Annotated in this window: 87 protein-coding genes (1 of these 87 running past the window's edge); 48 read left to right on the top strand and 39 right to left on the bottom strand. The window is 50.8% G+C overall.

Annotated features, from left to right (window positions below):
• Positions 1-63: 63 nt before the first annotated feature.
• The 3 genes from lepB to H6F86_RS07110 all read left to right on the top strand — a co-directional run bounded on the left by lepB (position 64) and on the right by H6F86_RS07110 (position 3,369).
• Positions 64-447 (top strand): signal peptidase I, encoded by a 384-nt coding sequence (gene lepB, locus H6F86_RS07120; RefSeq protein ID WP_190447500.1) that lies wholly within the window; start codon positions 64-66, stop codon positions 445-447.
• Between the two features lie 7 nt (positions 448-454).
• Complete coding sequence (locus H6F86_RS07115) at positions 455-1,822, top strand: recombinase family protein (protein WP_190447499.1); 1,368 nt, start codon at positions 455-457, stop codon at positions 1,820-1,822.
• 116 nt (positions 1,823-1,938) lie between these two features.
• The gene (locus H6F86_RS07110; protein ID WP_190447496.1) at positions 1,939-3,369 is read left to right on the top strand and encodes a 1-acyl-sn-glycerol-3-phosphate acyltransferase; all 1,431 of its coding nucleotides are present in this window, start codon (positions 1,939-1,941) and stop codon (positions 3,367-3,369) included.
• A gap of 240 nt (positions 3,370-3,609) precedes the next feature.
• On the opposite strand, the gene H6F86_RS07105 is transcribed toward H6F86_RS07110, so the two are convergent.
• Complete coding sequence (locus H6F86_RS07105; RefSeq protein ID WP_190447537.1) at positions 3,610-5,928, bottom strand: hypothetical protein; 2,319 nt, start codon at positions 5,926-5,928, stop codon at positions 3,610-3,612.
• Positions 5,929-6,197: 269 nt separating this feature from the next.
• Here H6F86_RS07105 and H6F86_RS07100 point away from each other — a divergent pair, with 269 nt between their 5' ends.
• From H6F86_RS07100 to H6F86_RS07090, 3 genes are all read left to right on the top strand, one after another.
• On the top strand, positions 6,198-6,647 hold the full coding sequence (locus H6F86_RS07100; RefSeq protein WP_190447495.1) for a hypothetical protein: 450 nt from the start codon (positions 6,198-6,200) through the stop codon (positions 6,645-6,647).
• Positions 6,648-6,683: 36 nt separating this feature from the next.
• Complete coding sequence (locus tag H6F86_RS07095; RefSeq protein WP_190447493.1) at positions 6,684-7,598, top strand: histone deacetylase; 915 nt, start codon at positions 6,684-6,686, stop codon at positions 7,596-7,598.
• 349 nt (positions 7,599-7,947) lie between these two features.
• Entirely contained in the window at positions 7,948-10,008 is a 2,061-nt protein-coding gene (locus H6F86_RS07090; protein ID WP_190447491.1) for an amylo-alpha-1,6-glucosidase, read from the top strand.
• A gap of 332 nt (positions 10,009-10,340) precedes the next feature.
• Here the strand turns inward: H6F86_RS07090 and H6F86_RS07085 are convergent, their stop codons facing one another.
• Together H6F86_RS07085 and H6F86_RS07080 are read right to left on the bottom strand one after the other, a co-directional pair.
• The gene (locus tag H6F86_RS07085) at positions 10,341-11,123 is read right to left on the bottom strand and encodes a pentapeptide repeat-containing protein (RefSeq protein ID WP_190447488.1); all 783 of its coding nucleotides are present in this window, start codon (positions 11,121-11,123) and stop codon (positions 10,341-10,343) included.
• A gap of 259 nt (positions 11,124-11,382) precedes the next feature.
• A complete protein-coding gene (locus tag H6F86_RS07080) occupies positions 11,383-11,691 on the bottom strand; it encodes a hypothetical protein (RefSeq protein ID WP_190447485.1) in 309 nt (102 codons plus the stop codon).
• A gap of 320 nt (positions 11,692-12,011) precedes the next feature.
• Here H6F86_RS07080 and H6F86_RS07075 point away from each other — a divergent pair, with 320 nt between their 5' ends.
• From H6F86_RS07075 to H6F86_RS07065, 3 genes are all read left to right on the top strand, one after another.
• Positions 12,012-18,440 carry a HAMP domain-containing protein gene (locus tag H6F86_RS07075; protein WP_190447484.1) on the top strand — a complete coding sequence of 2,143 codons (6,429 nt, stop codon included), beginning with the start codon at positions 12,012-12,014 and terminating at the stop codon, positions 18,438-18,440.
• Between the two features lie 256 nt (positions 18,441-18,696).
• Complete coding sequence (locus tag H6F86_RS07070; protein ID WP_190447481.1) at positions 18,697-19,041, top strand: STAS domain-containing protein; 345 nt, start codon at positions 18,697-18,699, stop codon at positions 19,039-19,041.
• A 14-nt stretch (positions 19,042-19,055) separates the two neighbouring features.
• Positions 19,056-19,331 carry a TIGR02450 family Trp-rich protein gene (locus H6F86_RS07065; protein WP_190447479.1) on the top strand — a complete coding sequence of 92 codons (276 nt, stop codon included), beginning with the start codon at positions 19,056-19,058 and terminating at the stop codon, positions 19,329-19,331.
• A 58-nt stretch (positions 19,332-19,389) separates the two neighbouring features.
• Here H6F86_RS07065 and H6F86_RS07060 read toward each other — a convergent pair whose 3' ends face one another.
• A complete protein-coding gene (locus H6F86_RS07060; RefSeq protein ID WP_190447477.1) occupies positions 19,390-19,884 on the bottom strand; it encodes a single-stranded DNA-binding protein in 495 nt (164 codons plus the stop codon).
• A gap of 30 nt (positions 19,885-19,914) precedes the next feature.
• Entirely contained in the window at positions 19,915-22,455 is a 2,541-nt protein-coding gene (locus tag H6F86_RS07055; protein ID WP_190447535.1) for a mannose-1-phosphate guanyltransferase, read from the bottom strand.
• A gap of 414 nt (positions 22,456-22,869) precedes the next feature.
• Here H6F86_RS07055 and H6F86_RS07050 point away from each other — a divergent pair, with 414 nt between their 5' ends.
• Together H6F86_RS07050 and H6F86_RS07045 are read left to right on the top strand one after the other, a co-directional pair.
• On the top strand, positions 22,870-23,049 hold the full coding sequence (locus tag H6F86_RS07050) for a hypothetical protein (protein WP_190447475.1): 180 nt from the start codon (positions 22,870-22,872) through the stop codon (positions 23,047-23,049).
• A gap of 95 nt (positions 23,050-23,144) precedes the next feature.
• The gene (locus tag H6F86_RS07045; RefSeq protein ID WP_190447473.1) at positions 23,145-23,888 is read left to right on the top strand and encodes a class I SAM-dependent methyltransferase; all 744 of its coding nucleotides are present in this window, start codon (positions 23,145-23,147) and stop codon (positions 23,886-23,888) included.
• 97 nt (positions 23,889-23,985) lie between these two features.
• On the opposite strand, the gene H6F86_RS07040 is transcribed toward H6F86_RS07045, so the two are convergent.
• Positions 23,986-24,684: a glutathione binding-like protein gene (locus H6F86_RS07040; protein WP_190447471.1), complete on the bottom strand. Its 699-nt coding sequence runs from the start codon at positions 24,682-24,684 to the stop codon at positions 23,986-23,988.
• 544 nt (positions 24,685-25,228) lie between these two features.
• Between H6F86_RS07040 and H6F86_RS07035 the strand changes: the two genes are divergently transcribed.
• The 5 genes from H6F86_RS07035 (at position 25,229) to H6F86_RS07015 (ending at position 31,507) form a co-directional block, all read left to right on the top strand.
• Positions 25,229-26,626 (top strand): hypothetical protein, encoded by a 1,398-nt coding sequence (locus H6F86_RS07035; RefSeq protein WP_190447469.1) that lies wholly within the window; start codon positions 25,229-25,231, stop codon positions 26,624-26,626.
• Between the two features lie 316 nt (positions 26,627-26,942).
• Complete coding sequence (locus H6F86_RS07030; protein ID WP_190447467.1) at positions 26,943-28,142, top strand: PRC-barrel domain-containing protein; 1,200 nt, start codon at positions 26,943-26,945, stop codon at positions 28,140-28,142.
• A gap of 116 nt (positions 28,143-28,258) precedes the next feature.
• The gene (gene acs / locus H6F86_RS07025; protein ID WP_190447465.1) at positions 28,259-30,226 is read left to right on the top strand and encodes an acetate--CoA ligase; all 1,968 of its coding nucleotides are present in this window, start codon (positions 28,259-28,261) and stop codon (positions 30,224-30,226) included.
• 319 nt (positions 30,227-30,545) lie between these two features.
• Entirely contained in the window at positions 30,546-30,881 is a 336-nt protein-coding gene (gene psb28 / locus H6F86_RS07020; protein WP_190447464.1) for a photosystem II reaction center protein Psb28, read from the top strand.
• A 116-nt stretch (positions 30,882-30,997) separates the two neighbouring features.
• On the top strand, positions 30,998-31,507 hold the full coding sequence (locus H6F86_RS07015) for a MogA/MoaB family molybdenum cofactor biosynthesis protein (RefSeq protein ID WP_190447462.1): 510 nt from the start codon (positions 30,998-31,000) through the stop codon (positions 31,505-31,507).
• A 107-nt stretch (positions 31,508-31,614) separates the two neighbouring features.
• Here the strand turns inward: H6F86_RS07015 and ctpB are convergent, their stop codons facing one another.
• Positions 31,615-32,934, bottom strand: a complete 1,320-nt coding sequence (ctpB, locus tag H6F86_RS07010; protein ID WP_190447460.1) for a carboxyl-terminal processing protease CtpB — start codon at positions 32,932-32,934, stop codon at positions 31,615-31,617.
• Positions 32,935-33,369: 435 nt separating this feature from the next.
• Here ctpB and H6F86_RS07005 point away from each other — a divergent pair, with 435 nt between their 5' ends.
• Positions 33,370-34,197 carry a hypothetical protein gene (locus H6F86_RS07005; protein ID WP_206756015.1) on the top strand — a complete coding sequence of 276 codons (828 nt, stop codon included), beginning with the start codon at positions 33,370-33,372 and terminating at the stop codon, positions 34,195-34,197.
• A 255-nt stretch (positions 34,198-34,452) separates the two neighbouring features.
• Positions 34,453-35,616 carry an alanine racemase gene (gene alr / locus H6F86_RS07000; RefSeq protein WP_190447532.1) on the top strand — a complete coding sequence of 388 codons (1,164 nt, stop codon included), beginning with the start codon at positions 34,453-34,455 and terminating at the stop codon, positions 35,614-35,616.
• A gap of 23 nt (positions 35,617-35,639) precedes the next feature.
• On the opposite strand, the gene H6F86_RS06995 is transcribed toward alr, so the two are convergent.
• Positions 35,640-36,059 carry a hypothetical protein gene (locus tag H6F86_RS06995; RefSeq protein WP_190447458.1) on the bottom strand — a complete coding sequence of 140 codons (420 nt, stop codon included), beginning with the start codon at positions 36,057-36,059 and terminating at the stop codon, positions 35,640-35,642.
• Between the two features lie 545 nt (positions 36,060-36,604).
• Between H6F86_RS06995 and H6F86_RS06990 the strand changes: the two genes are divergently transcribed.
• The 10 genes from H6F86_RS06990 to H6F86_RS06945 all read left to right on the top strand — a co-directional run bounded on the left by H6F86_RS06990 (position 36,605) and on the right by H6F86_RS06945 (position 46,732).
• The gene (locus H6F86_RS06990; RefSeq protein ID WP_199305130.1) at positions 36,605-36,976 is read left to right on the top strand and encodes a DUF6152 family protein; all 372 of its coding nucleotides are present in this window, start codon (positions 36,605-36,607) and stop codon (positions 36,974-36,976) included.
• Positions 36,976-37,461 carry a DUF6644 family protein gene (locus H6F86_RS06985; RefSeq protein WP_190447457.1) on the top strand — a complete coding sequence of 162 codons (486 nt, stop codon included), beginning with the start codon at positions 36,976-36,978 and terminating at the stop codon, positions 37,459-37,461. The genes H6F86_RS06990 and H6F86_RS06985 overlap by 1 nt, the downstream gene beginning before the upstream one ends.
• Positions 37,462-37,840: 379 nt before the next feature.
• Positions 37,841-39,175, top strand: coding sequence for an amino acid permease (locus H6F86_RS06980; RefSeq protein ID WP_190447456.1), 1,335 nt, complete (start codon positions 37,841-37,843; stop codon positions 39,173-39,175).
• A gap of 86 nt (positions 39,176-39,261) precedes the next feature.
• Positions 39,262-39,978, top strand: coding sequence for a methyltransferase domain-containing protein (locus H6F86_RS06975; RefSeq protein ID WP_190447454.1), 717 nt, complete (start codon positions 39,262-39,264; stop codon positions 39,976-39,978).
• 63 nt (positions 39,979-40,041) lie between these two features.
• On the top strand, positions 40,042-41,169 hold the full coding sequence (locus tag H6F86_RS06970) for a trypsin-like peptidase domain-containing protein (RefSeq protein WP_190447452.1): 1,128 nt from the start codon (positions 40,042-40,044) through the stop codon (positions 41,167-41,169).
• 171 nt (positions 41,170-41,340) lie between these two features.
• Complete coding sequence (locus H6F86_RS06965) at positions 41,341-41,925, top strand: cytochrome b/b6 domain-containing protein (protein ID WP_190447449.1); 585 nt, start codon at positions 41,341-41,343, stop codon at positions 41,923-41,925.
• A 181-nt stretch (positions 41,926-42,106) separates the two neighbouring features.
• Positions 42,107-43,780, top strand: coding sequence for an FAD-dependent oxidoreductase (locus H6F86_RS06960; protein ID WP_190447448.1), 1,674 nt, complete (start codon positions 42,107-42,109; stop codon positions 43,778-43,780).
• A gap of 2 nt (positions 43,781-43,782) precedes the next feature.
• Positions 43,783-45,168, top strand: coding sequence for an ATP-binding protein (locus tag H6F86_RS06955; RefSeq protein ID WP_190447446.1), 1,386 nt, complete (start codon positions 43,783-43,785; stop codon positions 45,166-45,168).
• 312 nt (positions 45,169-45,480) lie between these two features.
• Positions 45,481-45,984, top strand: a complete 504-nt coding sequence (locus H6F86_RS06950; RefSeq protein ID WP_199305129.1) for a late competence development ComFB family protein — start codon at positions 45,481-45,483, stop codon at positions 45,982-45,984.
• Entirely contained in the window at positions 45,935-46,732 is a 798-nt protein-coding gene (locus tag H6F86_RS06945; RefSeq protein WP_206756014.1) for a hypothetical protein, read from the top strand. The genes H6F86_RS06950 and H6F86_RS06945 overlap by 50 nt, the downstream gene beginning before the upstream one ends.
• On the opposite strand, the gene H6F86_RS06940 is transcribed toward H6F86_RS06945, so the two are convergent.
• Both H6F86_RS06940 and H6F86_RS06935 read right to left on the bottom strand, forming a co-directional pair.
• Complete coding sequence (locus H6F86_RS06940) at positions 46,677-47,912, bottom strand: extracellular solute-binding protein (protein WP_242033396.1); 1,236 nt, start codon at positions 47,910-47,912, stop codon at positions 46,677-46,679. The genes H6F86_RS06945 and H6F86_RS06940 overlap by 56 nt on opposite strands.
• 3 nt (positions 47,913-47,915) lie before the next feature.
• Entirely contained in the window at positions 47,916-48,566 is a 651-nt protein-coding gene (locus tag H6F86_RS06935; protein WP_190447442.1) for a phycobiliprotein lyase, read from the bottom strand.
• Between the two features lie 170 nt (positions 48,567-48,736).
• On the opposite strand from H6F86_RS06935, the gene H6F86_RS31890 reads away from it, so the two are divergent.
• Positions 48,737-48,922, top strand: a complete 186-nt coding sequence (locus H6F86_RS31890; RefSeq protein ID WP_206756013.1) for a hypothetical protein — start codon at positions 48,737-48,739, stop codon at positions 48,920-48,922.
• 500 nt (positions 48,923-49,422) lie between these two features.
• A complete protein-coding gene (locus H6F86_RS06930; RefSeq protein ID WP_190447440.1) occupies positions 49,423-49,797 on the top strand; it encodes a hypothetical protein in 375 nt (124 codons plus the stop codon).
• Positions 49,798-49,868: 71 nt separating this feature from the next.
• Here H6F86_RS06930 and cobT read toward each other — a convergent pair whose 3' ends face one another.
• The 4 genes from cobT to H6F86_RS06910 all read right to left on the bottom strand — a co-directional run bounded on the left by cobT (position 49,869) and on the right by H6F86_RS06910 (position 53,024).
• Positions 49,869-51,062 carry a nicotinate mononucleotide-dependent phosphoribosyltransferase CobT gene (gene cobT / locus H6F86_RS06925; protein ID WP_190447437.1) on the bottom strand — a complete coding sequence of 398 codons (1,194 nt, stop codon included), beginning with the start codon at positions 51,060-51,062 and terminating at the stop codon, positions 49,869-49,871.
• A gap of 29 nt (positions 51,063-51,091) precedes the next feature.
• Positions 51,092-51,751: a DUF2232 domain-containing protein gene (locus tag H6F86_RS06920; RefSeq protein ID WP_190447524.1), complete on the bottom strand. Its 660-nt coding sequence runs from the start codon at positions 51,749-51,751 to the stop codon at positions 51,092-51,094.
• 340 nt (positions 51,752-52,091) lie between these two features.
• Positions 52,092-52,589, bottom strand: a complete 498-nt coding sequence (locus H6F86_RS06915) for a universal stress protein (protein WP_190447436.1) — start codon at positions 52,587-52,589, stop codon at positions 52,092-52,094.
• Positions 52,590-52,643: 54 nt separating this feature from the next.
• The gene (locus H6F86_RS06910) at positions 52,644-53,024 is read right to left on the bottom strand and encodes a hypothetical protein (RefSeq protein WP_199305128.1); all 381 of its coding nucleotides are present in this window, start codon (positions 53,022-53,024) and stop codon (positions 52,644-52,646) included.
• Positions 53,025-53,314: 290 nt separating this feature from the next.
• Here H6F86_RS06910 and yidD point away from each other — a divergent pair, with 290 nt between their 5' ends.
• Positions 53,315-54,007 carry a membrane protein insertion efficiency factor YidD gene (gene yidD / locus H6F86_RS06905; protein ID WP_190447434.1) on the top strand — a complete coding sequence of 231 codons (693 nt, stop codon included), beginning with the start codon at positions 53,315-53,317 and terminating at the stop codon, positions 54,005-54,007.
• Between the two features lie 237 nt (positions 54,008-54,244).
• Here the strand turns inward: yidD and H6F86_RS06900 are convergent, their stop codons facing one another.
• From H6F86_RS06900 to H6F86_RS06890, 3 genes are all read right to left on the bottom strand, one after another.
• Positions 54,245-55,741, bottom strand: a complete 1,497-nt coding sequence (locus H6F86_RS06900) for a glycosyl hydrolase family 57 (protein ID WP_190447432.1) — start codon at positions 55,739-55,741, stop codon at positions 54,245-54,247.
• A gap of 104 nt (positions 55,742-55,845) precedes the next feature.
• Positions 55,846-56,406: a GDSL-type esterase/lipase family protein gene (locus H6F86_RS06895; protein ID WP_190447430.1), complete on the bottom strand. Its 561-nt coding sequence runs from the start codon at positions 56,404-56,406 to the stop codon at positions 55,846-55,848.
• 267 nt (positions 56,407-56,673) lie between these two features.
• Positions 56,674-59,271 carry a M1 family metallopeptidase gene (locus tag H6F86_RS06890; protein ID WP_190447428.1) on the bottom strand — a complete coding sequence of 866 codons (2,598 nt, stop codon included), beginning with the start codon at positions 59,269-59,271 and terminating at the stop codon, positions 56,674-56,676.
• Between the two features lie 164 nt (positions 59,272-59,435).
• Here H6F86_RS06890 and H6F86_RS06885 point away from each other — a divergent pair, with 164 nt between their 5' ends.
• Entirely contained in the window at positions 59,436-60,455 is a 1,020-nt protein-coding gene (locus H6F86_RS06885) for a class I SAM-dependent methyltransferase (protein WP_190447426.1), read from the top strand.
• 70 nt (positions 60,456-60,525) lie between these two features.
• On the opposite strand, the gene H6F86_RS06880 is transcribed toward H6F86_RS06885, so the two are convergent.
• Together H6F86_RS06880 and H6F86_RS06875 are read right to left on the bottom strand one after the other, a co-directional pair.
• Positions 60,526-60,879, bottom strand: coding sequence for a DUF4870 domain-containing protein (locus tag H6F86_RS06880; RefSeq protein ID WP_190447423.1), 354 nt, complete (start codon positions 60,877-60,879; stop codon positions 60,526-60,528).
• A 129-nt stretch (positions 60,880-61,008) separates the two neighbouring features.
• On the bottom strand, positions 61,009-61,344 hold the full coding sequence (locus H6F86_RS06875; RefSeq protein WP_190447422.1) for a DUF4870 domain-containing protein: 336 nt from the start codon (positions 61,342-61,344) through the stop codon (positions 61,009-61,011).
• Positions 61,345-61,672: 328 nt separating this feature from the next.
• Here H6F86_RS06875 and prfC point away from each other — a divergent pair, with 328 nt between their 5' ends.
• Both prfC and H6F86_RS06865 read left to right on the top strand, forming a co-directional pair.
• Positions 61,673-63,301, top strand: a complete 1,629-nt coding sequence (gene prfC, locus H6F86_RS06870; RefSeq protein WP_190447420.1) for a peptide chain release factor 3 — start codon at positions 61,673-61,675, stop codon at positions 63,299-63,301.
• A gap of 66 nt (positions 63,302-63,367) precedes the next feature.
• On the top strand, positions 63,368-65,887 hold the full coding sequence (locus tag H6F86_RS06865; RefSeq protein ID WP_190447418.1) for a M48 family metalloprotease: 2,520 nt from the start codon (positions 63,368-63,370) through the stop codon (positions 65,885-65,887).
• 20 nt (positions 65,888-65,907) lie between these two features.
• Here the strand turns inward: H6F86_RS06865 and sbcD are convergent, their stop codons facing one another.
• The 3 genes from sbcD to cysH all read right to left on the bottom strand — a co-directional run bounded on the left by sbcD (position 65,908) and on the right by cysH (position 69,265).
• Positions 65,908-67,227, bottom strand: coding sequence for an exonuclease subunit SbcD (sbcD, locus tag H6F86_RS06860; protein ID WP_190447416.1), 1,320 nt, complete (start codon positions 67,225-67,227; stop codon positions 65,908-65,910).
• 356 nt (positions 67,228-67,583) lie between these two features.
• The gene (locus H6F86_RS06855) at positions 67,584-68,399 is read right to left on the bottom strand and encodes an SDR family oxidoreductase (protein ID WP_190447414.1); all 816 of its coding nucleotides are present in this window, start codon (positions 68,397-68,399) and stop codon (positions 67,584-67,586) included.
• A gap of 134 nt (positions 68,400-68,533) precedes the next feature.
• The gene (cysH, locus tag H6F86_RS06850) at positions 68,534-69,265 is read right to left on the bottom strand and encodes a phosphoadenosine phosphosulfate reductase (RefSeq protein WP_190447412.1); all 732 of its coding nucleotides are present in this window, start codon (positions 69,263-69,265) and stop codon (positions 68,534-68,536) included.
• Positions 69,266-69,370: 105 nt separating this feature from the next.
• On the opposite strand from cysH, the gene H6F86_RS06845 reads away from it, so the two are divergent.
• The 3 genes from H6F86_RS06845 (at position 69,371) to H6F86_RS06835 (ending at position 72,181) form a co-directional block, all read left to right on the top strand.
• The gene (locus H6F86_RS06845; protein ID WP_242033395.1) at positions 69,371-69,748 is read left to right on the top strand and encodes a glutaredoxin family protein; all 378 of its coding nucleotides are present in this window, start codon (positions 69,371-69,373) and stop codon (positions 69,746-69,748) included.
• A 190-nt stretch (positions 69,749-69,938) separates the two neighbouring features.
• Complete coding sequence (locus H6F86_RS06840) at positions 69,939-71,519, top strand: AAA family ATPase (RefSeq protein ID WP_190447410.1); 1,581 nt, start codon at positions 69,939-69,941, stop codon at positions 71,517-71,519.
• 227 nt (positions 71,520-71,746) lie between these two features.
• A complete protein-coding gene (locus tag H6F86_RS06835; protein WP_190447408.1) occupies positions 71,747-72,181 on the top strand; it encodes a hypothetical protein in 435 nt (144 codons plus the stop codon).
• 58 nt (positions 72,182-72,239) lie between these two features.
• On the opposite strand, the gene miaB is transcribed toward H6F86_RS06835, so the two are convergent.
• Both miaB and H6F86_RS06825 read right to left on the bottom strand, forming a co-directional pair.
• The gene (miaB, locus tag H6F86_RS06830; RefSeq protein ID WP_190447406.1) at positions 72,240-73,598 is read right to left on the bottom strand and encodes a tRNA (N6-isopentenyl adenosine(37)-C2)-methylthiotransferase MiaB; all 1,359 of its coding nucleotides are present in this window, start codon (positions 73,596-73,598) and stop codon (positions 72,240-72,242) included.
• A 421-nt stretch (positions 73,599-74,019) separates the two neighbouring features.
• Positions 74,020-74,520, bottom strand: a complete 501-nt coding sequence (locus tag H6F86_RS06825) for an orange carotenoid protein N-terminal domain-containing protein (protein WP_190447404.1) — start codon at positions 74,518-74,520, stop codon at positions 74,020-74,022.
• 155 nt (positions 74,521-74,675) lie between these two features.
• Here H6F86_RS06825 and H6F86_RS06820 point away from each other — a divergent pair, with 155 nt between their 5' ends.
• Together H6F86_RS06820 and H6F86_RS06815 are read left to right on the top strand one after the other, a co-directional pair.
• Positions 74,676-75,467: an SDR family NAD(P)-dependent oxidoreductase gene (locus H6F86_RS06820; RefSeq protein WP_242033394.1), complete on the top strand. Its 792-nt coding sequence runs from the start codon at positions 74,676-74,678 to the stop codon at positions 75,465-75,467.
• A gap of 65 nt (positions 75,468-75,532) precedes the next feature.
• A complete protein-coding gene (locus H6F86_RS06815) occupies positions 75,533-77,869 on the top strand; it encodes a glycoside hydrolase family 31 protein (protein WP_190447402.1) in 2,337 nt (778 codons plus the stop codon).
• 8 nt (positions 77,870-77,877) lie between these two features.
• On the opposite strand, the gene H6F86_RS06810 is transcribed toward H6F86_RS06815, so the two are convergent.
• From H6F86_RS06810 to apcB, 3 genes are all read right to left on the bottom strand, one after another.
• Positions 77,878-78,291 carry a Uma2 family endonuclease gene (locus H6F86_RS06810; protein ID WP_190447400.1) on the bottom strand — a complete coding sequence of 138 codons (414 nt, stop codon included), beginning with the start codon at positions 78,289-78,291 and terminating at the stop codon, positions 77,878-77,880.
• Entirely contained in the window at positions 78,288-80,204 is a 1,917-nt protein-coding gene (gene mnmG, locus H6F86_RS06805) for a tRNA uridine-5-carboxymethylaminomethyl(34) synthesis enzyme MnmG (RefSeq protein ID WP_190447398.1), read from the bottom strand. The genes H6F86_RS06810 and mnmG overlap by 4 nt, the downstream gene beginning before the upstream one ends.
• A 259-nt stretch (positions 80,205-80,463) precedes the next feature.
• Positions 80,464-80,973, bottom strand: coding sequence for an allophycocyanin subunit beta (gene apcB, locus H6F86_RS06800; protein ID WP_190447397.1), 510 nt, complete (start codon positions 80,971-80,973; stop codon positions 80,464-80,466).
• Between the two features lie 762 nt (positions 80,974-81,735).
• Here apcB and glnA point away from each other — a divergent pair.
• The 4 genes from glnA (at position 81,736) to H6F86_RS06780 (ending at position 86,658) form a co-directional block, all read left to right on the top strand.
• Positions 81,736-83,172 (top strand): type I glutamate--ammonia ligase, encoded by a 1,437-nt coding sequence (gene glnA, locus H6F86_RS06795; RefSeq protein WP_190447395.1) that lies wholly within the window; start codon positions 81,736-81,738, stop codon positions 83,170-83,172.
• Positions 83,173-83,442: 270 nt separating this feature from the next.
• Positions 83,443-84,564 carry a class I SAM-dependent methyltransferase gene (locus tag H6F86_RS06790; protein WP_190447392.1) on the top strand — a complete coding sequence of 374 codons (1,122 nt, stop codon included), beginning with the start codon at positions 83,443-83,445 and terminating at the stop codon, positions 84,562-84,564.
• Positions 84,565-84,600: 36 nt separating this feature from the next.
• The gene (locus tag H6F86_RS06785) at positions 84,601-85,515 is read left to right on the top strand and encodes a ferritin-like domain-containing protein (protein WP_190447391.1); all 915 of its coding nucleotides are present in this window, start codon (positions 84,601-84,603) and stop codon (positions 85,513-85,515) included.
• Positions 85,516-85,947: 432 nt separating this feature from the next.
• Positions 85,948-86,658 (top strand): PHP domain-containing protein, encoded by a 711-nt coding sequence (locus H6F86_RS06780; RefSeq protein WP_190447389.1) that lies wholly within the window; start codon positions 85,948-85,950, stop codon positions 86,656-86,658.
• A gap of 52 nt (positions 86,659-86,710) precedes the next feature.
• Here H6F86_RS06780 and msrA read toward each other — a convergent pair whose 3' ends face one another.
• The 5 genes from msrA to H6F86_RS06755 form a co-directional block, all read right to left on the bottom strand.
• A complete protein-coding gene (gene msrA, locus H6F86_RS06775) occupies positions 86,711-87,430 on the bottom strand; it encodes a peptide-methionine (S)-S-oxide reductase MsrA (protein ID WP_199322188.1) in 720 nt (239 codons plus the stop codon).
• A 153-nt stretch (positions 87,431-87,583) separates the two neighbouring features.
• Positions 87,584-87,727 carry a hypothetical protein gene (locus H6F86_RS06770; protein ID WP_190447385.1) on the bottom strand — a complete coding sequence of 48 codons (144 nt, stop codon included), beginning with the start codon at positions 87,725-87,727 and terminating at the stop codon, positions 87,584-87,586.
• A gap of 157 nt (positions 87,728-87,884) precedes the next feature.
• Positions 87,885-88,565: a hypothetical protein gene (locus tag H6F86_RS06765; RefSeq protein ID WP_190447383.1), complete on the bottom strand. Its 681-nt coding sequence runs from the start codon at positions 88,563-88,565 to the stop codon at positions 87,885-87,887.
• A gap of 97 nt (positions 88,566-88,662) precedes the next feature.
• Positions 88,663-89,307, bottom strand: a complete 645-nt coding sequence (locus H6F86_RS06760; RefSeq protein WP_190447381.1) for a DUF1361 domain-containing protein — start codon at positions 89,305-89,307, stop codon at positions 88,663-88,665.
• Positions 89,308-89,491: 184 nt separating this feature from the next.
• Entirely contained in the window at positions 89,492-90,079 is a 588-nt protein-coding gene (locus H6F86_RS06755) for an SH3 domain-containing protein (protein WP_190447379.1), read from the bottom strand.
• 271 nt (positions 90,080-90,350) lie between these two features.
• Here H6F86_RS06755 and H6F86_RS06750 point away from each other — a divergent pair, with 271 nt between their 5' ends.
• The gene (locus H6F86_RS06750; protein ID WP_190447377.1) at positions 90,351-91,235 is read left to right on the top strand and encodes a YihY/virulence factor BrkB family protein; all 885 of its coding nucleotides are present in this window, start codon (positions 90,351-90,353) and stop codon (positions 91,233-91,235) included.
• Between the two features lie 39 nt (positions 91,236-91,274).
• A complete protein-coding gene (locus H6F86_RS06745) occupies positions 91,275-92,606 on the top strand; it encodes an ABC transporter substrate-binding protein (RefSeq protein WP_242033393.1) in 1,332 nt (443 codons plus the stop codon).
• Between the two features lie 89 nt (positions 92,607-92,695).
• On the opposite strand, the gene H6F86_RS06740 is transcribed toward H6F86_RS06745, so the two are convergent.
• Positions 92,696-92,989, bottom strand: coding sequence for a hypothetical protein (locus H6F86_RS06740; protein WP_190447373.1), 294 nt, complete (start codon positions 92,987-92,989; stop codon positions 92,696-92,698).
• A 263-nt stretch (positions 92,990-93,252) separates the two neighbouring features.
• Positions 93,253-93,405: a hypothetical protein gene (locus H6F86_RS06735; protein ID WP_190447371.1), complete on the bottom strand. Its 153-nt coding sequence runs from the start codon at positions 93,403-93,405 to the stop codon at positions 93,253-93,255.
• A 260-nt stretch (positions 93,406-93,665) separates the two neighbouring features.
• Here H6F86_RS06735 and H6F86_RS06730 point away from each other — a divergent pair, with 260 nt between their 5' ends.
• Both H6F86_RS06730 and H6F86_RS06725 read left to right on the top strand, forming a co-directional pair.
• Positions 93,666-94,601, top strand: coding sequence for an S-layer homology domain-containing protein (locus tag H6F86_RS06730; RefSeq protein ID WP_190447368.1), 936 nt, complete (start codon positions 93,666-93,668; stop codon positions 94,599-94,601).
• Between the two features lie 307 nt (positions 94,602-94,908).
• A complete protein-coding gene (locus H6F86_RS06725; protein ID WP_190447366.1) occupies positions 94,909-96,057 on the top strand; it encodes a PEP-CTERM sorting domain-containing protein in 1,149 nt (382 codons plus the stop codon).
• Between the two features lie 69 nt (positions 96,058-96,126).
• On the opposite strand, the gene H6F86_RS06720 is transcribed toward H6F86_RS06725, so the two are convergent.
• From H6F86_RS06720 to H6F86_RS06700, 5 genes are all read right to left on the bottom strand, one after another.
• Positions 96,127-97,473: a ribulose bisphosphate carboxylase small subunit gene (locus H6F86_RS06720; RefSeq protein ID WP_190447364.1), complete on the bottom strand. Its 1,347-nt coding sequence runs from the start codon at positions 97,471-97,473 to the stop codon at positions 96,127-96,129.
• Positions 97,474-97,506: 33 nt separating this feature from the next.
• The gene (locus H6F86_RS06715; protein ID WP_190447362.1) at positions 97,507-98,124 is read right to left on the bottom strand and encodes a GDSL-type esterase/lipase family protein; all 618 of its coding nucleotides are present in this window, start codon (positions 98,122-98,124) and stop codon (positions 97,507-97,509) included.
• An 80-nt stretch (positions 98,125-98,204) separates the two neighbouring features.
• Entirely contained in the window at positions 98,205-98,528 is a 324-nt protein-coding gene (locus H6F86_RS06710; RefSeq protein ID WP_190447360.1) for a ribulose bisphosphate carboxylase small subunit, read from the bottom strand.
• An 88-nt stretch (positions 98,529-98,616) separates the two neighbouring features.
• Positions 98,617-99,012 (bottom strand): chaperonin family protein RbcX, encoded by a 396-nt coding sequence (locus H6F86_RS06705; protein WP_190447356.1) that lies wholly within the window; start codon positions 99,010-99,012, stop codon positions 98,617-98,619.
• 78 nt (positions 99,013-99,090) lie between these two features.
• Entirely contained in the window at positions 99,091-100,521 is a 1,431-nt protein-coding gene (locus H6F86_RS06700) for a form I ribulose bisphosphate carboxylase large subunit (protein WP_190447354.1), read from the bottom strand.
• A 790-nt stretch (positions 100,522-101,311) separates the two neighbouring features.
• On the opposite strand from H6F86_RS06700, the gene H6F86_RS06695 reads away from it, so the two are divergent.
• Positions 101,312-101,809 carry the start of a glutathione S-transferase family protein gene (locus H6F86_RS06695; RefSeq protein WP_190447351.1) on the top strand. Its footprint extends 723 nt past the window's final position, so 498 of the gene's 1,221 nt are visible here — the first part of the coding sequence; the start codon lies at positions 101,312-101,314; its stop codon lies off the right edge, out of view.

Genomic DNA, 101,809 nt, shown 5'->3' with positions numbered 1-101,809 from the left:
GTCTGTCCGTATTTGATGATTTGAGTCGATTGGCACTTGGGACAGTTCATCGATTTGGCTGCAATGGTTAGAGATTCTGGTTCGCTAGCTTACCATTACTATGCATTACTACCAATCATTTTCCAACCAACCAAACGCCTAGAAGAGCAGAATTTCAAAGATGCTTTTACCAAGCGTATTATTGGCTTACCGGGCGAACGTTTAGAGGTGAAGCAAAACAAAGTCTACGTTAATAGCAAACCGTTGCAAGAACCTTACATATCAGAACCGCCGGACTACAAATGGGGTCCACAGGTTGTACCGCCAAAGCAATATTTTGTGCTAGGGGACAATCGCAATAACTCTTACGATAGCTACTATTGGGGGTTTGTGCCGCGTGAGCTAATCATTGGGCAAGCCATCTGGCGCTATTATCCCTTTGATCGCACAGGCTCGCTCGAACGTTAGTCGTCACATGCGAATCATTGCTTACCTCTACAGCGACCCCTTGCTAGAACCAACGCCCGATCGCGATCTGTGGGGTTGGGAGATCGATCGCGTCTATCAAGATCTGGCGATCGCAGCCGCGCCCAAACAAGGAAAAGAACCCACGATCGTTCCCCGTCAGCAATGGCAACAGCTTTTAGAGGATTGTCGGGTAGATCCAGCAGACTATTTGCTGCTGCGTCGGGTTGAAGAATTAGGTGATTCGGTACAGGCAGTGGGCGATCGACTAGCGGAACTTGAAGCGTTGCATATCCGGCTCATCGTTACAGAGCAAGCGACTGAGGCAATACCACCGACACTAGCCGCGCAGCCGATCCTACAGAGCGCGGGCTTGCAGGCAGATTTGTTAAAGCTGTTGCAGCAGGTACAGCGCGAACAACGGAGCCGACGCATCCGGCAGGGACACGCACAAAATCGCGTTATGGCGCTGCCACCACCTGGAAAAGCACCCTATGGCTATCGGCGTAGCAAACATCGTTATATAGTCGATCGCAGCACAGCCCCAGTGGTCAAAGACTTTTTTGAGCAGTTTTTACTTTACGGTTCACTCAGCGGCGCGGTTCGCTATCTGGCAAAGCGCTATGGTAAAAAAATTGCTGTCTCCACCGGTCATCGCTGGCTGACCAATCCTGTGTATCGAGGCGATCTAGCGTATCAAAATGGTGAGCTTGTCAGCGATACCCATGCTGCCATCCTCTCACGAGAAGAAGCCGCCCAAATCGATCGCCTGCTGCGACGCAATCGACGACTGCCACCTCGTACCGCTAGTGCGCCACGATCGCTTGCAGGCTTAGTGGTATGCAGCGAGTGTCGCTCGCCAATGACCGTCACCCGCGTTTCAGCACCCCGGCGCGATCGCGAATATCTCTACCTGCGCCCAACGGTATGCACCCAACGACCCAAGTGCGGAGCAATCGCCTACGAAAAAATACTCCAGCAGGCGATCGAGCGCATCTGTGAAGACCTGCCTCGCGCTGTGGCAGGTGTAGCTCTCCCCGATATGGGCACAATAAAGCAACGCCTTGATGGAGCGATCGCTGCCAAGCAAGCCATCCTGGTGCAACTACCGCCGTTGGTCACGAGTGGCGTACTGGATCAGGAAACGGCTGATCTACGGCGCTACAAATTACAGACTGAAATTGCTGCCCTTCAGGGAAAGCTAGCACAATTACCCCCAGCCAACTTAAAGGCGATCGCCCAAACTGTCTCCATCCCGCAGTTCTGGCTCGATCTCTCCGAAGCGGAACGCCGCTTCTACTTCCGCGAATTTATCCGCCAAATTGACCTGATCCGCCATCAGGAAACGTGGAAACTAAAGCTGATGTTTATTTTTTAGAGATGAGTGAGGGGAGAGGAGTCAGAAGCCAGGAGCAGAACTCAAAACTTTCTTCTGCCTTTTGCCCTCTGCCTTCTGCCCTTTGCCCTCTGCCTTCTATCCCAAGGAGACCCCCCTTGCCCCGCACCATTCGCCAAGCGCAGCCACCCCTGGAATTTATTCCACCAAAGCTCAATCTTTTTGTTGTGAAAATGTTGCAATGGCTGTTGCCTGCCATCATGCGCTCGCGGACAGCCATTCGCCGGGTCGAAGCAACCAACGTCGAGGTTTTGGTTGATCTATTGCGCCAATTTCATGAGGGAAAAATTCGGTTTTTGCTAGCGTTTCGGCATCCCAGCGTTAACGATCCGTTCTCGATGGCATACCTCCTCGGACGTATTGTGCCAAAGGTTGCACGGCAGCAACGAGTCGCGCTGCGCCGACCGATTCATGCTCACTTTATGTACGATCGCGGCATTCCGCTCTGGGCTGGCTCGTTTATGGGTTGGCTGTATTCGCAATTGGGCGGCACTCCAATTCACCGGGGCAAGGTTGATCGCGTTGGCTTGCGGTCTGCCCGCGATTTGTTTGCCAATGGCTCCCTCCCGCTAGCAGCCGCGCCTGAAGGTGCCACCAACGGTCATACCGAAATTGTTAGCCCACTAGAACCCGGACTCAGCCAGCTTGCTTTCTGGTGCGTAGAAGACTTACGTAAAGCGAATCGGACTGAAGACGTACTGGTTGTGCCGATCGGCATTCAGTATCGCTACATCACACCACCCTGGCGGGAAATTGACCAACTTTTAAGTCAGTTAGAAGCGGATACTGGGTTAGTGGTGACAGCGGTTAATCCTCAAGATGCTCCAAACGAACGTTTACTGTATGGGCGGCTGTATCGTCTAGGTGAACATCTACTGTCGTTAATGGAAGAGTTTTATAGCCGCTTTTATCAGCAACCGCTGTCTGCGACTCCATCGCTTGATCAAGACGATCAAGCTGCCGCTCCGACTGATCCCGCTATACCTCTTTCCCATGAAGCGTTTGCGGTGCGTCTAAACGCGCTGATGGATGCCGCACTTAAGGTCGCAGAACAATATTTCAACCTCCAGCCCAAAGGTAGCGTGATTGATCGCTGTCGGCGGTTAGAGCAAGCAGGCTGGGATTATATCTACCGCGAAGACCTGAAGGCGATCGAGCAAATTTCGCCCCTGGAGCACTGCCTGGCTGATCGGATCGCTGAAGAGGCAAATCACCGTCTCTGGCATATGCGCATGGTCGAAAGCTTTGTTGCAGTCACAGGCAAGTACGTCCTGGAGAAACCTAGTGTTGAGCGCTTCGCTGAAACCACCTTGCTGATGTGGGATATGGTCGCCCGGATTAAAGGTGAAAATCCTTTCGATCGCCCCAAGCTCGGTCGACTCAAGGCTGTTCTAACGATCGGTCAACCCCTCTCTGTGTCAGATCGCTGGCACGACTATGAAGGCAACCGCCGCAACGCCAAACAAGCCGTTATGACTCTTACGCAAGACCTGCAAACGGCGTTAGAGCAAATGGCAGTTCGAGAGTAAGACGACGGGGGCGGCTGAGAGAGAGGATAGCAGGGAGCAAAGGCAATTGAGAGAGTTAGGAAGGCGAGAGCGGCTAAGGGCAGTAAAAGAGGGCGGTAACGAAAATCAGTTCAGAACTTGATTGATGTTCTAGCAAACACACGCAATACCCCAACTAACATCTGCTTCCCCTACTCCCCTCTTACTCCCTCTACTTCCCCTACTTCCCTCTTGCTCCCTCTGCTTCCCCTCACTCTTCACCTACTTAGCCGTTTCCTTCACTGCCTCTGTCTTCGGTTTACCACCCGAATTTCGCACATTCATCACCTTGCCGAGCAAATCAAACCAGAAGGGCGCACCCATCGCAATGGCAAGCCCACTAACAACCCAGCCAAAAACGAGCTTTAGTAAATTGAGCGGTTTCGCGATCAGAAGTTGAGCGATTGTGACAGGAGTGACAGATCCTGGCTCGAAGGCTCGACAAGCGTCGGCATGAATGTTGACTGCTGGCTGACAGCCAAATTGCCGCGCCAAGTGTTCTGGTTTCCAGCCAATTGGTAAAGAAAGATCTTTTAGCGCGGCATCAGTTTGATCCTTTACTACTTTCAGAGAATTGGCAACCGCAGGAGTTGTCGGGGCATTAGGGGCGATCGTGCCGTCAGTAAGGTTTTGGTTGAGATAAATGCCGCTGGCTCTATCAGTGATGACCTTCCGCAAATCGCCATCATTTGAGAGGCGATTGACAATAAAAAAGGCATCTGAGTTGGTGGAGCTTGCCAGTACTAACCCAATTAAGATGGCTACGCCTTTTGCATTGCGTTTGTAAACGCCCGAAGCCCGAGACATGGAGTTGTCGAACCAGCTTGAAATCTCTTCACGAAATTGATTGAGATCATGACCCGTCCGCTGCACCTTAGATTGAGCACGTCTGGCAAGAATGGAAAAGCTTTCCTTAATAGAATTTGGCAGCTTTCCTAAGACTTGCTGAATCGACTGATAGGTTTGGTAATTGTCATAGGTTGAGCGATCGTCGTTCGTTAAACCTAGCTTTGTAAAAGCAAGATCGATGACAGCATACCGTTGCTCATTGCTCAGTTGTTCCATGCTTTGGCTAATAATAGACGTGCGTTGTTCGCCCCCAAACTGGTTTAGAACTGCGCTCAAAATCTGTTGCCGTTGCCCGCCGCCCAACTGACCTAACGCTGTATGAAGCGCTCGTTGTTGTTGCTTGAGCAGATTAGTTTGCGAATTCAAGTTAGCGCGATAAATCCTACGTCTGCGATCGATAAGCTGCTTTTCAACGCTTTGAAAAACATCAGGTGCTATCAACAAAAATTGCTCTTCTACAGTTTCAGGGTACGCCTGCACAATCTCTTTCTCGATCGCTTCTGGGTATGCCTCTAAAAGCTGTTGTTCCAATTCAGGGTTAACCTGTGCTTCTAATGGCTCCGCTTGTGCAAGCATTGCTTCATAGGCACCAAACACTTCTCGATGTGTGGTGCTAGTTTCATCTACCAATTGAGCGATTTCAGCTAAGCTTGGACGCAGCCCACCGGACAAAATCGCTCTCTCGTTCTTTTCACCAAAAATACTTAACTTAAAAGCCCTGAGACGTTTGGTAAAGTAGAGCAAATCTTCATCGCCTGCACCATCCGCAGCCATTGTTACCTCCGGCTGAGGCTCTGCGGGTGAACCCGTTTCGGATGAGTAGATTTCTGGTTGGTAAGGCTGAGTTGAATCTGACTGATACGGTTCTGATGCATACGCAGCCGACGGGTCGGGTTCTGGCTGATAAGTATTGAAGCGAGCTGCTTGCAATGCTTCTGGAGCAACAGTAAGTGCAGGGGTTTGAGCAGCCGATAACGGATAGTTAGTAATGTAAGCATCAAGGCTTTCACCCATCCGCTCGACGCACGTTACTAAGGTTATTTCTCCAATGTTGAAGTCGTGAAGAATGTCATTGTACTCTTCTACAAGCGTTACAAAGTTAGCATCACTTGCTAAATCTTTGTTCGCTTTTTCGGCAATGATTCTAATTCTTCCTTTTTCAAAATTGCTTACAGGTGCTTCGATCGTATCTGCATTAAGACTCCCTACAATTCTCGTAGCGAACTTTTCTAGCCTGACTTCTATAAGCTTTTTCGACAGGATTGAAAGCCCCAATCTTTCTAGTAAAGAGGTTGAAAATGTTTCGGGAGCAATGTAGGACGGTCCAGTAGATTGATTGGTGCCAAAAGCACCCTTTCTATTACTAGGAATGAACCAGCGAGTGATTCTACGTGCGCCTCTAGCAACAATGCTTTTCGACTCTTGATTAATATTTTTAAGGAGCGGATCGTCGTAGAGTTTGTTAACTAGCTCTCTTACTTTTTCTTCTTCGGGGGTAGCGCTGCCACCAGCAAGAAAGACTTCGATCGATTCCTTAAGGTGCTTTGCCCGCCACTGAAATAAAGTAGTTAGTAGCTCTTGAAGCTCTGACGCGAGTAAGCTAAGAATCAAATAAATGAAAATTAAGCCAATCGCAATATCCAGAACAAACGGTAAACCCATAAAAACTGCCCCGATAGTGAGATGCTTCATTCAAGACTACTGTAGATGAATGAGCAAGAACACTATATAGTTCTATGCCAGAAACATCTGTTTACTTAAACAAAATTTAGTGACTCAGCCATCCTATCCTGCTCCTTTGATCTCAGGCTTATAACCTCGGTAATTAATACCTTCTGACGCTGATTAGCCGTGATGAACAGCTGATGCATGGGCTATCTAGCGATCGTCGGTAGGAAGCGAGGCGATCGACACACAAACGCCATCGGCTGTTTTACGCTAGAGAAGGCATGCGAACCGCGATGAAAGAGGAAGCGATGAAAAAATTTGGGTTCATTCTCACTGCCTTATTACTGCTGACAGCACCTGTCCATGCAGTTGAGTATCAGGGCAAGAATTTAGATGGCATTAAAATACCTGCCAAAGTAACGTCATACAAAACGGGCGGTGAGTATGACGTGCAGGTACAGTTTAAGCAAAACCTCGCTACGATCTACTTCTCGCATGGCGGACAAACGACCATTCGCCTCACGCAGCGTGTTATCACTGACCCGAACAAGATCGAAGGTATTGGTAAACTGGGGCAGGTGTATCTTGGTAGAGTCTTCAGTGTAGGGCTTGATTTCGATCGCTCCAGTAGTGACGTTGCAGCCTCAGTTGTGCCTACAACAGAGTACCTCTGGAGCATTCGGCTCGACCCAGACAGCCTCAAACAAGCCACTCAGACAACACCGCAGCAATCTAGCCAGTAGCCTAAAATCAAAGCATTGCCAGTCTCTCTACGCCTTATGCTGCCCATTATTTACTCTGACGCTTTTTTGCTGCACGAAACAGGTTCCTTTCATCCTGAAAAACCAGCCCGTTTGACAGCTATCAAAACAGCGTTGCAAGCTTCGCCCTGGGCAGATCAGCTTGATTGGCGATCGCCGACTCCCGTTGAAACCCGTCCGGTAATGCCGCACGTACAGCAAGTGCATTCTCAGCGCTATATCGAAGGAGTGCAACGACTGGCAAAGCGGGGCGGTGGCTATATTGATGCGGATACACCTGTTTCGGCACAGACCTATGATGTAGCGCTGCTGGCAGTGAGTGCTTGGATGGATGGAGTCGATCGTGTGTTGGCAACCGATCAGCCAGCGTTTGTGTTAGCGCGTCCTCCGGGTCATCATGCTGTAAGCGAGATGGGTATGGGCTTTTGCATTTTTTCCAACGCTGCGATCGCGGCTCATTATGCGCTGAAGCAACCGGGTGTTGATCGCGTTGCCATTCTCGATTGGGATGTGCATCACGGTAACGGTACACAGGCGATTACTGAGAAACAGCCTCAGATTGCGTACTGTTCGCTGCACGAGTCGCCGCAGTATCCCGGTACCGGTGCCCAGCAGGAGCGCGGGCTGCATAACAATGTACTGAACGTGCCAATGTCGCCTGGTAGCACAATGGCAGACTATGAACCTGCTTTTGTCCAGCAAGTGATGCCGTTTTTGACTGCTTTTCAGCCTGACTTGCTAATTATTAGCGCAGGGTATGACGCAACTCATGCCGATCCACTGGCTGGCATTTCTTTGAAACCAGAGGACTTCGGCGTGTTTACACGTTACTGTCTAGCGCTCACTCATCGCCTTCTTTTTGGGTTAGAAGGTGGCTATGATTTGGATGCGATCGGGCGATCGGTCGTCGCAACGATCGAGCCGTGTTTGTAAAGCAGGTTTGCTACTGCTATTGCTAGGTCAGCCCGTAGTATGAGTTTGGCTGTGAGGAGTAGGGTATCTATCGTGCAGTCAGCAGGCTTCTACAGAAAAGAAATCTATAGCCGTCAGCAAGCCGTTAACAAGAAGTATCTACACCCGCAACGATCGCCCTTGCTTACTTTTGCCTGGTGCCATACTGCTCGGTCATTGTGTCAAAACTTCTTAGTGAGCGCCTCTCTAAATAAGTAACTGCTCGATCTCGTCTTCAAAAAGATCAAGTGCAGTACGGTGTGATATTTTTAACTCGTCGAGCCTTTTGCAGACCGAATTACGTAAGAGCGCTGATTAAGACTAAATTGCAATGGATGAGCTGGATACGCGCGAATGGCTGCTAACGAATGGGTTGGGTAGTTTTGCCAGTGGCACGGTTTGTGATGCCCGTACACGCACCTACCACGGTTGGCTCGTCGCGGCACTCGAGCCGCCTGCCCAACGAATGCTGTTGTTTTCTCACCTGGAAGCCAGCCTGGAAGTGGGCGGACTCATTTTTGCGCTTGGAACAAACTTCTGGCTCGCTAATCAGGTTGAGAAGGTTGAGCCGTTGGGCTACCGTCTGTTGCGTGAATTTAGCGTCGATCCTGTACCAACCTGGGTCTGGAGTTTAGGCGATCAGTGGCAGTTGCATCGTCAGATCATGATGCCCTACGGCATGGTGACAGAGGAGCGATCGCCCGAAGCCATGCCGCCTTTTGTCAATCGTGTGCTGGTGCAGTATCGCTATATGGGCAGCCAACAGGCGCTTTTGCGGCTGCGACCGATTATTGGCGATCGTGACTTCCATCAGCACCAGCAAGAAATACCTGCGCTTTCGTTTTCTCAGTTGATCAGTGCGAATCAAGTTTTTTTGCAAGCGCTACAGGCTGGTAAAACAGGGACACCCTGGAGTCTTTCCTGGAGCCAAGGGCAGTACCATCCTGAAGAAACCTGGTACTGGAGCTACTATTATCCTGTCGAAGCGCGTCGTGGCTTAGATTATTTGGAGGATTTATTTAGCCCTGGCTACTTAACGGTCTGGCTACAACCGGGTGAAACGGTCACGCTAGAAGCAAGGGTAGGTTTACCTTCCACAACTTTGCCAGACCAGCTTCCAGCGATCGTCGATTGGACAATGCAGGCAGAGCAACAGCGATTGGAGCAAGCATTCCTGCCCTTCCACTCTGTCTCATCTGTCTCTACTGCACCAGAAACAATGGTGCTGTGGGAACGACTGCTACAAGCAAGCGATCGCTTCTTTGCCTGGCAACCCGTTCAGCAAACGCCGACGATCGTTGCGGGCTATCACTGGTTTGGTGATCGTAGCCGCGATACCTTGCTTTCCATACCCGGTTTGACCCTCACGACTGGACGGTTTTCGCTAGCCCGCAAAATGCTTGATCGGCTTGGGCGCTTGTGCTGTCAGGGGCTAATCCCCAACCTACTGCCTGTCTATGGTGGTGACGTCAGCTATCGCAACATTGATTGTGCGCTGTGGTGGATCGAAACACTTGGGCTTTATTTAGAAGCAACGCAAGATTGGGAGTTTTTGCTGGAGCAATACGAAGTCGTCAAGCAAATTTACAAAGCATTTACGACTGGTACCTTATATAACATTCGCATTGATGCCTCCGACGGGCTGATTACCTGGGATGACACCAGTGTGCCGTTGACCTGGATGGATACGATCGTCGGGGGTGAAGCAGTTACCTTACGCAACGGTAAGCCAGTTGAGATTAATGCACTCTGGTACTCGGCACTCTGCTGGGCTACCCAGTGGGCGACCTTGCTGGCAGATCGCCCCGATGTCGAGAATGTCGATCGCCTCCTCAATCTGGCACGACGCTATGCCCAGCAGGCAGATCAGGTAAAAGCCTCAATGCAAAAGTTCTGGAATGCCCAGCAACGCTATTTCTACGATCGCCTGGAGCCAAACGATCGCCTGGATGCCACGATCCGCCCTAATGCTGTACTGGCTTTATCACTGCACCACTGCGCGTTTTCCACCGAGCAGTCGCGTCAGGTGCTCTATACGGCGCGCGATCGACTCCTTACGCCCTACGGGCTCCGCACGTTAGACCCAGCTGATCCTGCCTATCACGGTATGTGCAACGGCACCCCTGATCAGCGCGATCGCGCCTACCATCAGGGCACTGTCTGGAGCTGGCTCCTTGGTCCCTTTAGTCGCGCCTGGAGCCGCTTTTGCACCGCAGAAGGAGAACCACTGCCACTTGATTTACAGCTACTGTTAACGCACTTTCAGCACGAAGGCTGCTTTGATGCGATCGCCGAAATTTTTGATGGTGATGCACCCCATCAACCGCGCGGCGCGATCGCCAGTGCCAGCGCGATCGCTGAACTGCTGCGCCAGTGGGAGGAGTTGGTATAGGAAGAGGGGGTAAGCAGGAGGAGCAGAGGAAGCAAGAGGAGCAGAGGGAGCAGGAGTTTAAGTTCCGTGGAAATTTGTGGAATGTTCTGAGCAACCTTTTGCAAAGAGCAGTTCAGAGCGACGAGCCTGTGTCACTTTAGTGTTCTACGAGGTATAGCAGTCAAACATAACGTGAGGACAGACATCAACCCTGAAACTTCCTTTGAGCAAGGGCTTCGATTCATCCCTCATCCTTCATCCTTTTGCTATAGGCAGTGTCCCGAAGATAGGTAATCTTTGAGCTTACCGCTGCTCCCCCTGCTCCCATTGCTCCCAGACGCTGCCTCTTCTTCCTATGGCAAAAAGAACTGTAAAAGGGTGGCAAACGCGCTGAGTAAGTTGATGCCAAAGCCATTTCCTTTTTTAGGTTTGGCTGGAGGAGTTTCTAGTTCTTTAATCGACTGTTGAATGCCCTGTGCTGTTTTGGTGTCGCCGCTGGCAGTGAACAATTTGTCTGCTTGTTTAAGGTCAGCGATTGCCCCTGTACGATCGCTCGTTTGGAGCCGTGCCAAGCCACGCCCCAGGTATGCCTGAGCAAAATCTGGTTGCCGCGCTAGCGCCTGATTGAAGTTCTCAACGGCTGCCGCATAGTTTTTCTGTTCGCCATGAGCGACCGCCCACTTGTAAAAATCCTCTGCCTTACCAATCTCAGCAGGCAGACCGATCGCTCCCTGCAACATTGCTTGCTCCAGATTGGCTCCTGCAACGCTCGCGTTGGTCATGTAAGCATGGCGCAGGTCAACCGCATTTAAGTTTGCGCCATCAAGCTTAGCCTCAGTCAAATCGGCACCAGACAAACTGGCACCGACCAAAATTGCGCCACGCAAATCGGCTCCCTGCAAGTTTGCCCGACTCAGATTTGCCTGAGTCAAGTCTGCCTGCCTCAGATCCGCACCACGCAAATCGGCGTATACCAAGCCAGCATTGCGTAATTCACAACTAGAGCATTGCCTGGTTGCCAGCAGCTTTTGCGTATGCTCCAGGTTTTCTGCCCATGCAGGCACCGCCATACTAGCTGTCAGAAAAGCTGTGAAGCCTACAGGAATTGCTGTTTTGCTTGGCAGGTTGAAACTCATGGCGATTGGCTAAAAAAGATTTGCAGCAGTGTCTCACTATTTAACTCTAAGTTGACGCTGACAGCACACCAACCCCAAAAATTCAAGCAATTTTTGCACCTTTATATAGAATATAGATTAAAGATACAAAAGCACGGATGTTAGGCATAGAGAGTGACCCATTTCCCTAATTAGGCAACGCTCAAGCTATCAGCAATGCCAGGTGAATGAGTAGTGGGCAAAGAAACTGGCAAGACCAGCGACATTTTTCTTTGAATCTCTAGACATCCTGCTGGGTATTCAGATCAGCCATTAGGAGATTAATGCGTTCTGCAACATCAGCTCGCCCCTCAGGATCAGAGCCGTGTAAAAAGATATCCAGAATAAACCAGCGACAAAGGTCAGGATCTGTGTTTACCAAGCTAAGAATCACCCCGTTGAGCACTTCTGTCGTCAAATGGTCAGGAAGGCGCTTCAGTTCATCTCGAATCACTAAAGCGTTGTCAAGCTCTTGAGTCTGATAAGCACTAGCAACAGCCTTAACAACCACTGCAATCAGCTCGTCTAGGTTTGGCTTGACATCATCCATACTGTTGGTCAAAGGTTCTAGCCACTTGCTAAAGAGTAAATTGGTTGGGTGCGATCGCCATCTGGGCAGTAGCAGTTTCTCTAGTCGTCTCGATCGCTGAGTGGTAAGAGGGACGACAGGGCGTGTATGTATTCAATGCATCTTAGCTACTTAATCAGCATCTATCCTAGGAGAGACTGCCTAAAGCAGAGTACTGACATCATAATAAGTATTTAGAGTGACCCTAACGTTATTCTGGGGTAGATCTCTGGCTCTATCATTCGGTAGAGTTTGCATTGCCACCTGTTAAGAGTCATCGCACCTTCTAGAAGAATTAAGCCATGTCAACTGCACAAGCACCAGTGAGCACAGACAATCTTGACCCCAAGCAGCTTTTGAGCGTTCTGGCAGAGGTTAAGAAGGGCAACTTCTCGGTACGAATGTCGATCGACCAAACAGGCATGGCTGGCAAAATTGCCGATACGCTCAACGACATCATTGAGATGAATGAGCGGTTAAGCAACGAATTAGAGCACGTTAGTAACGTCGTTGGTAAAGAAGGCAAGATCAGTGAACGTGCCTCTTTAGGCAACGCGAAAGGCTCCTGGAAAGCCTGCGTAAACTCAGTCAACACGTTGGTTACAGATCTTGTGCAGCCCACAGCAGAGACCGCACGAGTAATTCGAGCGGTGGCAAATGGTGACCTCTCGCAAACGATCGCCACCGAAATTGAAGGCAGACCTCTGCAAGGAGAATTCCTTCAAACGGCTCGCATTGTCAACACAATGGTGGATCAGCTTAACTCCTTCGCTTCTGAGGTCACGCGGGTGGCACGGGAAGTGGGTACCGAAGGCAAACTTGGCGTACAGGCAGAAGTCAAAGGCGTCGCAGGCACCTGGAAAGACCTGACCGACAGCGTGAACCTGATGGCAGGCAACCTGACCGCACAGGTACGAAACATTGCGGAAGTAACCACTGCGGTGGCGAATGGCGACCTCTCCAAAAAAATCACCGTGGATGTCAAAGGTGAAATTCTCGAGCTGAAAGACACGATCAACGTGATGGTGGATCAGCTCAACTCCTTTGCCTCAGAAGTAACCAGGGTCGCGCGAGAAGTGGGCGCTGACGGCAAACTGGGTGGTCAGGCAGAAGTCCGGGGTGTAGCGGGCACCTGGAAAGACCTGACGGACTCTGTAAACTTCATGGCAGGTAGTTTGACGGCGCAGGTGCGAAACATTGCGGAAGTGACGACCGCTGTGGCAAACGGCGACCTGTCCAAAAAAATTACGGTGGATGTCAAAGGCGAAATCCTGGAGCTGAAAAACACGATCAACACGATGGTGGATCAGCTCAACTCCTTCGCCTCAGAAGTAACCAGGGTCGCACGGGAAGTGGGTTCCGAAGGGAAACTGGGTGTGCAGGCACAAGTTCAGGGTGTAGCAGGCACGTGGAAAGACCTGACCGATAACGTGAACTCAATGGCAGGCAATCTGACGGGACAGGTACGAAATATTGCCGAAGTGGCAACGGCGATCGCCAATGGTGACCTCTCCAAGAAAATCACGGTGGATGTCAAAGGCGAAATCCTGGAGCTAAAAAACACCATCAACATCATGGTGGATCAGCTTAACTCCTTCGCTTCTGAAGTGACGCGGGTCGCGCGGGAAGTGGGTTCCGAAGGCAAACTAGGTGGGCAAGCAGACGTAAAAGGCGTAGCAGGCACCTGGAAAGACCTGACCGACTCCGTAAACTTCATGGCAGGCAGCTTGACTGCACAGGTACGGAACATTGCGGAAGTAACCACTGCGGTGGCGAATGGCGACCTGTCCAAAAAAATCACCGTGGATGTGAAAGGCGAAATCCTGGAGCTAAAAGACACGATCAACGTCATGGTGGATCAGCTCAACTCCTTCGCCTCTGAGGTGACGCGGGTGGCACGGGAAGTGGGTTCCGAAGGCAAACTGGGTGTGCAGGCAGACGTAAAAGGCGTAGCAGGCACCTGGAAAGACTTGACTGATAGCGTGAACTCGATGGCAGGCAACCTGACCGCACAGGTACGGAATATTGCCGAAGTAACGACCGCTGTGGCAAATGGCGACCTGTCCAAGAAAATTACGGTGCAGGTGAAAGGCGAAATTCTCGAGCTAAAAGACACCATCAACGTCATGGTGGATCAACTCAGTTCCTTTGCCTCAGAAGTAACCAGGGTCGCACGCGAAGTAGGCACGGAAGGCAAACTCGGCGTACAGGCAGAAGTCCGGGGCGTAGCAGGCACCTGGAAAGACCTGACCGACAGTGTGAACTCGATGGCAGGCAACCTAACCGCACAGGTACGAAACATTGCCGAAGTAACGACCGCTGTGGCAAACGGTGACCTGTCCAAGAAAATTACGGTGCAGGTGAAAGGCGAAATTCTCGAGCTAAAAGACACCATCAATGTCATGGTGGATCAACTCAGTTCCTTTGCTTCTGAAGTAACTAGGGTCGCACGCGAAGTGGGTTCCGAAGGACGGCTGGGTGTGCAAGCCGATGTGCGTGGTGTAGCGGGTACATGGAAAGACCTGACAGACTCAGTAAATTTTATGGCGGGTAGCTTAACCGCACAAGTGCGGAACATTGCTGCTGTAACGACCGCTGTGGCAAACGGTGACCTGTCCAAGAAAATTACCGTAGATGTGAAAGGCGAAATTCTCGAGCTAAAAAACACCGTCAATACAATGGTGGATCAGCTCAACTCTTTCGCCTCTGAAGTCACGCGGGTAGCACGCGAAGTGGGCACCGAAGGAAAACTCGGTGTGCAGGCAGAGGTGCGTGGTGTGGCAGGCACCTGGAAAGACCTGACCGACTCAGTGAACTTCATGGCAGGCTCACTCACAGCGCAAGTACGAAACATTGCCGAAGTGACGACTGCTGTGGCGAATGGCGATCTGTCGAAGAAAATTACCGTGGATGTGAAGGGCGAAATCCTGGAGCTAAAAAACACGATTAACACAATGGTGGATCAGCTCAGTTCCTTTGCCTCTGAAGTAACACGGATGGCACGCGAAGTGGGCACCGAAGGAAAACTCGGTGTACAGGCGTATGTGCGTGGTGTAGCGGGCACCTGGAAGGATTTGACCGATAACGTGAACTCAATGGCTGGCAACCTGACCGCACAGGTGCGGAACATTGCCGAAGTAACGAAAGCTGTTGCTAATGGTGATCTCTCCAAGAAAATCACGGTGGATGTAAAGGGCGAAATTCTCGACCTGAAAGACACTATCAATGTCATGGTGGATCAGCTTAATTCCTTCGCCTCTGAGGTAACGCGGGTCGCACGCGAAGTGGGCACGGAAGGGATTCTGGGTGGACAAGCAGAGGTGCGCGGTGTGGCAGGCACCTGGAAAGATCTGACCGACTCCGTGAACTTTATGGCAGGCAATCTGACCGCGCAGGTACGAGGCATCGCGAAAGTGGTGACGGCAGTAGCTAACGGGGACCTGAAGCGGAAGCTCATGCTGGAAGCGAAGGGTGAGATCGAAACCCTTGCCGACACGATCAACGAGATGATTGATACGCTGGCAACCTTTGCCGATCAGGTGACAACCGTAGCGCGTGAGGTGGGTATTGAAGGGAAGCTAGGCGGTCAAGCGAAAGTGCCGGGTGCATCGGGAACGTGGCGTGACCTGACGGATAACGTGAACGAGTTGGCAGCGAATCTCACGACCCAAGTGCGCGAAATCGCAGAAGTGGCAACGGCAGTAACGAAGGGCGACCTGACACGATCGATTTCTGTGGCAGCAGAAGGCGAGGTTGCAATCCTGAAAGACAACATCAACCAGATGATTGCCAACCTGCGCGAAACCACTCAGAAGAACACTGAACAAGACTGGCTCAAAACCAACTTGGCAAAGTTCACACGTATGCTACAGGGGCAGCGCGATCTAGAAGCGGTTTCTAAGCTCATCCTCTCAGAATTGGCTCCGCTGGTTTCGGCGCAGCATGGGGTCTTTTACCTGATGGAAAGCAGCGAGTTGCATCCTCCCTACCTAAAACTGCTCAGCACTTATGCTTACCGCGAACGCAAACACCTGGCAAATCAGTTCCACTTAGGCGAAGGTTTGGTCGGTCAGTGCGCGCTGGAAAAGGAACGGATTTTGATTACTGAAGTGCCCAGTGACTACATCAAAATTAGTTCCGGTTTGGGCGAAGCAACTCCACTAAATGCCGTTGTGTTACCCGTACTGTTTGAGGGGCAAGTCACAGCAGTGGTCGAATTAGCGTCCTTCCGTCGCTTCAGTGAAATTCACCTCACGTTCTTTGATCAACTAACTGAAAGTATTGCGATCGTCCTTAACACGATCGCCGCCAGTATGCGGACAGAAGAGCTGCTGAAGCAATCGCAATCCCTGGCAGAAGAGCTGCAAATGCAACAGAAGGAGCTGACTGAAACCAACCAGCGACTAGAGCAACAGGCACAATCCCTCACTGCCTCTGAAGAACTGCTCAAGAACCAGCAAGACCAGCTTCAACAGACCAACGAAGAGTTGGAAGAAAAAGCCGAGCTACTGGCAATGCAAAATCAAGAAGTGGAGCGCAAAAACCGAGAGATTGAACAAGCTCGACAGTCCTTAGAGGAAAAAGCCACACAATTGGCGATGACCTCCAAGTACAAGTCTGAGTTTCTGGCGAATATGTCCCATGAGCTACGCACACCGCTTAACAGCCTGCTGATCCTGGCACAGCTACTGGGTGACAACAGTGAAGGTAATTTGACTGCTAAACAAGTTGAATACGCCCGCACGATTCATGCCTCTGGTGGCGATTTACTCACGCTCATTAACGATATTCTCGACTTGGCGAAAATTGAGTCAGGCACGATGTCGGTAGACATTGACCAGACCCTCTTTACCGACCTTCGTAACCATATGGAGCGCACCTTCCGCCAAATCGCGCAAACGAAGCGGTTAGACTTCCACATTCACCTCAATGAACACCTGCCACGTTTGATGTATACCGATTCAAAGCGCCTTCAGCAGGTGTTGAAGAATCTACTTGCGAATGCGTTCAAATTTACAGAGCAAGGGGAAGTCAGTTTACAGATTAGCGTTGCTACCCACGGTTGGAGCCGCGACCAAAAACAACTGAATCAGGCAGAGACAGTAATTGCCTTTGCGGTTTGCGATACTGGGGTGGGCATACCAGCTGCCAAGCAACGGGTCATTTTTGAGGCATTTCAGCAAGCGGATGGCACCACCTCCCGTAAATACGGGGGCACTGGCTTGGGGCTGTCGATTAGCCGGGAGATTGCTCAACTCTTGGGTGGTGAAATTAAACTTCAAAGTGAAGCCGGTCAAGGCAGCACCTTTACGCTTTATTTGCCGCTGTCTTACACCTCAACAGACGCTCACAGCGGCGACCTGCTTGACGATCGCCATCCAACACAGGGAGGAACATTTAAGGCACAGACTACTGGTTTACTTTCGCCGTCAAGGCAGACAGCGCAGCGACTTACAAACAGCGAACGGCGCACAAGCCTGCAAGAAGAGGAAGCCATCGTTGCGTCACTACTGAGTGAACCAGCCATTGATGACGATCGCGATACGATTCAGCCCGACGATCAGGTACTCCTCATCATCGAAGATGACCTTGCCTTTGCCCAGATCCTTCTGGATATGGCACGACAACAAGGCTTTAAAGGGCTAGTAGCCGCTCGTAGTGATGTGGGCTTAGCAATGGCGCAAGAATTAAAACCAGCCGCCATTATGCTGGATGTCCGGCTACCATTTATGACGGGTTGGGCAGTCTTAGATCGACTCAAGCATAATCCTGCTACGCGACATATTCCGGTACATATGATGTCGGTTGAGGAGGGTCAGAAGCGCAGCCTACAGCTTGGTGCGATCGCCTTCATCCAAAAGCCTGCTAGCAGCGAAGCGCTCTCGAAAGCACTCAACGATATTAAGGGCTTTATTGAACGTCCGGTCAAGCATCTACTGATTGTTGAGGACGACGAAACACAACGCCACAGCATTGTAGAGCTGATTGGCAATAGCGACGTGAGAAGCACGGCTGTCGGCACGGGTGCAGAAGCCCTGGAAGCACTCAAAACGGGTCATTTTGACTGCCTGGTATTGGATCTGGGTCTACCTGATATTGCTGGCTTTGCACTGATTGAACAGATTAAGCAAGAACCTGGTCTTCAGCGTCTACCCATCATCGTCTACACGGGCAAAGAACTGACTGCTCAAGAAGAAACCGAACTGCGGCGCATCTCCGACACAATTATTGTGAAAGATGTGCGATCGCCCGAACGACTGCTAGACGAAACCGCGCTGTTCTTGCATCGAGTGCATGAAAATCTACCCGCGCCTCAGCGTTTGATGCTGGAGCAATTACAGCAGGTTGATCCCGCATTGGTGGGCAAGACTGTGCTCATTGTTGACGACGATGTACGCAATATCTTTGCGCTAACCAGTATGCTGGAACGGTATCAGATCCGAACGACCTATGCCGAAAATGGACGAGACGGCATTACACTGCTGCAAAACACCCCTGACCTCGACCTTGTGTTAATGGATGTCATGATGCCAGACATGGATGGCTACGAAACAATGCGTGCCATTCGTCAGCTAGAGCAGTTTCGCACCTTGCCTATCATTGCCTTGACCGCCAAAGCGATGAAGGGCGATCGCGAAAAATGCATCGAAGCCGGTGCATCTGATTACATTACAAAACCAGTCGATATGGAACAGTTACTGTCGTTACTACGGGTTTGGCTATACGAATAGTAATGTCGTTGTACTTTCATCCCTCTTTGTGACTAAGGGTTCTGCTTAAATAGAGTTAGCTTTTTTATGTAAGGGCGGCAATCCGTATCCCTACAGATTGTGAGGTTTACAGAGTATTTAAGGCTCGGTCTTTAGTCCTTAGAGGGAGAGCAGGTAGGAATCAGAGTTACCCCCTCGGTGTAAAGAACATTCCTACTTCTGCTGACCCAGACGTACTGGGAAATCTAACGATATAGAAGTTCTGGAGGGTTAATAGGTGGCTGTTGTACAAACGTTTTATCCCAAAAGAATTTTGAGTTCTTCAACGACGGGCAATCTGCTTGAAGACATCACCCGTACGCTTGAAGATGGCATCACCAACATTCTGATTGACTTTCAGCACGTCATGTTTATGGACAGCACTGGTCTGTCAGCAATGGTGCTACTGCTAAAGCAAGTAAACGAGGCAAATGGTCGTCTGGGGCTTTGCCGACTCAACGGGCAGGCATATATGGTGCTTGAGCATAGCGGGATGGATCAGGTGTTTGACATTTACGACACACCAGAAGCGTTCGATCGTGCTCTGGATAGCAGCAATACAGGCGAACCGTCCGCAAAGTAGACCATAATGGCAGTATGCCACGTAAGCAAAAGTTTCCGCACCTACTGCAATCCAAGTGGACCGCGCACCAAGCCGTTGACGGCTGGCGGCACTTTCAGGTTGCTAATCGCAAAAATCAAGGACAGTGGGTGTTCGCCGAAATGGTGGCTGCCTGCGATCCAACAGTACGCTTCTGGGTCAATGCACGGCTCTTGAAGGATCAAGCGCTCTGGCAGGCTGGCTGGCAGTCGCTCCAAGAGCAAGAGTCGTGGGATCAAGCACTCCAAGCAGCTAAGCAAAGCAACGCTTAGTAGAACGAGCGGCGATCGGGCACCGCCGTACGAGCAAACTTATAGGGCGATCGCCCGTTCAAAAGGGAATATCATCAAAATCTGGTGCTGCCGTCGTCGGTTCAGGTTGTGTCTGAAATTTGCCTGTTTTAGCTTTAGCGGTAGGTGTCGCTGGGGCTGGTTTTGCCGATGGTGCTGCACCACTTGGTTTAGCAGCTTGATTGCTGGCAGGTGCGGGTGTAGACGCAGTAGAGGTTTCCAGAGCGGTATCGGCTCCAAGGCTATGAATCCGCTGGGCAGTGAGTTCGGCGCGCTTTTCTTTGAAGCCTTCGGGTCGATCGATCGTATTCATCCTCAAACTTCCTTCAATGACCACGCGATCGCCCTGATGGAAGCGCTCTTGAATCTCCTGAGCCAGGTTGCCCCAACCGACCACTTTGAGCCGCGAAGGTGGGTCTTCAGTACGTAGGCCAGGAAACTCCACAAACATTTCGGCGATCGGAGTTTGAGTATCGGATGTGTACCGCAGCTCAGGAGCCTGGACAATTTCTGCCATCAAGATGCAGCTATTCATGGAGCATTAACTAAAAACTAATACTCTATTCTAATACTGGCTTTCCGCTTTCGCGGCTTCCGCGTCCTGGTGCTGGTTGACAAATTCTTGCACACGGAGACGATATTCGCGCAGCGTTTCATCCACCCAGCCGCGATCGTTGCTATTGGCATAGATATTAACCAGCGGTTCGCCAGCATCGGGCAGAATGAGCACCCAGCTATTGTGCTGATGATTAAAGATTTTCACGCCATCTACCAGTTCTAAACTATCAATAGGATGGGTCTCAACCAAATGCCGCATCAAGGCACCTTTCGCCGTCCAAGGGCAGCGAACCATGCAGGTTTTGTGGCAAACACGAGGGAGTTCAGCACGGATTTGACCGAGCGATCGCTCCTGAATGGTCAGCATTTCAATCAGCTTAGCAATGCAAAACATGGCATCAAAACCGGGATGCAACTGCGGAAAGATGAAGCCCATATCGCCACTGCCACCCAAAATTACGTTGGGGCTAGCGTGGCATGCTTCCATCAGCGCGGTTGGATTTGCCTTTGTGCGAATCACCCTGCCGTCATGTCGATGGGCAATTTGTTCGACAGCGCTAGAAGCATTGACTGGGACGACGATCGTACCTCTTGGATGATGTACCAGCAGCATATCTGCCATGAGTGCTGTTAACACTTCGCCTCGAATGGCGCTACCCGCTTCATCAACCAGAATCAGTTGTTCGCCATTAGCAGAAACCTGCACACCAAAAGTGGCTTTCAACGCTTCCACTACATGACCCAGTTGACTCAGCAAGACTTCACGATCAGAGGGGTTGGGCGCGGTGTGGCTAAGGCTAGCATTAAGCACGACAGCATCGCAACCAAATTTAGCTAGTAGCTGTGGCAGCACGGCACCCGAAACTGCGTAAGCGTAGTCGATAACCACCTTTGAACTGCTGTGGCGAATTGCTTCAACATTCAGATGTTTTTCAAAGCAGGTGCCGTAAATATCTACGACTTGATTGGCATAAACAACATTGCCAATTTCCTGAATTTGGGCGCGGCGGAAATCCTCTTTGAAATAAGCACCTTCGATCTTCTTTTCACGGGCTTTTGAAATATTGATGCCGTTGTAGTCGAAGAACTCAATCAAAATGTGGTCGGGACGATCGGGATGCATTCGCACATGGATGCCACCCGCGATCGACAGTGTGGGGACGATCGTACGCGCTAGTGGAATGGCAGTGGCTTCCAGGTTTTGCACATTCACGCCAACGGACATCAGCCCAGCAATGAGCGATCGCGACACCATCCGTGAAATGCTGCGCTGATCCCGCGAGACAGCAACTTGAGCATCAGGTTTAAGCGTGGAACCATACGCCGCACCCAACTTCACCGCAAACTCTGGCGTGATGTCGACATTCGCTAAGCCTGATACACCACGTTGCCCAAAAAGATTGCGATAAGCAGCGTGTCCCCAGATCAAGTTGATATTTAGCGTGGCACCCGATTCAACTCGTTTGCTGGGCCACACCCGTACACCCGGACTGACCTGCGCTTCTTCGCCGATCGTCGATAAAGGACCTACGACTGCACCTTCCAGCACATGGGCACGACGATCAACCCGTGTACCGCGTGCGATCACACACGCTCGCAGATGGGCTTCTTCACCAATAATCGCGCCATTGAGAATAATGGGACGCTTGAGGTCGGCATCGGCACCGATCGTCACGTTATCGCCAATGACGGTGCCCGCTTCAAGCTGCACTCGCGCACCAATGCGGCAATTACTGCCAATCATTACAGGCGTTGAAATTTTGGCAGTGGGGTCGAGGAAAGTATTCTGACCCACCCATAAACCGGGCGATCGCTCCTCGTAAGCAATGTCCAGCTTCACTTTTCGCTCTAAGCCGTCGTACTGAGCATCGCGGTAAGTATCCAAATGACCGACATCACACCAGTAGCCTTCGGCAACATAGCCGTACATTGGCTCCCGTTTCTCTAACAGCAACGGAAATAGATCTTTGGAAAAATCGGCTTCCTGATTTTCAGACAAATAATCCAGTACTTCTGGCTCAAGAATGTATGTACCTGTATTCACAGTGTCCGAAAATACTTCACTGGTTGAAGGTTTTTCGAGAAAGCGGAGGATGCGATCGTCCCGGTCAGTAATCACCACGCCAAATTCGATCGGGTTTGCCACGCGAGTTAAAATCAGCGTTGCTTTCGACTGGCGCTGCTTGTGAAACCGAATAGCAGCGCTCAGGTCAAAATCAGTAATGCTATCGCCACTGACGACCAGAAAGGTGCGATCGAGCAACTCGGCAATATTCTTCACGCAGCCCGCTGTGCCGAGCGGCTGATCCTCTTCTACGGCATAGGTCATTTGCACGCCAAAATCACTACCATCCTGAAAGTAGTCGCGCATGACATCGGGCAGATAGTGCAGCGTTGCAATAATCTCGGTAATGCGGTGACGCTTCAGCAGGTTGACAATATGCTCTGCGATCGGGCGATTTAATACTGGCACCATCGGCTTGGGCAAATCACACGTCAACGGTCGCAATCGCGTGCCCGATCCACCCGCCATCAAAACTGCTCGCATACGATCGCCATCCTGTTGATTCCAAGCTGTTAAAGAAAGGCACAACCGCTCCCCTCTAGTGTCGTATGTTTGCAGCGATTTAGACATCCTTACCTGGGGTCGAGAGCGTATCGGGAGCAATCATCCCAGCAAAAGGGGTCGTGCGATCGTCGCTACAGATAGGATAGAACTAGGGAGAATATGTCTCGCAGCTATCGGAAGTGATGCCTGCCACTCTAAAGTCATTCTTTGATCGGTCAAGGCTACTCCACTTTAGAGCTGAGGTCTGTTCGCTATTTCACACTTGCGCTGTTTACCGCATCGTGGAACGCTGTTTTTGACGATCGCATCTATCCGGAGTGATCGATGCGATCGGTGTAGCTTCAACTGCAAGGTTTGTCAGTCAACTGTTGTAAGTTAATTGAGGATCGAGACATGGGAATCATTGGTTTTCTGGCACTAATCGGCTATAGCATTGGCATCTGGAAATTCTGGACGGGCTTCAGACGCACCAATTTCAGCAGTGGTCGCGTTTATCTAGCGCTGCTGTGGCCCGTCCTCATTTTTAATAAGCCTTACCGTCAGAACTTTACCCGAGCGCTGACCGGACGTTGATGGAAGCGCTAGCGCTTAGCCGTTTGATAAAGTGCGACTGGTAGCTGCTAGCTGCTAGCTCAATAAATACCGTTGCTAGAGGAATCGATCTGGGCATGGCAAAAAAACAAGCGTCTGACTCCCAAGGAGCATTTTCTAGCAACAGCTACTTCAGCGAATTAAGTACCCCGCAGGACTGGCAGACCCAGATGGTTGCTGTCACAACCCGCTTTAACCGCGAATATCGGGGCGAAGCGTTTGAACTGCCAGAAGAAGTGGAAGCCATGCCGATCTTTCGAGAGCGAGCATCCGGTTCGCTTCAGGCAAAGCTGACTTCGCCCTTCTGGGAACTTGCCAAACCTAAGAAAAATCAGCAATGCCTGGATTTAGGTTGCGGGGTAAGCTTTTTGATTTACCCGTGGCGCGAGTGGGAGGCGCTCTTTTATGGGCAGGAAATCAGCAACGTCGCGCGCGATATTTTGAACGCTCGTGGACCGCAGCTCAACTCGAAGCTGTTTAAAGGCGTGGCGTTAGGTGCGGCGCACCAGTTAGACTACGAAGCCAAGCAGTTTGATCTCGCGATCGCCACAGGCGTTAGCTGTTACTATCCCCTCGATTACTGGGCAGCGGTACTAACAGAAGTCAAGCGCGTGTTAAAACCAGGCGGCGTGTTTGTCTTTGATGCCCTCGATCCAGAAACACCCCTGGCTGAGAACTGGGCGATTCTAGAAATGTACCTGGGCACCGAAGTTTTTTTAGAGCCGATCGCCAGTTGGCAGAAAACCGTTCATGCAGCGGGCGGCAAAATCGTGAAGACGCTCCCTGGAGAACTTTTCCAGCTTTTCAAAGTGCAGTTTTAAGAACGTGCAGTTTTAGGTATGAGTCTTTTCAAGCGCGAGCGCTAAAATTGCCTAGGTCTACCTTATAAGGGGCTTGTACAGTATGAAAGGTTCAGGTTCAATCCTGAATCGTCTTCGCTGACTGACCAAACAACAAGTCTCTTGCCTGGGTTGGATCGATCGTCTGGTTTTTGAATGCGTCTGCTTTTGCATAGGCACGCACCGTAGCAGGACGCGCCTGAATGGCTTCAAACCACCGCTTCAGGTGAGGAAAGTCTGTGAGGTTTTGCCCTTGTTTCTCGTAGGGCACAATCCAGGGATAAGAGGCAATATCGGCGATCGAATAGTCGCCTGCTAGAAACTCACGATCACTGAGACGCTGATTCATCACGGCATACAACCGCCCTGTCTCGTTAACATAGCGTGCGATCGCATACGGTATTTTCTCTGGCGCATATTGACTGAAGTGATGGTTCTGCCCAGCCATCGGTCCCAAACCCCCCATTTGCCAGAACAACCACTGCAACACCTCAACACGTCCATGCAAATCGGTAGGAATGAGCCTGCCCGTTTTCTCTGCCAGGTATAACAGGATTGCACCCGACTCAAAGACCGAAAGAGGCGCATCACCTGTAGCTGGATCGTTGTCCACAATGGCAGGAATGCGGTTATTGGGCGCAAGCTTAAGAAATTCAGGTTTAAACTGATCGCCTTTACCAATATTGATCGGGATCACATTGTAAGGTAAGCCAACTTCCTCTAGAAAAAGAGTAATTTTATGACCGTTTGGCGTTGTCCAGTAATAAAGATCAATCATATTTTTGGTAGGGAGTAGACAGAGGGTATAGGGAAGAAGTAACCGGATGGCATAGAGCTAAAGATGCTTTTGGGGTGGAGGGGTAGAAGCCCCTGCCTGCAAGCCACGCCCCTAAACTCTCTCTTACAATTTATTATGACTATCTAATAATCAAGCAGGTGGAACAAGTAAGATATTAAGCACTGTGGGGTAAGTGAAACCGTTCTGTCATGACAGAAACAGGTTGAAACAGGTTGAGCATTCTAGGTTCATTTTAATGCAGTAGCGCCTGTGCGAGTTCAGCCAGAATTTGGGGCACGCTTAACCTAATTGCAGAGAATCAGCTTTAGCTAAGACTGCTAATCTCTGGGTAGTGAGGCAGGCGGTGCAGAAAGCTATTTGGGTATCGCCTACCCCCCACCTTCCATTGCATTGTCTGAATATATTCTGACTATGTAATGGTGAAACGTAAGGAATGGTATCAAGCGGTGTCGTACCTGATAGGTCTTCCTGCTACCATGCAACAAACTTGTGCATCGTGCTCAATCTGAGTGGAGAAACCCCTATGGCGCTTGAACGGGACTGGGAGGCAGGACAGGACCAAGAACGCTGCCTAGCAAAGTTGCAGTGGGCAATTCAGCAGCTAGAAGGGAAGGCTGATCCCGCGCAGTTGAGCAAAACTGCCGAACTTGTGATTCAGACCATGACGGGTCCGTGGCGGTTTTTTCATACGCCTGAGCATATCTTTGAAGTGGGCGAGTCGGGCGACGCAATCGAAGTGCTGGCAGCGTTGTTTCATGATCTGGTGTACGTCCAGGTCGATCAAGGCGTAAGCGTCAACATCAGCGGCTATATTTCTGCGTTCGTCAAGGAAATTACAGGGCAACTGGTCATTCGCGATCGTACAGAACTGCCTAACGACATCATGTTCGAGATGGTATCGCAGCTTTTTGGTTTTGTGCCAGAGCAAGTGTTGTTGCCTACGGCTGGGCAAAATGAATTTCTCAGCGCTGTGATTGCCGCCAAGTTTTTGGAGCACGCGCTTCCAGCGGCACAGATTGCTCAGGTAGTGGCTTGTATTGAGGCGACTATCCCGTTTCGTAAGCATTCGGCTTCAGGGTTAAGCCCAAGTGATAGCCTCTACGAGCGATTGCACCATGTTAACCAGGTCATGAGCTTTGGCTGGAACGATGAGCAGTTGAGCAGTGTGGTGCAGCGATCGGTACGATTGGCAAACCGCGATGTAGAAAATTTTGCCTATCCTTCTGCGGCTGACTTTCTTGACAACACCTGGAACCTACTGCCTGAAACCAATCACGATCTAAAGAACGCGAACTCCTACACAGTGCATGGCTATCGAGTATCGCTGCAAAAGATGGAGGGCTTCATGTACTATCTGAAGCCCGAACTGGTTTTTCAGACCTTTGGGGCAGAACCGAGCGCGTTGGTCTATCAGCAGCTTATTACACGTACTCAGCGAAATCTCGATGTTGCACGGCTCTACCTGGGCAGCAAACTCTTGTCGATCGCCGTCATTGAAGCCCTCTCGCAGCGTCTTGGGCGCGATATTCCCCTGGCAACGATGATGGGAGAGTTGCCGTCGCAGGGACGATCTGTGGCGCAGTTAGAAAACTTTTTGCCTCAACTGTCGATGTCCGTTGCCCCAGCAACCGATCTGGAATGGGATGTGTTGAGTCTGGTAGAAAAAGGACGAGGGCAGGCATCGTCTTACGACATCAAAAATTCACCTGTAGCAACGTACATTATTAAGTCCATTGGGTTTGCAGAGTCGCGTCGTTTGTTAGCGCAGGCAAAGGAGTTTTTCAAAGGCACACTGACGGCAGAAGCCTTTTTAAAGGCGTGTGATCGTACCGTGGTTGAAACGATCACGAACGGCATTGTGCAAGTCTTTGAAAACCGTAAGATTGCTGTACGTGGGTTAAGCGTAGAAAGTAAGGTGTAGCGGCATTATCAAGCCAATTAGCAGGAGCCAGAACCCAACAACGTTCAAAGGAATCAGTAACTTCTTTAGTGAAAAAGTGAAGCGACAAGCCTAATTTCCTCTCTATGAAGCTCCATCGAACAACGCCGCTAGACGTAATGTTGCAGTTGATGCGCGAGGTGGCTTACCCAGTAGTTATTTGAAACTCAAACTGAAGCCGATGCTATAACTGCGTCAAGCTTGCAGGTGCTTCAGCCAACCACTTGACTTTAGGCAGCATAGAATCGAAAGAGAGATCAATTCTGACGGCAGAGATTGCAACAGGCGCAAAGAGACGATGACGACACCACCAGACCTGATCCGGCAGAGCGATTTGCTCAACCAATTGGTGCTCGATCGCAGCACAATGGAAACCCTGGGGCGAGTAGAAGTGATGTGGATGTATCCCTCTGCCCATCGCGTACTGGGCTTTGTTTGCAAAGCAGGCAGCTTCGGAACGAAAAAAACAGCCTTTAGGTTGGCTCAAATCAGCACGTTGGGTTCTAACGGCATTTTGACCCACAACCAGCCCGAAGAAACGGACGCTACCAAAGTCCGTCAGCTTGAATCACTGCTGCAATGCGAAGTCTGGAGCGATACCGGCAATAAAAGCGGCAAAATCATTGACTACCTGTTTAGCCTGAGGACGGGTGAAATTAACTGCTATTTGTTGGCATCTAGCGGTTGGGCAGGCATTGCAGGCGATCTTTACCAATTGCCACCCGCGCAAATCTTAAGCCTTGGGCGCAGGCGCGTACTGGTGACTGAAAGCGTTGCCCAAAATCTGGCAGTGTACCAGACAGGCATTAAACAAACGTTGGCAAAAGCGAAGGCAGTGCTACAAGAAGACTACGGTCAAGCAACCGAAGAATTGCGATCGCTCTCTCAACAGGCACAAACCGTTACCGAACAAGCAAAGGGACGGCTTCAATCACTGACTGGGCAGTTTAAAGAGCGAGCGCGGTCGCTCTCTCAACAGGCGCAAGCAACCATCCAAACCTTTAACGAACAACTTCAGGAAGACGCGCAGACGATCGTTGGACAGACTCGAGAAAACAGCCAACAGCTTACCGAGCGCATGAAAGAACGCACTCAGACTTTCAGCGCCCAGTTTGGAGACAGCATTCAAATTCTCACCGAACAAGTCGAAGACGGCATTCAAACGCTTACAGTGCAGGCGAAGGAAATCCTCGAGCCCACGCTAGCCGATGAGTTAGATACCCTATCGGCACCAGAAGACGCTGCAAAGCAATCCAGCGTACCCGACAGCCACCAAGCGTCCCCAGAGACTTTCTCAACGGCTCCTTCAGCAATCCCTTCTGAAGCGACTGACCTTGACGATGATGCGCCCTGGATTGATGACGAACCCTGGATTGCCGATGAATCGATCGCTCCACCCACTCCAATCAAGCCTCCCCAGCCAACAACCGAACTGCCTGCTTCTACGCAGCCTGATTCTAAAGTCGATGACCTGGACGATGATGAACCCTGGATTTAACACGTGACTAGTGCTTCCTAGGTGTGCAATAAATGTCAACAGATGAGAGTGATGGGGTCGCAAATCGGTATGCTGTAATATTGTTTGAGCGCGTAGACTCAATCCCTTAACACGCCATGTCACAGCCGACTATTGAATCCATCCTGCACGAGAATCGCCTCTTTCATCCAGCGAGTGAGTTTTCCGAGAAGGCACATATCAAGAGCTTGGAGGACTACCAGCGCCTGTACGAGAAGGCTAAAGCCGATCCTCAAGTATTCTGGGCAGACCTGGCAGAAACTGAACTGCACTGGTTTCAAAAATGGGATAAAGTGCTGGACTGGCAACCGCCGTTTGCAGAATGGTTTGTGAATGGCAAATTAAATATCTCTTACAACTGTCTCGATCGCCATCTCACTACCTGGCGACGCAATAAGGCAGCGCTGATTTGGGAAGGTGAACCAGGAGACTCGCGCACTCTTACCTACGCACAACTGCATCGAGAAGTGTGCCAGTTTGCCAATGCCTTGAAGCATCTAGGCGTGCAGAAAGGCGATCGCGTGGGCATTTATATGCCGATGATTCCCGAAGCGGCAATCGCCATGCTAGCCTGTGCGCGGATTGGTGCTGCCCATACCGTTGTGTTTGGGGGCTTCAGCGCTGAGGCATTACGCGATCGGTTGGTCGATGGCGAAGCAAAAGTCGTCGTTACAGCGGATGGCGGTTGGCGTAAAGATGCGATCGTGCCGTTAAAGGAGCAGGTTGATAAAGCGTTGGCAAATGGTAGCGTGCCCAGCGTCTCAGCCATGATCGTCGTTAAGCGTACCGGGCAAGATGTGCAAATGCAGGGCGATCGTGACTATTGGTGGCACGAACTTCAGTCCCAGGTTTCTGCCCATTGTCCTGCTGAACCAATGGATAGTGAAGATCTGCTCTTCATTCTCTATACCTCTGGCAGCACTGGCAAGCCAAAAGGCGTTGTGCATACGACTGGCGGCTACAACCTTTACACCCACATCACCACTAAGTGGATTTTTGACCTGCAAGACACCGATGTTTACTGGTGTACTGCCGATGTCGGCTGGATTACGGGGCATAGCTATATTGTCTATGGTCCCTTGTCCAACGGTGCAACAACCGTTATGTACGAGGGTGCGCCCCGTGCATCCAACCCCGGCTGCTTTTGGGATGTCATTGAAAAGCATGGTGTTAACGTCTTCTACACCGCGCCCACAGCGATTCGAGCCTTTATCAAAATGGGTGACGAGCATCCCAAAGCGCGGGATTTATCGTCTCTGCGCTTGCTTGGCACAGTCGGCGAGCCAATCAATCCAGAATCCTGGATCTGGTATCAACAAATTATTGGCGGTGGACGTTGCCCGATCGTGGATACCTGGTGGCAGACGGAAACAGGTGGCATCATGATTACAGCGCTACCGGGTGCGATCCCCACCAAACCGGGTTCAGCAACGCTACCGTTTCCCGGCATTCTGGCAGATGTGGTTGATCTGGATGGCAATTCTGTCGGTGCAAACGAGGGAGGCTATCTAGCCGTACGACATCCGTGGCCCGGTATGCTACGTACGGTCTATGGTGATCCCGATCGCTTCCGTCGTACCTATTGGGAGCATATCCCACCTAAAGATGGACAGTACACCTACTTTGCAGGCGATGGTGCCCGTCGTGATGAAGATGGTTACTTTTGGGTAATGGGTCGGGTAGACGATGTGATCAACGTGGCTGGGCATCGCCTCGGCACAATGGAAATTGAGTCGGCGCTGGTGTCCCATCCTGCCGTTGCTGAAGCCGCTGTCGTGGGTAAACCAGATGAGCTTAAAGGGCAAGAGATTGTGGCATTTGTCACGCTGGAAGGCACGTACAGTTCCAGTGATGCTTTGCTGAAGGAACTCAAGCAGCACGTCGTGCAAGAGATTGGCGCGATCGCCCGTCCTGGTGAGATTCGCTTTGCCGATGCCCTACCCAAAACTCGTTCTGGCAAAATTATGCGTCGCCTGCTGCGGGATTTGGCAAGCGGTGTCGAAATTTCAGGCGATACCTCCACATTGGAGGACCGCAGCGTACTAGAAAAACTGCGCCAAGGCTAACTCTAAGATACCGATCCCCGCTTTCCTTAACTAGTTGGGGATCGCAAGCAGCCGTTGTAGACCGAAGCAAAGCAGTACTTGATGAAGCAGTAACTCTCTTATTTTTTCACGACCTATAACGAAACCTGGATTTTTCGTGATGCTTTTTTGAGGTTGTTCGACTGCTCCAAGCTCTACATAACAGTAATGCAATCGCCCTTAAACTTCAGCAGCAAGGCATTTAGGCTTACAAAAGCTGCCTTTTTTAACAGCCTGTTTTTGCGCCTACCGTAACATGGGAGAATAGTCTTCCACCTAACACAAACGCTGATTGAGAATTATGGCTCAAATTCAATTTGCCAGAGGTATTGATGAAGACGTCGTCCCTGATATTAGTTTGACTCGCTCCCGTGACGGTAGCAACGGCAAAGCCATTTTTTACTTTCAAAGCCCTACTGCACTTAGCAGCACCAGCACTGATGCCATCACCGGGATGTATCTAGTGGACGAAGAAGGTGAACTGGTTTCACGAGAAGTAAATGCTAAATTTGTGAACGGTCAGCCTGATGCGTTAGAAGCAACTTATATTATTCGATCGCCTCAGGAATGGGATCGCTTTATGCGCTTTATGGAGCGCTATGCGAACGACCATGGGCTGGAGTTTAGTAAATCGTAGAAGCGCATTAGCGGTTGTTCTTGCACGATCGATCACTGATTAGCTTGGGGTTGTTTCTTGCACGTTTTCAACCCCTCAACAAGCTTTAAAGGAACTCTCACTATTATCGGTAAGCAATGGTAGCCACTCCTCATCCTGACTCTGCCGTTGCTATTAACTGTGCGATCATGACCGTCAGTGATACCCGCACCGTCGAAACCGATCGAAGCGGGCAGCTAATCCAACAACTGCTGCATGATGCAGGGCATCAGGTCATTGCTTACGTCATTCTCAAAGATGAGCCTGTGCAGATTCAGACCGAGCTTGAGCAACTTAGCCAACGAACAGACGTAGCAGCCGTCATTATTAACGGTGGCACCGGTATTGCGCCAAGAGACACCACCTATGACGCGATCGCCGCACTCCTGGAAAAAACATTACCTGGTTTTGGCGAACTGTTTCGCTGGCTTAGTTATCAAGACATTGGTTCGCGGGCAATGGCATCACGGGCGATCGCTGGAGTTTTTCGTGCCAAGCTCGTGTTTTCGATTCCTGGCTCTACAGGTGCTGTGACGCTTGCTATGCAGACGCTAATCTTGCCAGAGCTGAGACATTTAGTGAGCCAGATCCACACAAACAACCAGTAACAAACAATAACCGACAGTTCCAAAAAAAGTGGGGTTAACAGTCGCTGATCGGCAAGCGACTGTTAACCCCATTTCTCAACAGCCAAACTTTTAAGAGCCAGACGTTGTTACTTCTGGCTTTGAATGGCTTGCTGTGTCGTAGCTGGCGCAGGTTGCGTCAGGGCAACTTTTTGTAAGGTCGCGAGAGCACGCGCATATTGCGGATCATCTTTAGTCCCTACCAGTTTGGGATTAGAAGCCAGCTTTTGCCGCTGCTCGTCGCTCAAGTCAATCTTGACATCTGGCGTAATGCCTTTGTGGCTGATGTCGGTGCCTAGAGGCGTGTAGTAGTGCGCGATCGTCACTGCCAGACCTGATCCATCCGAGAGTGAATGAACTGACTGCACCAGCGCTTTGCCAAAGGTTTGGCTACCCACCACCGTTGCACGCCCGTTATCTTTCAGCGCACCCGTGAGAATTTCACTGGAGCTAGCTGAGTTGCCATCAACCAGAACAACAAGCGGTAGTTTGGTCAGAGCCGTGCGGTTGGTTCCAATTTCCTCATTATTGCCTCGGCGATCGACGGTACGCACGATCGATCCCTTATCCATCCACATCCGGCTAATGTCAATACTTGCCTGGAGCAGCCCACCAGGGTTACCACGCAGATCGAGTACATAGCCTTCGATCTGCTGGCTGTTCAAATCCTGAATGGCGCGTCGCATTTGGTCGGCAGCATGAGCGCTAAACTCATTCAAGCGGATGTAGCCGATGCGCTTGCCACCTTCTTGCTTGAGTGCATAGCGCACAGTCGGTAGCTCAATGCGGGCACGGGTTAGTGCAACACTCTTTTTGCTTGCGCCTTGCCGCCCAACCTCAAGCCTTACTTTCGTACCCACATCCCCACGAATCAAGTTAGAAGCATCCTCAACAGTCATGCCTTTCGTTTGCTTGCCATCGATCGCCAGGATTTGATCCCCCGCCTGAAGCCCCGCTTTGATCGCTGGAGAGTTTTCGATCGGTTCGACGACCGTCAGCACTTTCGTTTGCTCGCTGACCTCTAGCCGGATACCAACGCCCGATAGTTCCCCAGAGGTTTGACTACTCAATGCCTCATACTGCTTGGGATCCATGAAGCGAGTGTAGGGGTCGTTCAGCTTCTCCAGCGCCGATCGCAGTGCTACGTATGCTTGCTCACGCGATGTGTAGTTCTTGCCAAGCAGTGATTTACGGATCTCCTGCCAATCGGTTTGATTGAAAGTGCCATCAACGTATTCGCGGTTGACAATCTGCCACGCTTCATCAACAACCGTCTTCGGACTCTCTTGCAGCGCCGCACGTACACGGGTCAGACTAGGCACAAAAAGAGACACAGCCGCTGTGGCAGCGATAGCCCCACCACAGAGAGCAAGGTGAAACAAAGGAGCGCGCTTTGAGGGTCGGTTCATTGATGGTAAATAAATGAATTGGCTTAAAAGGTAGATAGGCGCGGTAGCAGCCGGACTGGGTTGAAGCGAGCAGTATCACCGAAAGCGCTCACTCGATCGCAGCGAGGGCATTAGGTGATTTCAACAAATTGTGAATGCAAAATATCCAGTTAGCATGACTATAGCCCAGTGCAGAGAAGACGGTTTAACAATCATCCTCAAGCACTCAACGTATGCTCATACCAACACCCTGATAGGATTTAGAGTGAAACCTTTCAGCCAATCTAACCGAATCTCAAGAGATTGGCATAGGGGGAACGCCATTAACTTTGCTAAACCTTCACTTTGAGTTTGGTAGAGTTTTGTAAAGTTTTTGAAAGTTGTGAGCCTGTACTGGGAGAAAACGGGACAACTGGATGAAAAAGAGTGCTGTGTATAGGACAGAATGGGCGAGACATGGTAGCTAAAAGCATCAAGGCAAGTGCGGCAGCGAGAGGACAATCGCGATGGTGGCAGCCCTTCGTTGGTGGCGCGATCGCGATCGCAGCCCTGGCTGGCATAGTTTTGATGCAACGATCGCAGCTAACCCGTCCGTCCGTCTGGCTCTCCAACCCGAAGCAGGCAGAGCAACAAGAAGCCGTTCGGCTACGCCTGCTAAAGCAACTCCCTACCTTTGGCTTTAATAACCTAGTTGCAGACTGGACGTTCCTCAATTTTTTGCAGTACTACGGCGACGATGCGGTTCGCGCTAACACTGGTTATGCCCTTAGTACTGAGTACTTTGATATCATTACGCACTTAGACCCGCGCTTCGTCGATGTTTATCTGTTCCTTTCAGGGACTATCTCCTATCAGTTAGGTGAACCACGAACTGCCGTGCGGTTTATGGATCGGGGTACTGCTGCCTTATCGCCCCAAATTCACCCCAGAGCCTTTCAAGTCTGGCGGTTTAAAGGGCTGGATCAACTGCTATTGCTGGGCGATGTTCCTGGTTCAATCAACTCGCACGCAATGGCAGCCAAATGGGTACAGGGCACTCCTTATCAAGAGCTTGAACCCATCTTTCAACAAACAGTAACGTTTTTGCGGCAAGACCCGAATAGCATATCAGTACGGTTTCAAGCCTGGACATCAATTTATTACCAGGCTGTTGCTGTGAACGACAAAACGACTCAAGAGCGAGCCAAGAAGGAACTTTTGGCGCTGGGTGGTCAAACACGTGTGAAAGATGGAGAGCTGATCTTTTTCTTACCCAACGCCACCCCGCCGAAACCACAACCCTAGATGGTATAGCAGTCCTAAATCAGTTGTGAGATTGAGAGGCTTTGTGAGCAAGGATCCCAGTAGAATCCTTGCTCACAATCCAGATAGGATCGCTACATAGGCTTCATGTCTTGCTGCTTGTTTGCGATCGTCCACCATTTTGCAAGTCGGCAAAAAGCTGGTAAGGTGCTGTTCATTTATAAAAAGCGGTCAGCGATCGGGCTTATAAGCTCATCGCTAAACGCTTTCATGATACGAGTGGAGGAGCCAAGTGCCATGTTGAGTTGGGAGCAAAGCCCAGGAATTGCGTTGATGCGACGCGAACGGGCATGGGTTGAAGTAAATCTCAGCGCGATTGCCCATAATGTCCAGCAAATTCGCAGGCTGCTGTCAGACCAGACAGAGCTAATGGCAGTGGTCAAAGCAGATGCCTACGGTCATGGTGCGACAACCGTTGCTCAGGCAGCGCTGCACGCTGGAGCAACCTGGCTGGGCGTTGCCACGATCCCTGAAGGGATTGAACTCCGGGAAGCCGGGATTGATGCGCCAGTGTTGGTGTTGGGCGCAAACCACACTCCAGAGCAAATTCGGGCGATCGTCCATTGGCAACTGCAACCAACCTTATGCACACCGCGTCAGGCGCTTATCTTTGCAGACGTGCTGGCACAAACTCAACAGCCGTCTCTATCAGTGCATCTCAAGCTAGATACTGGTATGTCGCGGTTGGGTACTGACTGGCAGGCAGCAGCCGAGTTTGTGCAACTGGTGCAGCGGTTGCCAAAGCTGCAAATTGACAGCGTTTACTCCCATTTGGCAACGGCAGAAGACCCAAACCGAACCATTGCCAAGCAGCAGCAACAGCGGTTTGAAGCGGCGATCGCCCAAATTAACGCTTGCGGCATTTACCCACCTCGGTTGCATCTGGCGAATTCTGGCGGCACTTTGTCAGATGCAACGTTCCACTACGACATGGTGAGAGTTGGTCTGGCAATCTACGGGCTGTATCCGGCAGACCACTTGAAAGCTGTACTTGACCTCCAGCCTGCCCTACAGGTGAGAGCAAGAGTGACGCAAGTGAAAACGATTCCACCTGGAACGGGCGTGAGCTATGGACACCGATATGTGGCAGACCAGGAACGGCAAATTGCTGTCGTGGCGATCGGCTATGCCGATGGTGTGCCGCGCAACCTGTCCAACAAAATGGAGGCGATCGTTCGGGGGCAGCGAGTACCACAAATTGGTGCGGTGACAATGGATCAACTCATGCTAGATGTGAGTGCGATCCCCGATCTGCGGGAAGGCGAAGTTGTGACGCTATTAGGGCAAGACGGCAACGAATCGATCGCAGCAAACGACTGGGCAGCCATACTTGATACCATTTCGTGGGAAATCCTCTGTGGCTTCAAGCATCGACTGCCGAGAATTGCGATCGGCAAGTGAGGCGTGAGGAGCAACGGCTGAGTCTAGCTGCTAAACAGTGCCAAAACGTTTCTTAGAAATGCTTTCAATTTCTCTCCCATTTCGGGCGTAGGGTAGTTGCTGCCTTCAAACGCCCAGTTATCTACAGTGGAAAGCCACCACTGTTTGCCGCGATGGTCAAAGCCTGCAATCTCTGCACCGATCGCCCGGCGTTCTCCAGTCTGGGTTTCTTGGTAAAAGCGGATTTGCAGCAACAGGCTACGGCTTTGGAGCAAACGCGAAAACCCAGGAAAGTGAAACCCAATATCGATCGACTCGGGATCAACCAGTTCTCGCGTGTCAGAATCGTTCACCCAGGGTTTCAAGTCTGATCTGGCATCAGGAAACTCGGCTTTAAAGAGGTTGGCGGCGGCGGCGATCTTGCTGGTTGTTTCCAGAGAAGTTGCCTGTTCGGCTGCGTTCACTCACGACTCCTTTATGGGAATGGCTGCAAGAGCCAGGAAGGGCAAAATTGCTGTCTATTTACTTCAAGATTATTCATAAACCGCCAGGATTTTCAAGAGCATGACGCTGTTTGTAAGGGCGATTTAACTACAACTACTGAAGCCGAAGTGTTCTAACGGCGATCGCAGACTCTACCCCTTCCCGTTTGACACGCTACGAAGCAAGATCCTCCTGCCGCAGCTTCCCTACTGTAAAGGGAGATTGAGGGGAAACAAAAGGGGAATCTGTTGCCAGCACTTTTTGCATTGGTACGGCTGGCTGCTGATCTCTAGCACGATCGCCCCTGACATTTTTCTGTCATATTCAGTCTTCACACTAAGGACATGGGTGAGATGAGTTGGGTCACAACAACTGCAACATCGCACCCAGATCTGCGAGACGGTTACACAACTGAAGCGATCAGTCGTTAGCTGTTAGTCACTCTCTAGCAGCTAACGCTTTCTCCATCACAACAGTAGAAATATCACAACAGTCGGACTATCACAGCAGTAGGAGCTAATGATTTATGTCCAAGCAAGGGCTGATGTACGCAGCAGTCGTAGCAGCATCGATCGCCACTCTGACGGTTGATGCTAATGAAGCCAGCGCTCATCATGGTTGGAGTGAATACAACGATCAAAAGACGCTTAATGTGACGGGCAAAATTCAGCAGGTTAATGCTGGGAATCCACACACAACAATCCGCTTGAAATCTGGAAATAAAGTCTGGACGGCTGTTTTGGCACCACCAACGCGGATGGAGCGGCGAGGCTTGCCACAAGGGTCACTAAAGGCAGGACAAACAGTGAGCTTAGTGGGTTATCCGCATCGTAGTGAGGCGAATGAGATGCGAGTAGAGCGGCTGATTGTCGGCGATCGCACCGTTGAACTGCGCTGATGCTGCTGGCGGTATCTAGCTGGCTGTGGCTAGAACAAAGTGTTTTATCTCACACGATTCGCCAGTGGCTGTGGCTGTATCCGGCGATCGAGAGCCTGCATCTTTTAGGCTTGGCGCTACTGTTTGGGTCGATCGTCATGTTTGATCTACGACTGTTAGGCTTCTCGCGTCAGCTCTGGATTACTGATATGGCGTGGCATTTGCTGCCCTGGGCATACCTAGGTTTTGCGATCGCTGCTGTAACTGGTTTTTTGTTGTTTGCGGTTGATGCTAACCAGCTTGCCACTAATCCTGCCTTCCGCCTCAAGCTGCTGCTTATTACCGCGACCGGCATCAATGCAGCGCTGTTTCACTTCCACTATCGCTCGGTTCGACTGTGGAATCGTGGGGTCGTGACTCCGTGGACTGTACGAGCGATCGCTGTTGTCTCGCTGCTGCTCTGGGTAGCTGTCATTATCTGTGGTCGTTTGATTGCTTATATCTAAAGTCATGTTCCTATTGCTTACAGGCTTTGCAGCCAGCGTTACTGGTGCAGAGGATAGCTGGATCAACAGCAGTCAGATTAATTAGGACAAGATACAGCGTAAAACCCCTGGCTAAGACCTAAGCCTCCCTTTGATCCCAGCGTTCTGCCCTTTTAACAACAGCTATTTCTAAAAGCAGATGTTATCTCTAGCTCCGTCCATCTTTAGTCATAGTTCTCTCTTGAGAGGGAAGCTACCAGCAGTACTTTTGAAATTGAGTTAGAGCAGCTTTGGTTCAGGCACTGGTGCAGCGATCGCCATTTCCTTGATGCGTTCCTGACAATTTCTGATTGGCTCAGTGTCCAAAGTCTCTTATGCAAAAACGTTCAGGTAGTAGGACATGACAATCAAGTCAATCGAGCCACAGCCAACCCTGCTAAAGTCAACGCTTTCCGTCACGGATGCCACTGCCATCATTGTTGGCATGGTCGTGGGGGCAGGCATTTTTGAGACGCCTGCGTTAGTGGCTGCTAATGCGGGTAGTGCAGGTATGGCGCTATCGATTTGGGTTCTGGGTGGTGCCATGTCGCTAGTGGGTGCACTGTGCTATGCAGAGCTGGCAAGCGCGTTTCCGGATGCGGGCGGTAGCTATCACTACTTCATGCGGGCGTATGGTCCAAACCTTGCTTTTCTCTTTGCTTGGGCGCGGATGGCAGTGATTCAAACAGGTTCGATCGCGCTACTAGCATTTATCTTTGGTGATTACGCCGCACAGCTTTTGCCGTTGGGCAGCTACAGTTCGTTTTTCTACGCCATGCTCAGTATTGTCGTGTTGACAGGGCTGAATTTTACAGGCGTCGAGCAAGGGAAGTGGACGCAGAACCTGCTGACGCTGGCAAAAGTGCTAGGGCTGCTACTGGTTATTGTGGCAGGTTTAGCAGCAACGACAACGGCTGCACCTGCGCCAACAGAGCCAGCGTCTCAAGGGTCATTTGGGTTAGCGATGCTCTTTGTACTGCTGACCTACGGCGGCTGGAATGAAGCAGCTCACTTGTCAGCGGAAATACGCCACGTTCAGCGCAATATGTCGAAAGCCTTGCTGTGGAGCATTGGCATTATTGTCAGCATCTACTTACTGATTAACCTAGCGTATCTACAAGGGTTAGGTTTGGCAGGTATGGCAGGCTCCGAGGCAGTAGCAGCCGACCTCATGCGACAGGTCGCTGGCGAGGGTGGTGCTAAATTCATCAGCTTTTTGATTGCCGTTTCAGCTTTGGGCGCGACGAACGCCACCATTTTTACGGGCGCACGCACAAACTACGCGCTTGGGCGGGACTTTCCAGCGTTCGCCTTATTAGGACGCTGGAACAATCGCGCAAACGTCCCTGCTAATGCGCTGCTGGTACAGGGTGCGATCGCGCTGGCGCTCGTACTGCTGGGCGCTTTGACCCGCAAAGGCTTTGAAACGATGGTGGACTACACTGCCCCAGTGTTCTGGTTCTTCTTTCTGCTGTCAGGCATTGCGTTGTTCGTGCTGCGCTGGCGTGAACCAGAGGCTCCTCGACCGTTTCGGGTGCCGTTGTTTCCCCTAGTGCCCCTGCTCTTTTGTAGCGTTTGCCTCTATTTGCTTTACTCCAGCCTCGTTTTTACAGGCTTGGGTGCGCTAGTGGGGGTGGCAGTGCTAGCGATCGGCGTTCCCATCTTGTGGCTGATGCGAAAGCGAGTTCAACCGTAAGGCGATCGTCAGCAAGTACCTGACGTTACAACAGTCATTCAGCTCTCAGTTACTTGACACAACACTATTCATTAGGAGAAAGCATCATGCGTCTACAACAAAAAAGACAAAACATTGCACGCTTGCTCATTATCGGTTTAAGCGCTGGAAGTCTAACCCTAGCAGGCTGTGGACAGCAACGAGACAGTGCTCAAGAGGGCGCTCAAGGCAACGCACAAGCTTCTACCCCTGCTGCCTCTGCCTCCACCCCTGCTGCTTCCGCCTCAACACCAGCAACGACCACAGCAGAACCAGCACCGGAAACGGCACAGCGACGACCCGATGTGGTTTATGTCCCAACCCCTAATGAGGTGGTTGCTCGAATGCTGGCATTAGCAAAGGTGAAAAACAACGACGTTATTTATGACTTGGGCAGTGGCGATGGTCGTATTGTCATCACGGCGGCTCAAAAGCTCGGTGCCAAAGGAGTCGGCATTGACATCGATCCTCAGCGCATTCAAGAGGCAAATGAAAATGCTCAAGCCGCAAAAGTGACCGATCGCGTGGAGTTTCGCCAGCAAGACCTGTTTGAAACTGACTTAAGCCAGGCATCGGTCGTCACACTCTATCTTCTACCTGATCTGAATTTGAAACTGCGCCCCAAGCTCTTCAAGGAACTCAAGCCAGGAACGCGGGTGGTCTCCCACGACTTTGATATGGGCGACTGGAAGCCCGAACGGACTGAAAAAATTGACGTTGGTGGTCGTCAACACACGGTCTTTTACTGGGTGATCCCTGACGAAGTTCCTGCCAATTTACGGTAGCAGGACTGGAACCAGCATCAGGGTAGGCTCAAACGACTCATTCTCTCATTAAGGAAATTTACAATGTCTCAACCTCTTTCGCACAAATTGTCGCTGCAATCCCTGTCGTTATTGTCTATGGGTGCTCTTGGTGGACTGTTGGTCGGCACACAGTTCGTACCAACGAATGCGGTATCGACACCGCAGTCAATCGCCCAAATACCCTCTGCCCCGGTGACTGGTTCCGGCGACAACTTCATTGCAGCAGTAGCAGATAAAACGGGTGCTGCTGTCGTGCGGATCGATTCCTCTCGCACCGTCCGTCGATCGCCCCAGTCAAACGGTCGTATGGTGCGGGGTAGCGGCTCTGGTTTCATTACCCAAGCAGATGGCTTGATTCTGACGAATGCTCATGTGGTGGATGGTGCTACCAGTGTCACCGTTACGCTTAAGGACGGACGCGAATTTACAGGGAAAGTCTTAGGCAAAGATACGCTGACGGATGTGGCAGTGGTAAAAATCCAGGCAACCAACTTACCCATCGCGCCGATCGGCAACTCAGACCAAATCAAACCAGGCGAATGGGCGATCGCGATCGGCAATCCTCTTGGTTTAGATAACACGGTGACGGCTGGGATCATCAGTGGTACGGGACGATCGAGCGGCATTGTCGGCGCACCCGATAAGCGCGTTAGCTTCATCCAAACCGATGCCGCCATTAATCCAGGCAATTCTGGCGGTCCGTTGCTCAACCAAAAAGGGCAAGTGATTGGCATGAATACGGCTATCATTGGTGGCGCTCAGGGGCTTGGGTTTGCCATCCCTATTAACCGAGCACAGCAAGTTGCTAACCAATTGATTGCGAGCGGCAAGGTTGATCATCCGTACATTGGCGTGCAGATGACAAACTTAACTGCGGCAACAAAAGAAGCCTTAAACCAGGATGCCGAATTGGGGACAACAGTCAAAGCCAATCAGGGTGTTGTCGTGGTGGGAATCGCACGTAGTTCACCCGCTGCCAGTGCCGGGCTCAAAGCCGGAGACGTGATTCAATCGGTGAATGGGCGATCGGTCAAAACAGCCGATGACGTGCAGCAGGTGATTGAAGCTAGCAAAATTGGTGCCAGCTTGCCAATTCAGGTCGATCGCAACGGTCAACCGCTTACCATCTCGGTTAGCCCAGGCGAATTTCCGACTCAAGCTCAGTCGTAAGCAAGCGTAAAGCGTTAAGGTTGCAAGCTTTTTAGGGTACGCAGAGATTCCCGACTTCTACGTTAGGGTCAGCTTATAAGGCTGGCTTTTAACTAGAAGCCGGGGATCTAAACACCTTATGTAAAAGTCCTATTTCATACTAAGTAGTAATTAACACCAGGAGGTTTGAACGTGGCAGTTGCCCAGCAAAGCAATTCAAGTGCCCCTAAGCCTCAAAAGTCTGCTGCTCAACGGCTGTGGTTTTTGCACTGGTTGATGGCAGTCGTTTACCTAGTGCTGTTTGCAGGCGGCATTTATATGGCTGATCTGTCTAGAGAAGTGACGTATCGCGGCTCTTTATACACCTTCCACAAAACCTTGGGCGTTGTGGTGATGAGCTTGCTATTAGCCAGAATCTCCGTCTTGATAGGCGTTGTGCTGCACAAATATCGTCGCCGACTGCCTAAAACGACCGCTCATTGGTGGCAGAAATTTGCACTCCACATCGTTCTTTACACCTTTATGCTGCTGGTGCCGCTAAGTGGTTATCTGTTCTCCAACGCATATGGTAAAGGTGTCGTTATTTTCGGTACAGGCATTGCGCTGCCACCGTTGATTGGCGCTAATCAAGCACTGGCTGAGTTCGGTCGCAATGCTCATTTCTGGTTAAGCTATACCTTTCTTGGCTGCATTTTGCTTCACGGTTTGCAGCAGCAAAAGTATTTGCGCGCGATCGCACGACGCTCCTACAAGGCAATCACCAAAACCATTACTTAAAAGCCTCTTGGAAAGCTGTTGCAAGGATGAGTCGAGGCTTTGATCCCCTTTCACCCTTTTCCCCCTCCACCCTTCCACTCCATCACATTTTTCCGTTCACTTGCGTCAAAGTGCGATCTGGTTGACATCCTTGCAACGGCTTTAGGGTTTAGACTTTGGATGCGTGTCAAGCGGTATTTTCATGGCAAAACCTGTAATTCTAAGCGTTGACGATGATCCAGAAGTCTTACAAGCCGTGTCGCGTGATTTGCGACGGCAGTATGGCGATCGCTTTCGTGTCATCCGGGCAGACTCTGGCGCAGCAGCCCTCGACACCGTACAGCAATTGAAGTTGCGGAATGAACCCATTTCGCTGTTTGTCGTTGATCAGCGGATGCCTCATATGAGCGGGGTAGAGTTTTTGGAGCAGGCGATCACCATTTTTCCTGATGCCAAGCGCGCTCTACTTACCGCTTACGCTGATACTGATGCTGCCATTCGTGCCATTAATAGCGCTCGCATCGACTACTACCTGCTAAAACCGTGGGACCCGCCCGAAGAGCGGCTATATCCCGTGCTGGACGACCTGCTGGATGATTGGCAGGCAACCAGTAGCCCACCGTTTGAAGGCATTCGCGTCGTTGGAAATCGCTGGTCACCGCTCTCACACCAGGTCAAGGACTTTTTGGCGCGGAATCAGGTGCCCTACCAGTGGCTTGACATGGAACTAGCTCCAGAAGCTCCAGCACTGGTGGCGTATGCGGAAACTGATGGGCAGCGATCGCTCCCCTTAGTGCTCTTTCCCGATGGCACTCGTCTGGTACAGCCCTCCAATCTAGACATCGCCGCTAAAATTGGACTGCAAACCCAGGCAGAGCGACCTTTTTACGACCTAGTAATCGTGGGTGGGGGTCCGTCAGGGCTGGCAGCCGCCGTTTATGGCGCTTCCGAAGGTCTCACCACCGTTATGATCGAGCGTGAAGCACCGGGAGGACAGGCAGGTTCTAGCTCTCGCATTGAAAACTACCTGGGCTTTCCGGTGGGACTGAGTGGTGCAGACTTGGCACGTCGTGCTGTTACTCAGGCGCGTCGCTTTGGGGTCGAGATTCTCACACCGCAAGAGGTGCGAGGCGTTCGTCTGCAAGACTCTTACCGAATTGTTTCCCTCTCAGATGGTAGTGAACTAAGTTGTCATGCCTTGCTGGTTGCGACAGGCGTTTCGTACCGAAAGCTAGATGTACCCGGCATGGAAGCACTGACGGGTGCTGGCGTGTATTACGGCGCAGCGATGACCGAAGCGATCGCCTGCAAAGGCGAAGATGTTTACATCGTGGGTGGTGCAAACTCGGCTGGACAGGCAGCAATGCATTTCTCTAAATACGCCCGTCGTGTAGTGATGTTGCTACGAGGCACGTCTCTGACTGCCAGTATGTCTCAATACCTCATTGACCAGATTGCGTCGGTTGAAAACATTCAGGTCTGTCCAGAGTGTAGCGTGGTGGAAGCTAGAGGTAATGGGCATTTGGAGTCGATCGTCATTGCCAATGCAGCGACGGGCACAAAAGAGGCTGTTGCCGCCAAATCACTTTTTATCTTCATTGGTGCCACGCCCCGCACCGATTGGCTCGATGGTCTTGTCGAGCGCGACAAACAGGGCTTTATTCTGACGGGACCAGATCTGCTGCGCGATCATCCTGATCGCGATCGACCCCACGGCTGGACTCTAGAACGTAGCCCCTTCTTACTGGAAACAAACGTTCCCGGTATCTTTGCGGCGGGCGATGTTCGCTTTGGCTCCGTAAAACGAGTTGCCTCTGGTGTTGGAGAAGGCGCGATCGCGGTTCAGTTCATTCATCGCTATCTCAGTAAGGTGTAGCTATGCTCCACGATCCCAACGCCGATCGACTTTTTCCTACACTATCTGACGAAGAGCTCCAGCGGTTGCGGGAACACGGGCGCGAACTACAGCTTATGGATGGGGTCACCATTTTTCAGGAAGGCGACCCCGTCTATCAGTTCTACGTGGTGCTAGAGGGTGAAGTGCAGATTACCAAAACCGTGCATGGTGAAACGCAGATCCTTGCCCTGCACAAGCGGGGGCAGTTCACAGGTGATTTGTCCATGCTTACGGGTACCCCAGCAATCGCCACTGCACGAGCGCTAGGCTCCAGTCGCGTTTTAGAAATTGACCCTCCCACCTTCAAGCGCATTCTCGTCGAGTGTTCTCAGGGTGGGTCAGTGATTTTGAACGCGATGGTCGGACGGGCACACGAAGTCGAATTTCAACTACAGCAGCAAGAAAAGTTAGCCGCGCTGGGTAGACTGTCAGCCGGACTTGCCCACGAGCTAAACAACCCTGCCGCTGCTGGACACAGAGCCGCTCAACAATTACGGGAGGCGATCGCCACCATTCAAACGCGCTTGCTGAAACTCTGCGACGAGCTGTTTCCCGCTGCTCAACGAGAAGCGCTGGTGACAGTACAGCAGTCGGCGATCGCCTACCTTACAGCCGGTCATCGATTAGCACCACTAGAGCAGAGCGATCGCGAAGATGCCTTGACCGACTGGCTCGACGACCATGATTTTGCAAACGGTTGGACGCTTGCCCCCGTGCTGGTTGCAGGTGGTGTAGACATAGCACAGCTCGATAAACTCACCCAACAGCTAACCTCAGAGGCACTGACCGAAGGACTTTCCTGGCTGGCTGAAACATTGAGCCTAGCAAGCTTAGTTAACGAAGTGGAGCAGAGCACCAGCCGCATTTCAACGCTGGTAAAAGCCATCAAATCCTACTCCTATATGGATCAAGCGCCCTTACAGGAAATCGATTTGCATGAAGGACTGGAGAGTACGCTCACGATCCTCAATCACAAACTCAAATACGGCATTACGGTCGATCGTCAGTACGCCTCCAACCTACCCCGCATCAGCGCTTATGGCAGCGAACTAAACCAGGTATGGACAAATTTAATTGACAATGCCGCCTATGCGATGAACGGCAAAGGCAGCTTGACTATTCGGACGGCGATCGACCATGACCAGGTGTTTATTGAGATTGCCGACACCGGATCAGGCATTCCACCAGCCGTGCAAACTCACATTTTTGAGCCATTCTTTACAACTAAAGGTGTGGGTGACGGTTCCGGTTTAGGGCTTGATATTGTGCGTCGCATTATTGTCAATCGACATCATGGCGAAGTCCGCGTGACCTCTCAGCCAGGCGACACGCGCTTTCAGATCTGGCTACCCATGCACCAAAAGTAACGCGATCGCAGTTCAATACCCATAAAGGCAGAAAGCCCATGCCTATTTTGATCGGTATTCTGACAAGCGTGTATTCACGGAATCATCAGTTAGCAACGTATAAAGACACTATTATCTTTATTCGAAAAAATTAAACTTAGTATTAAATTGTTTTGAAAATACTGATGAAATGTAGAGCTAGCCTGAGTTCAATCTTAGCTAGGTTATACTACGTACTTATATTGATCAGGTGCATTGCTTCAAGTTACTGAAAAAGCATTTTCAACGATGCTCTTAGGCTCTTGTTCAGCCCTCTCACTCCTGAAATTCGTCATGGCTACTAATCAATCCAATCTTGCTCAAACTTACTGCAACGTGATGGAGTCGCTCGTTGTAGAAGAGGTGGAAAAGCAGTTTCAGAGACTGTCTGCCAAAGTCGCCAATTATGTGAACAAGGCAGAAGTGATTGCCTTTGCCCTTAATCGCTTACCAGCGCTCTATGCTACCAGTGAGAAAGGCTTAGAGCAGCAGCGTCTCCGGGCGCATAAAGAACTGCATACCCAAGTTATTGCAGCGGTCCGTCAGGCGATCGCGGCAGTTCAGCGAGATCCACTGCGAGCCGTAGTGCCTCTAAAAAGTAGTGGTGATCAAGAGTCACAGCTCGGCCTTCAGGAGTTAAAAGAATTGTTGGGTCAGAAGGAGCTTTCCTGGCGCAATGTGGCAGATGCGGTCGAAAATGCCCTGATCCGTACGGCGCGGGGAGAAGTTACCTGGCGAAAACGAGGCAATGCAGCAGCGCAACGCAACGAATGGCAAGACAGCCGCTATTACCTGTAGATCTCTTACCTGTAGAGGGCGGCTGATGCACTGTAGCAAGCAGTTTAGCAGTGTTCTGCTGGTAGTTTCACTTGGGCTGGCTGGAGTCGGTTCTGGTCTAGCTGTCAATGCCAGCGCTCAAACGATCGAGACTAATGCACCGACTAAGCCAAGCTTAACGTTGAAGCCCGACTTGGAACCGTTAGATTTAGAAGCCCTAGCACCAGGAAACACGCCCGCCTACGTGGTGACCGCCAACAAAATCTCGCTCACACAATTAACGGTTCCTAGTCTTTGGTGGCTCAGAGATCAGCTTGCCGACCAGGAGACGTACGGCAATAACTTGCTGGAGAACTGGTTAGCGTATCCCAGCAGTGGTCGTCCCGGTCGGGTGGATTTGGTGGTAAATCGCCAGCTATGGAGTTTGCTGGACTACCTCGATCGCTATGCCTTCATCCACCGTTTTGGCAAGACGGCTCGCGACTACGGCTACAATGTGCGCGTCTTTGATGGACAGGCAACCTTGCTTGGAGCGTCCACTTGCGATTTCAGCACCATTAACATTGATGATTTGCAGAACCGCCCCTTGTCTGAGGGTCTAGCAGACACTGAGCCTACTGCGTTAGAGGCTTCACTACCGACCTCTCCAGCCGATACGATCGCCTGTAGCATCCTGCTCGACTCCTCTGGTAGAGGGGGGTTACGAGGTGGCTCTAACCGCTTACCTGGCGCAGGCGCTGCCAAAGCGCTTGATATTGCAAAACCGTAGCGCGATCGAGGGGCTTGAGGAACTCGCTTGCTGCTTGGGTCGCAGCATCGGGTAATAGCACAGGATTTTGCCGCAGCTCGATCGGCAGGTTGGCTACTGGCGTTGTCAGTACCACTGGCGACATCGCTCGGCTAATCAGCGAGAGCTGACTGGCAATTTCTGGTCGCCAGCAAAAACTAATCCAATCCGCCGCAAGTGAGGGCAAGGCAGCCGTTGCAACGGCTGGACGCACCCAGAGGTCTGCCCATAAAGCCGTACCCGACTTCGGCACCACAACAGCCAGCTTCTGGTTGCGCTGCGTCAGCGGTAATAGATCGGTAGACCAGCCAACGGCTAACCAGGTGTCGCCCAGCAGCAATGGTTGCAGGTAAGCGTCAGAGCTATAGAGTTTGACCTGCTGGTGTAGTGCCATTAGTTCAGCTTGCAGCGTTGGCACCGTCTCCAGGTTGGCAGTGTTGTAAGATTGCCCCAGTTTTTTGAGCGTCAACCCAATGATTTCACGCGGTTGATCAAGGAGAGAAATATGTCCGCGTAGGTCCGATCGCCATAAATCAGACCAATCCGTTGGCGGCGGCAAGCCCTTTTCCTTAAAAATATCCTGACGGTAGGCAATGACCGTGTTACCTCCCCGATAGGGTGCGCCCCAGAGCCGCTGCTCAGTCGGTGTAGCGGAAGATCTTGTCGCCATTGCTTTCCAGGCTGGTGGTAAAGCCTGCCATCCCGACAATAGCTTGAGGTCAAATGGCTGAATCAACCCTTGCTGCACTGCCTTTTCAAGCCAATAATTGCCGATCGTCACCAGGTCAGGTATTGGCTTGGAGCGTTTGCCAATAAACGGCACCCAGCCAAAGCGATCGGATGCAGACGCATCTGCCTGCCCATTGCGTGACCATGCTTGCAACCCGTTAAAGGCTGACTGCAACTGTGGCTCGATCGCAATCTCCAACGAACCAGCGATCACCGCTTGCCTTAAGCGCTTGCGGTACTCACCTACAATCTGAGGCGGAATCGAGCCATTCAACACTCGCAGGCTCAACCTTTGGCGATCCTGCCCAGAACAACCCATCAGTAGATTACTAAGGGCAACGCCGCCTGCCCCTGTCAAAAAAGAGCGGCGGTTGATCAGAGCTGTGGAGTGTGAGCGGTGGGATATATGGGTTACGGGCATTTTATAAGTCATACCTTAAGCAGGCTGCTTCCGCTCAACACCAAAGCCAACCAGGTCAATTACGCTTGGTGGTACATTTCCCTCTGGGCGTTGATAAGTGACAATGGTGCGGAGTCGCAGATCGGGAGCAATGATTCGCATTTGATCGACCGCACACGATCGCCGATAGTACGTTGTCATTTCTAGCGTCTGTCGAGTGGGCTGATAGGTAAAGCGTCCTGCGATCGCGCCTGCTTCAGAATAGCCTTCATCGCGCAGATAAAAACCCTGGATAGCTTCTCCCGTAGGTTCTGTTGTTACCTGAGCAGCCAGTGGTGGCGGTGGTATATCTGAAAAGGGTGCAGCAAGGTAGCGATCGGGAACAAACAGCGCCTTCAGGCTCATCGAAACCTGCTCACCTTTTTCGGAGCGAGTGTCAAAGGCGATCGCAAAACCAGGACAAAGCGTCTCATCACTTGCCAGCGTCACTAGATCAAAGGACGGTGCTTGGGCAGCTCCATTAACCTGAGACAGAGAGAGAACTTTTTGCTTATCTGCTGCCGTCAGAGGATCAACACGAAATTCGGTATAAGACCGCTCGACCTCACCGCGTAGTGTGGAGTGATACGTGCGTTCCGTCGTCCATAGCCCGGTACAAGTAACAAAAAAAGCTTGAAAACTTAGCATCTTACGCTGACAATCTGAAGGGGTTAATTCTCTCTTTCATCAAAATTCTTTAAAGGCGTTTGTAACCGTTTGTGGCAACTCCAGCGGGTACCTACTTGGGGCGAACAAGCGCTAAAGCCGTATGCAAAACCGCTCCTTTCCGCTCCTGATCAAACTCAACTTCAGGCGACATGGCAATCTGCTTCGACAAGCAACAATGCAACTATAGCAAGCCGTTACAAGCTATGAGCGGCAATGTCATCCGAAGAGCGCTAGGAGTCATGTTTAAACCACTAATCGCTGTCGCTGCGGCGGGAGCCGAGGGAGGAGCGCGATCGTTCCCCTCAAGGCTGACTATGCAAAAGGACGACAGATGAGGGATGAATAGAAACCCTTGCTCGAAGGAAGTTTCAAGGTTTATGTCTGTCCTAACGTTCTCTTCGACTGCTATGTTTTGGCTTTGCGGAACAGAGCGATCGCTAACATCAAACCACTAGTTGCTTCAAGTTTAAGTTCTCTGTTGTCGGAACGTGGTTGTAACTGCTGCGGCGCTAGCTACTTAGATTGAGCAGCACGTTAAGGTGTTGAAAGCGTTTGATTCTCTACCCAAAGCGCAAAAAATAACCGAACTTGCGTCATCTTTGGTTCAGCGCTTGATTCTCTACCCAAAGCGCAAAAAACAACCGAGTTTACGTCATCTCTTGCTCTGTGCAATGTTGTGGCAAAGGCGTTTGACCTAGACCAATATCATTCGATTACCATCAACAATCACTCAACTCAAACGTTATCAAACGTTAAATGATTCAGGAATACTTCTCATAACCGTCATTCACTCTTTAGAATTACGCTTAGAACGTTAGGGCTATTGAGAGACTGAATGAATACACTGCAACAGCAGATTAATATTATGAGCACGAAGGTTGATGCTTTATATCAGCTTATCGAGCAACTTAGCAACAAGCTATCGGATGTTGCAGTCGAATGCAAGTTTGGAGCGACTCAGCTACAGCACCCTGAGGGTAATGAAACCGTTCAGCATCAGTCTTACCAAACCTATGTAGGGCTTGGTTCTAGTATGGAACACAAAGATGTTTTGGCAGATCGTAACGGGGTTGATTCGATGACCCATAATGGCGATCGTCAGCTTGCCCCTGAAGTGCAAGTGCAACGCCTGACCGCACAGCTAACCGCTGCTTACAATCGCATTGCCGCTTTAGAGGAGCAACTGCTGTCTAGACGGATTCATAGCTAGCCCAATCGCAGGTAGCTACGTACATGAGCGAGCCAAAAGCCTCAATCTCTAGCTACCTCATAATCACGCATTCACTCGCTACGGCTCATCTGCTGCTGATGTGCCAATGCTTCGATCGCCGCTAGCAAATCAGCTTGATACCAGTTTCGGTAGAGATGAGCCGCGATTGCACAACCGCCTGCACCAACGCCTTCTTTCACAAAGCCCTGCTCATACGCCCGCAGCGTTTCATAACGCGATGATGTGAAGTTGAGCTGAGTCGCCAGCAGGGGTACATCACCTACTAGCTGCGCCAGCCCGACCGTATCTCCGGTGGGATCATCTGCCACCCAGCGAGTAGTGCCAACGACGACCTGATCGGGTTGCCATTTCAGGTTGCGCGATCGCGCGATCGCCCGTGAGAGGGCGTAGACAGCCAGCATTTGCGTACCGCCTGCCAGTAGAACACCGCCCGTACGGCTTGCTGCGATCGCCATCCCTGCCACAACAATTTGCATGGGATCGCCGACAGCCGCAATAAGCTGAAGCGGTGAGAAGGGGGAGCAGAGTCCCGATTGCTGTAAGCCTGCTTGCACCAGCGCCCACTTTTGGCTGTGGTTACAGGTAGGGTGGCTGCTGTTCACTTTGCTAGCAGCAGCGATCCCCAACCCTGTTAAAACGGCTAAAGCAGTCGTCGTACCACCTACAACGCATTCACCTAAAATGACATAGCCAGAGCTTGCTGCCGCCAGTTTTGCCCCCCAGAGCAACCCCTGATGCAGTAAATGTTCTACGATTGACAGCGGTAACGCTTGCCCCTGACTCAGACAGCAGGCAGGAGTGCCACCTAGATTGATCGTGGGTACGGCTGGAGGGATTGGTAGTCCAGCATTAAAGAGAAACAATGGTAGCTGTTGTGCTGCCACGATCGCGCGTGAAATCAGTACAGGCGATGCTCCTACCGTCAGTGGTGGCAACGGATAACTGGGAGACGGTTGTGCCCCACGGTACAGAAACTCGGCATCCGCGATCGCGGTGTACTGTCGATCTTCAGGTGTAGCGCCTGCTGCCGAAATACCTGATAGTAGCCCCGTCGCTGTAAACCCCAACACACATGCAAAAGCAGGCCGCTGCCCTCGGTGTTGTTGTAACCAGTGGTTTCCCTGCTCTTGTTGTGTATAGACCCGAACAGGAGGAGAGGAAACCGCAGGGACGCAGAGACGTGGAGCAGTAGAAGTTTGATTCAAGCTCCCTCTGCCTTCATCCCCCAGCCAGTCATCCCTCATCCCTCATCCCTCATTTTTAGCCTTCAGCCTTACTCATAGTCCATCAACACCTGCACCCACTTTGGTGGTCTAGGGATAGGCGTACCCAAGCGATCGAGCAGCAGCCATGCTGCAAGGTGAACGATAAAGAGATAAACCAGACTGTTGAGCAGAACCATGACAATGATCGCTGCTTGCACCAGTTCCAGGCTGGGCTGCGCTAAAAAACCAAACTTGATGAACAGCCATTCCAGCAGTTCTGTTGTTTGCGTCGTAGCGTAGAGCCAGAGATCTTCACCCAACAGCAAGGAAACCAGCCAAATGCGAAAAAAGAAACCAAACGTAGTGAGAATACTGCCAACGCCGATCGAAAAAGCCCATTGAGCGCTTCGGTGCCACAGCACGCCCAACAACACGCCCAGCAACGCATAGGGCATGACAAAGAGAATACTGCGTGCAGGACCCATCAACACACTCAGCAGCAAGCCAGACACTAGGGCACCCATCCAGGCAGCGCGATTACCCCAGCGCAAATAGATGAGCGCGATCGGAATCGAGAAAAAGAGCCGCAGTAGAGGACCGATCGGAAAGTAATAGTTCACCAGGTAAACCAAACTAGCCGCACTTGCCAGAAATGCCGTTTCCACCATCATCAGTGGCACGGCTGGATCGACCGTCCGTGGCACCTGGAGACGACGCTGCCCAAACATCTTTGCTTCTAATGGGTCATCAGCTTCTAGCGCTTCAATAGGGCGCGACAGTTCAGCCTCTACCTCTAGCCAGGATGCTTCTACTGAAGCAGCTTCACGCTGATCGACGTTTGCCGGATCAGGTGCCGGGTTGCCAGTCTGCCTGGATGCATTGTCTTCAGACGAATCAGTCATGCAGTCTTAGAAAAGGTAGCAGCTTTACTCTAAAGCTAAAATCGCGATCGTAGTTCACTAACACTGCGCTGGCAGCTATCCTTACTTAACTTTTTCACTCTCTCACCCTTCGCTCTTCGTCAGATACTCTTCATCGCCCACTCGTCAAGCAGCATCACTCAACCCCTTAGCTATGCGCTTCAGCCTCGCCCTGTACCACCAAAACCGAACAGTGGGCATGATGGACAGCGTAGTTACTCACGCTACCCAGCAGCGCTTCTGAAAAGCCCTTACGTCCTCGCCGCCCCACTACTAGCAGATCAGCACCCCATTCTTGAGCGATCGCACACACTACTTTTTCAATGTCACCAGGTTGAAACACGGTCTCTGTTTGCACACCCTTTGCTTGTGCTGCCTCACGATAACGCTTCAGTACCGTTTTCAAAGCCTCCGTGTGGTGTTCAAAATTAACTTGCTGGGCTTGATAGTTACTATTAATAAGACCGGCGTTTAACGATCCCAGCTCCGCTGGAAAAGGCGTAGGTGAAACCATTAGGTCTTCACTAATGCCGCTAAAGAGTAGCAGTTGGGCATTTGTTGCTTGAGCGAGAGCAACCGCCCGCTCAAAAACAGCGTTGCTGAGTGAAGAGTCGTCAAGCGCAACCACAATTTTATGAAAGCTCATATTGGTTTCTCCATTCGCCCCATATCTCTATTTTACAAGGCTGCTGGAGCGGGATCAGCTTAAGGTGGCACCTGACGCTGTAAAAGCCCATAACGCTTTCAACTTGCAACCAAGATAGTGGAGCAAACGGCGCATACTTTGGGGATGCAGAGCTGCCCACAGGTTAGTGCTTAAACAAACGCTACCAAGCATCAGCAGCACAAATGTCGGTAGCATCACAACACCAACGACAAACCAGGTCAAGACGTGTAGCACCATCAACAAAGCAAACAAACTTGCCAGCCCAACCGTTTGCCAGATCTTACCTACCGGACGTTTTAGCCCAACATAGACGATCGTTTGCAAGGTAGACAGCAGATTTGCAGGTACTAAAAAGGCGCAGATAGCAACGCAGTGCGTATGGGAAAACTCAAGCAAAGGACTGGAATCAAGCATTAGTTCAGTGAAGTAAGTTCAACAGTAAGCTCTGCGTTCACTATGTGTAACTCAGATAGGAGTAAGTCCAAACAAAACGATAGAAATCTCAAGGTTCGCTTAACTAATGACAAAAGTAAGTAGATAGCCCTAACTACTTGTGGAAGGGGGTTTAGGACGTTGCCTCCAGGCAGAGCGTTGTACTGTTTGGCTGAGCGCTTATGCCAAGCCTTGTCTCAAAACCAGCCTTCGTCGAATGACGCACAACTAGATACTATGCCTCTGAATTCAGCTTCACACCCGCTCAACCCATGCAAACGACTGAAACGCAACGTCGATCGCCTAGCCTGCTCGACCTTCTAACCCGTCAAACTGCCTCTACTTTCATTAATATTTATCAAAAACGGCTTTCTCCTTATAAAGGGTTTTCTTGTGCGTATCGAGTGTTGCATTGCAGTGAATCCTGCTCTCAGTACACAAAGCGTGTTATTGCTGAGCTTGGCATTAGTCAGGCACTACCCCTTATTCAGCAGCGCTTTCAGGCTTGCAAAGCTGCTAATCAAACCCTTAAGGTGCAACGTCAGTGCCAACCAAAACAGCAAAGCGATCGCTCAACCTTACCGACCTGGGTAGCAAGCCAAGAGGCTCCTCTTGATGATGTGCCCTTAGACAACGAGCCATTAGACGGCAATGAAACTGACTCGTCAGACGAAACGCTTGCACCAGATGACACTCAACCCAAGCAACAACGCAACGGCATGAGCGGCAGTGTTAGAACACCTCCCACTGTCAACAACGCTGACTCTACAGGTACAACCCAGAATACCGGATCAGGCTGGAACTGCGATGGACTCGACTGTACAAGCTTGGGCTGTGACGCGATCGACTATTCCAGCACTGACTGCAGCAGTATGGACTGCAATACTGGTGCTTGGCAGGGCTGTGATTGCAGCAGCCTCGACTATGGCAGTTGTGATGTCGGTAGCTGTGATTGTAGTAGTTAAGGATTGACGGTCAGAGAGTCGTGCCGGTAAAGGGCAAAGCAGTGGAAGCAGAGGCGGCAAGGGAAGCGCCTCTAAAGGCTCTGTAGGAAAATTGACAGTTATAAACCTACAAAGCAAGCACTGGCAGGCGTTTCGTTCACAGGTGCAGGAAATAAACCTAAAAGAGATTCAACTTCAATCTGCCCATGTTGCCCCTGCTCTTTGCTCCCCCTGCTTCTTTTACTTCCCCAGCTCACCTCACCCGATCGCCGCTTCTCCCTGCTGATAAAGCTCCCGTGCATAGTCTGTCCACGCGCCCTGCCCCCAATAACGGAAGCAGCTTGTTTGCAGTAGCAGATTGTATAGCAACCCCTTACGGTAATGGGATGTGCGTGTAAGCGGTTCAGCAGTATCTTGTGCTTGCAAGAGCGGATCGAAGGTTTGGTGAAAGTGAGCGCTGAGTTGATTCATGGGTGTCAGCACGTTGTCATAGTCTTTGACCCAACTACGATCGTTCGTCCACGATGAGCCTTCCATATGAAAGTTGGAGTTTTCTTGCTTGATCGCCGCGATCGCCTCTGCTACGGCTTCAGGCGTGATGTTTTCGGGCGAGACACGCTGCCAGATTTGGTGTTGCGCGATCGCCTGACAGGTAGGATAGTCCTCCGGCTTTACACCTGCTGCTTCCAGTAATTCCAGATATTCTGTCCCGTTTACACCAACGACACCAGACTTGCCGCCATTTTCTGCCATCTGATACCAAGCTTGCTTAAAGGCAGGTGGAAACTCATTCATCATTACACCACCGTTTTCGCCATCGCCAATTTGCGAGACGATCGGGGGAATGGAGATGCCGTTGAGCGATCGACGTGACAGCGTTTTAGCCTCGTAATAAGGCTGCATTTGCGCCACCAGCTTGGTATCCGAACCCTGCGTTTTGATTAGCACCGTGATACTAACCGTTTCTCCATGCGAATTGCGGGCAATCAGTTGGTGAGGCAAATGCTTATCGTGCAGCGGTTCTCCCTGAAGCGTTTCAACAGAATGTTCCTGCACCAGCAGCCAGCGATAGCCGCATTCTTTCAACGCTTTAACGAAGGCGTAGAGCGTATCAGGTTGGTTAGGCAAATGCATTTCTGGTGGCGAAAAGCCTTTCACTCGTGCCAACGCCTCCCAGCCAAACACTGCTGCAAAGTAGTGCTGCCATGCCTGAATGTGCAGCTTGATGTCGGGAATGGGCGTAGAGGGCACGACCGAATGACTCCACATGGTTCCCAGCCACTCTACGTAGGGCTGATAGGTGGCATCACAGGTAATGCGCTTCAGGTTGTCCAGCACGTCGCCGCGCCCCATTTGTCGCAATCCCCACAGCAGATTGCCAGAATAGTCCAGCATGACGCGGGGATTACAGCCGCTGGCGACCAGTTCTGGGATAAATTCACCCATGCGAGAATAGCACCAAGCAAAGGCTCCTGCGTTGTGGTTGTCGCCCTCACCTGTATGCTCAAACATATATTGCAGATGACCGATCGGCGCTCTATTGTAGCCAGCAGGAACGGTCGGCTGATGCATATGCAGGGCGATCGCAAAGGTTGCCGCAAGATCGTCTAGCCGCAGATTTGTCGTTGGCAAAAAGACAGAATGCTGCTCACTCGTCACTGCATGTACATCTGCTTCCCAACCTGAGATGTTAGGCAAATCATCAATCAATTCAGGAATCGGCGCTGGACTGGTTGTAAGCGTGGAGGAAACCATAGGAAGCCTTGAGGTAAGTGGACTCATGATCCCAATACTTCACCCTACACCGCTCATTCAGTTTAACCAACCCTAAGTCATCACTTTCTAAACGGTTTTAGCAGTTAAACGGCTGCCGAGTTTTCTGACAAAACATGAGATGCAATGAGTTTTGCCCAACGTTGATAAGCTACACCGTTTAAGTGAATGCCGTCTGTTGTGTACTGAGCATCTAATTGACCATGAGCATCAATAAAATGAGCCAACAAATCAATGTATGAGTACGAAAATTCCTTCGCCAATGTCTGAAACTGGCTGTTTAGTTCGCGAATGCTGCTATTAGTTGCCTGCCCAAAGAAAAGGCTTGAGTTAATGGGTAGAACGCTTTGAACAAAGACGTGAGTCTGCGGCGAAAGGTCATGGATACGAGTCAGAATTTCTCTATAAGTCTGCGTGACTTCAGTTGGCGATCGCCCTAAATTTGACAGATCGTTCACGCCAATCATTAAAAAGAGTTTCTGCGGCTGTGGGGTAACAATTTCAGACAGCCGAGCGAGCACACCGATCGTTGTGTCGCTAGAGATACCCCGGTTCTTGATAGCAGGATGGCTTAATAACTCTGCCCATTCCCCTTCATCTGTAATGCTGTCTCCGAGAAAAACGATGTCAGACGAATGAATAGGCAATAAAGAAAGTTGGCTTTTACGATGATAGTAGTAGGGAGAAATAAAGAACGTTCCCTGAATATTTTTTATGCCGAACTTTCTTAGTAGTAGTAGCCTCGTTGTCAGATACGATAAACCACCACGCTTGAGAATGAACCAAACACCTAAAGCAAGAAAGAACGCATTCAATAAAACTGAAAGCCAAAAAAAGGCTTGATTAGTCTGATTTACAGTCAATCTTTTCTTTAGCTCTCCAAAGTCTTCAAGACTCCGGAGAGCTAACCTCTATTACTTTGCTTTCGCTTCAAGATTCTCCAAGCGACTCCTTAGTTCCTGGTTCGCCTGCTTCAGTTGATCGAGTTCTTCCCGCAGTTGCTTTACGGCTTTGTCTGAGCCAACATTCTTTTGAACACGCTGGACAGCTTCTTCGGCAATGCGGCGGACGCGACCATCCGGTGTCTGGTCAGCAAGGGCTTGCAGAATACCGATCGCCCGTGCCGTTTCCATCTGCCCCAGTGCAATGACGACTGATACCTGTGTCAGGAAGAAGGTTTCGCGCGATAGCTCCTGGAGACGATCAAGAATCCGTTCCAGACTGCTATTGGTTTGTCCACTTGAGACAGCACCGAGTGCACGAATGGCAGCAAGGCGGAGTGCTTGAGGTGTGCCAGGAGCCGTGTATTCCAGAATGAGATTCAGAGCCTCTTCAGACGTTTTCATCTGGCTGAGGGCACCGATCGCCCCCGATCGCACTACTTCATTCCAGCCCTGCCGTTCTCTTAGCACCGACTTCAGTAGCTTCAGCACTTTCTCTTCTTTCGAGCTACCCAGGCTGCCCGTAACAATGCTACCTAACCCACGAATCGCGGCGGCTTCCACGTAGTAGCTGGCATCACCCTCTTCAGCAATCGGTTTAAGCGCTTTGTAGCTCTCGCGGGTTTTGATGGTTGACAGTGCTTCCACCGTTGCCCGTCGCACTCGCGCATCCGCATCCTTAAGTCCAGCCGTCAAGCCTTCCAATGCCTGGTCTAGCTTAATCGTTGCAAGGTTTTTGGCAAGTTCAAAGCGCACCCCCCAGAAAGGCTCCTGCTTGAGTGCGTCATTAAGGGCGTTGACTGCTTCTAGCCCCCCTTTCTTAGCCAGCATTTCGGCAGCAACAATGCGCGCGAGCGGATCGGGATCAGCCTTTAGCTGCACTTTGAGTTCTGGCAGCGGATACTCTAGTACCACCGTTTTCAGAATGTGATTACCCACGTCAAAGCTTACAAAATCCGGCTTCTTCTCTAGGGGGAAGTAGAAGGCTTGCTCTTTCTCATGAATGCGGACGGAAAAAGTTTTGAGTTTTGAAGCGTTTTTGCCTTCTGCCTCATCTCCCACATACCCAAACCCGATCGGCACTTTCAAATCAAACAACTCACTCTGACTGCCGTTACCTTCTTTCGCCTGGGTTTGAGTAACAGTGACTTTCGCAAGGTTGCTGTCGTTGTCCCAGGAGTAGGCAACCTTATAGTCGGGATGTCCACCACGGTAAACATATTGATCGAAGAGGAAGAGTAGGTTGCGTCCGCTGGCTTTTTCGATCGCCCTTAACAAATCAACCGTCTCTACTGTCTTATGAGCATTGTCATTGACAAAGGTGGTAACCGCTTTCCAGAACAAGTCATCGCCTAACTCGGCGCGGATCATGTGATAGACACAGGCACCTTTTTCGTAGAGGTGGCGATCGTAGAGTTCGATTGCTTCCCGATACACATGGGTAACAATGGGACGGCGATAGCGCGAACTATCCTCATCCAAATAGTTACGGGCTTCATTAAGGCGGTAATAGGCGGCATCTTCGGCACCGTATTCGTAATCCGTCCACATAATTTCCGAATAGGATGCCATACCTTCCTTCAACCAGGCGTGCGACCAGTGCTTGATCACGACCAGATCGCCAAACCACTGGTGCGCGAGTTCGTGGGCAACCAGGCTTTCTGTACCCCGGTTGTCGAGGGCTGCCCGTTCATCCAACAAACAGCGATCGGTCAGCAGCGTGGTAGAGGTATTTTCCATACCACCAAAAATAAAGTCATCCACGCAGACCTGTGCGTACTTAGGGTAGGGATAGGCGTAGCCGTACTTTTCGCTAAAGAACTCAATCATGCGGGGCGTTTTGCCCATGCTGATGCGGGCTTCTTGCTCTTTGCCCTTTTCCACATAGTAGGTGACAGGCTTGCCGTTCCACTCGTCTTGCAATTCGGCAAAATCACCGACTGCCAGCGTCATTAAGTAGGTTGGATGCACCTGCTTTTGGTGCCAGTGATAGATTTTGTCATCACCATCGGCTTCAGTCTTCACCAATTCGCCATTGGAGATTGCCATGAGTTGCCTAGGCACCCGCACCCGGATTTCGGATGTTGCTAGTTGCCCTGGGTAGTCAAAGCAGGGAAACCAGAAACGTGAGTCTTCGTCTTCGCCCTGCGTCCACACCTGTACGGGTTTGTCAGGATAATGCTTGTCAGGCGCGATGAAGTAGATGCCGCGCTGGGGCTTATTGACGCTGTAGGCGATCGCCACTTCGATCGCTTCTCCGACCTTCGTCGTTGGCTCTAGCTGAATGTGTAAAAGTTCTCCGTCATAGTCAAACGCCTGTTTGGTTTCGCCAACTTGGACAGATTCGATCTGCAAATTCACGGCATCCAGCGTTAGGCGATCGATGCCATCGCGCACCGGGTTGAGACGAATGGTACAGGTGCCTTGATAACTTTGGTTAGGAATATCAAGCGCTAGATCCAGAAAAATATGCTCTACCTGTCCAGGGCGATCGGGGTTGTAATGAGGTTTCGCGCCAGGCAGCTCAAAGGACTTATGGCTATTTTCGGAATCAAGAAAAACCTGTGACATAGATGTAGGATGCTCTGCAAAGCTGAGAAAGAATGCTGGGGAAGCTTTTTTAGTCCAATTTGACTGTAAAGGCTGTTCTTTTTAGCGTAACGTGTATCTTGCGTCCGCGATGTAGCTAATATGCGTAAATAGGCTATGTGCTTTGCAATCATCCTTTCACACTTATGACTGCTACAAGTGTTTCTCCCCATCTGGCTTCGCGTCTAATTAACGGCATTCTAGCCATTAAACCGCTGGCAAACCTGGCAAAACGTCAGGCACGTCAAATGATGATTAAACGGGCAGAGTCGATCGACATTTACTGGACCAACGAAGTCAATGCCTTGCGCGCAAGAGCCTGGGAACATGACTTGGCACAGGTGCAAAAGACTGATCTAAACTACCCGGACTACTACGTCACCTCATTCCATGCGTACGAAGAAGGTAATCTAGGCTGGCAGCCAGCACTGGAAGTCGAAGTTGCTGCCCATGCTGCCCATGCCCGTATCTGGAAGGACGCTGGAGCGAAGGGAGATGCCCAACTGCGCCAAAGCTACCACGATGTTTTGAAAGCCCAGCTACCAAAAGCACCCGCCACAATTCTAGACATCGGTTGTAGTGTTGGCATGAGCACGTTCGCACTACAAAACGCTTTTCCTGACGCGCAAGTGACGGGCTTGGACTTGTCGCCGTACTTCTTGGCGGTGGCGAAGTATAGAGGAGAGGGGGGAAGGCAGGAGGCAGGAGGCACGAGGCAGAAGGCAGAAGAATCGCAACTAACAACTAATAACCAACAACTAACAGTTCCCTCAAGTCCCCACTCCCCACTCCCTACTCCCCACTCCCCCATCTGGCTCCACGCTGCGGCTGAGTCGACAGGTTTACCGGATGCGTCTTTTGATCTCGTTTCTGCGTGCTTGCTGTTCCACGAGTTGCCGCAAAGTGCTGCCATTGCCATCATTCGGGAAGCGCGTCGTCTATTGCGCCCCGGTGGTCATCTCGCCATTATGGATATGAACCCCAAATCGGAAATCTTTGCGAAGATGCCGCCCTACGTGAAGACGCTGTTAAAAAGCACAGAACCGTATTTGGATGAATACTTTTCGCTGGATCTTGAGGAGACGATCGCCGCTGCTGGTTTTACTCAGCCGACTGTCATGTTTAACAGTCCACGCCACCGCTCGATCATCGCTCAACGGCAATGAGTCACTACCCTTAATGTAAAGCTACTAGCTGCTACGAAAAAAAGCCTCAACTGTAAAAATCTTTGAAGGGTTACAGCAGCCGCAAGATGAAGGGATAGCGGTAGGCTTTTTGCGGGTCTTTCGCAATGCGAATAATCGCAACAATAGGCGGGAGAAAACTGATGATCGCTAGCAAAAGGAACGCTGGCAGGATAGGTCCTGGATTGTTAAGCGCACCGAAAACTAGCAAGACAAAAATAATTGCGTAAAAAATGTATAAGTTGATATAAAAGTTAATTGCTTCTTTAGCATTTGCCTTGACCACTGCGTCATCGGAAGCCAAAAGAATGGCGATCGGAATACCGATTGAAACAATGGAGGAACTGAAGAAAATGGCACCGTGACAAGCAGCAGATAAGAGCTTGCGCTGACGAACGTCATCCATATCGTTTCTCGCTATTTATGTGAGTGTAGTGAGACTAAAGGTAATCGCAGATTGGGTTTCTGAGTTAACCTAACGCTTGCATCGGTTACGTTATCACTTACCCATCCCAAAGACGATTAGTCCTGGTGCTCACAACACTCGCAAAATAAAGGGATAGCGGTAGGGTTTTTGTGGGTCGGTGGCAACGCGGACGATCGCAATAATGGGCAAGAGAAAACTAGCAATCGCTAACAGAATAAGTAGCGGAATACCGATCGCCACGAGAATTAGCAAGGCAAAAATAATGCCGTAGATGTATAAGTTGATGTGAAAGTTAATGGATTCTTTAGCGTTTTCCTTAACCACTGGATCGTCGGAAACTACGAGGATAGCGATCGGAATACCGATTGAAACAATGGTAGAGCTGAAGAAAATGGCACCGTGACACGCGGCGGATAAGAGCTTACGTTGGCTAAAGTCGTCCATATCCCTCCTTTGTAGACCAGTGGTAGACAGATAAAGGCTCATTAAGGGAGCAAACTGCCCTCCTATAAGAAACAGTGAGTGATATCACGTTTCCAGACTTAGAGCTATCAAATATCGTTTGCCTCATTTTACTCTCTGCACTCTGGCGATTGCCGCTATCGTTAAGGTATTGCTAAACTCAAACTCCTGATCGACATCGATGCCTTGAAGCGGTTGGACAGCAGAGCAAGTGGTTAAGCAGCTTCTGACAACCGCCATCGCTCCTTCCACCAACCCCAAAGCCACCGACTAAACTCCACCAGCCATTGGCTCTCCACTTGTTAAACGTATGTCTACAGAACTTCAGGCTGAACTGCAAACAGCAGTCGAGCGGCGGCGCAACTTCGCCATTATTTCTCACCCCGATGCGGGCAAAACGACGCTAACTGAAAAGCTGTTGCTGTACGGAGGTGCAATTCACCAGGCAGGAAGCGTCAAAGCACGACGGGCACAGCGACACGCCACCTCTGACTGGATGGAAATGGAGCAACAGCGGGGGATTTCGATCACGTCTACAGTGCTACAGTTCGCCTACCAAAACTGCCAGATCAATTTGCTGGACACCCCCGGACACCAGGACTTCAGTGAAGATACGTACCGTACGCTTGCGGCTGCTGATAATGCGGTGATGCTGATTGATGCGGCAAAAGGTTTGGAACCGCAGACCCGCAAGCTGTTTGAGGTTTGCCGGATGCGGGGCTTGCCCATTTTTACCTTCATTAACAAGCTCGATCGCCCCGGACGCGAACCACTGGATCTGCTGGACGAGATTGAGCAGGAATTAGGCTTACAGACCTATGCGGTGAACTGGCCGATCGGCATGGGCGATCGCTTTAAGGGTGTGTACGATCGTCGCAGTGCTCAGATTCATTTGTTTGAGCGGAGTGCTCACGGTCAGCGAGAGGCAGTTGATACGGCGATTGATCTGGGTGATCCCCGTATTGAAGGGCTTCTAGAACAGTCGCTTTACCATCAGTTCAAAGACGATTTAGAACTGCTAGAAGGCTTGGGACCAGAGCTAGACCTAGAGCGCATTCATCATGGCAAAATGACGCCTGTCTTTTTTGGTAGTGCCATGACCAACTTTGGGGTCGAGCTGTTCTTAAACGCCTTTTTGGACTATGCGCTTAAGCCTGGATCGCACGCCAGCAATAAGGGTGACATTCCGCCGACTTATCCTGAATTTTCGGGCTTTGTGTTTAAACTGCAAGCCAACATGGACCCAAAACACCGCGATCGCATCGCTTTCGTCCGTGTTTGTTCTGGCAGGTTTGAGAAAGATATGACCGTGAGCCATGCCCGCTCGGGCAAAACAGTGCGCCTGTCGCGTCCGCAAAAGCTGTTTGCTCAAGACCGAGAGGTGATTGAAGAAGCCTATCCCGGTGATGTCATTGGGTTGAATAATCCAGGTGTATTTGCGATCGGCGACACCATCTATGTTGGCTCGAAGCTAGAGTATGAAGGCATTCCCTGCTTTTCACCTGAACTGTTTGCTTACCTAAAAAATCCCAATCCGTCTAAGTTCAAGCAGTTCCGTAAGGGCGTTTCAGAGCTGCAAGAAGAAGGCGCAGTACAGATTATGTATTCTGCGGATGAAGCAAAGCGCGATCCCATTCTGGCTGCCGTGGGGCAACTCCAGTTTGAAGTGGTGCAATTTCGGATGCAAAACGAGTATGGAGTCGAAACGCAGCTTGAACTGTTGCCCTACAGCGTCGCGCGTTGGGTTGATGGCGGTTGGGAGGCTCTCACAAAGGTCGGTCGTCTCTTCAACACGGTTGCGGTCAAAGATAGCTGGAACCGTCCCGTTTTACTATTCCGCAACGAATGGAACGTAAGCCAAGTACAGGCAGATCATCCGGAGTTACAACTAAACTCGATCGCCCCCGTAGTTTCTGGGAGCGAACCAGCGGCTTCATAAAGCTATTCTAAAAAGGTTGTAGAATGCCCAGCAGTCTACTATCCCTTTTTGAGTAGGAGAAGCGCTATGCCTCCGGTTCCTGATCCGTCACCGATCGCCCATGACTCCGACCTGGAAGCCGGACTGTCAGCACTAAAGCAGGGTGATTATAAAACCGCGATCGCTAAATTAGAAGCGGCACCACTGCTCCCCCAGCATCCTCTGACTGTAAAAGCGCAGATGGGGCTAGTAGTTGCCTATGCCCGTACAGGTGAACCGTTGCGAGCCGCTGCACTTTGCCAAACGCTCCAGCAAAGCGAAGCACCTGAGGTTAGCGAGTGGGCAAGTAAAACGCTGGCAAGCCTAGCCGAACGCTACCCGCAGGTCGATCAGCTTCAAGACGATCGGCTTAAAGACGCTCAGCTTGAAACAGACCCGGATCTGGCTGCAACACCGTCATCGTCCAGCCTTGCCTCAGATAACGCTGACCTGACTGGCTTTACGCCCTTTGACCCTGCTGCTCCGCCTAGTTTTACGGACGATCGCAGTGGCTTTACGCCGTTTGATCCTGCCGCGCTGCACCCGCAAAGTTCTGAGCCGCAAGCTGTTGACGGTGGCTCTGAGCAACCAGACGTAGTGTTGCCAAAGGTCAATCGATCGACTGCTAATGCTGAAGAGACGGCAGTTCGTTTAGAAGGGCAAAACGTAAGCAAGGTAAGATCTCCTGCGGTTTCTTCGGGCAAAAAGCGACCACAGGGAACAGCAGCAGCGATCGCTAGTAACCCGTTGCAACCGACCGCGTTAGAGGAGCCACAGTCTCTCTATCAGGCAGTTTGGCGGCAGGCAGGGCGGCTTAAACAAGGCAAATCGCTGGGTAAAGTTAAGCTGCTGCGCTTGCTGCTATTACAGGCAGGTACGGCGATCGCGTTGTTCTGGATGGTGCAGACGATCGCTTACTACGCTACGTTTTACTACCGCATTGCGCTCACTGCAATTCCCTTCCTTAACATACCGCGTCAAATTTTCGGTCCACCCGTTGTACCTGTTTTGGTACTCTTGGTGGTTCTCTTCATCGCGTCTCGCTGGCTGCTCGATGGGCTGCTGACCACTGGCTATGGGCTGCAACCATTGACGTTAAGTAAGCTGGCTACCTACAGCCCCGAAACGGCTCAGTCACTACAGCGTTTTTGCCGTCAGCAGGGCATCCCCATGCCAACACTGGGGCTGTTGCCAACGGCTGCGCCACTCGCGTTCAGCTATGGCTGCTTGCCTCGTGTGACACGCACTGTGGTCAGTCAGGGGCTTCTAGAACAACTGGCAGACGATGAAATTGCGACGATTTACGCTAGCGAGGTAGGGCATATCTCCCGTTTTAACGTGCCGCTGCTGTCGCTCGTGATGGTGCTGATGCAAATTCCTTACACCATGTACTGGCAGGTTAGTGTCTGGGGTGATCGCAAACAAGCAGCCATTTCACGCTTCTCAGCCAGTCTCATCGCAGCAGTTAGCTATGGGGTTTATGCCTTAATACGATGGACTGGTCTCTGGCTAGCGCGCCAGCGAGTCTACTATAGCGATCGCGTGGCGGCAGAGCTAACGGGCAATCCTAATGGCTTCACTCGTGCCCTACTGAAGCTTGCGATCGGCACAGCAAAAGAAGTCCAAACCCAGAAACAAACGAGCTACTTACTAGAAGGTTTTGATCTACTGCTGCCGTTGGGTCAGCGGATGGCAACCACGATCGGCAGTGTTTACCCCTACGCGCCCATTGAGTCTGTGCTGGCATGGGAGCGAACAAACCCCTACCGCCACTGGTTAGCGATTAACAACTCTCATCCACCAACAGGCGATCGACTGCACTTGCTCACGGTCTATGCGCGTCATTGGCAACTAGAGACTGAACTGGAGTGGTCACAGCCAACCAGCAAGAAGATAACGCTGACTGCCCGTCAATGGCGCACGCTGTTGCTGCAAGGCGCACCCTTTTTTGGATTGGTCTTCAGTTTTGTGTTTGCCTATCTGTTGGAGACATTAGGCTGGTACGGGATGCGATCAAACCTGAGCCAACTGTCATGGATGTATGGCGATCGCGCTTTGCTACATGGCTTACCGCTGATTGGGTTTAGCATTGGCACCTTTATTCGCATTAACCCGCTCTTTCCGGATGTGCCGTTCTCCAATGCTAAAACCGATCGTGCTGCCACCTCTTTAGTCCCCTTGTTAATGCCTGCTGATCAGGTGCCAGTCGATGGTCGCTCGGTACAGTTAGAGGGCAAACTGCTGGGTCGTCGTAGTCTTAGTAACCTTTTGAGCCAGGATCTACTGCTGCAAACCACAACGGGAATCGTGCGGCTTCACTGGTTGTCAACGTGGGGACCGATCGGCAATCTGCTGACTCAAGCCGTCCGTCCAACAGCGTTGCTAAATCAAGATGTTGTCGTTACAGGCTGGTTTCGGCGTGGCGCAACGCCTTGGATTGATGTGGAAACGATTCGGACAGCAGGTGGTCGCGTCAGCCGGAGCGGACATCCCATTTGGTCTACTATTTTGGGTACGATCGCCGCTGCCTGGGGTCTCTACATCCTCTTCCGTGTTGGCTTCTTTTGATGAGAGCTGGTGCGTCAGACTCACAGTAGGCGTAACTGGGTTTCTTGCGGTTGCTCAGCCTCTTGCTTGAAAGGGACGATCGCGTCCAGTTCAAAGACTAACTCGGCTTGACTGAGCCATGCGTGTTCTTCTTCTGCCAGCAAACTCTGGGCAACATCCAGCATCTCGACAGAAATTTCTTGCAGGTCTTCTCGGTTCACTAGGTAGGCTTTGAGCGCATCTAGTGGGTCGATATTGCTACCTACACCGAGTTCAGGCAACCGAGCGCGAGAAAACTGACTGACTAATTCGGGGTGAATGGTGTAGCTATGGGCAGGGCTAAGTGCCTGATGGATCGCTACAGTGTCAATGTAGTCAAGCTGCTCCGATCGCAGATGATACACCAATCGCACCACGGCATCCTGAAGCACCTCTGGCTTAAGCGCTTGCAGTAGATCTGCCTGAGGGGTGTCAGAAGCGGAGAGGTTCACCTCGATCGTGCGAAAGGCGCGAACCGGTACAGGGCAAAACTCAAAGGTCGTCTGTCCTTTTTCCAGCGCGACCAGCACAAAGCCTTTGTCTTCCTTCTCTTCGCTGAAATCGACGCGCTCAATGCTACCGGGATAAACGATCGGTGGCTGTTCGCATAGCACCTGATGGCGATGAACGTGCCCCAGCGCTACATAGTCAAAGCAGTCCCGTGCCAGCAACCCCAACGGCACAGTAAAGCCTTTGCCCACAGCCAAAAATCGCTCGGCTCCAAAGCGGGCATTGTCTGCCATCAAGTGAGCCAACAAAACGGTGGGAATGTCTGGGTCAAGGCGACGGATTTCACCCTCTAGAGCCACACGGAGGCGATTGATCAACAACAAACTAACTTCACCCAACGACAGCCCTTCGGCATCGGGTCGTGTCAGCAAGGTCGATCGCGTCAACCAGGGTAAGGTGATCACCTGCACCAGACCGTTGCGGGTTTCAATGCAATGGGTCTCCAGGCGATCGCCCACAACAAAACCGGGCACTGCCAGCGTGCGGTAAATCGACAAACTCGCCCCGCCTTGCCCTTGGGCGTGTTGGTCATGGTTGCCCACCAGTAGCACAGCAGGAATTTGCGCGGCAACCAAACGCTGAAACTGTTTTGCAAACGCTTCTTGCACGATCGGCGGTGGTGTAGCATCAGGAAACGCATCGCCGCCAAACAAGACCAGATCAACAGGTTCTACAAGGGCGCGATCGATGCAGCGTCCTAGCGTGGCAACAAAATCTTCCAGCCGTGAATTCAAGCCAGTTTCAGGGTTTACTCGTCCGTGGACAAACCCACTGCCCATGTGAATATCTGACAGATGCAGAATTTTGATCACGCTGTTACCTGATACTGACAGCCCTTGTCCAGTGTAGATCCCATTCTCTCAGGTAGCACGGTCTATGCAGAAGTCGGGGTTCAAAACGTGACTATAGCAAAAGGATGAAGGATGAATCGAAGCCCTTGTTCAAAGGAAGTTTCAAGGTTTATGTCTGTCCTAACGCTCTCTTCGACTACTATATGAGTCAGACTGAGCGCCTAACACAGAACTCCGACTGCTTTAAGCAGCTTCTAAGTAGAAGGGCTAAATTAAGCACTACTGAGAGACCGGGTTTCGACTGCGCTCAACCTGCCGACGCATAGGACTGAGAGCATTGAGCGAAGCCGAAATGCAGCAATAATTACGCCCAGTTTCTAGCGCACCATTGCACCCCGGATGATGGCACTAAACCAGGAATCGGGCAGCAGGTTGCGTAAGAAAATCACCGCTCCCGCATTGCCACCCGCAGGATAGCGCAGCCGTCGAGAGTTATCTGTTGCCGCTTGATAAATTACCTGTGCGGTTGTTTCCGGTGGCGACCCGGTCTTATCCGCATTTTTCATCGCTGCCGTGACCTTTGCAACAAACGCATCATACGCAGTCAGCCCCGGTTTACTGGCAAGGTCTGCCGATCGCTCGTAAAAATCAGTCTTAATCGGACCCGGCTCAATGAGTTTGACGCGAATATTGAATGGTTCCAGTTCATATTGCAGCGATTCTGAAAACCCTTCCACTGCCCATTTTGTGGAGTGATAAAGGCTATAGAGCGGGAACCCCATATGTCCACCAATGGAAGACACGTTCATAATGATGCCCGATCGCTGTGCGCGAAAGTGCGGCAAGAGCGATCGCGTCACTGCCATTAAGCCAAACACATTCGTCGCAAACTGACGCTCAATCTGCTCCAGACTACACGCTTCAAACGGTCCGATTAAGCCATAGCCTGCATTATTCACCAGCACATCGATCGACTGAAAGCGCTTCAACGCCTGCTCGATCGCCTGCTGAATCGATTCTGGTTCGGTGACATCTAAGCGCATGCAGCAAACGCGATCAAGTGCCGACAACGAGACAGCCTTCTCAGGCGAACGCATCGTTGCTACCACATTCCAACCCCGCTGCTGAAACAAAAGCGCAGTTGCATAGCCAATGCCCGTCGAAGCACCCGTAATGAGAATTGTTTTAGCCATAGAGGGAGAGGAGAGAGTTTTGAGTTTTAAGTTCTTAGTTTTGAGTTGAAAGATAAGCGCCGCACTGAAACGGTTGCATTCCTTTAGCCTTTAGCCTTTCTACCCTACTCCCTACTCTCCACTCCCTACTCCATCTAGATATGAATCCCACACTCTGTCTTGCCCATACCCCGCCAGCGTCCGGCGCGCTCATCTTCACCTTCGGCAATGGGGGTTGTAATGGGTTCGTCGCCAATGCTGGGATAGCCCTGGTCATGCAGGGGGTTGTAGATAACATCGTGTTCAAACACGTATGCCCAGGTTTCTTTGCGCGTCCAGTTAGCGATCGGGTTAATTTTGAGGCGCTCTTGCGTATCAAGTTCAAAGATCGGCATATCGGCACGAGTGTTTGCCTGATCGCGTCGTCGTCCAGTGATCCAGGCGATCGCGCCTAGCTCTGCCAAGCCACGCTGTAGCGGCTCGATTTTGGTAATCTGGTGAAACTTAGCAATGTCCGTATCCCACAATGCTTCACCGTACTTAGCAGCAAACGCCTCACGGGAGTCAATCTCTGGCATTTTGTAAATTTGCAAATTGAGGTTGTAGAGCGCTTTCGCTTTGGCAACCAGTTCAAGCGTTTGGGGAAAGTGGTAAAGCGTATCTAAAAACAGCACAGGTACGGGTTGAGCGGGTTTCAGCTCGCGATAAAACAGATCAGTAATCAGGATGTCATCGACGTTAAACGCGCTGGTTTGCACCAACCCTGTCGGAATGTTCTCGACACTCCAGGCAAGGATATCTTTAGGGTGGGCGTTCTCAAAACGCTGGTTAAGTTTCTTTAGATCAAGCTGGGTCGGTTGAATCAGCGGTTGCGTAGATTGGGTCATCGCGACGAGTTACCTTAAGTCTTCTGCATTCTCTACGATAGCGAACTAGGGTAACGTTGTGGAAGCACGATCGCAACGAAGTCGATCGCGCTTTAGCAGCACGACTTGCTAGAGCAGCACGCATACAGCCATTTAAAGCAGCAGGAACAAGACTTGAGCCTTCATCTCATCCTTTACAGCAAACCGGGTTGCCATCTGTGCGAAGGGCTGCAAGAAAAGCTAGTACAGATCCAGAGCCTTGACCTTACGTTAGACGTGCGCGATATTACCACTCGCGACGAGTGGTTTCAGGCGTACCAGTATGAGATTCCCGTGTTGGTGCTGGTGGGGAGTGAAGGGAGAGGGAAAGCAGAGGAGGAAGCGGGAGCAGGGGAAGCAATTCAAAGTTCAACACTTCATCCTTCATCTTTTATCCCTTTGCCCCGTCCGTCTCCGCGGGCGACGGTGCAGCAGTTGGAGAAGATGCTGCGGCAGTATTTGTAAGTGCATTTAGGCATGAGCGCAAACCGAGAACGCTGCCATGCGGGGCTTGATGACGATCGCTCATTGCACCCAACCTTGGGCGGTAGTGCGTTTGAGAAATAACCGGGCACTCTAGCGTAGTTAACTGTGGGTACGACGTTATCTCCTTGATTACTCTTCTCATAACCTCTTTGCTCTAAAAGTAAACGCCATGCTACAGTCTCAACTCTCTCTTACTGCTAGCATCCACGAGCTACAGACCCTGGTTATGTCCTTCCATCCAGTGATCGTGATTGAAACGGTTGAGGAAGAGCGGGTGCAGACGTTGTTGCAAGAGGCGACGCAAGAGATGCAAGTGCAGTTGCTGGAGTGGAGCATCACGCAGGGTTTAGCGCGATCGCACAGTGTCGCCAGCAAAGATTTTTTCAGTGCGCCCGACAATCGCTGGATGGATGAGTGTGCCCCTCCTGGAAGGCAGAAGCCTGCTGCCTTTGAAGACACCACTGATCCGCTCAAAGCACTGCAACAGATGCAAGAACTTGGCTGTAAGGCAGTTTTCTTGCTCAAGGACTTTGCCAGACATTTGGAAGATGCTGCCGTTGCCCGTCAGTTTCGCGAGGTCATTCAGCTTTTTGCTCAGAATCGATCGGCGATCGTCCTCACAGGTGACCCCATCAAATTGCCGTCTGAGATCGCTCATGATGTCGTTTACTTTGACCTGAAGCTGCCGGGACGGGATGAGTTGCAGCAAGTGGTGATGGATGTGATTCGATCGCTGCGAGTGCGAAACCGCATCCAAATTGAACTTCAGGATGCTGATGTGCCTGCGCTAGTGCAAGCATTAACGGGCATGACCTTAAAGCAAGCGCGGCAGATCATTGCTTATGCAGCGCTAGAAGATGGCAAACTAACGCTGCAAGATGTAGGACGGATACTGAAGCGCAAAGCTCAAATCATTCGCGAGGGAGGCGTGCTGGAATATTTCCCGACTAGCGATGTGGTCATAGACTTGGGTGGTTTCCACGGACTGAAGCAATGGCTGTCTCAAGCGCGAGTTGGCTTCAGTGCTCAGGCAAAAGCGCTCAACTTGAAACCACCCAAAGGCATTTTGATTGTGGGCATTCAAGGCTGCGGCAAGTCATTGGCGGCAAAAGCGATCGCTCGCGCCTGGAAGATGCCCTTGCTTAAACTCGACACCAGCCGTCTGTATGACAAGTATGTGGGCGAATCGGAAAAGAACTTTCGGCAAGCGATCGCCTTGGCTGAGTCGATGGCTCCTACTATCTTGTGGATTGATGAAATTGAGAAGACACTCGGTGGCAGTACTAGCAGCGACGCAGATGGCGGGCTGAGTCGTCGTCTTTTTGGCTCCTTCCTCACCTGGATGCAGGAAAAATCTCAGGAAATCTTTGTGGTGGCGACTGCGAACGATCTCTCCCAACTGCCGCCCGAACTCTTACGAAAAGGACGGTTTGACGAATTGTTCTTCGTCGATCTACCCGACGAAGCCGAACGCACTACGATTTTGCAAATCCATCTGACGCGCCATAAGCACGCGCCCCATCAGTTTGATCTGGTGGCATTGGTGGCAGCGATCGATGGCTTTAGTGGTGCCGAGATAGAGCAAGCCGTGATTGCCGCGCTCTACCGCGCGCTCTACCTGCAAAAACCACTGGACACTGCCATGCTGCTCGAAACGATCAAAGCGACTATTCCTCTATCTGTCTCTCGTCGTGAAGATTTACAGAAAATGAGAGCGATCGCGCAGGAACGCTTTGTCAACGTGCGCTAACGAGCATCTACTTAAGGCAGTGCGATAGTGCTCGCCACGTTACTCAACGAAGTCAGTGCATCCGTTGAGAATGAGACAGGTTATACTCATTTCAAGCGATCACTACTGACAGCCTATGAGACTGCTGGCAGCAGTGGGAACTTATAATCAAGCTGTTTGCCCCACACTTGAAGGTCGAGACGAGACAAGAGACGGTTGTTTTAACCCAACGAAGGCAGAGATAGGGAATGCTGTATCTGGCACAGGTACAAAAAAAAGGGCTTTTGGGCAAGACGGGGCTACAGTTACTCGCACGTCAGCGGTCTGAAAATGCGTGGACGCTTTTGCCTGAAGAAGAAACGATCCTTACAGCCGAAGCAAATAGCCTCAGCGAAGGAATGCTAGTTTTGGTGGAGTTGACCTCTACCCGGCAAGTGTTGACTGCTCAAGATGCCAAAGACTGGTTGCTGGATATTATGCAGAAGTTTTTGGTAAGTGGTATTACGCCAGCATTTTTGCAACAAGAAACGGAGCGAGCCGAGCAATGGCGGCAGTCGCTCACGTTGCAAAGTCAGGAACTCGATCGTCGTGCGCTGGAGCTAGAAGCACGCAAAGAGCAAATTCAGGACATGGAAGAAAAGCTCAAACGAGAAAAGCGTACGCTCGACACACAATCGACTTAGCATAAACCGCAAAGCAACCTTGCTAATTAGTCGATTCAAGCCAAGCCAATTAGTCGATTTAAGCCAACGTCACGGAAGCTGGCACTTCTCCTGTGAGGCTAAACGCCCGTACATCGGTTATTTTCACATCGATTAGTTTGCCTTTAGTGGTGGCAATATCGCCAGCAAAGAATGTGAGACGGTTGCTGCGGGTGCGCCCCATCACTTGAGTAGGGTCTTTAGTATTTTGTGCTTCGACAAGAATTTCTTCGGTGCGATCGCGATACCGTTCTGATCGTTCCATTGCTTTAGTCGAGCCAAGCCGATTGATCCGCTGGAGGCGATCGCTCTTCACTGCTTCACTAAGCTGATTTTGCCACAGAGCAGCAGGTGTGTTGGGACGGGGTGAATATGCTGCCGTGTTTACCAGGTCAAAACTAAGGTCGTCAATGAGTTGCAGCGTTTGCTCAAACTGCTCTTCTGTTTCACCCGGAAAACCTACGATCGCATCAGCGCTAATCGAGGCATCGGGCATCACTTGGCGAATGGTGTCAATAATGCGGCGATATTTCTCCTGTGTATAGCCTCGCGCCATTGCTTTGAGAATTTCGTTACTGCCCGATTGAAAGGGAATGTGGAAGTGTTCGCAGACCTTGGGCAACTCGGCGCAGGCACGAATTAGGCGATCGGTGAAATAACGAGGATGGCTGGTCGCAAACCGAATGCGCTCAATGCCCGGTACATCATGGATGTAGTAAAGCAAATCGGTCAGAGTATGCTGATGACGACCTTCCGGCGTTGAGCCAGGGAGATCACGCCCATAGGCATCAATATTTTGCCCCAGCAGTGTAATTTCCTTAAAGCCCTGCTGCGCCAGCACCTCGATCTCGGCACGAATGGCTTCGGGTGTGCGAGATTGTTCTACGCCACGTACGTTTGGCACTACACAGTAGGTACAACGTTCGTTGCAGCCATAGATCACATTTACCCAAGCAGTGACGGTGCTATCACGTCGGGGCTTGGTGATATCTTCCATAATGTGAAGCGGTTCGGTCGCCACAACCTGATTGCCGCTAAACACATCCTCCAACAGATCTTGCAGGCGGTTGGCATGTTGTGGACCCATGACTAGATCCAATTCCGGCACGCGACGTAGCAGTTGTTCGCCTTCTTGCTGTGCTACACAACCCGCCACAATTAAAGTTAAGTCCGGTTGCGTTTGCTTCCGTGCTGCTTGCTTGCCCAGATAGGAATACACCTTTTGTTCGGCATTGTCACGAATCGTACAGGTGTTATAGAGAATGAGGTCGGCATCGTCAGGCTGCTCTGCCCACTCAAAGCCCATTGTTTCTAAGATGCCTGCCATACGCTCAGAATCGGCTTTGTTCATCTGGCAGCCGAAGGTGGTGATATGGTAGCGGCGAGAGACAGCAGTCATGAAAGGTCGGTTGAAGGGTCAGTCTTAGATCTTAGTTGAAAAAGATTTGAGTTGAAAAGATTCGAGTAGAGCCTTGAGGGAACGATCGCCCCTCTTACACCAAATCAACTTGCAAAGGCTACAGAGCTTTTACTCTCATCCCCAACCTTTTTTCCGAAGAAGAGGGCAACGAAAGGCAACTGCCCTCTCCCAAGAGCGAGGGCTTGAGGGTAAGAGCGGCTTAGTTGCTTGATCTATGGCACCTATTTTGGGATTTGGTATTACAACACAACTAATCACACAAAACAGGGGCACAGCAACGCTATGCCCCTACCGAAAGTAAGTTGTGAAAAAGCCTTTTGCAAGAAGCCTGTTCTACTCTAGCTAAAGCTCATTGCGACAGTGCTTCAGCAAAAAGCAGAAAGAGCGATCGCCCTCTCGCTTACAGACCTGTTTCGCTATCATGTTCCACATTGTTGGGGTCTACACCCATTGGCGCAACGATGTTACGGAACAGCGTAATTTGTTCGTTGAACTCTAACCCTTTAATTTGGGTAAACAAAGCGTCTGCTTCTTCCGAAAGTTTGTAGTCAGACGGCATAGGGCTTACAGTACCGGCCTCCATACCCTGAGCCAGCAGGTACCAGAACAATAGTTTTGTAGTGTCGCCGATCGCGCCATATTCGCGTGAAATCAGCGTATTTTTGTGAGTAATCAAATCGCGCTGTAGCTGTAACTGCTCGTCATGCGGCAGGTCTTTAACCTGATTAAACAGCCCTTCGGCAATGGTTGGAGAAACGGTGCTGGCTCCTGGTGCAGCCGGTGTGATGGATTTGCCCATCTCGGTGTAAATAAACCAAAACAGCGCAAGTTGCTGATCAACATCCAAGCTTTGAAAGGCGTTTAATTGTGCGCTGGCAGTGTTAGACGTGGTGTATGTCATAAAAACCTCATAATGCTGCCTGCAATGTAGCGAGACCGCGATCGTCATTACATCCACCGCAGACAGAGCATCAGGACTCTACCAAAGACAGAGGCGAAGCCCGACTGACTGCATGACCTTTAAACGGGTGAAATGATGCACAGCAGGAGCGAGTCATGGTAGAACGAATGCTGGAAGGCAAAGTTGCCGTAATTACAGGTGCAGGTTCTGGCATTGGTCGAGCGACTGCACTCACGTTGTCACAAGCAGGTGCAATGATTGCCGCGATCGATCACACACTTGAAGAAAGTCAGCAAACGATCGACGAAGTAGAGAAAAATGGTGGCAAAGGCATCGTGACGATCGCCGACATTTCTCAACCCGATCAAGTAGAGCAGTCCTTTCAGCAGATTATTGAGAAATGCGGACACATTGACATCGTGTTTGCAAATGCAGGTATTAACGGCGTTTGGGCACCGATCGAAGACCTCACTCCAGAGGAATGGGATAGAACTCTGGACGTGAATCTTAAAGGCACTTTTCTAACTACAAAATACGCCGTTCCTCACTTAAAACAGCAGGGTGGCTCCGTCGTAATCACTGCGTCTGTAAACGGCACTCGGATTTTTAGCAATACAGGTGCCACTGCCTACGCCACGTCTAAAGCGGCTCAAGTAGCATTTACTAAAATGGTGGCTCTAGAGCTAGCACCGCACCATATTCGAGTGAATGTGATTTGCCCAGGGGCGATCGAAACTGCCATCAACGAAAGTACCAAACGGCGAGATCTGGAGCAAATTCAAACGCCTGTCGAGTTTCCCAAGGGCAAAATTCCTCTTTCTGAAGGGAAACCCGGTAAATCTGAACAAGTTGCCCAGCTAGTGCTTTTCTTAGCTTCCGATGCCTCTAGCCACATTAGCGGCACCGAAATCTGGATCGATGGTACTGAGTCACTGTTGAAAGGCTAAAAGATAACGGATCAATAACGTTCCTCTTTGTATCCTTCCTCTCTTATTCTTCATCCTTTTCCCCTATGCCCCAAGTCTTTGGCAAACTTCCCATCCACGCCCGTTCCTGGTCAACTTTGGGCGCTGTGAGTTCTGTTGAGCAGGACGATCGCGGTGTTTATTGTCAGTGTGGTGATGCGCTTCTATCCGTGACCGTGCTGACCCCATCGTTAGTGCGGGTACGGCTGGCACCAACGGGGAAACTTCTGCCTCGGCGCTCTTGGGCAGTTGCCAAAGATGATTCAGAGTGGTCACCTGTGTCGATGGATGTGCAGGAAACAGAGGCGGCGATCGAGATCAAAACTGCTAAAGTACGCATCCGCATTGAGCGCAATCCCTGTCGGCTTGTTTGCTTTGACCAAGCAGGCAGACCCTTTGCAGAGGATGCCGAAACAGGCATTGGCTGGTCAGAAAAGACGGTAGCTGGTTGGAAGAAGATGGACGCGGATGAGCACTTCTACGGCTTTGGTGAACGCACTGGGTTGCTAGATAAGCGCTCGGAGCGCAAAACAAACTGGACACTCGATGCGCTGGACTATACGACAGTAGCGGATGAGATGTACCAGGCGATTCCGTTCTTCATGGCGCTGCGTCCTGACGTTGGGTATGGCATTTTCTTCAACACCACCTTCTGGAGCCAGTTTGACATGGGAGCCTGCAAACCCGGCGTGTGGCAGATGGAAACCCACAGCGGCGAACTGGACTACTACATTGTCTACGGTCCTACGCCTGCCGAAATTTTAGAAACCTATACGCAGCTTACGGGACGGATGCCGCTGCCGCCCAAATGGTCGATCGGCTATCATCAGTGTCGCTGGAGCTATGAATCTGAAAGCATTGTGCGGAAGCTGGCGCGGGAGTTTCGCGATCGCCGGATTCCTTGTGATGTGATTCATCTCGATATTGACTACATGAATGGCTATCGCGTGTTTACTTGGAGCCCCAAACGCTTTGCGGAACCAGCGAAACTCATGCGCGATCTGAAGGAAACAGGTTTTCAGGTCGTGACGATCGTCGATCCGGGGGTGAAATACGAACCGGAGGCGGATTACACCATTTTTGACGATGGATTAAAGGAAGATTACTTTGTACGCAAAGCAAACGGCGAAATCTTCCACGGCTATGTGTGGCCTGATAAAGCGGTCTTTCCCGATTTCCTGAAGCCAGAGGTGCGTCACTGGTGGGGCGATGCTCAAAAAGCCTTGACGGATGTAGGCGTGGCAGGTATCTGGAATGACATGAACGAGCCTGCCATTGTTGATCGACCCTTTGGTGATGAAGGTGTTCATATCTGGTTTCCGCTCGATTCGCCGCAGGGTCCAGCCGACGAACAAGCCACTCATGCCGAAGCTCACAATCTTTATGGGTCAGGTATGTCACAAGCCTGTGCTGAGGGGCTGGAGCGGTTGCGTCCCACCGAGCGATCGTTTGTGCTGACGCGATCGGGCTATGCAGGTGTACAGCGCTGGTCATCCGTATGGATGGGCGATAATCAGTCTTGGTGGGAGCATTTGGAGCTTTCCATTCCTATGCTCTGCAACATGGGTTTGTCTGGTGTGGCGTTTGTTGGTGCTGACATCGGTGGTTTTGCTGGCAACGCAACGGCGGAACTGTTTGCCCGCTGGATGCAGGTTGGGCTGCTCTATCCCCTGATGCGGGCACACTCCTCCATGAAGACGGAACAGCATGAGCCCTGGGTTTTTGGAGAACGAACCGAACGCATCTGCCGTGAATACATCGAGTTGCGCTATCGTCTCTTGCCCTATCTCTACACTGCCTTTTGGGAAGCTGCTACGACAGGCGCACCAATTCTGCGTCCGCTGGTCTATCACTATCCCAACGATCCTAAGACCTATGCCCTGCACGATCAGGTGTTGCTTGGTCCGTCACTTATGGCGGCTCCTGTTTATCGTCCTGGTGTCGAGTGTCGTGCCGTCTACTTGCCAGAGGGCATTTGGTATGACTGGTGGACGGGTACGCGCTACGAGGGTGCCACCCACATCCTGGCTGATGCACCGCTAGAGCGAATGCCCCTTTACGTTAAAGCCGGAGCGGTCATTCCTATGCAGCCCGTGATGCAGTATGTAGACGAACGCCCGATCGATGAGCTTCGTCTTCGCGTCTGGTCAGGTGATGGTGAGTTTATCCTGTATGAAGATGATGGGCGTAGCTTTGAGTACCGTAATGGTTCCTGGGCAACCACTGTGTATCGCGTCACCGCAGAGGGCGAACGTACAGCCCTTCACATTCAGGCACGACAAGGTAACTGGACTCCACCAACACGAACTGTTGTTGTCGAGCTAGTCGGTGTAGGCGAACAACGCTTTGAGGATGACGGGAGCGATCGCACCCTCACCTTTTAGGATCAACTTCAATCCCGCATCTTTGCCTGCACATCGCTAAAGTCGTCACTGGACGACATGAGTTCCAGGACAAAATCCGGCGCGATCGGTGGAGATTTTGCTTTTTGGTCTGGTGTTAAGGCATCCCAACGGTCTTGTTTGATCCAGGAAACATCGGGCGATCGGAGAGCCTGGTTCGGCAACCGAAAACACGTTGAAGAATCAAAGACGACCCCAAGTTTTGCTTGCCGATTCCAGATGACAAAATCTGCATTGAGTTCGGAGTTATAGCTTCCTGTTTCGCCACCTGTGGGTGCCACAATGACCAATTCTCCTTTCGCAGTGCGCTCAAATTTGACATCAGGATTGGCTCGACAAAGCTGTGCAAAGTGCTCGTCGGTTATTTGAACGATCGCATCAAAATTGATCGTAAACGCCGTCATAAAACTCCCGCTTCTGCTTGCTGACGTGCCTGAATTTCGAGGTATACGAGTAACGCATTCACATCAGCCGGATTGACACCGCCAATGCGAGTTGCCTGTCCAATCGTGAGAGGCTGCACTTTAGCAAGTTTTTCGCGGGATTCTTTAGAGAGCGTAGCGATCGCGCTGTAGTCTAAATCGGGTGGCAGCTTGCGATGTTCTTGCCGGACGATCGCGTCAATTTGGTGCTGTTGCCGTTGAATATACCCGGCATATTTGATGTCAATTTCAGCCCCTTCTTTTTCGGCGCGATCACACTCTGCATTGCCTAACCCAAACTGTTCCAAATTGGCGTAGTGGAACCCTGGCTTCCGCAGCAAATCGGCTAGGGTCAGCGAGCCTTTAATTGCCTGCTGCGTATGCGCTGCAATCTTTTGACCCAGTTCATCATGCTCTTTCACACGAGTTTCATGCAGCCGTTCTTTTTCAGCAACAATCCGTTCTTGTTTATGGGTAAATAAATGCCAGCGGCGATCGTCAATGAGTCCAATCTCCCGACCCAGGGGAGTCAGTCGTTGGTCAGCGTTATCCGATCGCAGCAGTAGGCGATACTCCGATCGTGAAGTCAGCACTCGATAGGGTTCGCGCAAGTCTTTTGTGCAAAGGTCGTCAATCAAGGTGCCAATATAGCTTTGCTCACGCGGGAAGATAACCATTTCCTGATTTTGCACCAACCGAGCTGCATTAATACCTGCTACAAGCCCTTGTGCTGCGGCTTCTTCATAGCCAGTCGTACCATTGATTTGCCCAGCGCAGAATAACCCTTCAACCGCTTTGGTCATCAGGGTGGGATAGCACTGCGTTGCAGGCAAATAGTCATACTCGACGGCATAGGCAGGACGCAACATGGCGCAGTGTTCCAATCCAGGGAGCGATCGCAGCATTTGCAACTGAATCCTTTCTGGCAAGCCTGTTGAAAAGCCTTGAATATAAAGCTCTGGTGTATCGCGTCCTTCTGGCTCAATGAAAATCTGATGGCTTTCTTTATCAGCAAAGCGCACGATTTTGTCTTCAATGCTGGGGCAATAGCGCGGTCCTTTGGCATCTACCCAACCACCATAAACGGGCGATAGATGCAGGTTTTCGCGAATGATGCGATGCGTTTCAGCAGTCGTACGTGTCAGGTAACAGGGCATTTGCTCCCGTTCCACCCACGCTTCGGGGTCGAAGCTAAACCAGCGCACGTCTGCATCACCGGGCTGAGGTTCCAGGTTGGTGAAATCGACGGAGCGACGATCGACCCTCGCAGGTGTCCCCGTTTTTAGCCGTCCCGTTTCAAAGCCCAGCCGATTGAGCGTTTCGGTCATCCCAACAGCAGCAAATTCTCCCGCTCGTCCGGCTGCCATTGACGTATTGCCGACCCAAATTTTGCCGCCCAGAAAGGTGCCTGTGGTCAGCACTACGGCTTTGCACTGAAACGCTACGCCGAAGTAGGTTTGCACGCCGATGATTTCGTTGTTCTCGCCCAAGACTAGATCGGTTGCCATGCCTTCGCGGATCGTCAGGTTTGACTGGTTTTCCACGATCGTTTTCATGACAGCCGCATATTCGCGCTTATCCGTCTGCGCCCGTAGCGCCCAAACAGCCGGACCGCGTGACGCATTCAGCACACGCTTTTGCAGGTAGGTGCGGTCTGCCATTTTGCCGATTTCCCCACCGAGCGCATCCACCTCATGCACCAATTGAGACTTCGCAGGACCACCCACCGCAGGGTTGCACGGCTGCCACGCGATTTTGTCGAGCGTTAAGGTAAGCAAAAGTGTGCGACAGCCCAGCCGCGCCGTTGCTAGTGCCGCCTCGCAGCCAGCGTGTCCGGCTCCTACAACAACAACATCAAAGGCATCCAAAAAGTCAACGGACGATCGCACGGTCATAAAAACTTTACGGCTTGGGACTCTCACCTCATTTTAGCGGTTCTGGTCAGCGCAAAGGAGCGATGGCGATCAACAGTGACATTGAAAAGGTATGTGCCAAGGAGCTAGAGCGGAAAGGATCAGACGCGTGAGGGACGATCGTCATTCCAGTAACAGCATGACCCTAGCCCATGAACGCTCTAGTACACAAAGAAAAAGGTGAGACACGATCGCGCCTCACCTCTTTACAACTGAGTTTAGGATATGAACTCTCGGCAAGCTAGATATTCTTCTCGCTCAATTCGCGTGCCATGTAATCGAACGGCTGATCTAGAAACGCAGCGTTGGTGATGCCAGCTTCAGCCACAGTTTCTTGGGCGATCGCCTTCAAAATTTGGATGCCGCGCACGGTCGGTCCAGGTGGTACACCCAGCGAATTGTAGGTTTCGCGTAGCCCTTCTAGCACCCGCTCATCCAATACATCTGTGTCACCAGCGACAAGGGCGTAGGTAGCGTAGCGCAGGTAGTAGTCTAAATCGCGCAGGCAAGCGGCATAGCGACGAGTTGTGTAAGCATTGCCACCGGGACGAATCAACTCTGGCAGTTCGTCAAACAACTGCAAACCCGCCTGTTTGACAATTGCCGCTGCATTCGCATTGATGACTGCCGATGCCTGTACCCTTGCAATACCCGTATCAAAATACGCTTTGAGGCTATCAATGGCATTGCGATCGAGGTAACGACCTGTAATATCGTAATTTCTAATCAAACTCGTTACTGCATCACGCATGAAACTCTTCTCCCAACGATCCTTAATATGTTCTTAGTTATGGTTGACTCGTTCGACGACAAAAGTCTTGCTCAGTGGCAAGCCTAAAGGCACATCGCGATCAACAGATTCAAAGTAAGCCATGCCCCATGGACAACAACAGTGATTGATCAATTCACGCTCATCATTCTAGGCGTATAATCTCTAGTCACATACGGCTCAAATCGTAGAACTGACGGTTCTTTGAGTCCAAGCGTACGGTCAAGTTTACCATTGCCTGAAACAGAATCGTGCCATGTTGCAATTGTAAACATCAAGTGTTACAAGTTCTTAAAACTACGTTAGAGCAGTCACTCTACACGCTCGCTTAAACACCCTGCCCTTAACCTAAACTTAAGTCTCGGCTGGTAGAGCAATATTTTGTAGCGATTGATACAAAATTGACTCAGGCCAATCTCTAGGATGATTCAGATACAAGTAAGCTCTAAGCCTGGAGAGGGTTTGCTAAGGCAGCCTCTTCCTAACAATTCTTTCATTGGCTTTAGAAAAGCAGGGGAAGTTTGTGGCTTTGGTTGAAAGCTGACTAAGACTGTAGGCTTCTGTCTCGGTTCAAGCTCATTGTTCTGTGTTTGAGCGTTTGAAGTTGTGGATCAGTTGATCGCACAGATCCGACGTTCCAGCATCAAACCTCAGGATGCAACGCTTTCACTGCCGCGCTCAAATTATTTCTACCGTTCTTCTTTCCTCCAACTTTAGAGACAGTACCGCAACAAGGAGTAATACATGGCATCCCCGCAGGAAATCCTGGAATGGATTAAACGTGACAATATTCAGATGATTGATCTGAAGTTCATTGACACGCCAGGAACGTGGCAACATTTGACCCTGTTCCACGACATGATCGATGAAAGCAGCTTTAGCGAGGGTGTTGCCTTTGATGGCTCTAGCATCCGGGGTTGGAAAGCCATTAATGACTCAGACATGGCAATGGTGCCTGATCCAGATACTGCCTGGATCGACCCCTTCATGGCAGAACCGACTCTGAGCATGATTTGTAGCATTATCGAGCCACGCACAGGACAGCCCTACAGCCGTGACCCTCGCTCGATCGCTCAAAAGGCGATCGATTACTTACAAGCAAGCGGCATCGGTGACACTGCCTTTTTTGGTCCTGAAGCCGAGTTTTTCTTGTTTGACGATGTGCGCTACGACCAAACCCAAAACGCTGGCTACTACTACGTTGATAGCGACGAAGGCGTGTGGAACTCGGGTCGTGAAGAATATAATCCAACTACTGGCAAGGGTGGCAATCTGGGGTACAAGCCTCGGAATAAAGAAGGTTACTTCCCCGTTGCGCCGACTGATACGCTGCAAGACATCCGTACTGAAATGCTGCTGGCAATGAAGCATTGCGGTGTGCCGATCGAGAAGCACCACCACGAAGTTGCTACAGGTGGACAGTGCGAATTGGGCTTCCGGTTTGCATCTTTGGTGAAAGCTGCTGACTATTTGTTGACCTATAAGTACTGCATCAAAAACGTGGCGAAGAAGCATGGCAAGACTGCTACCTTCATGCCCAAGCCGATTTTTGGCGATAACGGCACCGGAATGCACTGCCATCAGTCCATCTGGAAAGATGGTCAGCCGACCTTCTTTGGCAACGAATATGCTCAGCTGAGCAAGACAGCCATGCATTACATCGGCGGTCTGCTGAAGCACGCACCCTCGCTGTTGGCTTTTACAAACCCAACGACCAACTCCTACAAGCGCCTGGTGCCTGGGTTTGAAGCACCTGTAAACCTGGCATACTCTCAGGGCAATCGCTCTGCCTCCATTCGGATTCCACTGTCGGGTGATAGCCCTAAAGCCAAACGGTTGGAGTTCCGTTGCCCCGATGCGTCGTGTAACCCATATCTGGCGTTTGCGGCTATGCTCTGCGCGGGCATTGACGGCATCAAGAACGAGATTGACCCCGGCGATTCACTAGATGTAGACATCTACGAACTCACTCCCGAAGAACTGGCGAAAGTGCCTTCAACGCCTGGCTCCTTAATGGATGCACTGAAGAACCTGGAAACGGATCATGATTTCTTGACGGCTGGTGGGGTTTTCACTGAAGACTTCATCGAAAACTGGATTAGCTACAAGCTCGATCGCGAAGTGATTCCAGTAAGCATTCGTCCGCATCCCTATGAGTTTGCGCTGTACTACGACTGCTAGATAGTACAACTGTTGTTAATAACGACACATCTACCATCTGCGCGGCGATCGCTCCTCTACCTCTCTTGCCTACGGGTAACATTTGAGGTCTATGGAGCGATCGCCGCTCTTTCTTATCGAAGCCCCGTACGGGTTGTCTGAGTGCGTTAGCTGGATATACGCTCGGCGATGATCTTTGCCGCCAAAAGGCAGATTTGTGCACCCATCTGCGGCATTTACTGAAGGGATTCGTTACAATCGTTTACAGTCGATCGTAGTTTCCTACATCAAATGCCCGACACTTTGACAAAGCTGGCATACCAGGCTTTCCAAGAAGGTAAAAGCTATTTTGGTCTGGCACATAAAGCAGTCAGCACCCAGTTGACTAATCTATTCGTTGCACCGTCACAGCGCGAAGTAAAATCTTTGCCCCTCGAACTGTTGCTTCAACTTCGGCAGCAGCTTCAGCAGCTTATTGAAACTGACTGGTATGATGCTGAACGAGGCGTTTATCCAGCGCCCTTACTCTTTGACAATGACTGGAACGACTTTTTTCGTCATTACCCACAGATTTGGTTTGACTTGCCCTCGATTTGGGGGCGCGTTAACCAAAAGCGCCATCAAGATTTTTCGCCTCAGTTAGAGACGAGCGGCTACCCCAGTTATTACTTGCAGAACTTCCACCATCAGACGGATGGCTATCTCAGCGACACCTCAGCAAACCTCTATGATTTGCAGGTTGACATCTTGTTTAACGGTGCAGCAGATGCCATGCGGCGGCGGATACTGGCTCCGCTAAAGCAAGGTTTAGCTACTTTTGACGTTCTAGAACCACGTCAGATACGGGTACTAGATGTTGCCTGTGGCACCGGACGCACACTAAAGCAACTGCGGGGAATGTTGCCTAAGGCATCCCTTTATGGTGTAGATCTGTCAGAGGCCTATTTGCGTAAGGCAAACCAGTCGCTGTCGCAGCTACCAAATGAACTGCCGCAGCTTGTGCAAGCGAATGCCGAGGCTCTGCCGTTTGTAGACAATTACTTTCATGGTGTTACCAGCGTCTTCCTGTTTCACGAACTACCTCCAGCAGCCCGTCAGCAGGTTATAGAGCAGTGCTTTCGAGTATTGAAGCCGGGTGGTACGTTTGTCATTTGTGATTCCATTCAAGTTGCTGACGCACCCGACATGGTGCCAGCCATGGAAGACTTTGTAGAGACGTTTCATGAGCCTTACTATCGCCACTACACGCAGGACAATCTGGTGCAGCGTCTAGAGCAAGCTGGCTTTAGCGATGTTTCGGTGCAGGTTCACTTTATGAGCAAGTATCTCGTTGCTCAAAAGCCGCTCACTCCCACTCCTAACGCTGCATTGTCTACGGATGCAGAAAAACAGCTAAGTTACGATCGTCAATAGCGACCCACGAATAAGAACACAAAACAAGAGAAAACAATGACTGTTGCTTACCCCCGCAAACTTAGTAAAGCTCTAGGCGCACGCGAGATTCTTGGTCAGGTTGTGCGTGATCGTGAGATTCACCTCATCACGCTCAACCGCTACCGCTATAGCGAACAGCGAAGCTGCAAAGACCTCACCAATTTGATTGAGCAGCTTGATGGTAAGTCTCCTGAACTCATCAAGGATTTGTCACGGCATATTTCTGATGAAGCCCGCCATGCCATGTGGCTCACCGATTTGCTGGTTGATTTGGGTTCCAGCGTCGGCACTCCACCCGGTTCTTCCTACATTCAGGAATTTGAACGGCTGCTGGATGCAGAACTCCATGATGCAGAAACCGATCTAGATGGGTTTCTAATCTCGACTCTGGCAGCCATTAACGTAACCGAAAAGCGCGGCTGTGAATATTTCTCGGCGCATATCTACGCCCTGAAGCAAGCACCGCAGACAGAAGAAAACATCAAAATTCGTGAGACGATCGAGCGGATCTTTCCTGAAGAAGCAGGGCACGTGCGCTGGGGCAACCGCTGGTTAGCAAAACTGGCGGATCAAAGCCCAGAAAATCGCCAGAAGGTAGAAATAGCAAAGCAACGGTACTCGGCGATCGAGCAAGCTGCCTTTGAATCCGGTATGGATATCACCCTGGGAGCGGAACTACGTCGCGTGTCTAATCTGCTAGATATTGCCAACACCATGTCGGTTTGGGAGCGCCCCCAATACTTGATGGAGCGGTTGCCCCAAACCTTGCTCGCACCCGACTTGCAGATGACCCGCATTGATATCGCCCAACGGGCATGGAAGCGCGATCCTCAAGCGTTTATGGAGAAATTCGTCCCGATGTTTTTGGGTGGATTGAACCGCAACAGTGTACCGTCAGCGAAAGCTTCAACGAGAGAACCATCTGCTTAGAAACACGAATTCAATCAAGTTAGCCCTTTCGTCCAGCTTATCCCTGTAGGGGCATAGCCATACTACAGGTTGTTGCCCTTACAGGTGGTGACGTCTACAGGTGCTTTAATTCACGATTCTGAGTTGATGCAATCAAGGTTGTGATCCGATCTAGCGGTTTCCTCTAGAGCGGTTCAACACAAAGCACTACAGCAACCGAGGGTTCTAAACCAGGCTTGCAGTCTTAAACAGCAATGCAGTTGGTAAGGACGCTCGGTTGTGTTATCACGGTCTTGTGAATACATGTCTGGAATTATCAAATTGCCCTCCGGGTGTTAAGCAGAGTAATACGTAGGCTGCTGTCTGTGGTCAATGTGATCGCTCAAACTCTCGATCGACAGCAGTTAAGATATGTATGTAAGCAAAACAAGCCCATCTCTTTTTAAGGCACCTATGTCTGTCAAACTGGCTTCAGCGTCGCATTCGTCCATCCCTGCTGCACAGGACGCTGTCGCGCTGAGGCATGTGTTTGAGCAGGTTAACGCTGGCAGTTGCCCCAGAACGTTTAATTTTCACATGCACACGGTAAACTCTGATGGACAGTTGCAGCCAGAGCTACTGGTGCAGCAGGCACTCGCCATTGGGCTACAAGGGTTTGCCATCACTGACCATCATTCGGTTAATGGTTATCGCCTTGTGCAGCGTTGGCTCGATGAACAGCCGTTAGAGCAAGTGGGCGATCGTGCCTTGCCTCAACTTTGGGTTGGTGTAGAAATTACATCCCAACTGCTGGACATAGAGGTACATATCCTCGGCTATGCGTTTAACCCAGAAAGCCCTTCTATACAGCTTTACCTACAGCGCCATGCACCGATGGGAGACGACGCAAAGGCAGAGCAAGTGATTAGCGCTATCCATCAAGCGGGAGGGCTAGCGGTACTGGCACACCCAGCACGCTACAAGCGATCGCCCGAAATTTTAATCCCCGAAGTGGCTCGTTTTGGCATTGATGGCGTTGAGACGTACTATGCCTACAACAACCCTCAACCTTGGCAGCCTAGCCCTGAGCAAACCAGACAAGTCCACAGGCTAAGTAAGACCTTCAATTTACTTAATACCTGTGGCACAGATACCCACGGGTTAAACCTTCTACAAAGGCTTTAGGTTGGCGTTTGGTCGGGACAGAAGCTTCCATAAAACTGCGACTAATGAAGACTTATTTTTTGTAAAGGGCAACAAACTGTTCCTTAAGTTGTTTGAGCTTTGGCAGGTCATGAATCACGACATAGGGATAGTTTGGATTGCGATCGATAAAGTTCTGATGGTCTGCTTCAGCCGCATAAAAACCGTTCAATGGCGCTAGCTGAGTGGCGATCGACTTGCGGAAGGTGCCTGCCTGGTTTAGCTGATCGATGTATGCCTGCGCGACTTGCTTCTGTTCATCATTCTCATAAAAGATGGCTGAACGGTATTGTTTTCCAGCATCGGGACCCTGCCGATTGACCTGTGTTGGGTCATGCGCTACCGCAAAGTAGACTTTGAGAAGCTGTCCGTAGGAAATCTTGGCGGGATCGTACGTAACTCTTACAGACTCGGCATGACCCGTTTGCCCAAAGCTGACCAGCCCATAATTTGCTGTCTCTGCACTGCCACCCGCATATCCGGAGACAACATCTGAAACACCATTGAGATGTTCAAACACTGCCTCTACGCCCCAGAAGCAGCCGCCTGCCAAAACCGCAGTCTGCATTCCCTTTGCCTGGGACGCTGGCATATTAACTGCCGGATCAGGAAACGTTCCTTGCACAAGAGATTGTGGCGTTTCAGCACTCGATCGAGACAACCTAAGATAGAAGGCACCGCCAATCAAGGCAAGCACGACCAGAGACAGAATAGACAACCTGCGTATGGAACGGGAAAGAAGCGTTGTAGGCATTGACATGGGTGGTGCTGTCCTTTAACGAAGTTGTACTTAAAAGGGTAGAGACGGAAACAGCGACGCAAACCAGAGCTGAACTTGCACATTCCAACCGAGCAAAATAACACAGTTACTACAATCATCACACTACCGACCCGTTGCAAGGCGGCACTATGGCGATGAAGTGCGGCGATGAAGTGCGGACAAGCCTCTAGCCAATACTTGTCCACCATACGCGATCGCAAGCAGAGGCAACGCCGCATCCATTCCGTAGGCAACCAGTAGACTCAACGCATTAATGACATTATGATGCACGCACTTTTGGCGTTTTGGAGGAACCGTGATCAGTTCACCACAGCATTACAGCTAGCACTGAAGCCTCTCTGAAGCCCAACAGGAAGTTATCTATGTGTACCGCCAAGGCTCTCAGCCTACGCTTAGTACGTTCTCAGGTTGCCACATCGGCGTTTGCTTACTGATTTGGTGGCGGAAACGAGTCTGGTGATCGTCTGCCTGCTTCATCGAACGTTGGCAGCAGCAGGCTTCTCAATACCCCTTCGATTCTGTCACGCTTAGTCTGTTCAGCATTTCTAGCTTGTCCAAGGGCAGTGTTGATTTGCCCAAAAACCGAATTGAGTAAATCTGGTACACCGATCGGGTTGACTGGAATAGGAAAGTAAAACGGTTGCGCTTGCCCCGCTGCTTGATCGTTGACATTAGAGCGGTCTCGTCTTGTCGTTTCGACATAGTCTCGAAAAGCGACGGCATAGTTGATCGCAGTTTCTAGCTGTTGCTTGAATTCGACGGCTGCCAGTTCGGTACGGGCTTGATTTGCCAGCATGACTTGCACAACAACAGCATTGATCGAGGACGCTGCCTGGTTGTAAAGCTGCCTGCCCCTTCTGTACTTGTTCCAATCGCTTTCACTGAGGCGATCGCTCCCACTACTGGGTTGAAATTCTTGCTTGAACGTGGCAACCGCACCTTCAACGCCATAACGTGCTTGCACAAAGGGTGCCAGCGGATCGGGGTTAAGTATGGCACCATTTTTACCGCAGCTTGCTACTAAGACTGCACAAACAAGACCAGCCAAGCCACTTTTCACACGCGAGGCAAGCTGGATTTTGCGGTTTTTACTAGCACGATCGCTCATGTCTTTTGCCTGAAAAATTTTGATGCCTGAGAAAGGCTGCGATCGCAGACCATTGCCATGAGACCAACTCCGGCTCTTTCACGCCGACAAAGTCAAGTTACTCAGATTTAAACGCTCTCTTTGCTTGCGTATACCGAAAGCGCATAACCAAACCAAGCGTGATCTGCTTCATAACCCAGTAGAAGACGGTGAGAATAATGAACGTGATCACAATAACCAGCAAGGGACGCTTTGCCGTCAATTCATTAAGTGCAACCAACAGAACATTGCCAGGGTCAGTCACAAGATCCCAACTGTTAAAGCGTGGAAACCTGCCCAGGTAAATGCCGATCGCACAAAGTCCATGCATCACCAATTCTGACCACATAACAAAGCGTTGTGCGCCCTGTCGCTTTAAGTAACGTCCCTGGTTAATTAGTGCGATGACGTATGCTTCAAACCCACTCACGATCGCCATGATGTGTAGTGGAATAAAGACCAGAGCAATAATCCAAGTGGCGTAGCCTGCACGAGTGCCACGAATTAAATGAATGATATCAGTGAGCAAGTAAGGCGCGTTGGGCAAAAAGGCAATAAAGACGACCCAAACCAACCACCACAAAAAGGAGCGCTCATTTGTCTTCCGCCGAAAGAGCCAGAAGCTTAAGACCAACGGAATGAAGGCTAAAAAGAGATTCCATAGAATCCAGCCGCTGTAAATACCAGAGAAAGCTTCGATCGCCTCTAAAATTTTTGCTTTCATGTCGATGCTTGACCTTAGTCGTCTTATCCCTTCACAGCTTAATTTTAGTTTAACGGCATCCTTTACCCAAGTTAAGCGGCTGGACTGCAACCACCAGACCCACGGTAAACAGGTAAATGGATGCCGTAATGACACGCATTTACCTGTTTATGTCATGACCAAATCATGACAATGCCATCCTGCACTAGGGGCAAAGCGTCAGGTTGCTGCTACCACCTGGAAAACCGTTAGAAACCCAGCCAGCAGCAGGACTTGCAATCTGTATCCAGTTGCGACCATCGGCACCGAGTCGGGCGGTTGCTGGATTGGTCGTCAGGGTAACACGCGCCAGATTAGCCACACCACCGACGTAAGCAGCAGTTGGAGACGGTTCTTTACGGATGCTTAGACCAAGTGGTTGCAGAACACGACGGCAGGTGTTTCCGGTTGGTGGTGTCGTGCCAGTGCAGGGCTTCAGATTCGCTGTTTGGACATAGCCACTTACAGGGCTGCTGATGCCGATAAAGCCGCCGCTGCCAGTATCGGCAAGCGTGACTCTAGTGTCAGGATTGAGGGTACTCACTATTGAGCCGGTAGTGGATGCCTGTTTGTAAACCGAAACCTTTTTATTGACGGCGCGGCACTGACCGATGATTGAACCTTGAGCGAGTTGAGCGGGTTGAGCTGCTTCTGTTTCGGCAACGGCAGGGAGGCTGAGACCCGCTGTGGCGATCGCCACAGCCAAAACGCCAGCCGAAACTTGGAGACGATTGTTTTTTTGCATGATTTCCATTGATGGCACTCCTCTTTGAAGTTCAAAGCACAATTAGAGACAAAGTACAGGGTTTAAATGTTCATAACGAAATTCCTGCACTGAATCTTACACGCAAAGGCTAGCTCCATTGCTAAAAAACGTGAGAGTGTAACGATTAGAAGCAAACGGGGCAGCGTAAAGCGGTCAGCAGCAACGTGAGCTTTAGGGCTAGGCTAAAAGCTAGAAGCTAGCAGTCGATCTAGAGCAGCGTTCACAAACTAAAGAGGATTGTTAAATCCAGCGCTCAACTATGTTGAAAGGTCGCTTTTTTCGCTTTTTTCACCATCTCACTCCAGCCACAGTGCGCGAAATCATCGATCGAGTGGGGCAGCGACGGTTGCCTGGTCTCGCTTCTGAAATGGCATACAATGCCATGTTGGCTCTGTTTCCAGGCATTCTGGCAATACTAACCGCGATTAGCTTGTTTGGCGGTTCTGAAGAGAGCCTTAACGACTTAACTGAGCAGGTGAGCCAGGTTGCACCTGAGGAAGCACTCATGCTCATTCAAAACTTTATTGGTGAGATTGGCTATCAACGCAATCAAGGTCTGTTTTCAGTAAGCTTTTTAATCTCGCTCTGGGCAGCTTCTAGCGTCCTCGGTTCCGCAATGGTTGCACTTGACCAGATTTATCAAGTGCCCCCGCAGCAAATGCGACCCTTTTGGAAGACAAAGCTGGTTTCCCTAGCACTTACGATCGGCACTATTCAGCTAGTGATTATTGCCTCGGTGCTAGTCTTTATTAGCGATTTTATTGTGCAGGTAGTGGCATATCGCAGTGGTGCTATGGAGCCAGGAGTCTTTGCCCTCTGGCGGCTCTTTACCTGGCCTCTAGCGTTGATCATTATTGCTCTAGCAAGTGCTTTTATCTATCGCTTTGGACCGAGCCGCTGGACAGTCGGCACCCCCATTCTGCCAGGTGCCATACTCGCAGCAATCTTTTGGGCAGTCCTTTCAGGCTTGTTTCGCTTTTATGTCGCTCACTTTGGCAGCTACAATCGGGCATACGGGGTAATCGGGGCAGTCATTGTGCTCCTACTATGGCTTTACCTCAGCTCACTGGTGATGCTCATTGGTGCCCAGTTGAATGTCACTGTCGGCGCAGCAATGCAACGGCGCTCTAGACACAAGTTCTAAAACAATGACCCTACAACGATCCCCAAGCTGCTCATGCTAATGAGGGTGCGCCAATACCTGGGCTGCTGCCTGCTCTGTCTTTGCCTGCTGGTGCTACCTGGATGTCAGCTTGCAGCAGCGACACCGCCTGCTGTCACGCAGTTAACGCTGTGGCAGGGGGTCAACCCACCGCCAAATCGCGCTGTGCTGCAACGTCTGGTAGACCAGTTCAATCAGGAACATTCCACAATTCATGTAGAGTCGCAGTATGTCGGACAGAGCGATCAGCAGTTGCCTAAGATTCTGGCAGCGATCGTTGGTAAGTCAGTACCCGATTTGCTGTGGTACTCTCCCCTGCTGACAGGGCGCTTAGTCGAACTCGACGCGCTGTACCCGTTAGAGGACTGGCTCAACGCTTCACCGTTACGATCGCAGCTTGATCCCGCGCTGTTCGACAGTATGGTGCTAGAAAACCATCTCTGGTCGATTCCCTTTGGTACAAACAATGTGGGCATCTTTTACCGTCCCAACCTTTTTCAGGCAGCAGGCATCACCGCACTGCCAAAAACCTGGACAGAGCTGCGTCAGGTTGCCCACCAACTCACCCGCGATACTGATGGTGATGGACGCACTGACCAACATGGACTGCTGCTGCCATTGGGTAAAGGCGAGTGGACAGTGTTCATGTGGCTACCGTTTTTGTGGAGCGGGGGTGGAGAGTTGACGGGTGGGGATCAGGGGGCGAACGAGGGGACGCTTCACGCGATCGATTTACCCCATACAACGCCTCAGCTAACGAGTCCTGGCGCGATCGCAGCGTTGCAATACTGGCGCGACTTGCTTGATGATGAGTCTGCCATACTATCAGCACCAGAGCGAGGCTATGAGCTAGACGGCTTTTTAGCAGGTAAGGTCGCCATGCAACTATCGGGTCCATGGACGCTGGGTCAGTTGCAAGCAACAGGTGTAGATTTTGGAGTGCTGCCGATTCCAATGCAGGTAACGCAGGCAACAGCAATCGGAGGCGAAAATCTCTTTTTGCTCAAAACGACACCAGAGCGTGAGCAAGCAGCACGAGTTTTTGCAGAATATGTCTTAAGTGAATCGTTTCAAACGCAGTGGGCGATCGGTACGGGCTACTTGCCGACAAATCTACGATCGCGACACAGCAATACTTATGAGGCGTATAAGGCACAACAGCCTGCCGTTGATGTGTTTTTGTCGCAAACAGCGTATGGGCGATCACGCCCGATAGCCCCTGGCTACAACCGTCTTTCTGAAGCACTGGGACGGGCGATCGAAGCCACCCTCTTAGGGCGCAGCACTCCGTTGCAAGCACTCACTGCGGCTCAAAAACGGCTAGATCTATTCCAATCCAATCGTTATCAGTAACGGTCAGGTGCCTGTAACTTTGCTATTCCCGTATGTAGCAGGCAAATGACAACGACATGAATAATTGCTATTGCCCTGGTACAGACGCTCTAGCCTAAATCTTTCGCGATTGCTTTTTCTCTCAACGGGCTTTGTAATAACCGTCGAGACAGCCAGTGCAATTGCAGCAAGAGCAAGCTTCCCGCTGCTAGTAGCAAAATACCCACGATTGGTAGGTACGACTTTGTGTGCCACCAAACCCGCTTTAACACTGAAACAGTTGTCAGCAGGAGACTCGAAAGACCACGAGCGTTAAGCTGCTTCGCACGCTGGAGCCTTAACTCAAGCGGTACGACGCTCCCTCTACCTGCGATCGCCATGCTATCTACTCCTACAAATGCCATAACAGGTTTACTCGCTCTCAAAGTACGTTTTTTAGAATACTACGGCAAGCCAATAGACTTACAGTATATTTTGCGCCAGTATGGCATAGCTGAGGAAGGAAGACAAGGAGCAAGAAAAAATTATGTTCAGCGTCTTGTGTCACCCAAGTAGTTTCTAAAAGCAAAGCCTCCTACATTCGGGCTGTAAGAGGCTTTGCAAAAACCACAGGCACAGGCTCGATCGCAGTAGTGTTACTGCTACAGAGCATGAATGACAAAAAGATCTAATGAGATGGCGATGGTGTGATCGGTTCTAATGTTTTTTGGGGAAAGCTTGGCTCATCAAATTGCTTAACAGTCACTTCTCCGTTAGGGGAAACAAAGCAAATCGCCTTTGTCCCCAGTGTTTGGGCTTCACGTTGCGGCGATAGCAGCATTGGCTTTTGCCTCTCAGCGTAGTAGTTATCGACTTCTCTAGTTTCCTGTATCCCGCACAGCGCCTACAACCGTGGGGGTACGGTTATAGCAGTGAAGCTCACATCAAGCGTTACGAGTTTGTAGAACGCGAGTTGCGTTTATCCTGATTGTTTTTAGGTCTTTTAACTGACATTGCTGTCTTTTTTAGGATTAACTGCGCTACTTTGATGACTCTGCTTTAGGATTAGCTGAGTATCTGTTGCTTAAGAGCGTCTTTAAAATGACACCTTCTCCTGATCCAGGTTCTGATCGCAAGCGCCTTGGTGCCGATGAGTTGATTGCCGTCTTCGTTGCGCTTACTAGCATCGGAGGCATTTTCTTTTGGTCAATCAGCCAAAAAGATGGCGGTATGAACGTGCCTTTCTTCCAGGAGCCGACGGCATCCAGTCCACCAGTCGCTACGCCATCCGCACCAGCTACTACAGACGCGACACCACCGATTAATGGATCAGTTGACCAACCTGTTACAGTTGCGCCTTCGCTGATCGATCCATCAGCAAGTCGCACTACACCAGCACCGCAATCAACACCCTTCGTTGCGGTTGTGCCTCAAGCACCTGCAACACCATCACCAGCGCCATCTGCTGCTCCGACCACACCTGTTGCCCAACCGAAGCAATTTACAGATGTACCAGCAAACTTTTGGGCAGGTGCGCCGATCGCCGCTTTGAGTGCCAAAGGCATTTTAGATGGGTTTCCAGATGGCACCTTTCGACCCAATAAACCGATCACTCGAGCAGAATTTGCTGAGATCGTTCGACGGGCTTTTAACAAATCAGCCAGTCGTGAAGCCTTGAAGTTCAATGATTTAAAGCCAGACTATTGGGCAGTCCCGGCAATTAATCAAGCAACGCAGACCCAGTTTATGAGTGGCTTTCCCAACGGTAGCTTTCAGCCCAATCGCCAGATTCCCAGGTTGCAAGTGCTATTGGCGCTAGCAACAGGCTTGAATTTACAACCCAAGCAACCAGCGGCACAGGTGCTGAATCAGTATCAAGATGCAGCAGAAATCCCAGCCTATGCGGCTGACAAAACTGCGGCGGCGATCGAGGCAGGACTAGTGCTAGATGAGGACAACACCAAGCGCTTAAGCCCTGATAAGCTGGCTACCAGAGCCGAGGTGGCAACATTAGTTCATAAGGCGTTGGGACAATAGAATGCGACAAGCCCGGCTTGTAAGGTGAGGCGTTGGAATATTAAGTAGCGGGTCTTTCCCACCTGGGTAAAGACTGTTATACGCGTTTGACGAATGACTGCTAACGACTGGCTTCTAGTGATCCAGTGCTAGTGGCAGAACGCGGCTGCAAACTTGTTTGGCATCGGTAATGCTTATGCCGCTTTACGGTAACTTTACTTCAGCAAGCTCTTGCATGAAAATACCGCTACTTTGTCATAGCTAATACAGTTTTGAATCCTGAGCCTCCAGAAGATGAGCGTAGCATTAGCACTCAGACGCAAACTTCATGAAAAATCGCCTGCAAGCTGCTGTTCTGCTCAGTATTGTTACGCTTTTAGGTTTAATTACCTCTAAAGCCGACGCTGCCCTGTTGATTGGCAATACCGAGGACAACAATATTGTTGTTTTTGATGAAAGCACAGGCACGTTTCAAGGTAACTTTACAACACCTGGACTAGGTGGCTTACAAGCACCGGATGCTCTGATGATCGGACCCGATGGCAACCTTTATGTCAGCAGCGGCGGCAACAGTGGACTCAATTTGTTTGACCCTGCTTACCCTCAAGACTCAGCCGTTCTGCGTTACAGCCTTACAGGCGAATTTCTGGGTATAGCCGCTTCTGGCGGTGGTTTGACTCGCCCGTATGGTAACGCCTTTGCACCTGACGGTAGCCTTTTTGTTAGCAGTTTCCGCACTAATCAAATCTTGCGGTACGACGTAACAACAGGTGCTTTTCTAGGCGTTTTTGCCTCTGACAATAATAGCGGGCTGGGTTCAGCCAACGGCTTGAACGGTCCAAACGGGCTTTTATTTGGACCCGATGGTAGCCTTTATGTGACGACGCAGGGTTCAGCGAATAATATCAGTGGCGGTTTAACGTTTCCCTTTGCCAGTCAAGTTTTGCGCTACACCCCAGAGCAAGTGGCAGGTTTAGCCCCTAGCCAAACTCCCAGTGTTTTCATTGATCAGCCAGCAACCCTACCAGAAAGCGAATTCATTAGCCTTTTGGGTCTGGCACTTGCACCTACGGATGACAGTCTCTATATCAGTGATTTTGCGGGTGGTATTCGTCAGTATGATTTGGTAGGCAATTTGCTGAGTGTGCTCTCGACCAATTACACAGGCACGGCTCCCAGCAGCAATTTTATTGGTAGCCTGACGTTTGGCTCAGGTGATAACAGCGATGACCTTTATGCAGTCGGCTTTGATCGGACGAATGCTAACCTCGGCTCTGTACTGGCTTATGCTGGGGCACAAGGTAGTGCAGGAACGTTTTCAGGCGATGTATTTACAAGCAGTAGCTTAATTCGTCCGATCGGTGTCGTCGCTGTAGAAGGCGTACCGGAACCCTCAACGGTAGCTGGACTACTATTGGGTTTGGGTGGATTAGGGCTGGCTCGCTTGCGTCAGCGACGATCGCAGATCAGGCTGTAGTCTATATCAAGCCAGAAGCCAGGAGATTTGCATTCTGACCTCTGGCTTTTTGACAAACCCTTCAAACATCTATGCAGTAGCGACTTTACCTTTTGGTCGTTGAATGATGGTTTCGGCTACTCTGCGTCGATCTTCTGGGTTGATGCCTACAAGACGCACGTAATCTGTTGGACGTTCGCCCAGACAAGCCTCTAGAGCCGCGATCGCCTCAGACGCTTGACCCTGGAAAGAACCATAAGAATTCCAGGAGTTTGTGCGGAAGCGACGTTCATTCACATACTCAATGCCTAGACGAAGCCCCTGTTTCAAAATTTGGTTTACCTGGGTGATCACATCTGGAGTGAGCTTGGTGCTGGAGGGCTGACCACCATAACTCGAGGATGAGGGCTGATGATTGTTCTGTCCGTTGCCACTGCCAGCAGCATTGCCAGTGGTATTGCCAGAGTCGTACTTTTGATAATACTGAGCATTAGCGGCAGGTGCTTCTTCCTTTGCAGGTGCTTGGTCAGCCGTGTTGCCTAGCTTGCGGTTGAAGTACAACGCTTTGTTATATTGCTCTGCCAAGCCCATTTCCTGCACACGTCGCTGCTCTCCAACGATTTGATTGCCCACTTCTAAAAGGTGCGGCAGGCTAAAATCTGGTTTACGGAAGATGGGTGCTGACTGTTCACTATTGACCACTCGTAGAGAGATGCGCTCGATTCCAACTTCGTCAATCAAGGCTTTGACCTGCTCGTCGTAGAGGCGCGATCGTATCGCTCCATAAAAGTCGATCGATTGGTTAGGAAAGGTATCCACCAGTGTCTCAACGGCTCCACGCTGCACGCCGTCTGCCTCAAAGATGCCACTAATGATGCCAATGCGATCGATGCGATCGGGTTCCCAGAAAAACTTGTCCATCCGCCCATCGCGGATCAACGGCGCGTAAAGCGTGGAAAAATCATTTCCCGTCACAATGATTGGCACACGTCGATTGGGTTCTAGTTCGTAGCTACCTGGAAGCTGCACATTTGTAGGATTATCAGCAATGTTCATCAATGTACCGTTCACGTTCTGAGTGTTAACGGTGTATTGAGTGTATTGGTCTACTCGACCGGCACCGGCGTCGATGTCATTGATTAGCAACACTGCCATCTTGCCACGCACCTTTACCAGTTCAGCCGCTTCTCGATACCGCAGGCGCACCAACCGTCCGGGATCACCTGCATCTGGACTTTCCAGCTCTCCAGCAGACATATAAACAACATTGATACCCATCCGCTCGAACGCTAATTCGCACTGAAAAGACTTGCCCTCGCCCTTACGTCCGTGGATCCCTAGAATCAGCGGCACTTTGACGCTAGGAATGTCGAGATAATTCTTAGTAATGTGAATCGAAAGCTTGTCGAGAAAGCGAGGTGAAATGTAATAACTCATAGGTCTTGGCTGTTAGCAGAGAGTAGTGAGGAGTTAGAGAAAATTGAAAGCTTTCCAAGCAGACCACTTTTGCACAAGACAGGCAAGTTCGGCATAGCCAGCAGCATCAGGATGAGCACCATCACCCGCCTCTACTTCTTGCATCCATGTAGCTGATTGGCTCAGAGACGTGAAGATATGCAGATAAGGTACGTTAAGCGTTTCACACAAATGAGCAAAGTGTACTGACAATTCGTTAATGCGTACGTTTTGCGCCTTGTCAGCGATCGCCGCAGGACCCACCATCAAAATTGGATAGGTTTGTTGAGCCACACTCAAAATCTGTCGAGCATTTGCCAACGATTGCACCAAAGTGACACGCGTACTGCCATTTTCCAACGTAGTATCGTTAACTCCAAAGGAAAAGACTACACGGTGATGGCAACCTGGAGGGAGCCGACGATCACAGTCTTGCTGCCAGCGAGCCAAAAGCTCAGTGGTGGTTTCGCGCCGAATACCCAGGTTGTAATAGGTGATGCGATCGCCGCGTTGGGAAAGAGCTTGGCACAGCCTACCCGTCCAACCGAGATGCGTGCGATCGCCTGTGCCATTGACAAATGACTCACCGACAAAGCAGATTCGGACATCTCGGTTAGGTTCTTCAATGATCATTACAACGTTAAAAGCGGGATAAAGCAGGCATTGCCCACCCTACCCCGCTTCGAGTCACATGAGTGATCAACAAGCCGCCGTTAGCGTGGCTTCTGAACGATAAAGCTCATCACCTGGCATTGCTTGATGTTGTCAAATGCAACCACACGAATGTAGCTATTGGGGTACTCGGACTTGCATTGCTGTACTTCATTCAGCACTTCTTGGGGAGAGCGTGCGCCAAACATGGGCAGCTTCCACAATGTCCAGTAGTGGGCTTCAGCGCTAGGGTCATTCGTGAACTCGACGCCAGGGAAAAAGCCCTGATCCAGCGTGTACTGGATTTGGCGAGAGATTTGAGCGTTGTCCATCAACGGCAGGTAGGAAAACGTCTCATAGCGACGCTCAAACGGTAGGGTCTTCATAGGTTTCTTGATTGGGTAATAGTTGCTAGTTGTCAATGGCTAGTGATTAGCTTGAGACGATGCGTCTACTGCTAACAGCTAACCAGGTTCATCCCGTTTCTTCAGAATTTGGCTCTTGCTCTGGATGGGCGCTAGGAACCGATAGATCCAATTGCGTCATCCGCTCTAGTTGCTGCCGACGCTGAGCCATGTTTGCTTGCTGTGTGCTTGTGCGAAGCATTTCAGGCAAGACATCGGCAATCTCTTCTGCCAGATGCTCCCTGACAGTAAGGATGCGAAACGCAAGATCTTGACGCTCTTGAAACAGAGCCTTTAGATATGCCTCACCATCCTGAATCTTTTCTCTTGAGGAGAAGTTTTGCAACCAGAAAGCACAAGGCGGATCAGTTTCACTAAGTTGAGCAATCACTGTTCGCACAGCCTGATACGTCAAGTAGCTAATGAGCGTCTTGGCAGTATCTTTAGCAATTTGCTTTAGATCCATAGCAAACAAGATGAGTTGGGAAGGATGAAGTTAAGACTATCAATTCGTCTTTTATCCTTCATCCTTCATCCGTGACGATTAAATGGTATCCATTGCGTCAAACTCAAACTTGATTTCCTTCCACAGTTCACAAGCGGCAGCCAGATCAGGCGACCACTTCGCTGCGGCACGGATGATGTCGCCACCTTCACGCATTAAGTCGCGACCTTCATTCCGAGCTTGAACGCAGGCTTCTAGAGCCACACGGTTAGCGGTTGCACCTGGAGCATTACCCCAAGGATGACCCAGTGTACCGCCACCAAATTGCAGTACGGAGTCATCGCCAAAGATTTCTACCAGCGCAGGCATGTGCCATACGTGGATACCACCGGAGGCGACTGCCATTACACCAGGCAAGGATGCCCAGTCTTGAGTGAAGTAGATACCGCGAGAGCGGTCTTTCTCGATGTAGTTTTCACGCAGTAGATCGATGAAACCGAGGGTAATCGCTTTGTCACCTTCAAGCTTACCAACGACTGTACCGGTATGAATATGGTCGCCACCAGACATCCGCAGCGCTTTAGCTAGCACGCGGAAGTGGATACCGTGGTTCTTTTGACGATCCATCACGGCGTGCATAGCGCGGTGAATGTGAAGCAAGATACCATTGTCACGGCACCAGTGAGCCAGGGTGGTGTTGGCTGTGAAGCCTGCGGTCAGGTAGTCATGCATGATGATGGGCATGTTGAGTTCTTTAGCATACTCAGCACGCTTCAGCATTTCTTCGCAGGTAGGAGCGGTCACATTCAGATAGTGACCCTTGACTTCACCTGTTTCAGCCTGAGCTTTGTAGATGGCTTCTGCTACGAAGGAGAAGCGATCGCGCCACCGCTGGAATGGAGCAGAGTTGATGTTTTCATCATCTTTGGTGAAGTCCAAACCACCGCGCAAGCACTCATACACTGCACGACCGTAGTTTTTAGCAGACAAACCAAGCTTTGGCTTGATGGTGCAGCCCAGTAGAGGACGACCATACTTGTTCAACTTGTCGCGCTCCACCTGAATACCGTGGGGAGGACCCTGAAAGGTTTTCAGATAGGCAACGGGAATCCGCAAGTCTTCTAAACGAAGCGCTTTCAGCGCTTTGAAACCAAAGACGTTGCCGACGATCGAGGTAAACAGGTTGGTGACAGACCCTTCTTCAAACAAGTCCAAGGGGTAGGCAATAAAAGCGATGAACTGGTTGTCTTCACCAGGAACGGGTTCGATGTCGTAGCAGCGACCTTTGTAGCGATCAAGGTCTGTGAGCAAGTCAGTCCAAACAGTCGTCCACGTACCAGTAGATGATTCTGCTGCTACTGCTGCTGCGGCTTCCTCAAAGGGAACACCGGGCTGAGGCGTCACACGAAACGCTGCCAGAATATCCGTATCTTTCGGTGTGTAGTCTGGAGTGTAGTACGTTAACTTGTACTCTTTTACCCCAGCATCATACCCAGACTTCGCCTGGGTTCTTGTTTGCGCGTAAGACATTGAAATCTCCCTTCCTGTGTAACTCTACAAAATTTCTTCGATCGCCGTAACGAGAAGCAAGACAAGGGCTTGCCTGCATCCGCCCGAAACTCAGCAAACACCTTATAGCAATAGGGAATTCGTTGAAATCGTAATCTTTGTGCTCCGGCGACCTGGGTGCAATGAACGAATTGCTCACCCGTTCCGTCAGATTGCTCTCATAGTATCAGCTAATGGGGAGCCAACAATAAGCCGAGCTTCAAACATTCTGTATCGTTTGATAACAACAGATTATGAATTGAATCTGAGGGTAACGTTGTGTTGAAAAGTAGTCAAAGGTGGCAATTTTGGTATCCGTCGTCGCTGCCTATACAATCGCGAAACCGAGACGAAAGCGGCTCCACAGACTTTTCAAGCAAGCAATCTAATCCTTACTGCAAGCGCCTTAGCAAGTGTCGAGCGGTGACTTAAAGGGTTGGAACACTGCCTCAAGCTGTTAGTTCGCTTGTTACATTTCGCAACAGTTGCTTCACATTTCTAAGTAACTGTTGATTCATGCAAAGGTGCAAAAGTCAGGTTATCAAGAGCAACGTTCTATGTGCCAGCTTGAAGCGCGATCGGAGGCTTTCTACTTCTCCTTATAATGGAGCTAATTTCTCGTTTCAGATGTAACCGCTTGAAGTGAAGGCGAACAAAGGGCATAGATGGCAGTGACAAAAGCCCTTAAACGCTTTGCTGAAGCTAGCTTAAGGTTGCCTTTGAGCCGTACAGAAAACCAAGCTTTTTTGCAGAAAGGTAACACAAACTCAAAATGACATCCGTTTCCCCATCGATCGCCCCCCTAAGTTGGTCTGAGCTAGAAGCCCTGACGACTTTTCAAATCGATCCTGTCAATGGCGCTACTAACGCTCAAGCGCGTTTACGTCTCTTTGGTCAAACTGAAGCCGACGTGCGGGTCACGCTCTACCGTGACAACCATGCCTGGTGCCCCTACTGCCAAAAAGTTTGGCTATGGTTGGAAGAAAAGCAAATTCCTTACCGCATCGAAAAAGTAACGATGTTTTGTTATGGGGAAAAAGAAAGCTGGTACAAACGCAAAGTGCCATCAGGTATGCTGCCTGCTCTGGCGCTAGACGATCGCCTCATTACTGAAAGCGATGACATCCTGCTTGCGTTGGAGCAAGCCTTTGGTCCATTGGGGCTGGGCATGAAGCATCCTACAGTGTTGCCTTTACGCTACCTAGAACGGCTGTTGTTTCGCTCCTGGTGCGCTTGGCTCTGCTATCCATCGAATTCGATGCGGCAAGAA

Origin of the sequence: Phormidium sp. FACHB-592, from assembly GCF_014695795.1 — a bacterium.
Taxonomy (GTDB): domain Bacteria; phylum Cyanobacteriota; class Cyanobacteriia; order Leptolyngbyales; family Leptolyngbyaceae; genus Stenomitos.
The sequence above is the reverse complement of the archived record's forward strand: the minus strand, read 5'-3'. Positions and strand labels throughout refer to the sequence as shown.

Coding starts and splice junctions, on each gene's coding strand:
- H6F86_RS07050 (WP_190447475.1), top strand. CDS start 22,870: ATGGGAATCATTGGTTTTCTGGCACTAATCGGCTATAGCATTGGCATC.
- H6F86_RS06930 (WP_190447440.1), top strand. CDS start 49,423: ATGAATACACTGCAACAGCAGATTAATATTATGAGCACGAAGGTTGAT.
- H6F86_RS07115 (WP_190447499.1), top strand. CDS start 455: ATGCGAATCATTGCTTACCTCTACAGCGACCCCTTGCTAGAACCAACG.
- H6F86_RS06875 (WP_190447422.1), bottom strand. CDS start 61,344: ATGGACGACTTTAGCCAACGTAAGCTCTTATCCGCCGCGTGTCACGGT.
- H6F86_RS06935 (WP_190447442.1), bottom strand. CDS start 48,566: ATGCTAAGTTTTCAAGCTTTTTTTGTTACTTGTACCGGGCTATGGACG.
- H6F86_RS06825 (WP_190447404.1), bottom strand. CDS start 74,520: ATGACATACACCACGTCTAACACTGCCAGCGCACAATTAAACGCCTTT.
- H6F86_RS06960 (WP_190447448.1), top strand. CDS start 42,107: ATGGCAAAACCTGTAATTCTAAGCGTTGACGATGATCCAGAAGTCTTA.
- H6F86_RS07090 (WP_190447491.1), top strand. CDS start 7,948: ATGGATGAGCTGGATACGCGCGAATGGCTGCTAACGAATGGGTTGGGT.
- H6F86_RS07080 (WP_190447485.1), bottom strand. CDS start 11,691: ATGGATGATGTCAAGCCAAACCTAGACGAGCTGATTGCAGTGGTTGTT.
- H6F86_RS06985 (WP_190447457.1), top strand. CDS start 36,976: ATGCTGCTGGCGGTATCTAGCTGGCTGTGGCTAGAACAAAGTGTTTTA.
- H6F86_RS06840 (WP_190447410.1), top strand. CDS start 69,939: ATGCTACAGTCTCAACTCTCTCTTACTGCTAGCATCCACGAGCTACAG.
- H6F86_RS06765 (WP_190447383.1), bottom strand. CDS start 88,565: ATGAGCGATCGTGCTAGTAAAAACCGCAAAATCCAGCTTGCCTCGCGT.
- H6F86_RS06815 (WP_190447402.1), top strand. CDS start 75,533: ATGCCCCAAGTCTTTGGCAAACTTCCCATCCACGCCCGTTCCTGGTCA.
- H6F86_RS06750 (WP_190447377.1), top strand. CDS start 90,351: ATGTTGAAAGGTCGCTTTTTTCGCTTTTTTCACCATCTCACTCCAGCC.
- H6F86_RS06885 (WP_190447426.1), top strand. CDS start 59,436: ATGACTGCTACAAGTGTTTCTCCCCATCTGGCTTCGCGTCTAATTAAC.
- H6F86_RS06855 (WP_190447414.1), bottom strand. CDS start 68,399: ATGGCTAAAACAATTCTCATTACGGGTGCTTCGACGGGCATTGGCTAT.
- H6F86_RS06835 (WP_190447408.1), top strand. CDS start 71,747: ATGCTGTATCTGGCACAGGTACAAAAAAAAGGGCTTTTGGGCAAGACG.
- H6F86_RS06865 (WP_190447418.1), top strand. CDS start 63,368: ATGCCTCCGGTTCCTGATCCGTCACCGATCGCCCATGACTCCGACCTG.
- H6F86_RS06990 (WP_199305130.1), top strand. CDS start 36,605: ATGTCCAAGCAAGGGCTGATGTACGCAGCAGTCGTAGCAGCATCGATC.
- acs (WP_190447465.1), top strand. CDS start 28,259: ATGTCACAGCCGACTATTGAATCCATCCTGCACGAGAATCGCCTCTTT.
- miaB (WP_190447406.1), bottom strand. CDS start 73,598: ATGACTGCTGTCTCTCGCCGCTACCATATCACCACCTTCGGCTGCCAG.
- glnA (WP_190447395.1), top strand. CDS start 81,736: ATGGCATCCCCGCAGGAAATCCTGGAATGGATTAAACGTGACAATATT.
- lepB (WP_190447500.1), top strand. CDS start 64: ATGGTTAGAGATTCTGGTTCGCTAGCTTACCATTACTATGCATTACTA.
- H6F86_RS06790 (WP_190447392.1), top strand. CDS start 83,443: ATGCCCGACACTTTGACAAAGCTGGCATACCAGGCTTTCCAAGAAGGT.
- H6F86_RS07030 (WP_190447467.1), top strand. CDS start 26,943: ATGACGACACCACCAGACCTGATCCGGCAGAGCGATTTGCTCAACCAA.
- H6F86_RS06970 (WP_190447452.1), top strand. CDS start 40,042: ATGTCTCAACCTCTTTCGCACAAATTGTCGCTGCAATCCCTGTCGTTA.
- H6F86_RS06710 (WP_190447360.1), bottom strand. CDS start 98,528: ATGAAGACCCTACCGTTTGAGCGTCGCTATGAGACGTTTTCCTACCTG.
- H6F86_RS06735 (WP_190447371.1), bottom strand. CDS start 93,405: ATGCTGCTATCGCCGCAACGTGAAGCCCAAACACTGGGGACAAAGGCG.
- prfC (WP_190447420.1), top strand. CDS start 61,673: ATGTCTACAGAACTTCAGGCTGAACTGCAAACAGCAGTCGAGCGGCGG.
- H6F86_RS06900 (WP_190447432.1), bottom strand. CDS start 55,741: ATGGTTTCCTCCACGCTTACAACCAGTCCAGCGCCGATTCCTGAATTG.
- cysH (WP_190447412.1), bottom strand. CDS start 69,265: ATGACCCAATCTACGCAACCGCTGATTCAACCGACCCAGCTTGATCTA.
- H6F86_RS07105 (WP_190447537.1), bottom strand. CDS start 5,928: ATGAAGCATCTCACTATCGGGGCAGTTTTTATGGGTTTACCGTTTGTT.
- H6F86_RS06730 (WP_190447368.1), top strand. CDS start 93,666: ATGACACCTTCTCCTGATCCAGGTTCTGATCGCAAGCGCCTTGGTGCC.
- H6F86_RS06955 (WP_190447446.1), top strand. CDS start 43,783: ATGCTCCACGATCCCAACGCCGATCGACTTTTTCCTACACTATCTGAC.
- H6F86_RS07095 (WP_190447493.1), top strand. CDS start 6,684: ATGCTGCCCATTATTTACTCTGACGCTTTTTTGCTGCACGAAACAGGT.
- H6F86_RS06725 (WP_190447366.1), top strand. CDS start 94,909: ATGAAAAATCGCCTGCAAGCTGCTGTTCTGCTCAGTATTGTTACGCTT.
- H6F86_RS06975 (WP_190447454.1), top strand. CDS start 39,262: ATGCGTCTACAACAAAAAAGACAAAACATTGCACGCTTGCTCATTATC.
- H6F86_RS07100 (WP_190447495.1), top strand. CDS start 6,198: ATGAAAGAGGAAGCGATGAAAAAATTTGGGTTCATTCTCACTGCCTTA.
- psb28 (WP_190447464.1), top strand. CDS start 30,546: ATGGCTCAAATTCAATTTGCCAGAGGTATTGATGAAGACGTCGTCCCT.
- H6F86_RS06785 (WP_190447391.1), top strand. CDS start 84,601: ATGACTGTTGCTTACCCCCGCAAACTTAGTAAAGCTCTAGGCGCACGC.
- yidD (WP_190447434.1), top strand. CDS start 53,315: ATGCAAACGACTGAAACGCAACGTCGATCGCCTAGCCTGCTCGACCTT.
- H6F86_RS06715 (WP_190447362.1), bottom strand. CDS start 98,124: ATGATCATTGAAGAACCTAACCGAGATGTCCGAATCTGCTTTGTCGGT.
- H6F86_RS06780 (WP_190447389.1), top strand. CDS start 85,948: ATGTCTGTCAAACTGGCTTCAGCGTCGCATTCGTCCATCCCTGCTGCA.
- H6F86_RS06745 (WP_242033393.1), top strand. CDS start 91,275: ATGAGGGTGCGCCAATACCTGGGCTGCTGCCTGCTCTGTCTTTGCCTG.
- H6F86_RS07065 (WP_190447479.1), top strand. CDS start 19,056: ATGCCACGTAAGCAAAAGTTTCCGCACCTACTGCAATCCAAGTGGACC.
- H6F86_RS07060 (WP_190447477.1), bottom strand. CDS start 19,884: ATGAATAGCTGCATCTTGATGGCAGAAATTGTCCAGGCTCCTGAGCTG.
- H6F86_RS07015 (WP_190447462.1), top strand. CDS start 30,998: ATGGTAGCCACTCCTCATCCTGACTCTGCCGTTGCTATTAACTGTGCG.
- H6F86_RS06980 (WP_190447456.1), top strand. CDS start 37,841: ATGACAATCAAGTCAATCGAGCCACAGCCAACCCTGCTAAAGTCAACG.
- H6F86_RS06705 (WP_190447356.1), bottom strand. CDS start 99,012: ATGGATCTAAAGCAAATTGCTAAAGATACTGCCAAGACGCTCATTAGC.
- H6F86_RS06940 (WP_242033396.1), bottom strand. CDS start 47,912: ATGACTTATAAAATGCCCGTAACCCATATATCCCACCGCTCACACTCC.
- cobT (WP_190447437.1), bottom strand. CDS start 51,062: ATGAGGGATGACTGGCTGGGGGATGAAGGCAGAGGGAGCTTGAATCAA.
- H6F86_RS07055 (WP_190447535.1), bottom strand. CDS start 22,455: ATGCGAGCAGTTTTGATGGCGGGTGGATCGGGCACGCGATTGCGACCG.
- H6F86_RS06720 (WP_190447364.1), bottom strand. CDS start 97,473: ATGAGTTATTACATTTCACCTCGCTTTCTCGACAAGCTTTCGATTCAC.
- H6F86_RS06945 (WP_206756014.1), top strand. CDS start 45,935: ATGCAGCAGCGCAACGCAACGAATGGCAAGACAGCCGCTATTACCTGT.
- ctpB (WP_190447460.1), bottom strand. CDS start 32,934: ATGAACCGACCCTCAAAGCGCGCTCCTTTGTTTCACCTTGCTCTCTGT.
- msrA (WP_199322188.1), bottom strand. CDS start 87,430: ATGCCTACAACGCTTCTTTCCCGTTCCATACGCAGGTTGTCTATTCTG.
- H6F86_RS07045 (WP_190447473.1), top strand. CDS start 23,145: ATGGCAAAAAAACAAGCGTCTGACTCCCAAGGAGCATTTTCTAGCAAC.
- H6F86_RS06910 (WP_199305128.1), bottom strand. CDS start 53,024: ATGCTTGATTCCAGTCCTTTGCTTGAGTTTTCCCATACGCACTGCGTT.
- H6F86_RS07085 (WP_190447488.1), bottom strand. CDS start 11,123: ATGAGTTTCAACCTGCCAAGCAAAACAGCAATTCCTGTAGGCTTCACA.
- H6F86_RS07075 (WP_190447484.1), top strand. CDS start 12,012: ATGTCAACTGCACAAGCACCAGTGAGCACAGACAATCTTGACCCCAAG.
- H6F86_RS06890 (WP_190447428.1), bottom strand. CDS start 59,271: ATGTCACAGGTTTTTCTTGATTCCGAAAATAGCCATAAGTCCTTTGAG.
- H6F86_RS06740 (WP_190447373.1), bottom strand. CDS start 92,989: ATGGCATTTGTAGGAGTAGATAGCATGGCGATCGCAGGTAGAGGGAGC.
- H6F86_RS07040 (WP_190447471.1), bottom strand. CDS start 24,684: ATGATTGATCTTTATTACTGGACAACGCCAAACGGTCATAAAATTACT.
- H6F86_RS06810 (WP_190447400.1), bottom strand. CDS start 78,291: ATGACGGCGTTTACGATCAATTTTGATGCGATCGTTCAAATAACCGAC.
- mnmG (WP_190447398.1), bottom strand. CDS start 80,204: ATGACCGTGCGATCGTCCGTTGACTTTTTGGATGCCTTTGATGTTGTT.
- H6F86_RS06880 (WP_190447423.1), bottom strand. CDS start 60,879: ATGGATGACGTTCGTCAGCGCAAGCTCTTATCTGCTGCTTGTCACGGT.
- H6F86_RS31890 (WP_206756013.1), top strand. CDS start 48,737: ATGGCAATCTGCTTCGACAAGCAACAATGCAACTATAGCAAGCCGTTA.
- H6F86_RS06755 (WP_190447379.1), bottom strand. CDS start 90,079: ATGGAAATCATGCAAAAAAACAATCGTCTCCAAGTTTCGGCTGGCGTT.
- H6F86_RS06760 (WP_190447381.1), bottom strand. CDS start 89,307: ATGAAAGCAAAAATTTTAGAGGCGATCGAAGCTTTCTCTGGTATTTAC.
- H6F86_RS06915 (WP_190447436.1), bottom strand. CDS start 52,589: ATGAGCTTTCATAAAATTGTGGTTGCGCTTGACGACTCTTCACTCAGC.
- H6F86_RS06920 (WP_190447524.1), bottom strand. CDS start 51,751: ATGTTTGGGCAGCGTCGTCTCCAGGTGCCACGGACGGTCGATCCAGCC.
- H6F86_RS06700 (WP_190447354.1), bottom strand. CDS start 100,521: ATGTCTTACGCGCAAACAAGAACCCAGGCGAAGTCTGGGTATGATGCT.
- apcB (WP_190447397.1), bottom strand. CDS start 80,973: ATGCGTGATGCAGTAACGAGTTTGATTAGAAATTACGATATTACAGGT.
- H6F86_RS07005 (WP_206756015.1), top strand. CDS start 33,370: ATGGTAGCTAAAAGCATCAAGGCAAGTGCGGCAGCGAGAGGACAATCG.
- H6F86_RS06950 (WP_199305129.1), top strand. CDS start 45,481: ATGGCTACTAATCAATCCAATCTTGCTCAAACTTACTGCAACGTGATG.
- H6F86_RS06820 (WP_242033394.1), top strand. CDS start 74,676: ATGGTAGAACGAATGCTGGAAGGCAAAGTTGCCGTAATTACAGGTGCA.
- alr (WP_190447532.1), top strand. CDS start 34,453: ATGTTGAGTTGGGAGCAAAGCCCAGGAATTGCGTTGATGCGACGCGAA.
- H6F86_RS07035 (WP_190447469.1), top strand. CDS start 25,229: ATGGCGCTTGAACGGGACTGGGAGGCAGGACAGGACCAAGAACGCTGC.